Below are 83,798 nucleotides of genomic sequence, written 5' to 3' on the forward strand. Positions count from 1 at the left end.
AAACAATAAGAACTATTCCGGTGAAATCGTAAATGGTGTAGCCAGAATCCCTATTGATAAACTGAATGAAGGCAACTACTCAGTATTTGCCAACTACACTGGTGATAAGAACTTCACAAATGCATCAGTAACACAAGATAATATGGTAAATGTCCATAAATTCGTATGTTACACCATGAATGTAACTGCAAACGACACGAAAGTGGATGTCAACACTACTATTGTAGTAAATCTCCCTTCAGATGCAAGCGGAAATGTATCCATTTATGTGAACGGTACCTGGGCAGGAAATGCTACAGTAAGCCAAGGTGTAGCTAAATTGAACGTAAGCAAAGCTGCTGCAGGCAAATACGTAGTTAACGCAACATTCACTGACGGTAAATATGCAAATAAAACTGTAACAACTAACTATTATGTATTCAAACATGATTCACCTCTCGATATTGATGTCGAATCCATTCTTGTAGATGATGTGGCCTACATTAACGTAACCGCTCCAAGTGACAATGTAACTATTGAAATCAACGGCAAATCATATGATGCTCAATCATATGCTGACGGCGTTGCCAGATTTGTCGTATCTGGATTGGATTATGGTAATAAGACTGTTGTTGCAAAATACGGCGGAAGCTACAAATATGTGGCTAACTCAACTACTGACAAGTTCGCTGTAGACAAGCACAACACTACAATTAACATAACTGTTGAAAGCATTAAATATGGTGAAAAACTCAATATTACCGTAAACGTGACTGAGGAAGCCGAAGGATTCATCACAATCAGAATCAATGACACTTTAAACATAACATTGCCTGTTAATCACGGTAAGGTCAACTGGATTGTTGAAGGATTGGCCGCTGATAACTACACTGTCTATGCAGACTACTCAGGTGATACAAAATACAACGTTAATGGCACCGATAAGGCTGCTGAGGTTGCAAAAGCAACTCCTGTAATCATAATCAATGAAGCAAGTGTAGATGCATTGAACAATGCAAGCGCAATCGTAATAATCAACACTACCGCTACGGGCAAGATGAACATTACTGTAGACGGCAAAAACTACACTGCAGATATTATTGACGGCATTGCAACATTCACTGTTGATGTATTGCCTGTGGGCAAATACAACATCACAGCTACATATGCCGGTGATAACAACTACACCAATGCATCAGAACTTCTTGAAAACGGATTGACAGTAACTAAAGTGGCTTCATATGGCATGAATGCAAGTGCAAACGACACATTCGTCGGTGAAAACACAACAATTGTTGTCAACGTGCCATTGGATGCAACAGGTAAGGTTGTAATCTATGTAAACGGCACCTGGGCAGGAAATGCTACAGTTGATCATGGTGTAGCCAAACTGAATGTAACCAAAGATGTTGCAGGCAGATACATTGTAAACGCTACACTGGTCGATGCAAAATATGCAAACCAGACTGTAACAACCGCTTACTGGGTATCTAAAGTTGACACTCCAATCAACATTACAGTCGTAAATGACAACATCAAGGTTGGAGACACTGTTGAAGTTATTGTAAGCCTGCCTGATGACATTAATGCAAAAACAGTAACTGTTGAAATCAACGGCAAAAAATACACTAACGTAACTGATAATAAAGGCAATGCTACAATCTACATCCCATCCGTAACATTCGGCAACAAGACAATTGTTGCAAGCTATGGCGGAGACAACAGGTATGTGGCAAATTCAACTACAGCCAACTTCACAGTAACTAAACGCAGCTCATATGTGAATGTAACTGTCAATGATACAATCCATGTTGGCGAAAATGCTACTGTCAGTGTTGAAGTTCCATCCAATGCTACAGGATATGTAATTGTAAATGTCGGCGGAAACAACTACACAATCAACCTCACTTCAGGTGCAAGATCAGTTGTAATCGCAGGTCTTGGCAACACAACTTACAGGGTAAATGTGACTTACCTTGGAGATGACCAATACCTTTCAAGCATTAACAATACTCAATTGATTAAAGTTAATAAAGTTGAATCAAGTATTAATTTAACAATAGCTAACGATGGAATAATAGCTAATGGAACTTCAATTAACATAACTGTTGAAACATTAGATGCAACAGGTAAAGTTAACATAACTATATCAAATGAAACTTACAACAAGACTTATACCATCTATGTGAATGATGGAAAAGGTAACTTATTAATTGATTACTTAGGCATCGGAAAATACAATGTGACTGCAACTTACCTCGGTGATGACAAATACCTCACAAGCACAAATGAAACTGATTTGGAAGTATATGATAATGCTAATGATTTATATGTAATTGATGGAGGAAATGTTCCTGTCAATGTAAATGAAACAATTTCCATCATTGTTGAAGGTAACCATTTAGGTGATGAAGTAACTGTAATAATAAGCAATGCAAGTGGAGTAATTTTAACTAGAAATGCAACTTTGGAAGAAGTTAGTGCAATATATGGTATCGAATCAAGCATTGCTCATTTAACATTACCTAAATTAGAAGCAGGACATTATGATGTTTACGCTTATTATATTGAAACTAACGGAAGTAAAGTAATCCTACATGAAGGTACGGATGACTTTAACGTATACAAATTAAGCTCAGAAATTTCAATCAAAGAAATTAGAAATATTACTGTTGGCGAAAACGTAACAATCGATCTTGAATTGAAACCTGGTGACGCTACCGGCAATATTTCAGTATTCGTAAATGGTGTTGAATATAAAGTAAATGAAACTAATCTTACAATTACTGTTCCTAATTTAGGTGCAAAAGAATATAATGTAACTGCATTCTACTATGGAAACGACATGTACAATGCATCAGAAGCATCCTCAGTATTCAGAGTTGACAAAAACGATGCTCCAATCACAATCAACGTAACAAACTCAAAAGTTGGAGAAATCGAACGAATCAATGTAACCTTGCCTAATGGCACTACCGGTCAGATATTACTTGATATTGGTGATAATCATTACTATGCCAACATTACTGAAGGATTGGCTCAATTCAACATAACTGGCCTTAAAGCCGGTGAATATAAGGTCAATGCAACTTACCTTGGAGATTACAAATATTCATCCAACAATACAAACACAAGCATTACTGTTGAAGACGTAAAAGTAACTCCTGAACCTGTTGTCATCGATCAAGGAAACGGCACTGTTGTGGTTGTTGTCGGCGGTAACGCTACTGGTAATGTGACTGTTAAAGTTGGAGATAAAGAGTTCAATGCTACTGTTGTTAACGGTACTGCTGTTGTTACTTTGGAAAATGTAACTCCTGGAACTCACGATATTGAAGTAATCTATTCCGGTGACGATAATTATGCAAATGCAACTACAAATGCAACTGCAACAATTCCAAAATATGATTCACCTATTAACGTGACTGTCGGTGAGGCTAAGGAAGGTGAAAATGTTACTGTGACTGTTACTGTTCATGGTAATGCTACTGGTAATGTTACTGTGATTATTGATGGTAAGGAGTACTCTGCTGTTGTTGATAATGGTACTGCTACTGTTGTTGTTGAGAACTTGACTGCCGGTCCTAAATCAGTTATTGTTGAGTATTCCGGTGATGATAACTTCACTGCTAATTACACAGTTGGTAATTTCACTGTTGAGAAAGCTATGATTGTTCCGGACATTGTGGTTGTTGACCAAGGAAACGGCACTGTTGTGGTTGTTGTCGGCGGTAATGCAACAGGTAATGTGACTGTTAAAGTTGGTGATCAAAACTTCACTGCTGATGTAATTAATGGCACTGCTATTGTTGATGTTGGTAATTTAGTTCCTGGAAACAATACTGTTGAAGTAATCTATTCAGGTGATGATACTCATACTAATGGTACTGTTCCTGCGGTTATTGAAGGATTAAAATATGATTCACCAATTAACGTGACTGTCGGTGAGGCTAAGGAAGGTGAACCTGTTGTAATCACTGTTGAAGTTCCTCTTGGTGCCACTGGTGATGTCATTGTTTATGTCGGCGGTGAAAACCATACTGGAACAATTGATCCTGAAACAGGCAAAGCCTTTGTAACCGTTGAGAATCTTTCTGCTGGCAATCACACTGTTGCGGTTGAATATCTCGGTGATGATAACTTCACTGCTAATTACACTATTGGAAATATGGCGGTTGAGAAGGCTAAAGTCACTCCTGATATTTCTGTTGTTGATTTAGGAAATAATACTGTTGTGGTTGTTGTCGGTGATAATGCTACTGGTAATGTAACTGTTAAAGTTGGTGATAAAGAGTTTAATGCTACTGTTGTTAACGGTACTGCTGTTGTTACTTTGGATAATGTGACTCCTGGAACTCATGAAATTGAAGTAATATACTCCGGTGATGATACTCACACTAATGCTACAGCTAATGCTAATATTACTTCTCCTAAATATGACACTCCTATTAATGTGACTGTTGGTGAGGCTAAAGAGGGTGAAAATGTTACTGTGACTGTTACTGTTCCTGGTAATGCTACAGGTAATGTTACTGTGATTATTGATGGTCAGAAATACTCTGCTGTTGTTGATAATGGTACTGCTACTGTTGTTGTTGAGAACCTGACAGCTGGTGATAAATCAATCATTGTTGAGTATTCCGGTGATGATAACTTCACTGCTAATTACACAGTTGGTAATTTCACTGTTGAGAAAGCTATGATTGTTCCGGACATTGTGGTTGTTGATCAAGGCAACGGTACTGTTGTGGTTGTTGTTGGCGGTAACGCTACTGGTAATGTGACTGTTACTGTTGGTGATCAAAACTTCACTGCCGAAGTTATTAACGGTACAGCTGTTGTTGATGTTGGTAATTTAGTTCCTGGAAACAATACTGTTGAAGTAATTTACTCTGGTGATGATACTCACACTAATGCTACTGTTCCTGCGGTTATTGAAGGATTAAAATATGATTCACCAATTAACGTGACTGTCGGTGAGGCTAAAGAGGGTGAAAATGTTACTGTGACTGTTACTGTTCCTGGTAATGCTACCGGTAATGTCACTGTCATAATTGACGGTCAGAAATACTCTGCTGTTGTTGATAATGGTACTGCTACAGTTGTTGTGGAAAACTTGACTGCCGGTGATAAATCAATCATTGTTGAGTATTCCGGTGATGATAATTACGCTTCCAATTACACTGTCGGCAATTTCACTGTTGAGAAGGCCAAAATCACTCCTGACATTAGTGTTGTTGATTTAGGTAACGGCACTGTTGTGGTTGTTGTTGGTGATAACGCAACCGGTAATGTGACTGTTAAAGTGGGTGATAAAGAGTTTAATGCTACTGTTGTTAACGGTACTGCTGTTGTTGATGTTGGTAATTTGGTTCCTGGAAACAATACTGTTGAAGTAATTTACTCTGGTGATGATACTCACACTAATGCTACTGTTCCTGCCGTAATTAACGGTCCTAAATATGATTCACCAATTAATGTGACTGTCGGTGAGGCTAAAGAGGGCGAACCTGTTGTAATCACTGTTGAGGTTCCTCTTGGTGCTACCGGTGATGTTATTGTTTATGTTGGCGGTGAAAACCATATTGGAATGATTGATCCTGAAACAGGCAAAGCCATTGTAACTGTTGAAAATCTTTCTGCTGGCAATCACACTGTTGCAGTTGAATATCTCGGTGATGATAACTTCACTGCTAATTACACTATTGGAAATATGACGGTTGAGAAAGCTAAAGTCACCCCTGATATTTCTGTTGTTGATTTAGGAAATAATACGGTTGTGGTTGTTGTCGGTGATAATGCTACTGGTAATGTGACTGTTACTGTTGACGGTCAAAACTACACTGCTGAGATTGTTAATGGTACTGCTGTTGTTACTTTAGATAATGTTACTCCTGGAACTCACGATATTGAGGTAATATACTCCGGTGACGATACTCACACTAATGCTACAGCTAATGCAAATATTACTTCCCCTAAATATGATTCACCTATTAACGTGACTGTTGGTGAGGCTAAAGAGGGCGAACCTACAAATATTACTGTTATTGTTCCTGGTAATGCTACTGGTAATATTACTGTCATAATTGACGGTCAGAAATATTCTGTTGTTGTTGATAATGGTACTGCTACTGTTGTTGTAGAAAACTTGACTGCCGGACCTAAATCAGTTATTGTTGAGTATCCTGGTGACGATAATTACGCTTCCAATTACACTGTTGGCAATTTCACTGTTGAGAAGGCTAAAGTCACTCCTGACATTAAGGTGGTTGACCAAGGAAACGGCACTGTTGTTGTCATTGTTGGTGATAATGCTACTGGTAATGTAACTGTCACTGTTGACGGTCAGAATTATACTGCTGAGGTTGTTAACGGTACTGCTGTTGTTACTTTAGATAATGTTACTCCGGGAACTCACGATATTGAAGTAATATATTCTGGTGATGATACTCACACTAACGCTACAGCCAATGGCAATATCACAGCTCCTAAATACGAAACTCCTATCAATGTAACTATTTCAGAAGTAAAAGAAGGTGAAAACGCTACTGTAACAATTACCGTTCCTGAAAATGCTACAGGCAATGTCACTGTAACCATCGACGGTCAGAAATACACAGCTGAAGTAATAAACGGCACAGCTACTGTTGAAGTTGAAAACCTCACTGCAGGTCCGAAAACAATACTTGTGGAATATGACGGTGATGAAAACTACGCTTCAAACTACACAACTTCCGATTTCACAGTCGATAAAGCCAAAGAAACTTCTGAAGTTTATGTCGTTGATAAAGGAAACGGTACAGTTGTGATTGTCGTTCCAAACAATGCAACCGGAAACGTGACGGTTAAAGTTGGAGATCAAAACTACACTGCCGAAATTGTAAACGGCACAGCTACTGTCACATTGGACAATCTGGTTCCAGGAAACAACACAATTGAAGTGATATATCCTGGTGACGATACTCACACCAACGCTACAGTTCCTGCGGTTGTCAATGGTCCTAAATACGATTCACAAATCAATGTAACTGTCGGTGAGGCAAAAGAGGACGAACCTGTAATTGTCACTGTTGAAGTTCCTGAAAATGCTACAGGCAATGTCACCGTGACTATTGACGGTAAAAAATACTCTGCTGAAATCAAAGACGGCAAGGCAGTTGTTGAAATCGATGATTTGACTGCCGGTGATAAATCAGTTATTGTCGAGTATCCTGGTGACGATAATTACGCTTCCAATTACACAGTCGGCAATTTCACAGTTGAAAAGGCTAAATCAACTCCTGACATTAAGGTGGTTGACCAAGGAAACGGCACTGTAGTTGTCTTTGTCGGTGATAATGCAACAGGTAATGTAACCGTTACTGTTGACGGTCAAAACTACACTGCAGAGGTAATTGACGGAATGGCTGTTGTAACTTTAGACAATGTAAGTGCCGGAACCCATGACATTGAGGTAATATACTCCGGTGACGATACCCACAGCGGTTCAGCAAAAGATTCATCAATTGAAGTATCTGATGTTGACACTCCAATAACAGTTGATGTAAAAGATGTCTATGTCGGTAAAAACGCCGTAATTACAGTCAGTGTTCCTGAAAATGCAACCGGAAACATTACAATTGAAATCAACGGTGTTTCATACACTGAAGAAATCATCGGTGGTAAAGCAACATTCACTGTCGGCGATTTGGCTGCTGGAGATAAGACTATATCCGTCATTTACAACGGAGATAAGTATTACACTCACAATGCAACCACAGGTCAGTTCAAAGTATCCAAACGTCCTTCCACATTAACTTCAACAATTGAGGACTTGGAAGTCGGTGAAAATGTCACAATCACAGTTTACGGTCCTGGCGATGCATCTGGCCAAGTGCTGATTGACATTGATGGTGTGGGATACTATGTAAACATGACTAACGGTGTTGGAACAGCACAAATACCTCGTATTCCTAGCGGAATATACAATGTAAATCTCACATACATGGGTGATGACAAATACCTTGGAAGCACGGATGTCTCACAGTTCAACGTCAATAAGGTCAAATCATTTGTTATTCCGCAAGCACATGACATTTATGTCGGAGAGCTTGAAACAATCAGAGTAACTGTTCCGGTTGACGCAACAGGTAATGTAACGTTAATCATCGATGGTGAAGAGTACAACTTCAATTTAGACACTGGAATATTGTCCGCCACTTATTCAGAAGGAGATATGTATTCAGTTGCAATCAGCGGCGGAAAAGGCGAAATTGTAATAACCGGCCTTCCTAAAGGAGAATATGTTGTCACTGCAAGGTACAATGGTGATGCAAAATACTTGCCTGCAGTAAATTCAACCACTTTCAGAGTTGTCAACGTTGAAAGCAACATGCAGGTATTTGACCAGCATAACGGTACTGTTGTCGTAAAAGTGCCTTGTGATGCTACAGGTAACGTAACAATCAGACTTGGAAATGAAACATATACAGGAATTGTTGAAAACGGATCAGCCATTATAACATTGGACAATGCTCCGCCGGGCAGACATGACATTGAAGTTACCTATTCAGGTGATGACATGTATCTCCCTAAGACAATCAATTCCACGGTTGAAATTCCTAAACGTTTTACTCCAATAAGCGTTGAAGCACATGACATTTATGTGGGTGAAACTGAATATGTGACAGTCACTCTTCCAGATGATGCAACGGGCAACGTAACCATTGAAATAAATGCAAGGGAATATACATCAACAGTCAAAGATGGTAAGGCAGTATTCGAAGTTGAAGGTCTCACATACGGAAACAAGACTGTTGCCGTCAAATATTACGGTGATAATAGCTATGTTGAAAACTTCACTACCGGACAGTTTGAAGTGCTTAAAGTCCCTTCACTTGTCTATGGAGCATCCAATAACATTCTTGTAGGAACTACTGAAATAATAACTGCAACCGTTCCTAGCGATGCAACAGGCCAGGTACTGTTTGAAGTTGATGGCATATTATACTCAGCCGAGATTGAAAATGATACTGCAAAGATTTCCATTCCAGACCTTCCTGCAGGCAACTACACAGGAAGAATACTTTATGTCGGTGATGAAAAATACTTATCAAGCAATGACACGGTATCCTTCACAGTATCCAAATACAAACCTCCGATTTCAGCTGCAGGCGATGTAATCGAGGTCAATAATGATGGAACAGTTGTTGTAAACTTGCCTGAAGATGCAACTGGTAATGTGACAATTGTTGTCGATGGAAAATCATACACTGAACCTGTCGTTAACGGTAAAGTTGTATTTTCCATACCTGGACTGGTTGTTGGAGAACATAGTGTTGTCGTTTATTACTCCGGTGATGACAAATATCTTGCAAATGCAACCGTAACTGAAATTGTAGTTACAGATTCTCATTCAGACAACAACGGAACAGACAAACATCCTGTAAAAGTTTATGGAGAAGTTAGCTTAGCTGACCATCAAACAGGAAACCCAATATTAATTCTGTTATTGATAATATTGATTTTCGGATCTTCCCAAGTGAGAAGATTTAAAAAATAATTGGATTAATGAATCCTGATTATTTTTTTTCACTTTTTTTTTTAATTTGGCGATATTGTTGACAACAAAAAGATAATTGTGTTGTTATTAATCTAATGAAAAGTATTCCCTTCCAGTGCAAGTTATCAATTAACAATGGATGAAATTCATGGGGAAGTTGCCGAATATGATCATTCAGATATAATTTGAGACTATTGAAAAACAGGTATCGGTCAGGATGAAATGGGTGTTATTCAATCTTCATCCGGTGAATATTATGTAATTGTCGGAGATGGCATGTACACATACGCAGGATTGGATTTTCAGGCGATATTATATTATAATCTCAAGTGGGATGGAATTAATGATTTTCAAAACTAAAAATTTGATTTTAAGGCCGTGGAGGAAAAGCGATGCAAAATGTCTTTATCATTTTGCCAAAAATCCGAATGTCGGGCCAATTGCCGGATGGCCACCTCATGAAAGCATTGAAGATAGCTTAAACATCATTAAAACTGTATTTTCAAAAAAAGAAACTTATGCTGTTGTCAAGGATGATATTCCAATAGGATGTGTGGGATTTCTCTTTCATCCCGGCACGAATCACTGGTGGGGTGAAGGCGCCTGTGAACTCGGCTACTGGATTGGCGAGGAGCATTGGGGAAACGGTTATGCGGCTGAGGCATCCGAAGTCTTAATCAGTCATGCATTTAATGATTTGAATGTTTCACAGATATATGCAACATACAAAGTTGGAAATGCTCAATCCATGAGGGTTCTTGAAAAGTTAGGCTTCAAATACTATTCGGATATGGTTAATGAAAATTATAATCATGAATATTTCAGGGAAGTTGCAATGAAGCTTGAAAAGAAAGATTAAAAATCAGGATCAGCTGTATCCTGAAATCTTATCTAAATAAGGAATTTTGCTTAAGGCTAATGTGATGACATGACCTATAATTAACACGCCTAAAGATAAAGCCAATATCAAAATTGCAGTGTTTGTCCCGCTTAAATGAACATCTGTGAGATATCCTGGTAGGATTATTAGAAATATTGCATGTGAACAGTATATTCCCCAGGTTGACCTTGAAATTGAAGTGCCTATTCGAGATAACGGTTTTGAAAAGACAATCCTTTTGATATATGATGCAATGCCAGTCAGTGTTTCCAGACTTAAGTATTTCAATAACAGGAACAGTGAACTTGCATGGAGCACCTCTATGATTCCGACATCCAGAAAGCTGTTTAGAAATACGTTGGCTCCAGCATTGAATGAATGATTGTTCAGGGCATAGAATATCGTAACGTTTGAAGGAATCACATTTAATGATGTTTTGACTACAGACAAGGCTATAAACATCACAGCGCAAATCAAAATCATCCTATTTGCAGAAATGCCGAAATCCCTGTTGTGCAGGTAGTAACCAAGCAGGATATAGAATATAGGTCCGATAAAGAATCTGAAGTCCAGATATGTTTCGATTTGGAATATGTTACAGCACTGATAGATTACTGATGCAATTACAGCTATTATCAGGAAATACCTTATCCCTTCAAGCCCCTTGTTTTTGACATATTCGTTAATTATCGGAATGGCCAGATAAACGCCGATCATCATCCAGAAGTACCATAGGATTCCAAAGCTGAAAAATGAATTGAACATTATGGAAAAGGCATTGAAATCCAGTGAAGTAACGTTATTGTAATAAAAGCTTAATAATATAATGACTATTACCCAGAAGATATATGGCAGTGTTATTTTAACGGTTTTCGGAACAAAAAAGTCCTTAAATGAAGGATAGTCTCTGTTTATCAGCAGTACGCCTGATACCATCAGAAATATCGGAACTGCAAATCTTCCAATCTGTGAAATAAGATGCAATTGGATGTTCAGCATTTCGACCTGTGAGAAAAATGACGTGATGTGCATTGCAATTATTGAAAAAATAGCCAGCACTTTGAGATAATCGAGATAAATAATTCTTTGTTTCTTTACATTCATTAAATATTATTTTCATTGGAATCATATAAATAATTAATCTTGAAAGTGAATACAAACTGCCTGATTAAAACAACAATTATATTCTATTATTGACAAAGGTATTTCTAGATACATTTGTATCGGAGATGATATAATGGCAGATTTAAAAGGTACAAAAACTGAAGAAAATTTAAAAGCTGCACTTGCAGGCGAATCCCAGGCACGTGTAAAATACGAATTTTACGCATCCCAGGCTAAAAAAGACGGTTATGTTGAAATTAAGGAGATTTTCCAGGAATCATCCGACAATGAAAAAGAGCACGCTAAAATCTGGTTTAAATTATTGAACGGCGGTAAAGTACCACCTACAACAGATAACCTTGCAGATGCGGCAGCCGGTGAACATGAAGAATGGACTGTAATGTATAAGGAATTTGCACAAACTGCACGTGAAGAAGGTTTGGATGACATTGCAGAGTTATTCGATGCTGCAGCAGCTACTGAAAAAGCTCACGAAGAAAGATACAACGCTTTATCTGAAAAAATTGCAGCAGACAAAGTCTTTAAGAAAGATGAGGAAATTGCATGGAAATGTAATAACTGCGGATACATACACTACGGAAAAGAAGCTCCTGAAGTATGTCCTCTATGTGACCATCCTCAGGCTCACTTCAGAAAAAAAGATGAAAGCTATATCTAAATCTTCTTTTCATTTCTTTTTTTACTTATTTTTTCGAAAATCAGGATTTCGGTGAAATATTAACTGTGTAAAAAATCTCTTGTTATATTCTAAAATTATTTAATTTATAAAAGCCAATATCATATCAATGAAGGAAGTGCAAAAAACATTCAGGTCAATTGTGGAAAATCCGAGGCATGTTTTTAAATTAACTATACAGGGTATTCTAGTCGGTGTTTTCTCTGGTTTGATGGTATGTTTATACAGATTCCTTTTAAATGGCTCTGAAGACATTTTAAGAGGCTATTTAAGCATTATTAATGGCAATATACTTTATATTATTCTATTTTTTGTATTCCTGATAATTCTGGCATTGCTGACGGCTTACCTGATGAGGTGGGAAAGTGATGCCCGGGGAAGCGGAATTCCACAGGTTAATGCGGAGCTTAAGGGATTCATGGACGTCAACTGGTATAAGACGCTATTTGCCAAAATCCTTGGAGGTGTCTTCACTGCTTTGGGAGGTCTGTCCCTTGGTCCTGAAGGTCCTTCCGTTCAAATCGGTGCTATGGCAGGTAAGGGAGTCTCCAAAATATTCAAGGAATCCAAAACCGATGAGTTAAGGCTGGTTCTAGTGGGATCTGCAGTGGGTATTACAGCTGCATTCAATGCCCCTCTGGCAGGAGTTATCTTTATTCTTGAAGAGATTAACCATGGATTTGACAAGACACTGGTGTTTGTTGCGCTTGTATCAGCAATAGTTTCCGATTTTATATCAAAGCTGATTTTCGGCCAGTCAACTGTGCTGTCTTTTCCCATAGCCAATATTCCGCTGTCATCCTACTGGCTTTTGATTTTGCTCGGTGTGGTTTTGGGCCTGCTCGGCTATCTTTATAATGTGGGAATGATTAAGGCAGAGGATTTATGGGCTAAAATTCCCAATTTGAGCCTGGAAGTTAAATTCATCATAGTCTTTGTGGTGTCAGGTGTAATAGCTCTTGTAATGCCTGAAATCAGCGACGGCGGACATTATATGATGGGAATGCTTGATGTTGCAATGCCTTCACTGGCTCTGCTTCTTGTTTATTTCGTTGCCAAGGCACTGTTTTCAATATTTTCATTTTCATCAGGAGCTCCTGGAGGAATATTTCTGCCTATATTGGTATTGGGTGCTTATATCGGTGCCATTTTCGCATCAGTTTTCATTCCGATCTGCGGGCTTGAAAGCATATTAATATATAAGTTCATCATTATTTCAATGGCCGGATTTTTCACCGCAACTGTCCGCTCACCGATTACAGGAATTGTCCTTTTGTCTGAGATGTGCGGTTCAACGGAAGCTCTCATATCCATGCTTGTGGTCTGTCTGATAGCGTATATTGTTCCGACTCTGCTTGGAAATGAACCGATTTATGAGGCTCTTCTTGAGAGATTATTGAACAGGCGTCAGGAAAAGTTCACTCCGGTGCCTTCACGCCATGTCTTTTCGGAGTATGTCGTTCCTCTGGAATGCAAATACATTGGAGTGGAGATTAAAAACATTCCTTTCCCTAAAAACTCTATTGTGGTGTCAGTCATAAGAAACGGCAGTTATGTCATTGCCAAGGAGGACTTCAAGATTAACTATGGTGATCAGATCCATATTCTGACTGATGTCAATGATTTTCCGTATGCAAATCGTGAAATTGAAGAGATTATCAACGGCAAACATATATGAGCTCGATTATATTTTGGAAAGTTCATCTTAAAACTGATTAAATTAATTACATCATAAATTAAATTAAGTGATTTATCATCAAATATTAAAATAATTATAGGTAAATGTGATATAATGAATCCGATTTTTGAAAGGCAAAGCATCAGAAAATTTCTCGATGAAGAGGTAAGTGATACACAGATTGAAAATCTTCTCAAAGCCTCAATGCAGGCACCTTCCGCATGCAATCAGCAGGCCTGGGAGTTCATTGTAATCGAAGATAATGAAGATAAGATTGCAGTTTCTCAAATGCACAGATTCGCAAAGCCTGCATCTGAAGCTTCAAAACTCATTGTCGTTTTGGGTAATCTTAAAGAGGCGAAACTTGAATCCATGATCGAACAGGATTTGGGTGCATGCTGTGAAAACATTCTTCTTCAGGCAACTTATGAAGGTCTGGGTGCAGTATGGTTGGGTTTTCATCCGATTGAGGACAGGTGTCAGAAAATTAAAGAGTATTTGAATATTCCGGACTATTGCATTCCATTTGCCGTAATATGTGTCGGCTATCCTGCAATTGGTGGTGATGTTAAATTAAGGTATGATGAGTCAAAGGTTCATAATGGCAGGTATTAGAGATACTTTAAAATCTCAAATCCATTGTCTGTGCATCTGTAAAGACGGCCTTTTCTGACCTCTTCGTTTACGCAAACTACAAGGTTCTGTTTTTTCAAATCGGCGAGTGCCGCTGATACCTGACTGGTTCTGATGCCGATGTCTCTTGCGATTTCTGAGGGCATTTTCATGTCATCGCCGATGCTTTTCAGAGTGTTTGTTCGGTACGGTGAAACCTTAATATACCCCAGTTTGCGATATAACTCTTTTTCGTCCATGATATTAATTCTTGTTATTGGCTTAAAAATTTTTATATAAGCCTTTATCCTGATTTGAATATGCTTAGATTTGTTTGAATATAACTTAATCACATATTTTTTTGTTTTGCCTTAGTTTCTTTCAGGTATTGGGGAAGTGCCCTTTGCACCAATGATGTCATGAGAGATAATTTTAGGCAAATATAAATAATAATAAAACTAAAATTCTAATTAATAACTTACTTATTTGTAAGTTTACTATATATTCGAGGTTAAATGATGGTAAGTGTAAACTTAGAAGCTAAAAAAACCGTAGATGTAATGATTGAAAAAGCAGATGCATTAAACATCGCAGTATCAACTTTAGAAAATGGTGCTACTGTTTTAGATTGTGGTGTGAATGTAGATGGAAGTTTTAAGGCAGGTGAACTTTATACTAAAGTTTGTCTCGGAGGACTCGCAGATGTTGGAATTTCAATTCCTGGAGACCTGTCTGAAAAATTCGCACTTCCTTCTGTAAAAATCAAAACAGACTCTCCTTCCATTTCAACTTTAGGATCCCAGAAAGCAGGTTGGTCTGTAAGTGTAGGAGATTTCTTCGCATTAGGTTCCGGTCCTGCACGTGCAATCGCATTGAAACCGGCTGAAACTTATGAAGAAATCGATTATGAAGACAAAGATGCTGATTTAGCTATCTTAACTTTGGAAGCTGACGTATTGCCTGGTGAAGATGTTGCACAATACATCGCTGATGAATGTGACGTTGACGTTGAAAACGTTTACTTGCTTGTAGCTCCTACTTCTTCATTGGTCGGTTCAATCCAGATTTCAGGAAGAGTTGTCGAAAACGGTACCTACAAAATGCTTGAAGCAATCAAATTTGACGTAACCAAAGTAAAACACGCAGCAGGTATTGCTCCTATCGCACCTGTTGATCCTGACGGATTAAAGGCTATGGGTAAAACCAACGACGCAGTGCTCTTCGGTGGAAGAACTTACTACTACGTTGAATCCGATGAAAACGATGATATTGCTGATGTGGCTGCAAAATTACCATCATCCGCAGCTGACGGATATGGAAAACCATTCTTCGATGTATTCAAAGAAGCTGAATTTGACTTCTATAAAATCGATAAAGGAATGTTTGCTCCAGCAGAAGTTGTTATCAATGATTTAACAACCGGTAAAATCTATAAAGAAGGATTTGTTAACGCAGATTTACTCAAAAAATCTTTCGGCGTAGATGAATAGATTTGATTAGCTATCTTTTCTGATAGCTCTTTTTTTATTATTTTTTCGATTCTAAACAAGCTAGTTTTACAAAATATAGTTAACTTAACTTTTTTTTAACCATTATTTAGTTAATTATAAATATTTTAGGAATTCTATTATTATATGACGAAGTTTTGTTTTGACTTTGTTGAAAAAATTCCATAATATGCTAATGTCTTCTCAAATAATTGCGATTTTTCAATGCAATATGACATTAGCATCTCAAAATTACCTATGTAATTTATATACAACTTATTTTAAACAATATTAATGTACTCGATTTTGAGTATTAAATTTAAATTAAAGGTGTATAAATATGGAATTTGGCGAAATTTTTAAGGATGCATTAAAATATCCAATATCCGATTATAAAGCACTGTTAATTGTTGGAGTGCTCTTTTTAATATCAAGTCTTGTCCTTGTACTCGCTCAGTTTGGAGTATCTGACTCAACATTTTCTATGGTATGGGCTATTGTCGCTCTTTTAGTTTCAATTCTTCTTATGGGTTATGCACTTAGCGTAATGAAAAACGGAATTGAACTGGATGATGAAATTCCTGCATTTGACTGGGTTAAAAACTTTGTTGATGGTTTAAAAGTGCTTGTTGTAAATATTATTTACATGATTATTCCAACCATCATTTGCGGTATTATAGGATTCATATCCATCATGCCTGCAATTTCTGAAATATTCTCAAGTGAAAGAATAGCTAGAATGGGGTCCAGCGCTGATATTAGTATTATCTTCAGCACAGTTCCATCAAGCGTATGGGATTCATTGTTTGCTGGAATTGCAATAACAGCCATTATCGCTATCATTCTATTCATCATATTCGGTCTTTTCGAAACAATTGCTCAATGCAGACTGGCCAAATACGATTCATTAGGTGAAGCGTTCAGTGTCGGAGAAATATATTCAGACATTAAAGAAATCGGTATTTTAAAATTAATTGCATTTTTAATTGTTTTATGGATTATAGCATGTATAATTGGAATTATTGGAGCTTTCATTACAGCTATTCCTTATGTAGGACTTATCATTGCTGCTTTAGTCGTTTATCCATTTATCCTGTTATATTCAAACAGAGCATTAGGTTTATTATACTCAGATGTATAAACCTAATCCTTTTTTCTTTTTTTTTGACTAGTTTTAAATATCATTAGTTTTATAAATTTTTATCAATGACACTATTTTTTCATATTGTATTTGGAGGAAAATCATGAATAAAAATAAGAAACTGTTGATATTGTCATTGTTTATTTTATCAATATGCATTGTGATGCCTGTTGTATCTGCAAACAATGACACGATATATGTCTCATGTGACGGTGATGACGGCGGGGACGGAAGCGTCTCACATCCATATTATAACATCACCCGAGCCTTGGACGATGTAAGCGATGAGAAAAATACAATTGTTTTAAAGAACGGAACTTATGCTCAGGGAAAAATCAATATTACAAAATCAGTCACGATAATCGGTGAGGGTGATTCAGTACTGGATGGAAAATATGAATCAATCATTTTCAATGTAAATAATTCCAATGCTGAGGTAAATTTGATTAATCTGACTTTCATCAATGCGTATTCAACTTCTTTTGGGGCTGCAGTGGTGAACAATGCTAATCTCTATGTTGAAAATTCAGTTTTTACAAACAATTCCGCACGCTCAGCGGCCGCAATCGACAACAGCGGAAATCTGCTCGTTGTAAATTCATTGTTTGTGGCAAATGATGCCTTCGGAAGGGACGGCGGTGCGGTGTCAAACGTGGCAAATGCAACCATAATAAATTCCACTTTCATCAACAACACAGCTGCCAGAAACGGCGGTGCGGTTAAAGGTCAGGGAAAAAGGTTTTCAATAATAAACTCAACGTTTATACGCAATTCAGCTCTTGGAAATGACAATTATGGGGGAGCTATTTACGTATGGGCCTCAAAGCTTGAAATCATCAATTCAACATTCAGGGCTAATGAAGGAGGATATGGGGGAGCCATATTCATCGGCGGTGGAAACCTGGCAAGTACAGCACTGAACATCACCAAATCAACATTTGAATCAAACAAGGCAATAATGGGTGACGATTTGGAAATCGAAGAAGGCGTAATCAATGTCACTTATTCCAAACTGCTTGATGACACCTGCGTTTTAAAGACGACACAGGCTGATTTGAACAATAACTGGTGGGGTTCAAACACACCTGAATGGGACAATCTGGTAACATGCCCTAAACCTACAGTTTACGGTGTTTTAAGGATAATAAATGACAACAATAATCTAAAAACTGCCCTTTATTGGGTAAACACAACAGACGTTGCATCAGAAATTCCTAATCTTTTCGGAACTGCTGAAGTCAACTCAAGCGTTGAAGAGGTTGAATTGAACAGGGAATATGTTTTTGCTTTGTCAAATCTTAAAGTCACTTTGGACGACGAGGTTCAGAATTTCACCATTGCAGATGATGTCAAAACACAGCTCATTGCAGAAGATGTTGAGATGTATTACCATAATGGAACAAGGTTTGTCGTATTTCTAAAGGACATTGGCGGAAATCCGTTAGTCAACCAGTCCGTAATGATCAGTCTCAACAATGTAAGTTACAACAGGACCACAGATGCAAACGGAAGGTCTTCCATAGCCATTAACCTCAATTCAGGAAAATATGGTGTTGAAGTTGTTTATAACTCCCAGCTTGAGCATTACTTGAGCTGCAACACAACAGCTACAGTAAACGTCCTTCCGACAGTAAACGGAAGTGATGTGGTAAAGATATTCAGAAACAAGACCCAATACGCTGCAACATTCAGGGGCTTTGACGGCAAATATCTTGAAGGCGGAAGTGAAATTAAATTCAATATCAACGGCGTGATGTACACCCGCAAGGTTTCAGAAAACGGAACTGCCCGTCTGAATCTGAATCTGAATCAGGGAAGGTATATCATTACCGCAACCAATCCGGTTACCGGTGAGGAATGCTCCAACAATATCACGATACTTCCAAAGATTGCTAAAAATAACGATTTGGTTAAATACTTCAGAAACGATTCCCAGTATGTTGTACAATTAATCGGCGATGACGGAAATCCTGTAGGCGCCGGCGAAACCGTGACATTCAATATCAACGGTGTGATGTATGAAAGAAAAACTAACGAAAGCGGATTTGCCAAACTTAATATCAATCTGAATCCCGGAAAATATGTCATAACTGCCATGTATGGCGGAAATGTTGTTTCCAATGAAATCACCGTTCTTCCGACATTGAATGCAAGCGACATTTCAATGTCATATCGTGACGGAACGCAGTTTAAGGCCACATTATTGGATGGACAGGGAAATGTTTATCCTGCTCAGAACGTGACTTTTAACATCAATGGTGTATTCTACAATCGTTTGACAGATGATAATGGTGTTGCAAGGTTAAATATTAATCTAATACCTGGTGAATACATTATTACTTCGACATATAATCAAATATTAGTTGGAAACACAGTAAAAATAAAATTATGATGGAAAAATCAACTTTTTTTCTTTATTTTTTTTTAATTGGATTGATTTAATTCTTTTTTTTAAATTAGAAATATTTATTAACTTTTTTTTTAAGATATTTATATATGAAGGGAATTACTAAACTCATGGCTGATGTTGATGTTGAAGAGTTTGTTGAAAGATATGTGGATGTTGAAAGATTTCATGGGCTTTGTAGAGATTGTGAGAATTATGAAAAGAACTGGAGTTGCCCTCCATTTGATTTTGATGTAAATGATGTTTGGAACTCTTACAATAAGTTAAAAATCATCGCTTTTAAACTTGAATTTGACGATGAAGAGTTAAATACTGTTTTTCCAGATAAAGAATTGGAATTTGTTTTAAAAAAAGTGGAACGTATGAAAATTCGCTTAATGAATGAGATTTATGTATTGGAAGATGAAGATTCATTAGGACTGTTCTTGGGCAAATGTAATTTATGCATGAAATGTACTCGTGAATTTGGAATGCCTTGTAAAATGCCATTTAAAATGAGATATTCCATAGAATCTTTAGGCGGCAATGTTGATCAATGTGTTGAAGATATTTTTGGTTTAAAGATTCTTTATGCTGAGGATAACCATTTACCGGAATATATGATTTTTGTTGGGGGTCTTTTTTTCGACAAAAAATAAATTTATTCCATTATTATTGATTTTTTTATACAATATTCATTAATTGTATAATATAATTAAAAATTTTTCAATAATATATCAGATTTTCCATTAAAAAATTATTTTAAATAGAAATTATATATAATAAAATAGGTGATAAAATGATAGTTAGTATAATTGGTGGAACCGGACCTCAAGGTCTTGGAATAGGAGAAAGATTAGCTATTGAAGGTGTTGATGTTATCATAGGTTCCAGAAAAGAAGAAAAGGCTTTGGACGTTGTTGAACAAGCAAAAAAAGACTTGGCAGACTATGATTTATCAAACATGAGAGGAATGGCAAACGAAGACGCTGCAAAAGAAGGTGATATTTTAATCATCACAGTGCCATTGGCTGCTCAAAAACCAACTGTCGAAGGAATCAAGGAATTCTGTAAGGATAAAATCGTAATGGATGCAACAGTACCATTGGAAACAGCTATTGGTGGAAAACCGTTCAGATTCATTGACCTGATGGAAGGATCAGCTGCTGAAAGGACTGCTTCCATTCTTGAAGGAACCGGTGCAAAGGTAATCTGTGCGTTCTGTAACATTTCAAACTCACACCTTTCAAACATTCCTGAAGAAATCGACTGTGACTGTCTGATTGCAGGTGATGACAGTGATGCAAAAGCAACCGCTGCAGAACTCATCAATAAGATTCCTGGAATCAAAACCATTGACTGCGGTATCCTTGAAAAGGCACGTATCATTGAAAAAATCACACCATTGCTTATCGGATTGAATATAAAATACAAATCCCACTATGGCGGATTAAGAATAACAGGAATTAACTTCGATTAATTCCACTCTTTTTTATTTTTTTGATTAAAATGGATGAGCTTGAATCTTTAATCGGTAAAAACGTCTCTGAAATTGACAAAGACATCATCGATGTATTGAAAAGCATTGACATTAAGGCGGTCATCCTCGAATACAAATATAAGAACTGCCGCAGAAGATATCCTTCGGCTTCCTTTAAATTAGCAAGTATTGACTTTTCAAATCCCATATCATTTGATGAACTCTTTAATTTTGATAAACTTTTTATATTCTGGCATTTCAATGGAACAATCACGGATCTTGAGCTTTTTGATTTAACATTGGACAGGGATGTCTTGAAAAAGGATTATGATTTCATCATAGATAAAATTGAAAATGGCCAATCTCATAACCTGAGGGCAGGAGATACCAAGTTTTTAGCCGCCAAACGTTTGAATGAGGAGATTTTGATTAATGGTGTTAAAACTAATAAAAGGGATTTTGTTTTAAAAGTTAAATTTCTTCAAAAGATTTTAAATGAAATTAAATTATATTAATATTACTATTTATTTTAACCAGTAAACTATATATTTGATGTTTTTTTCATTACAATTTTGTTCTGTGGCTTCAACAAGCTTTAAATAAGATTTATAATATATTTTTAGAAGGACCTCACAATAAAATTCTTTTTGGAAGGAGGTGAATAAATATGAAATTATTTTTAATTGATATTTATTCTTTTATCAGCTCGTTTTCCAACTCGGAGATTTTGATAGACTTTCCAAGCATCTTAAGTGGAGGTGAGAATAATGGAGCTAATTATCTTCATTATAGGAACATATTTTTTCAATATTCTGACAATAATGTTCTTGATAAGATGTAAATGATAATAGTTAAAATTCTCACCTAATATAAGATAATTGAATATAAACAAATTTATGAATGAATTTAACAAAAATTGATTTTGTGAGGTCTTTTCCTGAGATAGCTACTATTCAATTATCTTTTTAGTTAAATTTATATATGTTGGTAATAATATATTGATACAGAGAATTACTTTTTAGTAAGCCTCTATTAAGATGCAAAAAGAATTTTTTAATGTCTAGTTGGAATTGTGGAGATTTATTTCTCTGCAATAGACATTAATTGATAAAATAAATACTTTTTTTGATTTATTAATATATATTTAATTTTTTAATTAAAATAAATACAGATATCATATTAAAAAAATAAGAATGGGAAATTATACAAAATGGAAAGCAATATTTCCCATTAAAGCTTGTATAGGAATTTGAAATACGTTCATGCCGTTTTGTGCCATTGCAGTGCTTACAGCATCTCCTCTGGACATGGTTCCCGGAACATTGCTGCTTCCTGCATATCCGTTGTATGCATCGTTTGCACGGATATCATCAACAATACCTTCACCGAATATTGCATTAGCTGCATCATTATTAATACCTATGATTAGATGCGGCGTAAAGTCGTATGTGTATGTCATGATGTCACGTGCGGCTCCGTAAGGGTCATCCGGACTGTCCTGATGTATGTTGTGCAGTGTCTGGCCCTGTTCATTAAATGAGCTTCCGGGATAAATCCATTCAAAGCCCGTTATTGAAAATTTAGCGGCCATATCAATACCTCCGCCACCGCCTTCCTCAACATCGTCTGCAATCACAAGAACGGGACTTGCAATTGTTGAAACTGCAAATCCAACAATTATTACAAGTATTATCAAAAGAATTGTAGTTGCTCTTTTCATGGTTAACTTTTATAATTCTTTTAAATATATAATACTTTACTTTTTTAAATCACACAGACAAATATAATATCATGAAAAAAGTCAAAATAACAATATTAAAAACGACTCTGCAGGAGGATTTGGCTAAGGAATATGGAATTGAAGGCCTTTCAACCTGTCCGCTCATGAGTGAAGGTCAGGTCTTCTATGCCGATTATGCAAAACCGGAAAACTTCTGCGATGAGGCATGGAAAGCAATCTATCAGTACGTTTTTGCTCTGGCTCACGGCGTTGATGAGCTATGGTATTATTCAGATTGGATTAAAACTCCCGGCGTAGCTATTGTCAGCTGCAACGATGGGCTAAGGCCTGTCATCATAAAGCTTGAAGCTACTGACATCGAGTCTGTTGCGGATGATTAGATGCCGATATGTCCAAACTGCGGAAGCTATGTGTCTTTAGGCGATCATTCATGCAGCTGCGGAACTACAATCAGCTATGATTAAGTGGAAAATTATGTATTTTCGTTAATTTTGAATAATTGAACGTATTTTTCCTCAACGGCAGGGATTTGGTTTTCCGCATTTAGAAAGAATCGAATTCCTTTTGGGCATTCTCAAAAAAGTATGCCAAATCACGTCCCATGACGAAGATATGGTTCACGGTAATTGACACGCTCATCTCATGGTTTTCGCTGACCTTTCCCCAGGTTATCAGCGGCTGTATCTGACGACCGTTTGTTTCGCATGATGTAATCATGTCAAAGTCAACCCATGGAATGCATGAGAAGTTAGCAATGTTTTCACCATCCCTTTTCATCATGTCAAGGGTAAAGCCATCCTTTTTTCCGGATAATATGTCATCAGATAATTGCCTAACATAATCATGCCATTGGAAAATGTCGTCAAATTCCTGTGGTGTTCTGACTCGCATTTCCATGTAAACATCCAGATCTTCGTTCATTATTGGTGTTGTACCTTCAAGATAATCGAATTCAACAGCTTCATCGTCAATTATTCTTCTTTTCAAATTTTCAACGCTGTTTACTGCATTAATAAGACATCCTAAGCTTAATATAAAGAATGAATAGTCATTTTCTTTTGAGAATTTCCACAGCTTTTCCACGTTAATTCTTGCTGACATCGTGTATCTTGAGGTTTGGAAGCCGTAAAAAGGATTGTTTTTCAGGTCAAAATCTATTTTTTTCATAAGAATACCTTAATTATTTATATTATTTATTAATATATTAAATATTGTTAAATAATTATGTTATGTAGGTTTTGTTAAAATGAAAGTAGTAATTGTCGGCGGAGGAGCTGGAGGAATCTCCACAGCTTCTAACATTCGTAAAATTGACAAAGATTGTGAGATTGTTGTTCTAACAAGGGATGATAAGGTTGCATACTCACCTTGTGCTATTCCTTATGTTTTATCCGGAACAATCAAATCCTTTGATGATATTGTAATGAGAACACCTGAAGACTATAAGAAAAAGGATATTGACGTAATAACTGAAGTTGAAGTTACAGCAGTTGACAGCGACAAAAAGACTGTAACTTATGAGTCAGGATCCAAATCAAAAACCATCAAATATGACAAACTGGTTTTGGCCACTGGCGGAAACCCATTCGTTCCTCCAATGGATGGTGTAGATTTGGATGGTGTTTATCAAATCAGAAATATCGATGACGGTATTAAAGTCCAGGAAGCAATGAAGGATGCCAAAAGTGCAATCGTAACCGGTGCAGGTTTGATAGGTATTGAAATTGCATTCGCTTTGATGAAACAGGGTTTGAATGTTACATTAAGTGAAATGATGCCTCAAATCGTACCGAGGTCTCTTGATAAGGACATGTCCGATATTCTGGTTAAATATCTTGAAAATGAAGGCATCAATGTCGTATTGGGCAAACCGATTACCAAATTGATTGGTGAGAAAAAAGTTGAAAAGGCATGCTTCGGTGATGAGGAGCTTATCGATGCGGACATGGTTATTTTAGCTACCGGTGTAAGGGCAGAACTCGATTTGGCCAGAATGGCCGGTTGTGAAGTCGGAAGATGGGCTATTCTTGTAAACGACAGAATGGAAACTTCAGTGGAAGATGTATATGCTGTCGGAGACTGTGTTGAATCAAAAGACTTGATTTTAGGATTCAATACCATTTCCCAGTTAGGTACCACCGCAGTTCGTGAATCAAAAACACTGGCCCGTACAATCTGTGATAAGAAATCCAAATTCAATCCTGTCTTAAATTCAATGGTTTCCAAAGTCGGAAAATTGGAATTTGGTGCAGTGGGCTATACCACCAGTTTTGCTCAGCAGAACAGAATCAGGCCTGTAGTGCAGAAAGTCGAAGCGCTTACAAGAGCACGCTACTATCCGAATGCAAAACCTATGGATATTAAAGTTATTTGTGATGGAAACGGAACCATTATAGGCTGTCAAATCATAGCTGAAGAAAGGGTAGCTGAAAGAATTGATACAATGACATTAGCTATTACTGAAGGTTTAACCTGCTTTGATTTAAGCAATATGGAATTTGCTTATGCGCCGCCTGTATCCATGGTTACAGATCCATTAATTCTAGCTGTTGAAGAAGTAAGTAAAAAATTCAATTAAATGGGGGAGAAAAAATGGCAGAAAATCCACATCACGGTCATGGTCATCATGGTCATGGGGGTCAGATGACTCCTGAACAGCAAAGGCAGATGATTGAACAGGAAATAAAATTATCAAGAAACTTAGGCCAAATCAAATATAAAATATCCGTTATGAGCGGAAAAGGAGGAGTCGGAAAATCCACCGTTGCAGCCAACCTCGCAGAAACTTTCCAGAAGTTAGGTTTCTCAACAGGTATATTGGATGCGGATATTCACGGACCTAACATTCCTAAAATGTTGGGTTTGGAAGGTGAAGACCTATATATCAATGAAAACCGCAATATGGTGCCTGTTGAAGCTCCAAGCGGTCTTAAAGTAATGTCAATGGCATTCATGCTGGACAGTATAGACACTCCAATCATCTGGAGAGGACCTCAAAAATCAGGTTCCATCAAACAGCTCATTGCAGAAGTGGAATGGGGTCCGCTTGATGTTTTAATCATAGACAACCCGCCTGGAACAGGTGATGAACCGTTGACTGTTTTACAGACCATTCCAAATACCGATGCGGTAATCATGGTCACCACGCCTAATGTCGTATCGCAGGAAGATGTCTTGAAATGTGTAAAGATGGTCAATATGATGAATATTGAAAACATAGGCCTCATTGAAAACATGGCTTATTACATCTGTCCTCACTGCGGTGAAAAATTAGATATCTTCGGTAAAGGTGACGGCGAATCATTTTCTGAAGAAATGGAAATCAAATATCTTGGCGATTTGCCGTTGACAGAAAAAGTAAGTGACTCACCTAATCAGGATGGTGTTGTATCAACAATCGATCCGGACGGTGAAGTTTCAAAAAGATTCGAAGAAATCGTCGGCAAAATCAAAGATGAATTTCTTAAAGAAGAGTAATGTAGCTGACACTGGCTATGTTAATTAGATATCCTACAAATTTAGGATTATCTATTTTTTCTATTTTTTCAATGATATAATCCTTGTTTTCATCCATCTCGTTTAAACGGTAATATTCCATACCACGTTCGTATTCGACCAGATCGGTGAATATTGGGATGATGTAGTTTCCGTCATTTCCATGAGGTATCGTGAGAACTTCATTATTTTCAGTTGATATGATAAACTCGTTTTCACTAATGTAATCCTTAATTTCATCATCAGTTTTTTCAATAAGTTCCGGGTTGTTGTTTTCACTGTGGAGATAGCTCATATTAATCAGTTGCTTCAATTCGGGGTGTTTTATATCTTCAATCTTCATTGTTAATACTTTAGACTTAATGATATTTAGTTATATCTAAAAGCAATATTTATGACTCAGGACAATTTTCATCACCCGCAACAATTTTCATCACTAAAAGCATTATTTATCATTAAAACAATTTTAATGACTTGTTTCAACAAAGTATTTATTAAATGATGTTAAATATTAATTTAAAAAATATTTTGGTGATAATAATGATATTAGAACTTTTAGACGAGTTTATGATTTGCTTGTGTTTGAATTCATTGGAAGTATTGGAGGATAAATTAAAGGTTTATCCGTTTAGTTTGCCAATGTTATTATTTAAAACGGATTTCGATGAAAAAATGATTAATGAGAAGTTAACCTCTTTTAATAATATCCTATTGTTTGATATTATAAACGGGAAAGAAAATTATCTTGATGAATTTCTGGAATTATGTGATTTTTCAAATGAAAATGTATTTAAATTCATAATCAGTGAACTAATCGATAATATTTTCGATCATGCGCATTCAAAAAATGCATATGTTATAGCATATTGTAAAAAAGACCATTTTGATGTGATTATCTTTGATGATGGGATTACTATTCCCTATTCATTGGAATCACATGATTTCATTTTCAAAAAGGATTGGAATGCAATTTTAAATGCGATTGGAGGTATCTCAACAAAAAATGAATTCGGATATTATGAAAGGGGTTGTGGATTGAATAATTGTTTTTCCTTGATGACTCAGGGCGGCTGCAATAGCATTCTGGTGGCTTCAGGCAAGGGGATTATATGTTCCAAAAAAGATAAACTCTATAAAATAGATATTTCAAATAAAGCAATTGACGGAACAATAATCGGATTAAGATTTGATTTAAATTATAATTTTAATAGTTTATATGAAATTATTAAAAAAAGATATGATGTTGAAAAGATGGGAGGAGTTAACTATGATAATTGATCTGAAAAATGAAATTGGGAAGGATTTGATTGTAAGATTAGATGCTGAGCATTTGTTTAAAAAATTAGAAGGTAATTCTCAAAAGGTTATAATGGATTTCTCAGATATAGATTTTATTAACCGTAGTTTCGCTCAGGAATATCTTAATCGTAAAATGGTGGTGGATTATGAGATAGAAGAGATTAATGTTCCGGATGTTGTGAAAAACATGTTTAATGTTATTCTCGAGTGGAATGGTTATGATTTGAGGTATTAATCAAAAAGATTAATATACTCTCCATAACCTTCTTTTTTCAAATCTTTTTTAGCTATGAATCTCAATGCGGCTGAATTGATGCAGTATCTTTTCATTCCGTCGGGTCCGTCATTGAATTCGTGGCCCAAATGTGAATTTGCCTTTCTGCTTCTCACTTCGGTTCTCACCATTCCGTGTGAGAAATCCCTGTGTTTGATTATAGCTTCACTATTAACAGGCCTGGTGAATGCAGGCCATCCGCATCCTGAATCATATTTGTCCAGGGAAGTGAAGAGAACTTCGCCATCTACCACATCCACATATATACCATCTTCAAAAAACTCATCATATTTTCCACTGAATGGTGCTTCTGTCATAGCAAGCTGTGTTATTTCATACTCTTGTCGGCTTAAGTGGTCGAATTCTTCATCGTCTATTTGATTTAAATCAACATGACAGTAACCCTGCGGATTTTTTTCAAGGTATTTCTGATGATAGTCCTCGGCGTGGTAGAATCCGTATATCTCATGGGCCTCGACAGCTATTTTTTTGCCGAGCTGCCTTTGCTTTGCATTTATAAATTTGATTACAGGGCTTCTTTGGGAAGGGTCGTTCCAGTAAATGCCTGTTCGGTACTGGGTTCCGATATCGGGGCCCTGGCGGTTGACGGCAAATGGATCAATGATTTTGAAATACTCTTCCATAATCTCTTCAAGAGATATGATTTCGGGGTTATATGTGACTTTCACGCATTCAGTGTGTCCTGTCTTTCCGCTGCAGACGCTTTCATAGGTCGGGTCATGTGTTTTTCCGTTGGCATATCCCACTTCAGTCATATTGACTCCCCTGAGTCTTGAAATGTATGCTTCAACACCCCAGAAACAACCGCCTGCAAGATAGATAATCTGCTGAGATTTGTACATAATTATAGTTATCTAGCTCCTATTTAAAAAACTTTATATGATTTGATAAACTTATTTTAATATAGATATTGGAGGAATTTAATGTTTTACTCAACAATAATGAAAATCGATTCAATTGACAGATTAAGGGATATCAGAGATGCATTACTTGTAGAACAAGGTATTAATCCAACCCGTCAAGGAGAACAAGCTATTAAAGTTGTAGTTGAAAGAATTGATGAAATTCAAACTACACTGGACAAGTCCGCTTCCAGAAACAGAAAGTGATTTTAGTGATAAGGTTAGTTACCGGTCGAAGACGTTTGCTTAGAAAAAGAATGTATAATGCCCCTCATGAAAGACAGAGAAATACTTATTTTCGTGAAAATAAAAGCGTTAAAAAACATTTTCAAAGCGACTATGTCAATAATGAAAGGGTTTATACTAAACGCAGACCAAAAAGAGAAGCAGTATCTGGATTTAAAATGGCATACAGATACAAATATTTAAAAGAAGACAAAGATGAAGAAGAAGATGAAGAGCTATAGCTTCAAAATCTCTTCCTTTGTAATTATTCTGTTTTCACTGTGAATATTCAGGATAAGTCCTGAAAACTCATCATCATTTTTAGAAAGTTCCCTGAAAAGATCAAGGGAAACTTCACATGGTTCATAATCAGCTATTTCCAAATATTCGAAACCTTCATTGTAGTTGTCCATATCCGAAAATACTATTATTTTGAAATCGTCAAGCTTTCCCATCACAAGAAAATCCCTTTCATGGTCTTCACCTAAAGTTGGGCATATGAACTTCATATGTTTCCCTCCGTATCCATTCTGAAGTTCTGGGAATGCGGATTGATTACTATTCCTCTGAAGTATTCGTCATCATCTCCCAGTTGCCTGATGTCGTCAGAAGAAAATATTTTTGGGGATAATGTTTCAAGGAATAGTTTGGATATTTTTTCACATCCCTCATCATATTGGCATACGTCCGTAAAAACCGGAATGACATATTCTTTGGATTTTTCGGTCAGCGTGAATTTTACGGGAAAGTCATTTTCATCGACCGGCGCAAGATAGACTTCACCGGGATAGCTTCTTTTGATATTGATTTTAACGCCGTCGAGCTCTGAAGCAGATTCCTTCTTTACTCTTTTAAGGATTGTTGCGTACAAATCAATGAAATCTTTCATCTGGCTTTTGCAGCCGCCTTCACCGGTCTTTTTGTAATATTCGTAATCTTTAAGTTGCATACTAGTCGTCACAGCAGTCATGTACGGTTTCAGCAAACACTATAAATCCGTTGTCAGGCGCATTGATTGCAAGGCCCAGGAAATCTTCATCTTCTGAGTATGATGCGACAATGTCAGCTCCGGTTGCCTTGTCGAATTCGAATTCTCCGCTTCCTTCCTGTTGTGAGAAGAATTCAACAGCATTGTTAGCTTCCTCTTCGCTGGTGTAAACAGGCAGGAAATAGCTTTCGTCATCTTCCTCTTCGCCGATGAGCAGTGCAACGATTTCGGTTTCCTCTTCCACTTTGTTCAGGAGTATGATCAATTCGCTGTGGTAAACTACATGGTCAATTTCATGAGCCAATTCATTCAATTCCTCTTCTGATGCTACGTTGTCTTCAAGTTCAATGTACTGTTCTGTTAATTCTTTTAAATTATCTTCCATAGTTATCACCTTAAGAAATAAATAATTAAAATAAGTATTTTTTAAACAAATAAGCATTCTCTTCCTAAACACCACTAAAGGAATACAAACGAATGCTTATCATTAACCATCACCATTGTTCATATTATAAAAAAAAGTATGTAAAATATGAACAATACTATTTTACTACTTCAAAGTATTTAAGTGTTTAGGATTTTCGGCCATTTTTCATGCCGTCAGGTGTAATTTTATATACAACTTATTCATATAATATGTATTAATGAAGAAAATTGCCCTAGTGATGCTAATATTTATGCTGGTGGGTTGTGCCTATGCAGAGGAATTCTCCAAAGTAACGGTCAATGGAGCCGACTTTGAAATTCCCGAGGAGTACTCATCAGGAGATTTGAAAGACAATAAGTATGTCTTCAAGGATTTGAGGACATTTGCAATATTATGTGTCGACGACTATATAATCAGCAATTATGGCGGAAACTATAAAATCAGCGATTCCAGCCAGGAGATGTCCATAGACGGACGTCCATGCATGCATCTTTGTGTATACAACAAATATATTGATAAGAATGTTTCCTATCTCTATTTCCCTGTTGAAAAATCAGTTTACTGCATCTGCTATCAGGGAAATGATGTGAATTCGGGAATTTCCCATATTGTGGAAAGCGCCCTGCCATCAAACATATCAGATGATGCCTTTTACGGACTTCTCGATGAGGCCTTCAGCGAATATCAAAACAGGCAGTATCTTGATTCACTGTCCGGGGATAATTCATATTACTCTGAGATGACCGGCCAGCATTCCGATAACGGAAACGACCAGCTGATTAAATGGTATCTGATTACGCACTGGTGATAAAAATGATTTGTCCGAATTGTCATAGAATTTATGAAGACGGTAATGTGTTTTGCGTTGAATGTGGAGTTCGCCTGGTTCCTGAAGGATTCGGCTCAAGCAATCCTATGGAAAGGCATTCATCACGTTTCAAGTCATCCAAGCCAAGAAACGGTGATCCTCCAATCGAGCTGTCCTCAACGGATAAGAAGCTTGATGTTTTGATAATGCAGAACAGGGAACTCATCCGTCAAAACAGCAGGATAATTGAACTTCTCGAGAGGCTCAATCGCTGAATTCACTTTCAATGGCCTTGATTAGGTTATATATTATTCTGTTGGTGCTGACATCAACACCATATTTTTCTCCAAGCTCTATTACCTTTCCGTTCAGAGTGTCTATTTCAGTTTTTATTTCTCTTTTAATGTCCTGATGTGTTGATGAGTAATGGTTGTAGGTATCGGGAACCAGCTTTTTGTAGAAAACCTTTCTGTAGTCATCTGCACTCACCCAGAGTGTCGTGTACGGGGAAGCGTTGATTACATTGAATATCTCATCGATGATTCTGTTCATAAGTTCAGTTGAATACTCGTTTTCGGTAAGCTTTCCGTAGGTTACATCAAGTATGGCCCCCAACGGATTTAATGTGCAGTTGTAAAGCATCTTCGCCCACAGGTATTTGTCAAGTTCCTCTGTCAGTTCGCAGCTGATTCCTGATGCAGTAATCATGTCTGCTATAACCTGCAGGTGGCTTATGTCCTCGTTTTGAAGTGATCCAAGCAGTATAGGTTCTGTATATACTGTCACTTCGCTCATGTTTCTTTCAGGCCTTGTAAATCCTGTAATTATGCGTGCGCAGTACACTTCATCTGTCCTGAAGTATCTGAGGTATGCTTCATCGTTTCCAAATCCGTTCTGGCATATCAGTATGGTGAAGTCATCCTTTAAAATGTTTCTGTAGCTGTCAAGCATTTCTGCTATGTTTTCATTGGCCGTTGTTTTGCTTGCAACGAGTATGAAGTCAAATTCACTGTCGGGAATTTCACTGTAGCTTTCATAGACTTTGAATTCTTCAGGGGTGAATGAGTAATGGGTGAACAGTCCCACTCTTTTGATTCCCTTTGATTTCATTTCGCAAGCCGTGTTTTTGCTTGCAAGAAAAGATACGTCCGCATTTTGTGACAACAGTGATGTGCCAAGTCCAATTCCTACAGATCCAGAACCTATTATCAGTATTTTCATGTGAATTTTCTCCAATATCTTCTATTAATTAATATGTATAATCTATTAAAAAAGCTTTTTTCATGAGGTATTTTACACTTGAAACATATCTTTTGAAAATTGGTAAAACTGATGATATTGCTTGTTTTTTAATTTAGGCTAGTTTAATTAATTATTTTCAATATACTGATTATCTATTATTAAACATTTATTTCTATTGTAAACAATTAAACATAATTTATACACAAACTATATATACTATCTGAAACAAATATATTTATAACTTGTGTTTAACTTGTTATTTAATTTTGGAGGAGATACTAATGAACTGTATAGATGAACTTTTGCTGGGCAGCATTTCAAGGGACAGGCTGAATTTCAACAGCTGTCATTTCAACTTCCGTCTGAAGCAGAACAGGATTTCAATAGATTATGTGGAGCATGCTCTTCTCAATATGGAGCCTCTGGACTGTCTTAACGGAAACAAAAAGAATAGCTATGAGCTTTTCTACGATGCGCCTGAAAGCAAATGCTATGATGAGATTAAGATTGTTGTATATGACTGCAATACCCACATCAATGTTTCGACGGTCATGTCGCCGAATGAATCCAAGTCACAAAAGCATAGAAACTCCCAAAAGCAGGATGATCTGCTGAGAAAGGACAGGGCTATTGGAAAAGCATTCAAATGCAACTAGATAACATGAAATTCAATCTGAAAAAAGATGACATCAACAGAAAAGTTGATGAGGTTCTGTATATGAATCCGGCCACTCTCAGCCCAAATGCATTGTCGTCAGCCATTATGGATGACGGCTCCAGATATTTCGCATTGGTATATCTTACGGAGAGGATATTTTCACATTATGATGCCTGCTATGAAATCGAAAATCCGCAAAACGGGGAAAGTGATTTGATTTCATTTGTATCCAAATCATCCAAGGTACTTTTGAAAATGCCCAAAAATCCTGATTTGAATTTTGGATTTGATTCCTATGACTTTGGAATAATAATTGACTCAGAAATATCATTCGCCCAAAGAAAGGACTTGAGTGAAGTTTTTAAAACCGCAGCCCACTGTGACAGCAGTCCGATTGACATGATTATTGTGAAACTGATTTGTGATGCGTTAATCTAAAAAAAAGAAGTTGAATATGAATTAAATTCATATTCTGGTATTATAATATCTTACACCGTCTTTATCATAGGTATACCATCTGTTTACCTCATCATCATATTTTTCACCGATAACGGTTACGTATGAATCGCTTTGAGGATTGTATACCTTGTAGGTGGTGTTATTTTGTGCAGGTGTAACGTTTGTTGTATTGTTGAGTGCAGTAGTTGTGTTGGTTACATTGGCTGTAGTGTTGTTTGCCGTAATGTTCAATTCAGGAGCAGATCCGCTGTCGTTGATGATAATGTATGCTCCAACAGCAATAAGAAGAACTACAAGCACGATTATTGCACCTAAAATATAATTCTTATTATCCATTAATTTCACCTCTAGAAGTTATTTTGTTTTTTCACCTAATTAAGTTAATCACTCACGTCATAATCATCGATTATAATATAGTTGAATTCCGGATGTATGTCCTTGATTCTGTTGCAGACCTCGTTTTTAATTCTGTTTCTGTCCGCATCAAAGTCGACAATAATGTCAAAGCTCACAAGTTTAGGCTCTTCATAGACATAGAATCCGTGAATCTGCAGGATTTCCTCATACTCTGCGACAATTTCATCCAAATCTTTTCTGATATAGTCAAACTTATCGTTTCTCGCATATATTCCGATGGTTAAGGCGATTGAGAACTCCTTATATATCTTGAATGTTATTTCACGTGTCAGCGTGTGAATGTCGCTTGCCCTCAGGTCATCGTCCACCTCAATATGGACAGACCCCTGCATGTCTTCAGGCCCGTAATTGTGCAGGCTCAGGTCATATGCTCCATAAACACCGTCAACCTCTTCAATTGACTTTTTGATTTTTTGTGACAGCTCAGAGTCAACCCTTGCTCCAATCATGCTGTCGAGAGTCTCCTTAAGCATGTCGATACTTGCCTTGATAATCACAAAGGATATTATGACTCCCAGAATTCCTTCCAGGCTTATATTGTAAAATATTGAAATGATAGCTGCTATTAAAGTTGAAAGTGAAAGGATTGCATCGAAAAACGCATCGCTTCCTGATGCAACGAGCGCCTGTGAATTAATGTTTTCACCAACACCTTTCACATAACGTCCCAATGCGAATTTTACCACAACGGCCACTGCAATTATGACCAGTGAAACTGTAGTATATGATGTAACGTCCGGATTGAATATTTTGGGCCAGGATTCCTGAAGTGCGGTTATTCCTGCCCACAATACAATCACAGCAATTATCACTGATGAGAAATATTCGATTCTTCCATATCCGTAGGGATGGTTCTTGTCGGGAGCTTTTCCCGCAAGCTTTGTCCCGATTATGGTAATGATGGATGACAGTGCATCGGTAAGGTTGTTCACAGCATCCAAAGTAATGGCTATGGAATTTACTAAAATCCCAATAGTGGCTTTAAAGGCAACCAGTATCAAGTTTACAATAATTCCGATTATACTAGTTTTAATGATTTTATTTTGCCTATCCATAATTTAAGTTATGTTTTAAACAATATAAATCTTTGATTTGCACCTTATAAGTGGGGACAATTTTTGTCTGTGAGGTAAATTTTCATCACTTGGATAAATTGTTTAAAGCCGTATAATTTTTATTTAATGAATATAATTTATTTAAATCAAAAACCAAGAATTTATAAACTATAAAATTTAATATAAGAATTATCCAATTTAATAAATAAAATTAGGAGGTTTTCTATGGCTAAACAGTTTGAGGATTATAGCTTCAAAAGGCTAGTTGACAAGTTCCCTGTGCCTATGCTGAAATACCTGATGGTGCAATACGACAGGATAGAACCATGCAATACCAAAATAGAGATTAGTAATGATTATCGAATATTTTTGGATTATGTGGCTGAAATATCTGATAATGAAGTTTTAGATTTGGAGTTTCATAGTTCTGTATTGGAAATTTTCAATTTAGGCTATTATGGCGCCTATAAAATATATTTGAGGATTGATTCTAAAAAATATGTTTTGCAATGCATATTGTGCACTGGAGATCCTGAAAAATCAAAAAGAAGGCTTTTGATTAATGAAGATGAGGAATTGAAACTGAACATCGTTTTCACTCTTGAAGACGATGCTGATGAAAAAATTGAAATAATGGAAGAGTTCATAGATAATAATAGAGTATTAACCAGCACTGATATTGAGATTATATATCTTACTGTGGCGTTATATATGAAATCCAAATTAACCAAATCAGAATTGCTTTTTAAAATTGCAGAATTAACTAATCAGGTAAAAGGACTTACTGATGAGGAAATACATGAAATTAAATCATTTCAGAGGGCTTTTATGAAAAAGTTTATATCTGAGGATGATGAATTGAGAGGAGAGATGGAAAAAATGATATCTATAAATGCTTTGGAAGTTATGAGGGAGACATTCCCTGAAGAATTGAGAAAAGAAAAAGATGATGCGATGCAAAAGGGTATCGAAGTTGGTAGGGAAGATGGTGAGGAAATTGGTGTGAAAAAAGGTATAAAAATTGGAAGTGAAAAAACTATTTTTAAAATGGCAAAAGATATGAAAGATTTTGGAGCCGATTTTGATTTCATTTCTAAAATAACTGGTCTTAGCATCGAGGAAATTGAGAAGTTATAATTTTTATAACTTTTCTATAATTTTTTAAATCAAAGAGATTAGCTGCACCATTATAATAAAGAGGTTTTAGCATGAAATTTAAATTAACCAGAACCTGAATTTGTTTTAACATTTACTAATCAGGTTAAAGGGCTTAGTGATGAGGAAATACATGAAATTAAGTTATTTCAGAGGGCTTTTATGGAAAAGTTTGTATCTGAGGATGATGAATTGATAGGAGAGTTGGAAAAAATGATATCTATAAATGCTTTGGAAGTAATGAGGGAGACATTCCCTGAAGAATTGAGAAAAGAAAAAGATGATGCGATGCAAAAGGGTATCGAAGTTGGTAGGGAAGACGGTATAAAAATTGGAAGTGAAAAAACTATTTTTAAAATGGCAAAAACTATGAAAGATTTTGGAGCTGATTTTGATTTCATTTCTAAAATGACTGGTCTTAGCATCGAGGAAATTGAGAAAATTTAATTGTTTCACATAGTTAATTATTAATATAGGGTTTCAATTAACTATTCTTATGAAAATATTAGCATTAAACGGAAGTCCGAGAAAAAAAGGAAATACCAACCGTATTTTGGATGAGATGATTAAGGGTTGTGAAATGAATGGCCATGAGGTTGAAAAATATTTCTTAGACAAGATGGATATCAGCCCATGCAGCGGATGTGAAATCTGTTCCAAAGGAAAGGATTGCAGATTCAATGATGACGGAACAGAAATAATTGACAAATTGGCTGAAGGAGCCAGTCTGATTGTTGCCTCACCAATATACTTTGGCCAGATGACGGCACAGCTCAAGACAATAATAGACAGGTTCTATTCAATTTTCAACAATCCCGACAAGAAGTTTTCCGGAAAGGTTGGTGTTATATTCACTCACGCATCCCGGAGATGATTTCTACAAACCATATATCGATTTGGTCTTAAAGCAGCCTTTTGAGATGAACACGGAACTTGAAATCGTTGACTGTCTAGAAGTAGGAGGAGTCAAATTCATCGGTGATGCTGACAAGGCCGAAGACGCTTTGAAAAGGGCATATGAAATAGGATTGAAATTTTAGATAATTATTTTAATTTAATCACACAATATTAATATTTAGGTTGTGTTATCTTGTCACTCGATTGGAAAATTTGCGATAATTGCCAACATAAAGTTAATATTGATGATGTGAAATGTCCTTTTTGCGGCCATGAATTTAATGATGAATCCCCTTCAAATCCTGAAGTCAGGGAATTGTATGAATACTGTGATTTGATTGACAGTCGTGGAGACTATTCAAAGACACCTCTTTTGGAGGATATTAAATCACGCAACGGATCCGTTAAAAGTCTGGTTAAAAAGGATCTGGCTGATTTTCTTGTATATGTTGCCTGTGAAGGCCAGTCACAATGTGATGAAAAGATTGAGTTCATCAAAGATAATCTGGGAGTTGAAGCCACATTCGATGGCGCTGTTTTTAATAAGAATGATTTGCCCGATTCATTCAGGGCATTTCATGAAAACGATTTGTTTCACAGGGACTTTCTGGAAAAGAATAATCTTGAAGGTTACACGAATAAGCTGTTTGGCATCTATCGCTCATTAGGTGATGAGTTTCTCAAATGCGGCGATACCCAGCCAAAGGCATTCAGCGTTTTAAATGAATATATAAACAATTTGGCTCACAGTATCAGTCAGTTCAAAAGAAATTATGATTTGGGAGCAAATCCTGCTGATAAAAAGCGCATCGAAGAGGTATTGAATATATTAATCGGCTGCAAAAGCGTTGATGATGTGGACGGCGATGTAATTTGTGATGCCCGTAATTTTATAAACGCTTCCGTTTCAGGCAATGATGAATACACTCCGTTTTATGATGAGCTGTCCGAAAAAAGGCCTGATGTTGTCGCATCAATCATAATTTCAAGCAGCAGTGATTATATTTTTCAAAGTGATGATAAATCAGGCGAACCTGTTGAGGATGAGCAGACTCTTGAGGAACTGCTTGAGGAACTTAACAAGCTGGTGGGTCTTGAAAAGGTCAAAAAGGATGTCAATTCACTGATCAATCTGGTTCAAATCAGGAAAATCCGTTCTGAACGTGGCATGAAACAGCCTCCAATGTCTCTTCACCTTGTGTTTTCAGGAAATCCCGGTACGGGCAAGACCACCGTTGCAAGACTCCTGTCCAAGATTTACTGCAAGCTTGGAGTCATATCCAAGGGACATCTTGTTGAAACAGACAGAAGCGGATTGGTCGGAGGTTATCTTGGTCAGACCGCAATCAAGACGCAGGAAGTTATACAAAGCGCAATGGGCGGAATATTATTCATTGATGAGGCCTATACCTTGGCTCCGAAAAGCCAGGATGATGCATATGGCCAGGAAGCTATTGACACTATCCTCAAGGCAATGGAGGATCATCGTGATGATTTGATTGTTATTGTAGCAGGTTATCCTGATTTGATGGATAATTTCATTCATTCAAATCCGGGACTTGAATCAAGATTCAACAAGTATATCTTCTTTGAGGATTACAATCCCGAAGAGCTTCACGGAATATTTCTCAGCATGTGTGAAAATTCAACCCTGAAGCTTGACGATAAGGCGGACAAGTATCTTAAGGGGTTATGCGAAGACATTTACAACACCCGTGGAGACAATTTCGCCAATGCAAGGCAGATAAGAAACATTTTTGAAAATGTCCTGACCGCACAGGCCAACAGATTATCCGATGACGATGACATCACTGATGATGAATTGATGACGATTCTTTTGGAGGACTTTGAATCATAACAATTTTTATAAAATGATTAATAATAAATAATAATTGGAGATGTATATTATGACTGATTTAAAAGGTACTAAAACCGAAGCAAATTTGCAAGCCGCTTTTGCCGGTGAGTCCCAGGCTCACACAAAATACCAATATTTTGCTGCAAAGGCTAAAGAAGAAGGATATGTTCAAATCCATGATATTTTCATGGAAACTTCCAAAAACGAAAGGGAACACGCAAAAATCTGGTATAAACTTTTGCATGATGAGGAAATCCCAGATACCATTGAAAATTTAAACGCAGCTGCTGACGGTGAAAACGAAGAATGGACTGCAATGTACAAAGAGTTCGCTGAAACAGCTCGTGAAGAAGGTTTTGCTAAAATCGCTTTCCTTTTTGAAAAAGTCGGCGGAATCGAAAAAGAGCATGAAGAAAGATACAGAACTTTACTTGCCAATGTCGAAAACGAGACTGTATTCGCTAAGGAAGACGAAATAGAATGGAAATGTGAAAACTGTGGATTCATTTTCAAAGGTCCTAATGCACCTGAAAAATGTCCTGTATGCGGATATCCTAAAGCACATTTCGAAGAAAGAGCTCAAAACTTTAAATAGATTCTAATCTATTTTTTTACTTTTTTTTTTTATTAAAATAAGAGATAATAATGGGTGCTTACTTGTGGTGATATAAACACCCCTTATTGACATATTTGACAGATATATTTTTTTGAATTAGGAAATTGTGAGAAAACTAATTCAAATAATTTAATTTTGGAGATCATATTAGCTTTTGACTAATAATGTTTGAAGCAATGTGTTTTTTCGTTTTCACATCACTATTTAATAATGTAGTATGAAGTAGTATATAAATGTTTCGTAAATTTTTAGGTATACCTAAAAAATAGATCTTTTTTTAAAGTGAATAATTCTGTAAAAATAAGAGATAATTAGGCGTTTTTTTGGCAGAAAACGCCCGGACTTTTTAGAAAAAATTATTGGCAGATAAATTTTTTCTTTTGAATTAGAAAATTGTGAGAAAACTAATTCAAATCTTTGATTTTTGGAGATTCATTAGTCTATGACTAATAATGATTGAAGCAATGTGTTTTTTCGTTTTCACATCACTATTTAATAATGTTGTAAGAAGTAGTATATAAATGTTTCGGAAATTTTTAGGTTTAACTAAACTTTTGGTGATGATATCTCAAAAATTTCTTTCGGTTAATTAATGATTGTCTCTTTTTGTATATAAATATAACTATTGTGATATTTCAGTTCACAAAAAAAATTTCAGGTTTTTGGATGATCTTTGAAAAATAAGAGATAATAAAAGGTGTTTGGCAGCAACACCTTTTCGAAAAAATTATTTGGCAGATAAATTTTTTCTTTTGAATTAGAAAATTGTGGAAAAACTAATTCAAATTTTTGAGTTTGGAGATTGTATTAGCTTTTGACTAATAATGTTTGAAGCAATGTGTTTTTCGCGTTCACATCACTATTTAATAATGTTGTAAGAAGTAGTATATAAAAGTATCGCAAATTTTTAGGAATACCTAAAACTTAACAGCAAAGGTTTATATATACCAATTTATATATAATTTATACACAAGGTGATATCATGAAAGATGAACAGATAGATATAATATTCCTATTGGACAGAAGCGGTTCCATGTACGGAAGCGAAGACGACACGATTGGCGGATTCAATTCATTCATTGAAAAGCAAATCAAGCAGGAAGTAAACGCAAAGGTAACGACAATCCTATTTGACCACGAATATGACATGCTCTACAAAAGGAAAGACCTTCATGACGTTGGGAAAATGACCCATGACGATTACTTCGTAAGGGGATCAACCGCACTTCTGGATGCAATCGGAAAAACAATAGTTACAATGGATAAGGAAGTTTCAAACAAGGTGCTGTTTGTAATAACAACAGACGGACTTGAAAACTCATCCGTCGAATTCAGCAAAAGCCAAATCAAAAACCTGATTAAAAATCACAGCTGGGAATTCATCTACCTGGGAGCTGACATAGACGCCTATAGGGAAGCATATGATATAGGAATCAAGAAAAACAACACTGCAATATTCCACAAAACAAAAGATGGAATGCAAGACATGTTCACTTCCGTTGACAGGGCACGCTATTCCATAGTCAATGAGGAAAAACTGAACGTTTCCTGGAAAGAGGACCTTGACTAATCCCCACTTATATCACCATCACCATCTAACAAAAATTTATATATCATCGTTATAATAATTAAGATTAAGAAATTAATTTCTTTTTTTTTGAAATAGGTGAATATGATGGCTGATAAAAAACTATTGAAAGATTATACAAAAGAAGAAATAGCTGAATTTTCCGCTTTGGAAAAAGAAGCATATGACAGAGCAAACAAGTTAAATAAGGAATTCATCCATATCGAAAGCCTTTTAGGTGACTTGACTGAACACTGGAAAGAATACTTCATATTCCTTGAAGACAATAAAATCTCAAAAATCTGCGAATTCTACGGCGACAAGACCGCTCCATTCGATGATGAACTTCGTGAAGTAATTGCAGCTAATTTAAAGACTTCCCTTAACAGTGTCCACAAGGCAGTCAACTACAACACCAAAAAAATCGATACCGGAAGAATCATTGACAGATAAGTGTTTTAACCGACACTTTTCCTTTCTATTTTTTGACAAATATTTAAAAGCATAGACCTTTATAATATTATCTATGAATTCAAGATTAAAATTAGCCAAGACAATTTCAACTTTTACGAATCCCCCGATTATATGCATACCACTGTTTTTTATAATTTCACTGGTACTGTCAATAAACAATCTGTGGGATTTTCCGCTTATGGAACTGATTTCAATAATCTTTGCTTCAATCCTTCCGATGGCAATCATTCTCTATTGGGCCAAAAAGACGGGAAACGACAAGGACATATCAAACAGGCAGGACCGCTTCACGCCCCTCGTTGTCGGAACAGTTTCATATTTCATAGGATTTCTTGTCTCCATTGCATTGGGGCTAAACGACTTTCTCACATTCCTCTTTCTGTGCTATACAATCAACACGTTCATTGTAATGATAATAACCACACAATGGAAAGTCAGCATCCACACAACAGGACTTAGCGGACCTGTATGTGCACTGATAATACTTTTAGGACCTCTCGGAGCGATATTCGCCCTTTTATATCCTGTTCTTATATGGTCCAGGGTAACCCTTAAAAAGCATACGATGGCGCAGGCAATCACCGGTGGGGTACAGGGATTTTTCCTAACTGCAATTGAAATGTATCTTTTCATATTCCTCTTCAACCTTGATGTGGGCCAGGTCTATCCATTTTTATATGTAATCGGATTCATACTGGCCATAATATTCACTCCAGTGGTGCTTGGAATATTCAGCTATAGGAAAATTACCAATTCACTGATATTCTATCTTGTTGAAATCATTGGACTGTGCTTCTTTTTGGCAGTGACTCCGATTGACGTTACGATAATCTACGTTTTAACAACGGCAGTATCAATATACATTGCCAATTATGCGGGAGAGCGCTTTGAATGGTATAACATCATAAGGTAATCGGATGAAAACGAATTATGTATATTTCGGGAAGGGTTCAAAGACGATAGTCTTCATTCACGGATTGAGTGATGATTTGAACTACTGGATGAAGCTGGCTAGTCATCTTAAATCCGAATATAGGATATTGCTTTATGACATAAGAGGCCATGGCAAATCCGAATTCGGAGATTTCTCAATAGACATGCTGGTAAGTGATCTTTATGAACTTTTATGCAGTGAAAAGATTGAAAAGGCATCTCTTGTTGGCTTTTCTCTTGGTGGAAACATAGCGCTTTCATTTGCCATAAAGTATCCTCAAATCGTTGAAAGGCTGATTTTAATGGCAAGCTTCAGCCAGTGCGATGAAAATCTTGAATCCAAGTTTATGGAGTTTCGTGATGCCCTTGACATATCATTTGAAGAGTTTTATGACGTGATAATAAATTATGTCCTGCCGGACGATATTTTAAATAGGCATAGGGAGGATCTCGAGTTCATTAAAATCCAACAGGCAAAAAACGCAAATCTTAAAGCCATTAAGGCCGGAGTCGACATGGGATTCGGATTCAACTGCACAGGTCATCTTAATGAAGTTTCAGCCAAAACACTGATTATGGCGGGAAGGGATGATGTTATTGTAAGCCTTGATTTGGCCGAAATCTTAAACGAAAATATCAGGGACTCCAGACTGGTCATATTTGACAATACAAAGCACAATCTATTAATCGGAAGAAATATAGATGATATATTACAATTGATAAGGCAGTTCATATGAAGATATCAGTAATTCTTGCGGCATACAATGAAGAGGCATACATCAAAAAGGCCATTGAAAGTGTTTTAAATCAGACTTTAAGTGATTTGGAGCTGATTGTGGTTAATGATGGGTCAACGGACGGAACTTTGGATATAATCAATTCCTTTGATGATTCAAGAATCAGGGTGATTTCCCATGAAAATGTAGGTCCCGGCGCATCAAGAAACAGGGCCATGAAGATTGCCCGTGGAGAATATGTCGCTTTCATTGACGGCGATGACTGGTTCAGCCCAGATGCCCTTGAGAAATCTTACCTGCAGGCAAAACTTTATGACACTGACATTACGATGTATCAGATGATTAACTATGATGACGAGACAGGAAGGATTTATGAAAACGACTGGTTTGACCTGATTTCCTTTGACGAGTCATTTGACGGGCGGGCATTTCATCCAAGCGAATGTCATGACTTTCTTTTTGACCTGTCGGTTGGAGTATGTCAGAAAATCTATAGAAACTCATTTTTAAAGGAGTCTAATGTGCTCTTTCCTGAGGGAATATTCTTTGAGGACATGCCCTTTTTCTTTGAAATCTTTTTAAAGGCCGAAAGAATCTCAATCATCAGAAAGCATTTCTACTACAGGCGTAAGCACACAAAATCAATAACCAATGTCGTTGACTGCAAGTTTCTCGACACCGTGCCTGCAGGACGTGAGCTTATGAGGCGATTTGTTGAAAACGGCTTTTATGGGGAGTATAAGTATGACATGATTGCCTATAAAATCAACGGTCCACGTCTTGCATTGGCAGATATTGTCGATGAGTGCAAATCCGATCTTTTTGATTTGATTCATGAGGATTACCTTCAAATCAGGGATTCACCATATTATGATGACTTTTTAAACGAGCTCGGGCCGGTCAAGAGGAAGTTCTTTTTGGATGTCATCGAAGCCTCAAGTTATGATGAGTATTTGGACAGCCAAACGATTGATTAAATTGATTTTATTCCATTTTCATATATTTTAATTATAGCTATTTTTAAGATAATTGATTTTATTATAAAATCGTGGTCTTTTCAATCCGTTAATCTACCATCTCCCATTAAAAAATATCATACTTGTTAACTGTTGCAGGTGCAATAGTTGTTCATGCAACAGTTTTATATATCAGTATCAACTAATGATTAACTATCATAACTGATTAGATGAAGGTAAATTATGTCATATTGTGATTTGGAAAATATTGATGTTAAGGAAATGCCCGTTGGCAAATTGATTGCAATACTTGCAAAGGCACAGTCAATATACTTCAACAACATGCTGGGTGAGCTTGGAATAAACAATCCTCAGCTCCACATCCTGTTTGAAGTGAACAAGGACTCAAAGATAAATCAGGAAAAGATAGCTTCAAGAAGCAACACTGATAAGGGTGCAGTTGCAAGATCCATTAAAAAGCTTGAAGAAAATGGGCTTATTACAAGAACAATCGATGAAAACAACAGAAGGCAGAATATTATCTCATTGACACAAAAGGGCAGTGAAATCCTGGATAAGGCCATAGGGATGCTTGATGAATTTGAACAGTATCTCTTTAGGGATGAAAGTCAGAAAGAAGCCTTACAGTTAATATTGAAGGATTTGGCCATTGATGTAATGAAATTAAATGAGGACAGGTTTGGGAAAAAATGAGTACGGAAAACAAAAATATTCAAATGATAACAGGAGATCCGAAAAAGGCGATAATCAAATTGAGTATCCCTATGATGATTTCCATGCTTTTAATTATGCTTTATAATATCGCAGACAGTATCTGGGTTGCGGGACTCGGTGCAGATGCCCTTGCGGCTATCGGGTTCATCACACCGCTCTTTATGGTGCTGGTAGGATTGGGAAACGGTATAGGTGCCGGTGCAAACTCACTGATTGCACGGTATATAGGTGCTAAAAATCACAAACAGGCAAATAACGCCGGACTGCATGCAATTCTTTTGTGCATCGTAATATCAGTGATATTTACGGTTCTCATGATGGTGTTCATGAGACAGCTCCTTGAGATGATGGGTGCTGGAGACACCATTGACTTCGCCCTTAACTACGGATATATCGTATTCGGGGCACTGATAATATTCGTATACTCCGGTGTGGCTTCAGCAATATTCAGATCCGAAGGTGACATGAGAAGGGCAACAATCGCAATTGCGGTGACTGCTGTGATGAACATCATTCTGGATCCTCTTTTCATCTATGTGCTGAATATGGGAATTGCAGGCGCCGCATGGGCTACTGTATTTTCAGCGACACTTTCATGCATTGTGATGAGCTACTGGATTTGGGGAAAAAAGGACCTTTTCCTTGATTTGTCTTTAAAAAACTTCAGCTATGAAAGCCAGATGATTAAGGATGAGCTTCAGGTTGCAATTCCGTCAACACTGGAAAATATCATATTCTCACTTCTGGCAATCATGATTAACGGAATGCTTGTGATAGTGGCCGGAACAACAGCCGTGGCAGTTTATACTGCATCCATGAGGATAGTTCAGCTTGCAATGATTCCTTTGATAGGTATAGGAACTGCCGTTTTGACGGTAGCGGGCGTTGCATACGGTGCACGTAACCTTGACAATTTGAAAACCTCCCACAGCTATTCAATCAAACTGGGCTTTATACTCTCAATTAGCCTTGGAGCTATAATGTTCATATTTTCATCCCAGCTTGCGGCAATGTTTTCATACACCGCAGCAAGTGCCGATCTGGCTCCGCAGATTGCAACAGCATTGTCAGTACTGAGCCTCTTTGTTCTGGCAATACCTCACGGTATGATGTCATCAATGGTTTTCCAGGGTGTAGGTAAGGGAATCAATTCACTGATAATCACTTTGCTCAGGTCTCTGATTCTAGAAACAGTATGTGCCTACATTTTCTGCTTTATCTTCGGATGGGGACTGGTTGGAATCTATTCCGGTGTAATCATAGGATGTTTCCTTGGAGGAACATTCGGTTATATCTGGGCTAAAATATTCATCAAAAAATTCGGTGAAAAGTTACACGCGTAATTTTTCCCCTTTCAACTTTTTTTTAAAATCCGAGAAGGATTTTGAGTCCGATTAAAATAATAATAACGCCACCAAGTATCTGGAAGCGCCCGCCGATGTAGTTTCCTATTTTTTTACCTAAAAATATTCCGGCTATTGTAAAGAGGAATGCTACAATACCTATTATTACTGAAGGCAGCAGTATTTCATCGCCGAGAATTGCATATGTCATTCCCACAGCAAGGGCGTCAATGCTTGTTGCAACTGCAAGCAGGGTCACTTCATTAAAGCTGAAGCTGTCGGTAATGTCCTCATCATCGTCAAGGCTTTCCCTAATCATATTGACTCCGATAGCTAAAAGAAGTATGAATGCAACGATTGATGCTACTGAAACGATGAATCTTGAGATGACTCCTCCGATATAGTATCCTATTAACGGCATCATAAACTGGAAGAATCCGAAAAATAGTCCGTAATAGAGAATCTGATTTCTTTTGAGGTGTTTCTGTGTAAATCCTTTTGTAAGTGATACGCTGAATGCATCCATTGCAAGCGCTATTGCTATCAGTAATGTTGATATGATTTCAAATGCCATTATGATATTTTTTGTTTGGATTTTATTTAAATTTTTAGTTGAATTCATCATGTTCTTCATTTTTATAAAAATTAATATAATGATTACTGATTGAACAGATGACTACACTTTTATTCATGAAATCATTTCTTCTACTGTCATTTAGTTCATTCTACAATAGATTTTTTTCAACAAGTTCAAGTTATAAAAATGTGTTTAATATGCTATTTTCAGTTTTTAATGATTTAAAACTCTTTTTCATTTGAAAAAATTGATGAGATTTCATTTAACTGATTTTCAAAAGGTTTAAAAATTTTTGATTTTGTATCAAATATATTAAAATATCTAAAATTTACAAAAAAAGGCCGTTTTAGACATTTATTTATATATTATGAAAGTCAAATCTATACTACAAACAAGGGGATAATATGGATTCAAAATTTTTATTATTGTCATTTGTATTGATTTTAAGTGGTTTGTCCATAATAGGAGGGGTTTTTGCTGTGGACAATGGAACCGCTTTTGGTGACAGTAATATGTATTCTGATGTTTCAAACCTCGAATTCAGTCAAAATTATACTCCAGATTCCATAAATAAAGGTCAAATATTTGAGATATTTTTAAGCGTTAAAAATACTGGAGATGATCCTTATCGCAACCTTACTGTCCTTTACAGATTACCTGAAGGTTTGGATCTGTTAATCTGGCCTGATGAATATTCCGACAATTCAATATGGACAATAGACACATTATATCCTAACGAGACGTCTTCACTGACTTTGGTATGTGTGCCGAAATATTCCAACTACACATACACTTTCACGGCAACAGATCCGGGATATGACACCATAGATGTCCATACAAATCCTCTGGCCGATTTGGCTGTCGGTGTTGATTATATAGTCGGCGACGGTGTTGTAAAATGGGTTGTCAATGTTATAAACAACGGTCCTGACCATGGTGTTGATACAATTGTCAATAACCTGCCGACCGATTTGGGAGTAATTGCCTACAACCTTACAAAAGGGGATTTGGTTGATGCAGAATGGCTAATCGATGATCTGGCAAATGGAGAAGTTCAGACATTGACGCTGATTACCCACTTCGTTGAAGGATACAAGTACAACATCAACGTTACAAGCGACACCTACAGTGATGTCATATCAAATAACGTTTCAGGCATCGTCAGGGTGAACAACAGCAGCAATATTCCTGTTTACAGTGAAATTTTGGATGCAAACTCAACTGCAAATCCGATAATGCTGCTTGTTCTTGCGGTGATATTCATTCCATTTTTAAGGTTTAAAAAAGATTAAATAATTATAAGGATAATACCTTTTATTATGAAAAGAATCTGGATTTTTATTTTTATTTTATTTTTATGCATAGATGCAAGCTGCGCATTTTCCCTGGATGATCTCCACAATGAAAATCCGCACACTGACAGGTTCAAATACTCTTTCAATTCAAGTGATCTTATTAAGGATTATCAAAACGAAAGCCAGTACACCATTCAGCTTCTTGAAAACGGAAAGCCTGCAGGTGCCGGAGAAAAAATTAATTTTTTCATAAATGGCGTCAGATATACCAGAACGACAAACGCTGATGGTGTTGCAACTCTTGACATTAACCTGATACCAGGAAACTACATTATATATTGCCAATATGGGTCATGCAAGGCTTACAATAACATAATGGTTCTATAGGAGTGTTTTCATGAAAGATGAAATCATAAATCCTATCCAATCTGACAGTGTAAAAATCGACTGCCAGAAAATCTATGACTGCATAATATCCTGCCAGAGGATGTTTGATGAAAATCCCGAATTTGAAACCTACATATCATCAACCTTAAGCGAAATAGAGGCTCTGCTGTATCGGGTAAATGATATAGAGCTATTTTCCGAAATGATAGATTTGATATACAGATTCAAATACAGATTAAGGGAGCTTGAAAGCCAGGTCAAATTCATTGATGATGAAAATGTAATAAACTCCAGGGATTTGGAATTTATTTTGTATGAAATGTCAAAATTCAAAGAAATAATTTAAATGTTATTAGGAATATACAATATTATATAGGAGTTTTCGAAGATGTTTGATAAAATTTTGTTACCTACTGACGGCTCTGAGTTTTCCGAACATGAAGTTGAAAGAGCAATTAAGGCGCTTTCCGATGATGGTGAAATCATTATACTTTCCGTTGCAAGTAAACTGGCAGCAACAACACCATTTCAAAGCAAAAAGAACATTGCTCAGATGAACAAGGGTTTCTTAGAGGAAGCCCATGACAATGTTGACCGCATGGCTAAACGCTTTGACAATAGGGTTAATGTAAGAAAGATGGTAGTTACCGGAATCCCTTCCGACACTATAGTGAAAGTGGCCGAGGACGAGGATGTAGATTTGATTATCATTGCAGCATCCGGAAAATCAGGACTGCATAAGTTCTTCATTGGAAGCGTAGCTGAAAAAGTGCTTAAAAGTACTGAAAGGGATGTTTTATTAATCCATAACTGATTTTACTTTTTTTAGGATTTTTAAATGTCACTGATTTGATTTTGGTGAGTGGGAGTATCGCTATGATAATTCCCGCCGTTAATATTTCTTTTATGGAAACTATGGTTGCTAAAGAAGTGTATTACATCGATTTTGACGTGGATGAAGTCACATCCAGGATTAACTCTCTTATGGGCAGATGGTCTGTTCACATGATTAAAATCAGGGGTCAGAACTGGCAGGTTTTCAATCATTCAGGTGATGTAATCCATGAATTTCATTTCTTCATAGATTTCAAAAACGTTGACGGCAGAATTAAACTTGAGGATTTGAAGTTAAACGTGATTCATTACATCGAATCTCTCAGGGATGACACAGCATACATCGATGAGCTGGTTATAGAAGAGCTACTTTACTGAGTTTCCAGTCAATCTCTTCAATGCCGTTTTCCTTTAGGAATTCATTGGCCATCCTGAAGTGATTGCTTCCGAAAAATCCACGTCTGGCCGAGAAAGGTGAAGGATGTGATGTCACAAGAACCAGATGGCTGGGATTGTCAAGCAGTTCCGTTTTCTTTTCAGCCTGTTTTCCCCATAGCAGAAACACTATAGGACGTTTTTCCTTGTTCAGTATTTTTATTACGCTGTCAGTAAATGTCTGCCAGCCGCAGTCGCTGTGGGAGTTTGCCTGTCCTTCACGAACGGTAAGTACAGTATTTAGAAGAAAAACTCCCTGTCTGGCAAGAGGTTCAAGGCATCCTGAATCGGGAATGGGATAGTTGAACTCCTCCTGGATTTCCTTAAAGATGTTTTTAAGTGATCTTGGGATTGGCCTTCCTTCGGGAGTTGAAAATGCAAGTCCGTGTGCCTGTCCCTTTTCATGGTAGGGATCCTGGCCCAGTATGACCACTTTGACCTCAGACAGCGGCGTCAGTTTAAATGCGTTAAAAATCTCTTCTTTTGGCGGATAAACCGTTTCGGTGTTATATTCGCTTTCAACAAACTCTTTGATTTCTTTAAAATATTGCTTTTCGAACTCTTCACTTAACGCTGAATCCCAGTCATTTCCAATCATGGAATTCTTTTTGTAATTAGTATAATTAATATTTTATTCTTTTTACTTTTCATGAATTTCATTAAATTTTAGTGAAAAAAACGATACATTTATATATTATGAATTATATAATATTAAGTACTGTACTAAAAGTTGTCCACACCATTTGAAAACTGACTGTATACGAATTTATCATAACTTATAAGGGAGTTGATAAATATGATAGCATTTGTAAAAGTCACTGGGTACGCAGTGTTCTAATCCAATTGTATTTTTCCTAACTGTATGCTTGCTTTTTGAAAATCTCAACAATGGGAGGTTGTATGAGCTTTTTTATTTGACAATTTGCTCTTTGAGCATTTAAAGGAAAGTCTTTTGCTGTTAAATTTTAACCATTATCATGAAAAAGAGGAAAAATATGAAGATTAATGTGAGAAAAACCATTGAAAATACTGTAACTGTTGCTGATGAATTCCCATTCTACGTTGAAGAGCTCTCTGCCGATGACGAAATGCCTACCCTTTTAGGCCTTGCAGATGAGAAATACACATTCAGCGAAATGGATGATGATTTCTTTGAATTCGTTTCAAGAAAAATCAATGAGCATGGAGTCTACATCAGACTCATCCACATAAGCGAAAAATGCTGTGAAAACGGCATAATAACTTTCGAAATAGAAAGCGGTTTTCAAAAAACCATAATTAAAACCCAATGTGAGGCTCCTGATGAAGTCACAGACATTGGAATCAAAATCCACGGTGATGAAATCGTAATCGGAACAACCAGCTATTTGAAAAGGCCGCATTTCGAAAGCATAGATGAAAATGAATTTTTATCTTCAATTGCTGATGAAATGATTAGGGATTTAATCTTTTTTGATTAAATCTTTTTAAATTTTTAAAAGGAGTGATTTACTATCAGAGATTTGTTTAAATATATTTTCATGATCTGTTATCTGTTGAGCTGTATTGTCTTTGGAAACCTTTTGATTTGATTGGAGTGTGATATTATAGTAGCTAACTGTCCAAATTGCAGTAATTCCGTTTGCCTGAACCCTTCATTCACTCATTTTGTGAATTTCATGGATCTCTTCACGGAATCCAACTTCTTTGATTTGAAAATTAATGAAAATGCAATGCTGGTGGACTTTTTTGTTCCTCAGGATTTCATTGACAGGAACAGACCGAGAAGAATTCCCCAAAAGCTTCCGAGGTCTCTTTCTGATGCAATCGTTGAAGAGGAGATGACTTCCTTTTCAGGAGTCGTATCCGTCACCTGCAACAAATCGCCTCTGGTGTTTGAATACGCAGATTCCCAGCTTAATCTGGAATACCTGGATAACTGATGGGGGATTTTCAATTATAGCTCATCCAGGGTTTTGTCAAAATTAGGTTCTATGATTAGAACCTTTTCATAATATTTTTTTGCTTTTTCTAAATCTCCCCTGTCCTTATAATGTTTTGCAATCAGAACAAGAGGTGTGCTGTCGAAAGGATTGACCTTGTAGGCCTGCATGGTATATTCCACGAAGTTTTCCTCATCACCGATTTCTTCATACAGCGCTCCTTTTGCAATGTAAAACATTTCAGAATATTCGTTGGTGTGAATCGCCTCATCAAGAATTTCAAAAGCAACATCCGTGTCGCCCAGGGCATGATATGCAAATGCCATGCTTATGTATGTGTCATAGCTTTTGCTGTCAAGTGTCAGAACCTTGTTTGAATATCTGATGCAGTCGATATACTCATGCATTGAAAGGGATATTGAGCTCATAAGCTCCAGCGCTTTAAGGCTTTCATTTATTTCAAGCGCCTGTTCGATTGTTGTTTTTGCCTTTTCGTTTTCATCTGTCAGGAAATAGATTTCACCCAATGCAGTCAGCGTTGCTTCCTTTTTCTCATCAAACTCAAGAGCCCTGTTCAGATTGGCAATGCTTTCATCGTATTTTTCAAATTCGTTTGCAAAACTTGCCTTTGCAAAAAATTTAATCCAGCAGTCATCCATTTCATCAATCAGACTGTTAATCTTGTCATAGTTTTTGAAATCATCCATTTTAAGCTCTATTTCATCAGCTATTTCCGGATGCTGGAGTCCGAGATGGTTAATTGCCATATTTACGGCCATATCCTGCAGTGCTGATTTTTCCTGAGCTATTATCTCATCAATCAGTGCCAGCGCATTGTTGTATTCATTCATGTTGAACAGTACAACAGGTTTAAAGTTAACGTTATCCTTCCCATCAAGGTACTTGAAGCAGCTCTTCCAGTCTCCCATTTCACTGTATACTGTTATTCTAAGGGAGTTTTTGGCCGGATTTTCATCGCTCAGCTTATCGATGCAGAACAATGCCTCATCATACTGTTTCAGGTTCTGATATATCACTGCCTTTGAGAGGTTGCTCAGTTCGTGAAGAGGCATTATGTCAAGAGCCTTATCGTAGTTTTCCATTGCGCTTTCATAATTGTCCAGTCCGAAATATGCCTGTCCTTTAACGTAATATGCGTCTGCTCTTTCATCAAAGGGCATGTCATGTTCGAGATACTTGTCTATATACTCAATGGATTTGTCAAACTGTGACAGGTTGGAATATGTTAGGGAAATAAGTTTATATAATTCAAAATCGGTGGGGTTTTCTTTCAGGTTTTCTAATTCGATTTCTAAAAGTTCTTCATCATCGTTTCTTTGTAAGGCTTTGATTAATTTTTCATTCATATTGTTAATATTGATTTAAATGTGTAATAAGTTTTGTTGAATTATTATGTTTTTTCACAAAAAAAGTAAAAAGGATAATGGATTGATTTTAAACTTCACTTGCAACGGCTGAATCTGTACAGGAATTATCTATCAAAAGTCAATCTCGCCGTACCAGATGCTTCTGTATGCATGAAGCAGACTGTCCAGATTGCTTGAAACTATGAGAATATTGTCATGGGTGGTGTCATTTCCGGTAAATATTGAATAGACTTTTGTGTTCGGATTTTGATAAACTGTAATGTTGTCATCCGTTACAATCGGCGTGGATTCGAGCTGAACAGCATCCCTTATTGCCGCCATTTGAGCCCCACCTTCAAGTGTTGCCCCTTCCTGGCTGTTGAATGAAGTGATGTTTAGATTATTTTCACCGTCAGCGTAATACCTTATCCCGTAATCGTCGCTGCTTTTAAATGCCATTGTGGTAATGGGAACTTCAATGATTGAGGTGTTGCTCAGAGCCATTGTCGTATAGGATTGCTCTTCAGCTGAAATGTTTTGTGTAGCAATCAGCAGGACTGCGACGGCAGCTATTGCTATCACTATGATTGCAGTAATTAGAATTAGATTTTTATCTTCCATGTTATTTATATTGTTTTTTTCAGATTAAAATATTTAAGACATGAACTAGATAAAATTATCAATGGTAGAAATTGTTAAAAAGGAAGTCAAATTAATCGAGCTCTTTTACGATTTGCTTTATGTGTATGCTATATCACAGTTAACGTCACTTGTAAACGAACCGGTAGGCGATATCATACCTTTAAGCAGCATATTTGTATATATAATCACTTCCTTTGTAATTCTGCAGGCATGGCTCTATTTCACGAACTACGTCAATCGCTACGGCGAGTGGAAGGGATATGAGTATGTGATAGCATGCATCAACATGATAGCCGTAATATTCATGACCAATACCATAAGCACCCACTTGAATGAAATGCTATTGCCTTTCAACGTTTCAATGCTCATAATGCTTCTGACAGTAATTGCATTGTATTCCGTTCATGCGCACAGGGAGAAATCTTTGCAGGGGGCTGCCGGCAATTCAATAAAAATACTGATTGTTGTATGCACCATCTATGTGATTGCGATTCTGGCTATACTGGCAGGATTTTCAAATATCATATGGATTGATGTTGTTGCAGTCTTATGCGGAGCGTTCCTGCCCTTTTTCATCAAGGGAAAATTCAACAAGAACATCATCAATTTCCCTCATCTGGTCGAAAGGTTTGAGCTTCTCACAATCATTACCTTCGGCGAGGCCATTGTGGGCATGACGCACTTCTTTGATGTTAATAATCTGTCCCTGATTCCTATATTGGTATTTTTAATCATAATCACGATGTTCGGATGCTATGTTGTCCAGATACACGAGCTCATGAGTCATTTCAGACAGGAAAGAAGCCTTAGGCTGATGTTCAGCCATTACTTTGTTATAATAAGCATCAATCTGATGACTGTGGCATTTGAATTGTTGCACAGCGGACACGTAAATCATCTCTTCAATGCGGCTCTGATAATAATTTCCCTAATTGTATTTTACGTATCAATAATGGCGAACAAGGAGTATTATGCTGATGGTGTTCTATTGGCCCGAAATGATATTTTTCGGATGATTCTCTTCATTATTATTGGAGCATGTGTTATTCTGCTCTTTTTGGATAATATCTACGCTTTTCTTATTGGATCATTGATAATCACTGCCGGAAACCTTCACATTCTTGTTAAAAAATTATATTTTTTCCGTAAATACTAATTTTTTGAGGTGATCTTATGATACATGCAATCCGGCAGCGACTTTTCAGAAGAAAACCCAAAAGACAATTCGAGAGCTTTTTACAAATTTAGCTCCAATTTTTGAAAAAGTTCTTCACAGATGACAGAATTCTTAATTAAAGGGAGGTAATATATTCATCTGGAAGAACTAGTTACTTATTTTATCATAATTGGTATTTAAATCTTTTTAATTATAATATGAAGTCAATATTGCTCTTGGTTTGTAATTTAACCTAGTTTTTACAATATTTACTTCGGCGAGTAATTATTTTCCAAAATTTGTCTTTTGCATGATAGATTACCGTAAGGCATTATATTGATTTTTACACGTCTTTCATCTAAAATGAAAATTCTTCGGATGAAACTTATGTCTTTTGAGTAAAGCTGTCGAATTATGATGCCGTCATTCATTTTTTGTTGACGAAAAATTATTGCTGAAATTCAATAAGTTTTATCAATAATTTGAGTTAAAAATTTATATGGTAAAAAAATAATCAGGATATTTTTGGGTGAAACATATGGGATTTTTTTCAAAATCAGAAAGTGAAGAAAAAATCGATGAGCTGTGCGGCGGATTTTTCTATAATGAGGCATTTAAAAAACGTGCAATGAAATATAAGTCACTGGTTAATCTAACAAATACCTATGAAAGGTCAATCCTAAAGCATGAATACGAGGATGGGAAGCTGACCCTTGATGGGATGGAGGCACGTCTTGATGAACTGCTGCAGCTTGATTGCGCTTCTCTGTATTCAGAAATAAGGCTGATGCAGCACAAGGATACAAGTCAGTTCCATACTCAGGAAGACATCAATAACTTTTTAGGTGAAGAATATACCCGAAAATACTATGAAAAGCTTGAAAAAAACCAGATCAAGCATAATGCCAAATTCGAAAAGGATGAAAAAAACAAGCAGAAGGTCATTAAGGAATATGACATTTTCAAAGGAGTGAAAGCCAAGGTAACATATCCTCCAGGGTCTTTGAAAATAAGATCAGTCATCCCTCAATATTCTTCAGATGAAATTAAAATGAATGGGGATGCCGTTGTCAAGGTTGTTGGCGAAGGAGTAGTTTTCAAAAGCGATGCTGATGAGTTTCTGATACCAAACGAGTCAATAATTTCCGTTGAGACAGGTGAGGGTCATGACTTGAATCTGATTCTTTTTGAAAACCAGATAATCCGGATTAAGTTTGATATCGCAGGTGTCTGGTCATATGCTGAAAACAAGGCCATAGTTGAGGAGTATTTCATGTATAATGTCTCTCAGCAGGCAACGGGAATGGACTATATCGGCGATAAGTCTTCAGGCAGCTATTGTCCCGAATGCGGAACTTTACTTGACGAAAACAAGACTTTCTGCATTAACTGCGGACGCCAAATTAACTTATAAATGTGTTATAACGTCATCTGAAAGAACTGCTTAATTTTTTCCAACATTATTTATATATTTTTAATTCTCATATAATGTAAATATTGCTTTTGGTTAGTAATTTTACCTTGTTTTAACAATAGTTACTTGAGAGAAAATTGTTTTCTAAAAATTATTGGATGAACTTGTTATTTGTGATGTTTTGGTTTAAAATCAGTTAAAATTAATGTCTTTGTAGATTTGAAATCTACAAAACACCAGGACATTAATTTTTTTTCATGACATGGACGAGCATATACTCGTTATTTTTATATTATTTTTTATGTTATTTAATTTTTTTGTGGATGTTTTTTCTGAATTGGTTGGTGTTGTCTTTGATTTTTAGTTAAAATTAGTTTTGTAATCTATTTTTTGTTTGGTGGTTTTTGGTTTAAAATCAGTTAAAATTAATGTCTTTGTAGATTTGAAATCTACAAAACGTCCGGACATTAATTTTTTTCATATAAACATGGAACGAGCATATGCTCGTTATTTTTATTATTATTTTTCATGTTATTTAATATTTTTGGGGATGTTCTCCGAATGGCGGACGTGCCATTATCCCCAATTTATTTTTTTAGTTTTTTAAATGGTCTTATTTTCTATAATACATTGTTATAAGGAGCATAGCCCAGAATATGAAATCGGCATAATCTGGTGAGATGCTAATGACCATGCAATACCTCCATATTTATATGATGGAGGCAGTTATGAAATATCATACTATCACCTCCGTTGGAGAACTGATTAGTTATTTTATTCTAATTATTATTTAAATCTTTTTAATTACAATATTAAGTCAATATTGCTCTCGATTTGTAATTTTACCTTCTTAAAGCAATATTTACTTCACATCATAAACACTAACTTTATATATGTTTGTGTATAAATTATTATTAAGAAGTTATTAATTTCAAAGGAAAAATTTTGAGGTGATAATTATGCCTGCTGAAGTGAAGGCACAGCAGAAAAGCATGATCGTGGCCATGATAATCTCATTTTTCCTGGCAGGTCTGGGAATAGCTTATGCGGGAAATGTGGGAAAGGGAGTAAAGATATTTCTCCTTGCATTGTTTGTATTTATTATAAACATATTTGTTTTTATGGGGATTCTGAGTGTGGTTTATGTGATAATCTGGATTGCGGGATTGGTTCTGACATATCTTGAAGTGAATGAGGCAAATGAAAGAAAAAGAAGAATACTTGACCAGTACAGAATTTAGGAGTGTCTGATATGGGAATATGTCCGGACTGCGGAGGATGGATTGATGAGGGAGACTGCTCATGCAGCTGCGGCTCAACAAGGGGAACTTCCTCATATTATGAAGATGACTGCGATGAGCATTCATACAGCTCAGGCTCCTGGAACTATAATCCAGAAGCAATGGCGAAAATAAGGCGTGAATATGAAGAGGAAAGGGAACGCAGAAGACTTGAGGAGGAAATTCAAAGAAAACAGGCAGCTGCCGAAAAGGCAATGGAGGAAAGAAGGCGAAATGCTGAAATTGAACGCCGAAGAAAAGAACGTGAAGAGCAGGAAAGGCGTGAAAGAGAAGAAAACGAGAAAAATCCGATGTATCTTGTGCGCCAAATCGAAAAGATCAAGACTCAGATTTATTCCAACAGGAAGCTGCTTTTCAGAGGCCCTGAGCATCTCACAGGAACCCAGCAAAAAATCGACAATGCATTTGCAGAAGCATTAAGGCTTCAGGAAAAGCTTGACGCATTCGAGATAAACAAAAGCGAAGAGTATGATATTTTAAAAGAGGAAATTAAAGTCCTTAAACATGAAAACAGGGATTTGAAATATCTTCTTTCACATATGGATGATAAATACTGCGAAAATGCAAGAAAAGTTTACAAAAGAAACGCTTCCGATTTGAAGAATTTGGAAAAAACATTCGATGAACTCTACCCCAAAAGAGGACTTTTCAACCGAAGAGATAATAAACCAAGAAGTAAGATAAATATTGATTAGTGAACTTTTAGGTGAAGGTCATGAATCTTAAAAATTTTATTCTTGTCATAGCGATAATAGTTGTAGTAATCGGTGCTGCCGTCTTTTTAATTTCAAATCAGGCACATCCCAAACAGGATTCCAAGCTTGAAATCATAAGCAACGATACTTTAACCGAAGGGGACAATTTTACTGTGAAACTGACGGACATTAACGGAACTCCCCTTGCAAATCAGGACATAAACGTTACTATCGTCAGCACAGCCAGCGGTTCTATCCAGAAAAGTTTGGTCACAGACGAGAATGGTGAGGCAACATTTGAAGTTGACGCAACAGCCATCGGAAACTGTGCAGTTAAAGTAAGCTACGGTGGAAATGACGAGTTCAACGGATGCAATCTGACCCAAAACGTAAGGATCAATGAAAAGGTAGTCATACAGATAAACACTACTGATTTATTTGACAATTATACTCAAACAGAAACATATGATGACAGCTATTACTATTATTATGAAGATCCTGTTGAAACGGTTGAGGATTACTATTATTCCGGATGAAATGGTAATTTTGTGGTGTTATTAATAAAAAGTTAGAATCATTGAGATTCTAACTCCACAATAAAACTAGTTGTTAGATACAACGTAATATTTAATTTATTTTTGTTGCATATAAGATTAACTGTTGTATTTTAATTCATTATTAAGTATTTTTTAAAATCAGGAATTTGTGATGTTTTTTTAATTAAAAAGTTAGAATCATAGAGATTCTAACTTCCAGAATTAAAGTTAGTTGTTTGAAACAACTTAATATTTAATTTGAATATTGTTGCATATATTATTTACTATTGTAGGGAGGACCCCACTTGAGAAAATATTAACTCTTTCCTTTGCATTCAACAACCAAATACCTTGAAATAATTATTTTAAAATCATAATAATGATTTTAATTATTTCTATTATAAGATTTATAATAAATTTATAATTCTTTTTCATTGTTTCAATCTTCTAACTTAAATTCTGATATATTTTTTAAGTGGTCAAAACCTACAAAAAATATCTTTAATCTTCGAGTATTTAATTTAGACAGTATTTCATCGAGTTATATTGTTTTAACTTAGAATTATAAGTTGGGTGATGAATATTGCCTTCAATGAAAAATGGATTTTTCACCGTTAAATGTTCTTTTATTTAAATTAAACAATCCTTGAGGTAAATGAATCTTTAATTATGTAATATTAGTTGTATAGTATTGAAATTTGTGGGTAATAGTGTTTATATCGCAATATGAATATAATTTTTTAAATGTTTGATTGAAATATTTTTACAAATTTCTGACTTTTTTTAGTGTTGCGTTACTTATTCTGATTGAATAATAAATTTAAATGCTTCTTTTAAATCAATTATGTAATTTGGCTTTAATTTTTTTAAATAGTTTGAAATACTATCAGTAATATTTATATACATTATTTGATAAATTATCAAGTATAGTTTAGGTGATTAGAATGACTGATGCTGAACAAGAAAAAGTCGAAGAATTAGAAGAACAAGAAAAAGTTGATGTTGAAGAAGTTGCACAAGAAGCTGAAGAGGTAGCTGAATCTGAAGATGTTATTGAAGAAACTGAAGATTCTGAACCTGTTGAAGAAGTTGCAGAAGATGCTGAACCTGAAGCTGAGGAAGTTGAAGAAGTGGAAGAGGAAGCTGAACCAGAAGCTGAACCAGAACCTGAAAAAGTTGAAGAAGTCGTTGAAAAAGATGAAGATCCTAAAACATCAATAACTGATTCTTTATCCGGTTTAATACCATCCACAACATTATTTGGAGATTTAGGTACTTTATTCATGATAATATTGATGGTGCTATGTCTTGTGATTGTACTGGTTATGTCTACATTATAGTGTGATGGATTGAAAAATATTAAAGGAGATTCAAATCTTCTTTGATTTACTTTTTTTTAATTTTTAAAAAGATTTTAATAAAAAAATAAGAAAAGGAAGGCAGTTGCTTTCCTATTTTTCCGGATAGAAGAAGTATATTGTTTCTATTCCGCTGCTTTTTGAATGTTCTTCGTGAAGTGTTTCATTGCCTTTAACTAAAAATACGTCAGTAGGTCCGTTCTTTTGGTTTATGGTCACACTGGCAAAGTCTATTTCAGTACTGTTCAAATCAATTGTTTTAGATCCTTCAGCTTCGCATGAAGAATAGTTTCCGTCTACTGTCAGGTCTAATCTCCAGCTTCCTGTTGTATTAATCTGCAATGTGATGTTGGCATTTTCACTGTTGTTATCATCTGAAGTGCTGCTGACTGCAGTTACTGCTGTCAGTGCACAGATAAGTATTATTAAAGCTCCTAAAATTCTTAATGTTTTTTTGTTCATTTCTATCACCCACTTTAGGTAGTTTCTATTTTGAATGTTATCTTATTTAAATTATACAGTTTGATAATAATATTTTTTTTATGCAATTTTTGTATACTGATTATAAAAATCGTTACTGTTTTGTTTTACCTTTTTTTAAAATTATGAACAATTCATATTTATAACTTTGTTATAATTTATTTTATCCAGTTTTTTTAAGGTATTTTACTAAAAAATTGGATAAAATTCATTATTTGAAAATTGTAGCTTTATGAATTTAGTTTGGCCAAAAAACAAACTATAAATAACTTTATAAATCAAATAATAGAAAATAAAATATAACAGTATACAAAATAAAGGGGAGAATAATATGAAACATTTTTATTTATTTTTATTTATTTTATTTTTCATCTGTCTGAATCCAATTTCGGCAATGGATAATAATGATACAGTTCTAGCTGAATCAGGTCAGATTATTGTCAGTGATGGCTCATCCATCCAATCGGCTATTGATAATGCCACTGCCGGAAGCACAATAATGGTTGAAAGCGGTGAATACTCAGAAGACCTTGTAATTGACAAGGAACTTTCCATTATAGGGCAAAATGCAGTTCTCAAATCCGAAAATGTGGCTTTCATGATTTTGCCGACTGCAAATAACACGTCCATTTCAGGATTCAGCATTATCCTTTCAAATGAGAACGCAACAGGAATCCTGGTTAATGCAAGTGACTGTAAGATTGAGAAAAACACTATTTCAGGGGGAAAAATCGGAATACTGGCCGAACCAACAATTTCAAATTCATCAGGCCTTGAAATATCCGTAATCAGAAATATAGAAATAATTGAAAACAGCATATCAGATGCAAGTGAAGCCGGAATTTCTGTTATGGCATTCAATCCGGTCGTATCCAGAAACAATGTCACCAACATCAAGAACAAAAAGGAAAACGGAACAGCTTCAGGGATTTTAGTTAACGGAACAGGTCTTGATAGCGAAGATTTGAAAGTGATCGTAACTGACAATCATGTTTCAAACATAGAATCAGCCAACGCCTCAGCATACGGTATAGATATTAGAGGTGCTGCCGTTTTCGACAATCTGACTGATTTTGATGTAGGAGGAAATGCCGCAGAAAATGTCATGGCTCCCGTTGAGGCATACGGCATCAACATCGATGTATTCGCACTTGACAGCACTCTGCCTACACTGGAAATTTGTGATTTGAATGTGAGCAATATTTCCTCAGGCAGTTATGAAAACGCTTCTGTCACAGGTATAAGGGTTGCCATAACCACCATAGGTCAAAATGAAAGCTCAGACACATTTATCCATGATATAAATGTTAATGATTTGGATGCATCAGGTGCAAACTCAGCAGTAACCGGCATGAAGGCATCAGGTGTGGGATGCGCTGACATTCATGTGCTGAACAATAACGTAAGTAAAATTAAGGCCTCATCATCAGCTATCGGAATATCAGGCGAAGCCATAGACTATAACAGTTTCAAAGCATTCATTGAAGTTTCAGAAAATAACGTAACAGATATTAACTCTCCAAAATCTAGAGCAATCAACGTCATGGCACTGGGAAATGTGGCCATCAACAAAAACCTCGTGTATGATATCCCAGGTGAGAACTCAACATTCATAACAGGAGTTCCCTTAAGCATAAATATGGATGATTTCAACATAACGATACCTTCAAATGCAAGCATAGAAGAGATTTTCGATATAATAGAATCCGTATTCAACAGCACAAATTACACAATCAACGGCAATTTCACAGCTGTCGGAAACAATCTTGAAGGAACAGGCTCTGAAACGGCCTTTGCTGTTGTTATGCAGACCAGCACAATAAACTATAACCGTGCCGTCAACTTTAAAAACAATGTTGTCAAGGACAGCACCAAACGCTTCCTTCTTGATTCATACGGCATTGATCCTGACATTTCAATGGAGGAGCTGGCATATCTTCTGGCAAAATCACAGCCTGGAGCTGAAAACTATACAGAAGAGGAGCTTCGAAACATGTCTGAGGAAATGGCGCCCTTTTTAGAAAAGATGTTCGGCAACATGGACAGATTAACATCCGGAGACGTTGATGCAAGGTTCAACTGGTGGGGCACTAATTCCAAGCCTCCTGAATCAGCATTCAAAAACAACAACGGCACTGTCATATATGATCCTTGGCTGGTCTTACATGTCCGTTCAAATCCTTCAGTAATAGATTATGGTGAATATTCACGAATCACAGCTGATGTATATACCGATTCATCAGGTGCTGACCACAGCTTGAATGCCAGCCAGTTCTTCAGCGGTCCTAGAGTCACTCTATTAACTGATAAGGGAAGTTTCAACGGCCAGAAATCAGTTACCCTTGACTGGGTAAACGGACAGGCTGTCGCTTATCTTTACGGTGATGAGTATGGTCTGGCCACAGTTACGGCATTCGATTATGATAAGGCATTCACTACAGTGCTTATTCGGGGCGGTGAGGATTTAAATGATGGTGAGGTAACATTAAAGCCTACCGGCAATCCTTTGCTGCTGCTTTTTTCTGTTTTAATGTTATTTGCTTCTGTTTGTGGATATAAAAGAAGATGAATTTTCTTCTTTTATTTTTTAAAATTAATTTAAGTGTTTATTATGCTAATAGGTTTGATTTCAGATACCCATATCACTGAAAAGAGAGGAAAGCTTTCCGAAAAAGTCCTTGAAGAGTTTAGCGGTGTTGATTTAATCATTCATGCAGGAGACATAACTCACGAGAAGGTAATTCATGAGCTTGAATCAGCTGCACCGGTCGTTGCAGTACTTGGAAACAATGACAAGCTTGATTTTAATAAAACTGAAATTGTTGAAGCAGGCAATTTCAGAATAGCCGTAAATCATGCAACCAGTTATTCAGATGATTTTGAAAAGCTATTGAAATTTGCATTAAAAATGGATGCTGATGTTGTCGTAAGCGGCCACACTCATAAGCCCCATTGCAGAGTCATTGACGGTATTCTTTTCGTTAACCCCGGAAGTTCAAACAGGCCTATAAAATCAGATGCGTCAGTTGCAGTATTGGATATTGGTGATAATCAAAAGAAAGCTGATGAAATTGAAGTTAATTTCATCAATTTGTAATATTATTTTTTGACTATGATGTTTAGCCATTTCTCATCTTGGCGGTTTTTTCTTGCATCCTGAGTGGTCCATGTTTTGACGATTTCAAAGTCGAGCTTTGTGAATAGTTCATTTGAAGATTCCTCATTCAAATCATAGAAATATCTTCCGTTTCTCTCTCCTTCAAATTCACCGTACTTGAATGATGCATACAGTACTCCGTTTTCCTTTAAGGAATTTTTCATCTTTTTCAGCACGTCTTCGATTTCATCTGACGGCACATGCAAAAGTGATGCCAGAGCCCAGATTCCATCAAATTCCTCTGAAAAATCCATTTCCTGAAACTGCATATGTAATACTTCATCATTCAGGTATTCGCTTGCAAGCCTGCACATTTCCTTTGACCCGTCGATTGAGGTGACGTTATAGTTTTGTGATTTGAAAAACTTGGAGTCTCGCCCTGATCCGCATCCTGCATCAAGGATATTTCCGTTTTCAGGAATCAGCTTTAAAAAATCATCGTACAGGTAGCTGATGTCAACGTTTACTGTTCCTTTAAAGAATTCTTCTCCATTCAAATCATAAAAATTTTCCATTTCAATCACTTTTGCCTTTCAAATCTTGTCTTATAATAGTCCAGGGTCCTGTATTCTATAATATCTCTGAAATGATTCTTAAATGAATCCATTTTAATATAATCTTTTAAATCATCAGACAGGCTTAATGCATAACCTTCTTTCGGCTTGAAAAATTCGCCATGGGTTTTTTGAAGAAACTTAATCGGGTTTCTTTTCGCAAGGGAGAGATATTTGCTCTTGTCCCATGAGGCGAAGTTTTTGGAGGATTTGTCCTTGAGCATGTCCACGGCATTTGAGCTGTATGAATAGAATTTTTTCATGTTTTCATAGACATCATCGTCTGTTATGTTTAACTTTATATCTCCGTCATTATAAAATGCTTTCAGTATTGGCATTTTATAGGATTTCGTCATGCTTGTCGTTTCAATTGCCTTTAAAAACTCGTGGGCAGGTGTAGATACGAATTCGATTTCTTCACTGTCAAGCTCACCGTTGTCTTTAAGGAATTTCAGGTAATCCCTGAAAAGGTTAATTTTGGATGATTTTTTCATTGAAGAGATGATATTTTCGTCCATCTTCAGGAAAAGGTCCACCCGTGTAGGCCTTTCATTGATTTGGGACTTCACGTTTTCATATTCCATGACAATCCTTTCTTTCACATTCATCTCCTGTGATGCCTGAATCTTAAACAGGTCAATCAGCTCAAAGTCAAAGTCGATATAGCAGTCGTCGGGATATTCGAATTCCATAACGCTTTCGTTCAGAAGGGTTTTTGTACTGTAGTCATATCCGCTTAGCAGAAACGGCACCAGATTTGCTTTTCTGTAGTTTCCGATAAAGTCAAGGACGGTCAGATACTTCTTGCCTTCATCTTTTCTCAGCCCCCTTCCCAGCTGCTGCAGAAATATTGTTGGTGACTGCGTTGGCCTTAAAAACAGTACAGTATCGACTGAAGGGATATCAACTCCTTCGTTAAACATGTCAACCGTAAAAAGGATTCTCAACTGTCCGCTTTTCAGTTTGGATATTGCAGATTGTCTTTCCTGAGTGTATTTTCCCTGGTTGCCGCTGTAGACTGCAGCTGACGGAATGCCTTTTTCTGTGAAGTATCCCGCCATATACTCGGCATGATTTCTGGATGAGCAGAATCCTATTGCTGATGAGGAATTGTATTTGAGATAATGATTCAAAACCAAATCCGCTCTTCTGTTAATCATAAGCCGTTCTTCAAGGTCCTTTTCGTCATACTTTCCGTTGCGCATGTTTATCTGGCTGTAATCAACGGTGTCATCGTAAATTCCATAATATCTGAATGGAGCCAGGTATCCTTTGTTAATCGCTTCCTTAAGGCGGATTTCATAGACATTATTGTAATCGCACAATGCAAATACGTCCCTGCTGTCCAGCCTTTCGGGAGTTGCTGTCAGGCCCAGAAGGAATCTTGGAGTGAAATAGTCAAGGATTCTCCTGTAGTTTCCTGCAACTGCATGATGGAACTCATCTATGATGATGTAGTCGAATCGGTCCTTTTCAAAATCCTCCAGATTGGATTTTTTTCCGAGGCTCTGAACCAGAGCGAATGTGATGTCGCTTTCTTTCTGCTTGATTTTGTTGTAGTAAAAACCCTGAGACTTTTCCGGATATATTCTTTTAAAGCTTTCCGCAGCCTGCCTTATTATTTCCTCCCTATGTGCAACAAAGAGGATCTTTTTGTAGTTTTCTGTATCAAATGCTGCAAGATATGTTTTTCCTATACCTGTGGCGGCAACAACCAGTGCCTTATCATAGCCCTCTTCACGAGATTTGTTTAAGCTGTATAATGCTTCAATCTGAGCACCGTTCGGTTCAAATAATTCATCGTCATTTTGATTTAATTGAAGCTTTGGTCTTTTCCATTTGGATGAGTACTCGTTGAGGACATCATCAGTAATTTCAACGGAATGATTTAAAAAAAGATCATCAAATGTGTCCTGGAAATATTTGAAATCCTTTTCGTTGTCTGATTTTTTAAAGTGATAGTTCCACTCGATTGAATCGGTTAATGCGCCTCTGGAGATGTTGGATGAGCCCACATATATTTCGTCACAGTCATTTCTGTGGAAAATATAGGCTTTTGGATGAAAGCTCCTGTCTGGATGTGAGTAAAACCGCAAATCAGCATCATCTTTAAGCTCATTTTTAAGCATAAATAATGCTTCCGGCTGGGTGATGTTAAGATAGCTTCCGGTAAGGATTCGAATTTTAGAATTTCTTTTAACAGCATCCTTCAAATCATCGATAATGAGTTTGACGCCGGATTTCATAAGAAATGAAACAATGATGTCAATGCTATCTGCATTTCCAATGCTTTCTTTCAGGTTAAGGTAAAACTCCTCATTGTCTCCAGTAAATGCATTCCGTTTCATTTTCATCAGTATTCAAATTTAGAATAAATTATTAAAATCAAGAGTGTCTTCAACAGCTATTCCGTTGTTCATTTTCTCTGCGGAGTTGTATGCGTCGTATATTGCATAGCCCCATATTAAAAGCCATAATATCCATCCGATTACTATCAGCATCAGTATTCCTGAAACGATTGCCGCAACAAAGAGTATTATTCCTTTTTTGGTCAGACCGATGTATAGCTGCCCCAGACCTATAATGAAAAATGACAGTATCGCTGCCAGAATCGGACTGTGGGCATTAGCAACATTTGCGTTTCTTACCTGTGGGACACCTGATGTTGGAGACCCGCATTCAGGACAGAATTTAGTTTCTTTCGGCATCTCAAATCCGCAGTTTCTACAGAATTTGGTTTCATTTTCATTTACAGGTTCTTCTTCTATTACTTCGCTTCCGCACTCTGCACAGAATTTTGCTTCATCAGGCAGGTTGCAGCCGCAGTTTTTGCATACTTTCATGTTTTCACCATTCATTATCTTAAATAAAATCTCCTTTGGGTCTTGCTTCAATTCCTAATTTCCTATACATTGCTCTTGTAGTCGGATTGGACTCGATTGCAAGGTATTTATCCGGGTCATCTCCATGATTCGGCAGAACTTCGCTTTCCATCCAGTACTTTTTGACCACCGGCGGCTGACGGTTGAAGTTCCAGTAGGATTCATCCGGTTCAAAGCCGGTCTTTTCCTTAATGTCACGTAATATTTTATGTGAACGTTTATATGGACTTGCTGTAATCAAAATGACATAGTTGTCCTTTATAAGGTCAATCAGTTCAAGTTCATATTCCTGATTTTTGATCTTTTCATCCAATGGAAGGTATCTGATTTGACTTGAGTTTGCAATCAGCGTGTAGTTAAGGTCAAGAAGAATGATTTTGTCTTTGGCAATTTCAAGCTTTTCATCACTTTCGATATTTTCATCTTCACTTTCAATCAGTTTAATTCCACAGAGGTAGCAGTATTCGTTATCTGTCCTGTTGACTGTGCCACATACTTGACAGGAATTCAGCTCTAACACTATAGGTGCATGGTCTGAACCCATCTGATCTTTTAATATGTAGGAGTCAGTAAGAGTTTTTTCAAAAGTCTTTGAAACCAGAAAGTAATCGAATCTGTATCCCTTGTTTTTCTCTCTAAAGTTTTTTCTGTTGGGCCACCATGTGAAATTGTCTCCTGAGTCGTTGAATTTTCTGAATGCATCAAGAAACTTGTCTGATAATATATCCTCAAACCATTCCCTTTCCTCTTTCAGAAAACCTGACTTGTCGATAATGTTTTTCGGATTTTTCGCATCGATTTCAGCGGAAATCCTGTTGAGGTCCCCGCACACGACAGCAGGCTTTGCTGATTTATTCATATAATCTGTAAACTTGTCATAGAAACGGTATTTTCTCTCAAGCCTTTCCTTTGATTTGGCTCCGGACGGTGCATAGACTGTAAAGAGATTGAAGTTTTCAAACTCCAGTCTGATGACTCTTCCTTCACAGTCAAATTCTTCATCTCCAAATCCGTATCTGACTGAAATCGGATCGATTTTTGAATAGACTGCAGTGCCGTAAAGGTTAGGCATTGTAGTGCAGGGATTGTTGCAGCTCGTATATCCTTCGATATCGGGAATTTCGGTTGACTTGACCTCCTGAAGGCATAGGATATCCGGATTTTGAGATATGATTTCATCAAGAAATCCGTTTTCTACAATAGATTTCAGTCCGTTGATGTTCCATGAGATGATTTTCATCATTTCACCAGCTATTTTTTACATATTTTCCTGTAAGGACATCCTGTGCAGTCTTCACAGTTTGCCTCAAATTCATTGTTTCTTATTTTATCGGCAGTAGTTTTCAGTTCCTCCTTAAGCTCTTCAATATAGTCATCATCTATATTGAATGGGAAAAGCTTGCCTCCTTTGTATCTGATTGCATATATCTGAATCTCTTCGATTTTGTGGCCTTCAAATTCCTTGTTCTCATCTCTCAGTGCCATCACATAGAAGTGAAGCTGCTTTCTGTATTTTTTAAGATAAGGACTTGATACCAGGGAGGTGTTTTTATAGTCAATTATTCCGAGTTTTCCGTCCTTTTCATAAATCAGATCAACGAAACCTGAAAATCCGTAGTTTTCACCTCTTATGTAGAACGGATATTCACTGTTTATGATTTTAAGACTGTTTCCCACTTCATTGTAGTATCTTATAACGTCGTTTGTTATCGCATCAAGGGTTTCGCCGTATTTTTCAGGCTGCTCTTCTTTAAGCTTGATGTTTGCCTTTTCAAATAGCCTTTCAACGGTTTTGGCAACTTCCCCGTCACCCACATACTGGTTATTATTGGCTTTTATCTTTTTGTTTATGATTTCAAGAGCTGAGTGTATGAATATTCCCTCATCTATTTCCTTTTTGGTCGTCACATTAAATCCGAGCTCATTTATAAGCTTGTATTTGAAGGGACATTCGTTGTAGTTTTCAAGTGCGGTGAAGCTTAAGTTGATGATTTCCTCCTCGTCATCTGAGTGTTTGGGGTCAAGAATGTTGATGCCGATATCCTGAGGATTTATGATTCTTGTATACTCCAGATTGTCGTCAATGACGTCGTTTATGCGCTCAGGAGCCTTGCTGATTTTTCTCATGTTTTCCTCGCAGCAGTCGTTCAATGCATTTTCAACATCCGGCTCTGAGTCCTTGACGATGCTTGAGAGAATCAGCTCATCCTCTGCACGTGTCTTTGCAACATAGAGTATCCTTTCCTCTTCCTCGATATGGGATGATTCGGCATCGCCGTCATACTTGTCATAGCCTAAAAACTCTTCAGGTGTGTATGTGACGGAGTCCGTGTCAATCTGCTTGAATCCTGACGGGAATCCGTTTTCCCTTATGGATGCAAGGATGACTACAGGAAATTCCAGTCCTTTTGATGCGTGGACTGTCATGATCTGCACTGCATCCTCGTCAGGTTTGTATGCGTCAAGGCCTTTTATTGAGTTTTTGATAAACCAGAATGCTCCCCTGAGGCTCCTGTCATACATCATTTCACCGTAAACAGATATCGGCGGAAGGATTGCCGCAAGGTCATTTATGACATCCTCATGGTTGTTTACAAGCTCCGGTGTAAGGTATCCTGTAATGTCGCATAAAAGCTCAAAGTAGACTTCAGATATTGTAGGCCTGTCATAGTATTTCTCGGCGTTCACTCTAGCTTTTAAATCGTTTAATGCGTGGAAAAATTCCAGATCTCTTTCATTTGTAATTCCGTATTTGATTAAATTTTCATTGCTTAAAATCGGCTTTTTCACACGGCTGAAGACCTCGTCCTTTCTCTCATTGGCCTTGGTGAATATTCCGTTGAACTTCTGTATTCCCCTTCCCCAGCCTTCGTTTTCTGAGCACACTGTTTTGTCCATGTCGATGACGTTTCTTTCAAAATCGTCATGTAAAGTGTTTAGAATCTGTTTGGTGTCATCTGAAAGCTCAAAGAGAACCTTGTTGTCATTAGCACCGGTTAAAGTTTTTAAATTCAGCCAGTCCTTGGTATCTGACGGAACGAATGTGTAGTAAGGGTCATCATCCTGAATCAGATGATACATTAATGTTAAAATGTATTTTAAATCTTCGTTTTCGGCCAGGTCTCCTGTTCCCTTAATCTGGTAATTTATGTTGTTTTTATCTAACAGCTCCATCAGCGGGTTAATGCATGATGAGCCGGATTTAACAGAACGCATGAGAATTCCGATATCTGAAAGCCTCATCCTATCGTCGTTTTGAACGTATTTTATGATTTCATAAATGTTTTCGGCTTCTTTATTCTTGTCCTCGCTCACCATAAAGTAGACGTCGTTGCTTTTGCCGCTTCCGCATTTTGCAGGAATGACATTGTCGGCGGAGTCATAATGGGGCAGGATAAAGTCCTGTGAAATGTCAATGATTTCGGCAGTTGAACGGTAGTTTGTTGTAAGCCAGACCTCTTCGAACCTGTCAGCGTAATCCTTCATGATTACCTTGAAATAATTCTTGTTTGAGCCCCTGAAAGCGTAAATGCTCTGGTTGATGTCGCCCACAACCGTGAATGATTCTGTGTTTTCGTTTTCAATGAATTTCCTGAAAAGCTCCATCTGGACAGGATCAGTGTCCTGAAACTCGTCAATGAGGATATTGGTGTATTTCGGCATGTAGCCCTCATCCATCTTTTTTAAAGCCTTGATTTGCATCTGGTTGTAGTCGATTGCGTTTTCCCTTTCCAGGAGATTTAAATATTCAGGGTATGATTTTGCAATCTGGATGTATTTCGCATTGTTGTATGAATCCTTGAAAGTCTTGTTTTCCTTGACCTCATCAATCGGAAACTCCCCGTCGTTTTCCTCCATATAAGTGTCTACGAATTCCACGAATTCATCATCGACCGGGAAATTCTCCTCAAGGTATTGCGCCAGGCCCTCATAATCCACATTGAAAGTGGAATACTCGCCGTACTTTTTAAGGATATTTTCTATTTCATAGCTTCTGATATGAGACTGCTTTTCAAATCCGAGGTCTTTTAAATGCTTTTTGATGAAAAGGTTCTGCTTGTCCCCGTCGGCAACTATATCAAGTCCGACAGTGCCCGTGTCTTCAAGAATCTTGAAGCAGAATGAATGGATGGTTGAAATCTGCATCTTCTGCACATCGCTTGCCGGAATGTCTCCTTCGATTAATCTGTCCTTAAGCTCATCAGCAGCCTTTGTGGAAAATGTGATAATCAGAAATGACTCCGGCTTGACATTAAGCTCATTAACCATATACTTCACTTTCTCGACGATAACTCTGGTCTTTCCTGAACCAGGTCCTGCCTGAACGCTGAGGAATTTATCGCCGTTGTACTCAACAATTGTTTTCTGTTCTTCGTTTAGTTCAATTGCCATAATTTTACTCCATTAATAGTTATTAATACTTTGTTAATAATGTATTATAAAGATAATTATTGAAATAAGAAATAGTAATGGTGTAAATTTAATTTAGTCAATTTTTTGTGAAAACAAAAATTTTAATGTGTTTGAAAATTGATTTAATAGTTAGTTGAAAAAAATAAAAGAATTTAATTATATAAATTTTCTATTTTAATTAAATATATATTAAAATAAAATAAAAGATGATTAAATCATCTTAATATGTACTTTCATAATCCTGTGAATCTTCATGAGGATTTGGTGCACCGGGATGATACTCAAACCATATATCTGGATGTGGCTGATTATTATATATTTCATTATACTCTTCTTCAGTCACGGGTTGGCCGTTATAATATGCATATGGCGTATCATCATTTTCTTCAGTGTTGACATTGTCGGACGTATCGATATTTTGTGTATCTTCTGTAATGTTTTTATCATCACTTTTGCTGAATATTATGCTGTCTGCAATCTTATCAACCATTTCCTTGTCTTCCCCTGCAATAAACACTGATTCGCCGGTAGCAGGATTTGACACATATCTGCTGTACCAGTTGCTGTTAGCTAGCTTCATTTCAGAAGATTCATTTGATAAGCCTGATCAGGTTATTCCTGTGCTGATGTATGATTTGGTATACTGTATGCTAAGATGTTCTGAAGTTAGAAGTTTGCTGTATTCTCCTACTGTAACACCACTGTATGATGATTTATCACTGATATTATCCTCATCAAAATGTATTTTTGGTAATTCAAGACTGCATGTGCTGCTCAAATTTACTCTTTCGAATGTATCTGCATTAACGCTGTTCATGGTGAATACATATGTTACAAGTATTGCCGATAAAATCACAACGATTACCAATAAAATTTTTATGATTGCATCCTTATCTGCCATTCATTATCCCTTCAATTACTTTCATTTTGATATAAACTTATATTATTAACATCATATATACTATTTATTATGAAAATCATTACTTGGAACTGTAACGGAAAATTCAGCGAAAAGTTTCCTGCTATCCTTGAAGAGGATGCGGATGTCTATGTAATTCAGGAATGTGAAAATCCGTCAGTAGCTGATTCGGATGAATATAATGAATTTGCATCCAATTATTTCTGGGTCGGTGAAAACCAGTATTATGGTCTTGGAATTTTTGCTCGAATTGATGTAAAAATGGAATTGGTCGATTTGGATGACAGGGGATTAAGATATTTCATACCTGTCAGAGTTAATGACGAATTTAATCTGTTGGGAATCTGGACCAATCCTGATATGGACGGAAATAAATCAGTCCATTATCCCAAAGAAATCACAAAGTATTATGAAGAACACAAAGATTCAGGATTCTTTAATGAAGACATGATAATCTGCGGTGATTTCAATTGTGATGTTCGTTTAAAGGGAGCTCACGCCAAGAATGTTTATGAGGTAATTGAAAAGCTATCTGAATGCGGCCTTACAGATACATATCACTATCTGAATGATGAAAATCAAGGCGAAGAATCACAGCCAACATTTTTTATGTACAGGCATCTCGACAAGCCTTTTCATCTCGACCATGTATTCGCATCACCAGGTAAAGTTAACAAGCTCCAAGTTGGCGATGCAGAAAAATGGCTTAAGTTAAGTGATCATGTCCCTCTGATTTTTGAGATTTAATATTTGGCTGGTGGATTAATGAATAAAAAATACGTGTTGATTTTAGTAATTGTTGCCATTATAGGAGTAATTCTGCTAATTTATGGGATGAACTCAAATGTTGATAAACAAATAAATAATGATACCAATATCACTTCAAATAACGTTACTATAAATGTAACACATATTGGCAATAATAGTGATGAATCCTCATCCAACGATGGCGGACAATCATCTGATGGTCGTTACAGAGAAGTAAGGGATGAAGAATATTTGGGCGATGCGGTTGTATATGAGGATACATATACAGGAAAATATTACTATCAAGGTCAGGAAATGGATTATGCATCTCTAGCTGATGAATATAATAGAGAACATGGTGTCGGACCTTATGCAGAATAATCTAAAATTCTTTTCGTTCTGCGATTAATATATTATTATGAAATTATAAATTTAATTTTGACTATTTAATTTATGGGATTTTTATGGATAATCAATATGATATTTCAGCTAAAAAGATTAGAAACTACCTTGATGAAAATAATTTAGGAAACTATGAACAGGAAGAATATATATTAAAATATGAAAAGTTTTATAAAAAATTCTCACCTGAAATTCTTGAAAAATTAGATGGGAAAGATGTTTTAGATTATATTTTTTTACATGATGGGGATAAAAACAATTTATGTTATTATTTGGAATTTTCTAAAGAAATTATTGGAACTGGAAGTATTAGTGGAGGTTCAGCCAGCAAATATTCTTTATTTAAACATAGAAAAACTAATCAATGGACTACTGGTCCGTCAACCAATATGAAAAGTATTACCGAAGATGAAGCTATTGATGTTGCAATTAAAATAAGGGATGCTTTGGTAAATGGAGCGAATTTTATTAGAAATTTTAAACTCAATACAATTGATGACTATTCATATCTAGAAAATAAATTGAATGAAATATTTGAAGATTGTGACGCAAACCCTACTCATTCTTGGATTCATAAGTATTATGTTCTGATTTTTCCAGATAAATTCCCTATTGTTCATAATATGCAAATGAAAAGAGAATTCCTTTCAATGTTTGGTATTGATCCTTTAGAAGGTTATTATGTCAATGATGGGCAATTGTGTGAATTAAGTGAAAAGGCAAATATTAAGTTTTATTCTTTATTTAAAGAGGATATTGTAAATTTATTCCCAAAGGACAAATATTTTAAGAATAAATCAGATGACGATGAGGGAATTGGTGATAGTGATGTTAAAACAGTTAAATATTGGTTAATTTCTCCTGGTGAATCTGCAAGATTGTGGGATGAATTTTATAATGAAGGAATTATTGGCATTGGAATGAGTGGTACGGGAGATTTATCCACATATAACAATAAAGATGAACTAAAATTAAAATTTCAGGATATTTTCAATGATAAATCATCTCATATGCATGATGTACATGCGTCATGGCAATTTGTTCATGAAATGCAAATTGGAGATATTGTTTTTGCTAAACAAGGTATGGGTAAAATTATTGGTCGGGGAATCATAGAATCAGATTATGAATATGATACCAGCAGGTCTTATCATAATATTAGAAAAATTAAATGGACTAATAAAGGAGATTGGGCATATGATTATGGTAAATTGCCTATGAAGACATTAACTGATATTACAAATTATTATGAGATGCTTAACAATATTAAGGAATTAATAGGTGAAGAAGGAACTGTTGATGATATTGAAGAAATTTCATATCCTACTTATTCTTCGGAAAAATTCCTTGATGAGGTTTATATCACAGAAGATGACTATTCCACACTTGTTGAATTATTGATAAACAAGAAAAACCTTATTGTACAGGGAGCACCTGGAGTTGGAAAAACATTTATGGCTAAAAGGCTTGCTTACTCAATAATGGGCGAAAAGGACATCAACCGTGTCATGATGGTACAGTTCCATCAAAGCTATTCCTATGAGGACTTTGTAATGGGTTACAGACCGTCAAAAGAAGGATTTGAACTAAGGCAAGGTTCATTTTATAAGTTCTGTAAAAAGGCAGAAGAAGATTCAGAAAATGACTATTTCTTCATCATTGATGAAATCAACAGAGGCAATTTAAGTAAAATCTTCGGTGAGCTTTTCATGCTTATTGAAAACGACAAGAGAGGCCCTAAAAATAAAATTCAGCTATTGTATTCCGATGAATCATTTTTCATTCCCAAAAACGTTCACATTATCGGGCTTATGAACACGGCAGACAGGTCTCTTGCAATGATTGACTATGCATTAAGAAGAAGATTCGCATTCTTTGATTTAAGCCCTGGATTTTTATCAGACGGTTTTAAGAACTATCAAAGTGAGCTTTCAGATGAGAGATTTGACAATCTGGTTGAAGTAATGGGTGAGCTTAACCGGGAAATCACTGATGATGAATCTTTAGGTGAAGGATTCAGAATCGGCCACAGCTATCTGTGCAATATCCGTGATGATGTGGATGAAAAGCTGAAATATATTGTAGAATATGAACTTATTCCTCTTTTAAAGGAATACTGGTTTGATGAAAAGGATAAGGTTGAATACTGGTCCGGCCAGCTGAGAAGTGTTGTTGATGATAGCCTCTGAAACGATTTACATTAAAAACATCTACTATATGCTTTCATATGCATTCTCTGTCCTTAAGGATAAAAGCTATAGAAAAATTGAAACTGAAAGCTTTGAAAATATATCTGAACTTCTTTCAGAAATTCTAGCTATTGGCGTGGCAAAGCAAATCAAGCAGGGTCTTGTTAAGGATTATATTGAAATTTCAGAGACGACTTCTTCAATCAGGGGTAAAATCAATATAACCGAGTCAATCAATGAGCAGTCATTTATCAAAGGCCAGCTTAACTGCAGCTACGATGAATTTTCCGTTAACTGTTATCTGAACCGTATTTTAAAGTCCACAATGAATCTGCTTATTAAATCGGATATTTCCCATGCCAGAAAAAAGAAGCTTAAAAGTATTCTGATGTATTTCAGCGAGGTTGATTTGATTGATGTTTCAAAAATCAACTGGAAAATCAGATTTGACAGAAATAATCAGAGCTATAAGATGCTTATTAATATCTGTTATCTTGCTGTCAAGGGCCTGATTCACACTGAAAAGTCCGGTGAAGTCAAGCTGATGGAATTTTTCGATGACCAGCAGATGAGCAGGCTCTATGAGAAATTTGTTTTAAATTACTATAAAAAGGAACATCCCGAGCTTCTGGCTCATTCTCCTCAAATCCGCTGGCAGATTGATGAGGGGGCTGACTTTCTGCTTCCGAAAATGCAGACTGACGTTACTTTGGAGTATGAAAACAGGATTCTCATTATTGATACCAAGTTCTACAAAAGCAACCTTTCAGAAAACTATGGAAAGAATATACATAACACTTCAAACTTATATCAGATTTTCACATATGTTAAAAATAAGGAAGTGGAGCTTCAGGGAAATGACATTGAAGTCAGTGGAATGCTTCTTTATGCGATGAGTAATGAAAGGATTCAGCCGGATAGTGATTATGTTATGAGTGGCAATAAAATCAGCGTGAAAACCCTGGATTTGAATCAGGATTTTGAGATGATTAAAACTCAGCTGGATGGGATTGTTAATGAATATTTTAAGGGGCGTATTTAAATGGAATACGTTATTCGAGAAAATTCTAAGTTAAATGATGAAATGGAGAATAAATCAGTCAGTGAATTATTGGAAAAGGATTATAATTATATTTATGAATCAATGATTGTTGAAAATTATACTCTTAATTTTGATGAATGCAGCATATTTAAAGAAATAGTCTTTGAAAGCAAGGTTGTTGGGTTTATAACTTTTAGTGAGGATTATTCTGTTAATTTCTCATTGTTGGATGTTTTCATACTTCCTGAATTCCGGGGAAATCATTTGTTTTTCATGGATTTCTCTTTCTTTTTAGCTTCAGGAAAAAATGTCAGCATTGCCCAGCCTACACGCAGTCTTGTTGAAATCCTTATGCATTATGGTCTGGCCGCTAAATTAACGGACAGTCTTGTTGCAACGGCAATTCCTTTCGACATGATTTCAGATAATATCATTGGGGATAATGATTTTGGTGATAATGAGTATATTTCAAATCTTTATGATTTGAATTTATGCTCCACTATTCTATTGGAGGATATTTCAACGCCGGGGGTTTGTGAGATTTATTATCATGAAGTTCTCAGTGATGATGAAAGGTATAATGCAAGCGAATTCAGAAATTCGATAGATATTGACGATTATTTTAATGACATTAAAAAGAGCTTTTTAAAAAATCATTTGGAATTTCAGGAGATACTTTTTGAATTGAGGAATAATCTTCCAGAACCCATTTTTGATTTTGAAGAAATTATTGGCCATGATGATGGGTTATCCGAGTACATGCTTGAAATGATTGATGATGGTATTATCACAGCAAAAAAAGCCATTGAAATTAAAAAGCGTCTTCAGAAGGAATATGGGGATGGTGATGTTCGTGATGACGGCATTCATACAAGATTAATTTATTTGGCTAGCGGCATGGATTTATCCGAAGATAGGGAATTGTTTTTCACGAATCTGGAAAATGCACCTTTATGTCCTGATTGCTATCAGCCCATCAATTTATCTGACAGTTATTGTAGGATATGCGGATTCAATATAAGTGGAGGAAAAACTTTAAATTATGATGAGGTTACTAGGGATTTATCCGATAATAATGATAATATCATAGATTTAAGAGGTAATTCTAACATAATTGACAGGCTTTATGAAATTTATTCTGATGATTCATTTGAAAATGATGAATATGGCTTAAGCATTGATGATATGGCAGAGTACCATTCCAAAAGTCAAATCGATTTGAGCCATTATTTTATGGATGAGGTTTACTACACCAAAAATTATTCACGTCCCAATTCAATTGAAAATCAAGGTAAACTTGATAAATACAAACTGAATGATGCTGAGTCACCTTATTACTCTTATGATATGTATAAAGTGTTGAATGCATTAAATTACAATCCTAAAATTGATGAAGTCTGTGAAAATCTGGATTTATCGGATGCCAATAAAATCAAGGCATTATGTTTCCAGTTGAATTTGATTGAAAGTAAAAATTATGGTGAAGATATTTACCGTGTCATGCTGGATTCAAACAGGGTATGTGATTTTAAGGAGATTTTAAGAGAGAATAATTTAAAAGTATCGGGAAATAAAGTTGATTTGGCAACAAGAATTGTTGAAAATGGATTATATACCCAAATTGGTGATGATGAATATGTTCTAAATGAAAACGGTGAAGAGGCATTATCAAAATTAAATTGGATAAGCTTTTATGAGCTTGGAATGGAAATGTTTGATTTTGATGATCTTGAAATGTATCTGAAGGAAAATAAATTAACCCATTTTCCTGAAGGCGCCATAAAATATTTGAATGAGCATTCAAACAGAGCATATAAAAATAAAGATTATTATTTATTGTATGATGTCCTAGCTTCCAAAGCAATGTTATACGTTTATTATGATGATATGAGAAAAGCATTAATGGAGGAATTGAAACTGTTCCAGCTTAAGTTAAATCCGATATTTCTTGATGATGAGGAGCTTGAAAGCTATGAGGCTATTGAAGTTGATAATGTCAATAACATTGTCATACTGCTGGAGATTTTAGGAATTTCAAATGTTAAAAAGATTTTCAATAAAACTTGGTCTTATATGAAGTTCGAAAAGAGACTTATTAATAAAAAGAACTCTTTAAAATACTTGAATAGACTTATTAATGGTGAAAATATTATTGAAGTGTCTGATGAGATATCACAAAATTATTTCAGGTGAAAATATGTTTGAAAATGTTAAGATAAGTGTTGATAATTTCGCATTAATCAAAAAAGGTGAATTTGCAATTGATAAGATTGCAGTAATAAAAGGACTTGACGGTAAAGGCAAATCCGATTTGAACAGAATACTGTTTGCATTTCTAATCACATTGTCCAGTGAGGGTGATTATGCAACGGTTAATCTTTTTAGAAATATAATTTTTCAATCAGTAAGGAACCATCGCGATATTTCATTTATGAGGGAATTTGATGAAATGATTGAGGATTGGGATGACTATGACGCATCCAAGGATTACCTGGAAAGCCAATTTGACAAGTTCAAAGAGTTATTGGAAAAATATGGAATTAAAATAGATACATCAGAAATGCTTGAAGCTATTGATCTGCATGGGGAGTATAAGCAGTATCGGCAGACTATTTTGGAGGAAATGCTTGGCCGTGAATTCATAACAGGCAGGCTGGATACATATAGAAATTATAATGTTGAGTTTTCAATTGATGATAATCCCGCAGGTTTCATCAAACAGGGAAATGATAACCTTAGAAATACTGCAATAACATATGATATTGATTTGCTTCCGGGAAACATAATCTATTTAAGTCCCAAACCTATAATGGATTTCTATTATAATTTTCCTTATCACTATGAGGAACTGTATCATTATATGACATCCACACATTTCAAATGCAAGACAGATACGAAGGATTTAATCGCAATGATTAAGGATGCTATGGGAGGCGAGTTTGAATTATATGACGACGAATTTTATTTTACCTGTGATGATGGTGAGGAAACTGAAATTGATGAACTTCCTCGCAAAATCAAGGAATTGGGCGTTTTGCAGATTCTGCTTGATAACAAGGCGATTCCTGAAAAATCCTTTTTAATTATAGACAATATAGATAGCCGTATGGATGATGAATTTCAGATAAAAACGGCTGAAATACTAGTGAAGTTAGCTATCAAACTGGATTTGCTGATACTTGTGAATACAAAAAGTGATGTTTTTGCAGATGCATTCGATAAATATTCCAATCTAGTCGCAATCAATATTTATGAAGGAGTCAGTGATGGAAAAGGCAAACTTGATTTTATTGGTGAATGAGGATTGCTATGGGTGAATGGGAGTTTTTATTCGAGAAAAAGATTTTGGACAGAGGATATTTCATAACCGATGACGTTAAGATAATAAATCGCAATTCCAGACAGGTCAATGCGGTTGTAAGCGGAACGTTTGATTATGATGTCAAAATAATCTTTGATGAGCATGGCCATGTTGATTCAATGAGCTGCACATGCCCTTATTTTGAAAGGGATAACTGCAAGCATCTTGCAGCTTTACTGTACTTTCTGGAAGATGATGATGACTACATTGAAAGTGATGTGGATATCAAGGAATTATTTGAAAGCGTCAGTGATGATAAAGTGAAAGAATTTCTCTTTGATGATCTGAACGGTAACTTGGAGCTTAAAAATAAGTTTATCATGAAATTCAGCTTTAAAGTTGATGGGGATTACTACAAATCAAAATTGGATGACATAATATATGAGGATGATTTTTCATATGAACTGTCCCGTTTTATATATGACGATGTTGAGCTATTGTTTGATAGAAAGGAATATGAACTAATTCTGGATCTGATGGATGACGCATTCATAATGGTGTGCAGTCAGCTAGAGTATCCGTGGAATGACAATTATTATGAAAATCTGGATGAAATCCTTAATGTGATTTCTAAATTAATCGATACCAGTGCTTCAGATGACGTTTTTGACTGGTTAATGTCAGCTGTTCGATACAAATGTGGAGAAGATTATATAATTAAATTTTCTGAAATGCTTTTCGGCAATTTTGATATGAAATATCAGCTGGAAGAAAAATATAATCTGCTTGAGGATATCCTTTTAAAAACCAGTTCATTTTACCGAGAATCATATGTTATGTTTAAAATCAAATTAATGCGGGATTTGGGATGTTCACAAAATAAAATTGATGAATTTAGGCTGAAATATGTTAATTATCCTCAGGTAAGGCAGCAGTTTATAAATGATGCTATTGAGGCTGAAGATTACCCGAAAGCTATCGTGCTAATTAAGAAGGGAATTTTAAACAGTAAATATGTAAATGACAGGCACAAGTTTCAAATCCAATTAAAAGATTTATATTTGAAAACTGGTGATTCAGGTAACTATAAAAAGGAGTTATACAAATTAATCATTGAATATGGAGATATTGATGATTATAAGGAATTAAAAAAACAGTATTCTAAAGATGAATGGATTGAGTTAAGGGAAGACATATTTATTAATTGCAAGGACACTAATTCTTTTTTAAATGAATGTTTTGCTTATGATAGACTTTACGGACGTCTGATCGAAAATATTCATCATGAATATGATTTATCTTATTACAGGAAGCGCTTATCTAAAAATTATTCAAAGGAATTGCTTGAGAAATATTCTTTCATCGCTGAGCACAAAGTGTCAAACACCGGTTCAAGAAAGCATTATCAAAGCATTGTTAAACTTCTTAATGAAATGTTAACTGTCCCTGGTGGTGAAAAGGTTGTTTTAGGAATGCTAAACAAATGGAAAGTGGAATATAAAAACAGATCTGCAATGTGGGATGAATTTAAAAAAGTAAAGGTTAAACCATAATCTGATGGGCCTGTGGTGATTAAATGAGTAAAATCTGTCCAGAATGTCAAACATTAAATGATGAGAATGAAAGTTTCTGTAAAAATTGTGGAATAAATTTGGTTGATGGTCATAAAAATGAATTGTCAGTTAATGATAATGGAGTAGTTTACAATGAATGGGCTCAAAGATTATTCTACTGGCCTGATAAAACGACTCAAAAGTACAGATTATCCAAATCAAAAATTATTTCTGAGGCAGTATTTTCAATAGGATTCATTTATGCGTTGAGTTTTTATTTTTCAATATCCTCTGCTGGTGAATATAATGTCATTATGTCTGTTATTGCTTCAGTAATAATTGCTTTAATCTTTTCCGTTCCCGTTTTTGCGATATGTTTTCTGATTCATTATCTGTTAAATAAGTGATTATTTTGGATGTATATACATTGTTAATATTTAAATATTGATTGCTTTAAATATAATCATATGAACATAATTAATCTATTATTCTATTGGAGCGAAAACAACCGTTACGTGTTTTCCAGAACGAAATTTATCACATTGATAATATTTTTAGTCACGTTTATTTCTTTCATTGATTCACCTCCGATAGAATTTGGGCTATTATTCTCACTGCTTATTGCTCTATTTGCATTTCTGTTTGGATTTATAATTCACAAACTGGCAGGAATAGATTCCAGCTTCTACACCGGCGGTCTGGGCGAGGACATTAAGCATTTTCTTTTATACTGGTATACTGGAAGAAAATTCAGACTGGCCAAAACCAAAATTGTAACGCTAGCTATTATCGTAATCGGCTTTTTAGCTGCAATAGAAGCATTTTTATCTGGTGAAAACGGAGGATATTCCTTGGGTGTGCTTATTGTATATGTGATGATTGCAATGATTGCCTTTGCAATAGGATTTGTCATCCATAAAATCATCTCAAATGATGAGGCGCCAGTATCTGATAAAAACAGTACAGACGTTGTCCGTGAGGAAAACACAATCCCAATATTGGATGTTAGCTATTCACCTCATCTTGCAAAGGCAAATGATCTTAAAAGGCAGTATGACGAAAAGGAATTAAAGACAAAGGATCTTATCAACGCCAAGTTCGCACCGCCTCAGATAACCTATGACAAGTTCATGGCGGTCATTGACAACTGCCACAAAATCTTCGCTGACCAGTATGACAGTCTCATCAACCTGATTAAGTTTACAAACGAGGATTCCGAAAGAATAGATAATGAGATTAACGATAAGATGGCCAATATGAACGCAATCATTGACAAACTGGATGATTTGTCAAGCGAACTGGTCATTAACATGTCCAAAACTAATGATGATGACTTACACAACGTTTTGGGTGATATGGAAAGTCTGATATCATCAATCAATGATTATGAAGAGTAGGATATTATGAACAGAAAGCTCCTGAATGTTGCACAGGTCATTTTAAGCTTCATTATAATCATAGATGTGATACTGATAACATCAACGGTAATCTTTGACATTCCCTATGATTTCTATCAAAAGATTCTGATTTTGACATCATCACATGTATCATTTTACTTTTTGATTTCTTTTACGGATTTTTCAAATCAGATGATAAAAAGCAGTACTTCAGGGACAACTGGATTGAACTTATCGCTTCAATTCCTTTTGATATGATACTGTCTCCGTTCATGTTTTTAAGATATCTCAGATTGATTAGACTTTTCAGGATACTGTTCCTTGTGGGCGAGTATTTCACCGTCATCGGAAAATTCCTAAAAGACACCCATCTTGATGAGATACTGGCAGTTTTCATCTTAATCATTATAGGTTCAACCTTAAGCCTTTATCTAATATGTGCAAGAATACCCCGACCTCTAAGGTCGGGGATGAATTGAACAAAAAATGGGGAGCACGATTACTGTTCAAATGCTCTCGGACTTATTTTAAATATTAATTTTAATAATATTATTTAGTATAAAAACACTTTTAAAA

Annotated in this window: 87 protein-coding genes; 62 read left to right on the forward strand and 25 right to left on the reverse strand. The window is 36.1% G+C overall.

Translation table 11 applies throughout. The features are described from left to right. The 3 genes from ACKI2W_RS07855 to ACKI2W_RS07865 form a co-directional block, all read left to right on the forward strand. A partial coding sequence (locus tag ACKI2W_RS07855; RefSeq protein ID WP_407380908.1) for an Ig-like domain repeat protein occupies positions 1-9,520 on the forward strand: 9,520 nt, incomplete at its 5' end. 222 nt (positions 9,521-9,742) lie between these two features. Further along, entirely contained in the window at positions 9,743-9,880 is a 138-nt protein-coding gene (locus ACKI2W_RS07860; RefSeq protein ID WP_407380910.1) for a hypothetical protein, read from the forward strand. Then, positions 9,864-10,379: a GNAT family N-acetyltransferase gene (locus ACKI2W_RS07865; protein WP_407380912.1), complete on the forward strand. Its 516-nt coding sequence runs from the start codon at positions 9,864-9,866 to the stop codon at positions 10,377-10,379. The genes ACKI2W_RS07860 and ACKI2W_RS07865 overlap by 17 nt, the downstream gene beginning before the upstream one ends. A 9-nt stretch (positions 10,380-10,388) precedes the next feature. Here the strand turns inward: ACKI2W_RS07865 and ACKI2W_RS07870 are convergent, their stop codons facing one another. Further along, positions 10,389-11,504 (reverse strand): acyltransferase, encoded by a 1,116-nt coding sequence (locus ACKI2W_RS07870; protein WP_407380914.1) that lies wholly within the window; start codon positions 11,502-11,504, stop codon positions 10,389-10,391. A gap of 133 nt (positions 11,505-11,637) precedes the next feature. Between ACKI2W_RS07870 and rbr (ACKI2W_RS07875) the strand changes: the two genes are divergently transcribed. The 3 genes from rbr (ACKI2W_RS07875) to ACKI2W_RS07885 all read left to right on the forward strand — a co-directional run bounded on the left by rbr (ACKI2W_RS07875) (position 11,638) and on the right by ACKI2W_RS07885 (position 14,494). Then, positions 11,638-12,183: a rubrerythrin gene (gene rbr / locus ACKI2W_RS07875; RefSeq protein ID WP_058739370.1), complete on the forward strand. Its 546-nt coding sequence runs from the start codon at positions 11,638-11,640 to the stop codon at positions 12,181-12,183. A 127-nt stretch (positions 12,184-12,310) separates the two neighbouring features. Further along, a complete protein-coding gene (locus ACKI2W_RS07880; protein ID WP_407380916.1) occupies positions 12,311-13,879 on the forward strand; it encodes a chloride channel protein in 1,569 nt (522 codons plus the stop codon). A 114-nt stretch (positions 13,880-13,993) separates the two neighbouring features. Then, positions 13,994-14,494 carry a nitroreductase family protein gene (locus ACKI2W_RS07885; protein ID WP_407380918.1) on the forward strand — a complete coding sequence of 167 codons (501 nt, stop codon included), beginning with the start codon at positions 13,994-13,996 and terminating at the stop codon, positions 14,492-14,494. On the opposite strand, the gene ACKI2W_RS07890 is transcribed toward ACKI2W_RS07885, so the two are convergent. Continuing rightward, complete coding sequence (locus ACKI2W_RS07890) at positions 14,491-14,751, reverse strand: transcriptional regulator (protein ID WP_407380919.1); 261 nt, start codon at positions 14,749-14,751, stop codon at positions 14,491-14,493. The genes ACKI2W_RS07885 and ACKI2W_RS07890 overlap by 4 nt on opposite strands. 258 nt (positions 14,752-15,009) lie before the next feature. On the opposite strand from ACKI2W_RS07890, the gene mch reads away from it, so the two are divergent. The 6 genes from mch to ACKI2W_RS07920 all read left to right on the forward strand — a co-directional run bounded on the left by mch (position 15,010) and on the right by ACKI2W_RS07920 (position 21,500). Continuing rightward, a complete protein-coding gene (mch, locus tag ACKI2W_RS07895) occupies positions 15,010-15,981 on the forward strand; it encodes a methenyltetrahydromethanopterin cyclohydrolase (RefSeq protein ID WP_407380921.1) in 972 nt (323 codons plus the stop codon). 337 nt (positions 15,982-16,318) lie between these two features. Beyond that, positions 16,319-17,119, forward strand: coding sequence for a DUF4013 domain-containing protein (locus ACKI2W_RS07900; protein WP_407380923.1), 801 nt, complete (start codon positions 16,319-16,321; stop codon positions 17,117-17,119). 103 nt (positions 17,120-17,222) lie between these two features. Next, positions 17,223-19,511: a hypothetical protein gene (locus ACKI2W_RS07905; protein ID WP_407380925.1), complete on the forward strand. Its 2,289-nt coding sequence runs from the start codon at positions 17,223-17,225 to the stop codon at positions 19,509-19,511. Positions 19,512-19,615: 104 nt separating this feature from the next. Continuing rightward, positions 19,616-20,164, forward strand: a complete 549-nt coding sequence (locus ACKI2W_RS07910; protein WP_407380927.1) for a DUF2284 domain-containing protein — start codon at positions 19,616-19,618, stop codon at positions 20,162-20,164. 140 nt (positions 20,165-20,304) lie between these two features. Further along, on the forward strand, positions 20,305-20,985 hold the full coding sequence (gene npdG, locus ACKI2W_RS07915; RefSeq protein WP_407380929.1) for an NADPH-dependent F420 reductase: 681 nt from the start codon (positions 20,305-20,307) through the stop codon (positions 20,983-20,985). A gap of 29 nt (positions 20,986-21,014) precedes the next feature. Next, a complete protein-coding gene (locus tag ACKI2W_RS07920; RefSeq protein ID WP_407380931.1) occupies positions 21,015-21,500 on the forward strand; it encodes a hypothetical protein in 486 nt (161 codons plus the stop codon). Between the two features lie 686 nt (positions 21,501-22,186). Here the strand turns inward: ACKI2W_RS07920 and ACKI2W_RS07925 are convergent. After that, a complete protein-coding gene (locus tag ACKI2W_RS07925) occupies positions 22,187-22,705 on the reverse strand; it encodes a hypothetical protein (protein WP_407380933.1) in 519 nt (172 codons plus the stop codon). 71 nt (positions 22,706-22,776) lie between these two features. On the opposite strand from ACKI2W_RS07925, the gene ACKI2W_RS07930 reads away from it, so the two are divergent. Beyond that, positions 22,777-23,106, forward strand: coding sequence for a TIGR04076 family protein (locus ACKI2W_RS07930; protein ID WP_407380937.1), 330 nt, complete (start codon positions 22,777-22,779; stop codon positions 23,104-23,106). A 163-nt stretch (positions 23,107-23,269) separates the two neighbouring features. Here ACKI2W_RS07930 and ACKI2W_RS07935 read toward each other — a convergent pair whose 3' ends face one another. Beyond that, complete coding sequence (locus ACKI2W_RS07935) at positions 23,270-23,893, reverse strand: CatA-like O-acetyltransferase (RefSeq protein ID WP_407380939.1); 624 nt, start codon at positions 23,891-23,893, stop codon at positions 23,270-23,272. 79 nt (positions 23,894-23,972) lie between these two features. On the opposite strand from ACKI2W_RS07935, the gene ACKI2W_RS07940 reads away from it, so the two are divergent. Both ACKI2W_RS07940 and ACKI2W_RS07945 read left to right on the forward strand, forming a co-directional pair. Then, positions 23,973-25,304: an FAD-dependent oxidoreductase gene (locus tag ACKI2W_RS07940; protein ID WP_407380941.1), complete on the forward strand. Its 1,332-nt coding sequence runs from the start codon at positions 23,973-23,975 to the stop codon at positions 25,302-25,304. 14 nt (positions 25,305-25,318) lie between these two features. Beyond that, positions 25,319-26,203 carry an Mrp/NBP35 family ATP-binding protein gene (locus tag ACKI2W_RS07945; RefSeq protein ID WP_407380943.1) on the forward strand — a complete coding sequence of 295 codons (885 nt, stop codon included), beginning with the start codon at positions 25,319-25,321 and terminating at the stop codon, positions 26,201-26,203. On the opposite strand, the gene ACKI2W_RS07950 is transcribed toward ACKI2W_RS07945, so the two are convergent. Beyond that, the gene (locus ACKI2W_RS07950; RefSeq protein ID WP_407380945.1) at positions 26,190-26,564 is read right to left on the reverse strand and encodes a hypothetical protein; all 375 of its coding nucleotides are present in this window, start codon (positions 26,562-26,564) and stop codon (positions 26,190-26,192) included. The two genes, ACKI2W_RS07945 and ACKI2W_RS07950, sit on opposite strands and share 14 nt — an antisense overlap. Positions 26,565-26,761: 197 nt before the next feature. On the opposite strand from ACKI2W_RS07950, the gene ACKI2W_RS07955 reads away from it, so the two are divergent. Both ACKI2W_RS07955 and ACKI2W_RS07960 read left to right on the forward strand, forming a co-directional pair. Next, positions 26,762-27,499, forward strand: coding sequence for a hypothetical protein (locus ACKI2W_RS07955; RefSeq protein WP_407380947.1), 738 nt, complete (start codon positions 26,762-26,764; stop codon positions 27,497-27,499). Next, the gene (locus tag ACKI2W_RS07960) at positions 27,489-27,755 is read left to right on the forward strand and encodes a hypothetical protein (RefSeq protein WP_407380949.1); all 267 of its coding nucleotides are present in this window, start codon (positions 27,489-27,491) and stop codon (positions 27,753-27,755) included. The genes ACKI2W_RS07955 and ACKI2W_RS07960 overlap by 11 nt, the downstream gene beginning before the upstream one ends. On the opposite strand, the gene msrA is transcribed toward ACKI2W_RS07960, so the two are convergent. Further along, positions 27,752-28,657 (reverse strand): peptide-methionine (S)-S-oxide reductase MsrA, encoded by a 906-nt coding sequence (gene msrA, locus ACKI2W_RS07965; RefSeq protein ID WP_407380951.1) that lies wholly within the window; start codon positions 28,655-28,657, stop codon positions 27,752-27,754. The genes ACKI2W_RS07960 and msrA overlap by 4 nt on opposite strands. Positions 28,658-28,738: 81 nt before the next feature. Here msrA and ACKI2W_RS07970 point away from each other — a divergent pair, with 81 nt between their 5' ends. Next, entirely contained in the window at positions 28,739-28,924 is a 186-nt protein-coding gene (locus tag ACKI2W_RS07970) for a hypothetical protein (RefSeq protein WP_407380953.1), read from the forward strand. Positions 28,925-28,929: 5 nt separating this feature from the next. Beyond that, a complete protein-coding gene (locus ACKI2W_RS07975) occupies positions 28,930-29,184 on the forward strand; it encodes a hypothetical protein (RefSeq protein WP_407380955.1) in 255 nt (84 codons plus the stop codon). Here ACKI2W_RS07975 and ACKI2W_RS07980 read toward each other — a convergent pair. From ACKI2W_RS07980 to ACKI2W_RS07990, 3 genes are read right to left on the reverse strand one after another with little or no spacing between them, the layout of a single operon-like run. Next, positions 29,179-29,451 carry a hypothetical protein gene (locus ACKI2W_RS07980; protein WP_407380957.1) on the reverse strand — a complete coding sequence of 91 codons (273 nt, stop codon included), beginning with the start codon at positions 29,449-29,451 and terminating at the stop codon, positions 29,179-29,181. The two genes, ACKI2W_RS07975 and ACKI2W_RS07980, sit on opposite strands and share 6 nt — an antisense overlap. Then, the gene (locus ACKI2W_RS07985) at positions 29,448-29,891 is read right to left on the reverse strand and encodes a hypothetical protein (RefSeq protein ID WP_407380959.1); all 444 of its coding nucleotides are present in this window, start codon (positions 29,889-29,891) and stop codon (positions 29,448-29,450) included. Before ACKI2W_RS07985 ends, ACKI2W_RS07980 begins: the two co-directional genes overlap by 4 nt. A gap of 1 nt (position 29,892) precedes the next feature. Then, positions 29,893-30,315 carry an SseB family protein gene (locus ACKI2W_RS07990; protein ID WP_407380961.1) on the reverse strand — a complete coding sequence of 141 codons (423 nt, stop codon included), beginning with the start codon at positions 30,313-30,315 and terminating at the stop codon, positions 29,893-29,895. Positions 30,316-30,574: 259 nt separating this feature from the next. On the opposite strand from ACKI2W_RS07990, the gene ACKI2W_RS07995 reads away from it, so the two are divergent. Next, positions 30,575-31,165, forward strand: a complete 591-nt coding sequence (locus ACKI2W_RS07995; RefSeq protein ID WP_407380963.1) for a hypothetical protein — start codon at positions 30,575-30,577, stop codon at positions 31,163-31,165. Next, the gene (locus ACKI2W_RS08000) at positions 31,141-31,440 is read left to right on the forward strand and encodes a hypothetical protein (protein WP_407380965.1); all 300 of its coding nucleotides are present in this window, start codon (positions 31,141-31,143) and stop codon (positions 31,438-31,440) included. The genes ACKI2W_RS07995 and ACKI2W_RS08000 overlap by 25 nt, the downstream gene beginning before the upstream one ends. Here ACKI2W_RS08000 and ACKI2W_RS08005 read toward each other — a convergent pair. Then, positions 31,430-32,386, reverse strand: a complete 957-nt coding sequence (locus tag ACKI2W_RS08005; RefSeq protein WP_407380967.1) for a ketopantoate reductase family protein — start codon at positions 32,384-32,386, stop codon at positions 31,430-31,432. The genes ACKI2W_RS08000 and ACKI2W_RS08005 overlap by 11 nt on opposite strands. Before the next feature lie 302 nt (positions 32,387-32,688). Here ACKI2W_RS08005 and ACKI2W_RS08010 point away from each other — a divergent pair, with 302 nt between their 5' ends. Both ACKI2W_RS08010 and ACKI2W_RS08015 read left to right on the forward strand, forming a co-directional pair. Continuing rightward, a complete protein-coding gene (locus ACKI2W_RS08010) occupies positions 32,689-33,063 on the forward strand; it encodes a hypothetical protein (protein ID WP_407380969.1) in 375 nt (124 codons plus the stop codon). A gap of 5 nt (positions 33,064-33,068) precedes the next feature. After that, entirely contained in the window at positions 33,069-33,503 is a 435-nt protein-coding gene (locus tag ACKI2W_RS08015; protein ID WP_407380971.1) for a hypothetical protein, read from the forward strand. Between the two features lie 27 nt (positions 33,504-33,530). On the opposite strand, the gene ACKI2W_RS08020 is transcribed toward ACKI2W_RS08015, so the two are convergent. Together ACKI2W_RS08020 and ACKI2W_RS08025 are read right to left on the reverse strand one after the other, a co-directional pair. Then, a complete protein-coding gene (locus ACKI2W_RS08020; RefSeq protein ID WP_407380974.1) occupies positions 33,531-33,860 on the reverse strand; it encodes a hypothetical protein in 330 nt (109 codons plus the stop codon). A 44-nt stretch (positions 33,861-33,904) separates the two neighbouring features. Then, a complete protein-coding gene (locus ACKI2W_RS08025; RefSeq protein ID WP_407380976.1) occupies positions 33,905-34,996 on the reverse strand; it encodes a cation diffusion facilitator family transporter in 1,092 nt (363 codons plus the stop codon). A 225-nt stretch (positions 34,997-35,221) separates the two neighbouring features. On the opposite strand from ACKI2W_RS08025, the gene ACKI2W_RS08030 reads away from it, so the two are divergent. From ACKI2W_RS08030 to ACKI2W_RS08090, 13 genes are all read left to right on the forward strand, one after another. Further along, a complete protein-coding gene (locus ACKI2W_RS08030) occupies positions 35,222-36,133 on the forward strand; it encodes a hypothetical protein (RefSeq protein ID WP_407380978.1) in 912 nt (303 codons plus the stop codon). 180 nt (positions 36,134-36,313) lie between these two features. After that, positions 36,314-36,598: a hypothetical protein gene (locus tag ACKI2W_RS08035; RefSeq protein ID WP_407380980.1), complete on the forward strand. Its 285-nt coding sequence runs from the start codon at positions 36,314-36,316 to the stop codon at positions 36,596-36,598. Between the two features lie 49 nt (positions 36,599-36,647). Further along, positions 36,648-37,025: a flavodoxin family protein gene (locus ACKI2W_RS08040; protein WP_407380982.1), complete on the forward strand. Its 378-nt coding sequence runs from the start codon at positions 36,648-36,650 to the stop codon at positions 37,023-37,025. Continuing rightward, positions 36,994-37,191 (forward strand): hypothetical protein, encoded by a 198-nt coding sequence (locus ACKI2W_RS08045; RefSeq protein ID WP_407380984.1) that lies wholly within the window; start codon positions 36,994-36,996, stop codon positions 37,189-37,191. Before ACKI2W_RS08040 ends, ACKI2W_RS08045 begins: the two co-directional genes overlap by 32 nt. Positions 37,192-37,241: 50 nt before the next feature. Further along, complete coding sequence (locus ACKI2W_RS08050) at positions 37,242-38,906, forward strand: AAA family ATPase (RefSeq protein ID WP_407380986.1); 1,665 nt, start codon at positions 37,242-37,244, stop codon at positions 38,904-38,906. Positions 38,907-38,955: 49 nt separating this feature from the next. Beyond that, positions 38,956-39,501 carry a rubrerythrin gene (gene rbr, locus ACKI2W_RS08055; RefSeq protein WP_407380988.1) on the forward strand — a complete coding sequence of 182 codons (546 nt, stop codon included), beginning with the start codon at positions 38,956-38,958 and terminating at the stop codon, positions 39,499-39,501. A 1,003-nt stretch (positions 39,502-40,504) separates the two neighbouring features. Then, the gene (locus tag ACKI2W_RS08060; RefSeq protein ID WP_407380990.1) at positions 40,505-41,092 is read left to right on the forward strand and encodes a vWA domain-containing protein; all 588 of its coding nucleotides are present in this window, start codon (positions 40,505-40,507) and stop codon (positions 41,090-41,092) included. A 105-nt stretch (positions 41,093-41,197) separates the two neighbouring features. Continuing rightward, the gene (locus tag ACKI2W_RS08065; RefSeq protein ID WP_407380992.1) at positions 41,198-41,542 is read left to right on the forward strand and encodes a hypothetical protein; all 345 of its coding nucleotides are present in this window, start codon (positions 41,198-41,200) and stop codon (positions 41,540-41,542) included. A 73-nt stretch (positions 41,543-41,615) separates the two neighbouring features. Next, positions 41,616-42,476: a hypothetical protein gene (locus ACKI2W_RS08070; RefSeq protein ID WP_407380994.1), complete on the forward strand. Its 861-nt coding sequence runs from the start codon at positions 41,616-41,618 to the stop codon at positions 42,474-42,476. 4 nt (positions 42,477-42,480) lie between these two features. Next, positions 42,481-43,233 (forward strand): alpha/beta fold hydrolase, encoded by a 753-nt coding sequence (locus tag ACKI2W_RS08075; RefSeq protein WP_407380996.1) that lies wholly within the window; start codon positions 42,481-42,483, stop codon positions 43,231-43,233. Continuing rightward, entirely contained in the window at positions 43,230-44,210 is a 981-nt protein-coding gene (locus tag ACKI2W_RS08080) for a glycosyltransferase family 2 protein (RefSeq protein ID WP_407380998.1), read from the forward strand. Before ACKI2W_RS08075 ends, ACKI2W_RS08080 begins: the two co-directional genes overlap by 4 nt. A gap of 222 nt (positions 44,211-44,432) precedes the next feature. Beyond that, on the forward strand, positions 44,433-44,903 hold the full coding sequence (locus ACKI2W_RS08085; protein ID WP_407381000.1) for a MarR family winged helix-turn-helix transcriptional regulator: 471 nt from the start codon (positions 44,433-44,435) through the stop codon (positions 44,901-44,903). Then, entirely contained in the window at positions 44,900-46,267 is a 1,368-nt protein-coding gene (locus tag ACKI2W_RS08090) for an MATE family efflux transporter (RefSeq protein ID WP_407381002.1), read from the forward strand. Before ACKI2W_RS08085 ends, ACKI2W_RS08090 begins: the two co-directional genes overlap by 4 nt. Positions 46,268-46,289: 22 nt before the next feature. On the opposite strand, the gene ACKI2W_RS08095 is transcribed toward ACKI2W_RS08090, so the two are convergent. Beyond that, positions 46,290-46,841 carry a manganese efflux pump MntP family protein gene (locus tag ACKI2W_RS08095; RefSeq protein WP_407381004.1) on the reverse strand — a complete coding sequence of 184 codons (552 nt, stop codon included), beginning with the start codon at positions 46,839-46,841 and terminating at the stop codon, positions 46,290-46,292. A 407-nt stretch (positions 46,842-47,248) separates the two neighbouring features. Between ACKI2W_RS08095 and ACKI2W_RS08100 the strand changes: the two genes are divergently transcribed. The 5 genes from ACKI2W_RS08100 to ACKI2W_RS08120 all read left to right on the forward strand — a co-directional run bounded on the left by ACKI2W_RS08100 (position 47,249) and on the right by ACKI2W_RS08120 (position 49,738). Continuing rightward, the gene (locus ACKI2W_RS08100; protein WP_407381006.1) at positions 47,249-48,136 is read left to right on the forward strand and encodes a hypothetical protein; all 888 of its coding nucleotides are present in this window, start codon (positions 47,249-47,251) and stop codon (positions 48,134-48,136) included. Between the two features lie 27 nt (positions 48,137-48,163). After that, positions 48,164-48,526, forward strand: coding sequence for an Ig-like domain-containing protein (locus ACKI2W_RS08105; protein WP_407381008.1), 363 nt, complete (start codon positions 48,164-48,166; stop codon positions 48,524-48,526). Positions 48,527-48,536: 10 nt separating this feature from the next. Further along, positions 48,537-48,872 (forward strand): hypothetical protein, encoded by a 336-nt coding sequence (locus ACKI2W_RS08110; RefSeq protein ID WP_407381010.1) that lies wholly within the window; start codon positions 48,537-48,539, stop codon positions 48,870-48,872. A gap of 42 nt (positions 48,873-48,914) precedes the next feature. Further along, positions 48,915-49,340 (forward strand): universal stress protein, encoded by a 426-nt coding sequence (locus ACKI2W_RS08115; RefSeq protein ID WP_407381012.1) that lies wholly within the window; start codon positions 48,915-48,917, stop codon positions 49,338-49,340. 92 nt (positions 49,341-49,432) lie between these two features. Further along, entirely contained in the window at positions 49,433-49,738 is a 306-nt protein-coding gene (locus ACKI2W_RS08120) for a hypothetical protein (protein ID WP_407381014.1), read from the forward strand. Here the strand turns inward: ACKI2W_RS08120 and ACKI2W_RS08125 are convergent. After that, positions 49,716-50,393: a uracil-DNA glycosylase gene (locus ACKI2W_RS08125; RefSeq protein WP_407381016.1), complete on the reverse strand. Its 678-nt coding sequence runs from the start codon at positions 50,391-50,393 to the stop codon at positions 49,716-49,718. The genes ACKI2W_RS08120 and ACKI2W_RS08125 overlap by 23 nt on opposite strands. A gap of 397 nt (positions 50,394-50,790) precedes the next feature. Between ACKI2W_RS08125 and ACKI2W_RS08130 the strand changes: the two genes are divergently transcribed. Both ACKI2W_RS08130 and ACKI2W_RS08135 read left to right on the forward strand, forming a co-directional pair. Then, positions 50,791-51,255: a hypothetical protein gene (locus ACKI2W_RS08130; protein ID WP_407381018.1), complete on the forward strand. Its 465-nt coding sequence runs from the start codon at positions 50,791-50,793 to the stop codon at positions 51,253-51,255. 111 nt (positions 51,256-51,366) lie between these two features. After that, a complete protein-coding gene (locus ACKI2W_RS08135; RefSeq protein WP_407381020.1) occupies positions 51,367-51,717 on the forward strand; it encodes a hypothetical protein in 351 nt (116 codons plus the stop codon). 14 nt (positions 51,718-51,731) lie between these two features. Here ACKI2W_RS08135 and ACKI2W_RS08140 read toward each other — a convergent pair whose 3' ends face one another. After that, positions 51,732-53,084 carry a tetratricopeptide repeat protein gene (locus ACKI2W_RS08140; protein WP_407381022.1) on the reverse strand — a complete coding sequence of 451 codons (1,353 nt, stop codon included), beginning with the start codon at positions 53,082-53,084 and terminating at the stop codon, positions 51,732-51,734. Between the two features lie 132 nt (positions 53,085-53,216). Next, positions 53,217-53,705 carry a hypothetical protein gene (locus ACKI2W_RS08145; RefSeq protein ID WP_407381024.1) on the reverse strand — a complete coding sequence of 163 codons (489 nt, stop codon included), beginning with the start codon at positions 53,703-53,705 and terminating at the stop codon, positions 53,217-53,219. A gap of 61 nt (positions 53,706-53,766) precedes the next feature. Between ACKI2W_RS08145 and ACKI2W_RS08150 the strand changes: the two genes are divergently transcribed. Then, positions 53,767-54,882, forward strand: a complete 1,116-nt coding sequence (locus ACKI2W_RS08150; protein WP_407381026.1) for a low temperature requirement protein A — start codon at positions 53,767-53,769, stop codon at positions 54,880-54,882. A 269-nt stretch (positions 54,883-55,151) separates the two neighbouring features. On the opposite strand, the gene ACKI2W_RS08155 is transcribed toward ACKI2W_RS08150, so the two are convergent. After that, a complete protein-coding gene (locus tag ACKI2W_RS08155; protein ID WP_407381029.1) occupies positions 55,152-55,313 on the reverse strand; it encodes a hypothetical protein in 162 nt (53 codons plus the stop codon). A 107-nt stretch (positions 55,314-55,420) separates the two neighbouring features. Between ACKI2W_RS08155 and ACKI2W_RS08160 the strand changes: the two genes are divergently transcribed. From ACKI2W_RS08160 to ACKI2W_RS08180, 5 genes are all read left to right on the forward strand, one after another. Beyond that, complete coding sequence (locus ACKI2W_RS08160; protein WP_407381031.1) at positions 55,421-56,296, forward strand: zinc ribbon domain-containing protein; 876 nt, start codon at positions 55,421-55,423, stop codon at positions 56,294-56,296. A 959-nt stretch (positions 56,297-57,255) separates the two neighbouring features. After that, complete coding sequence (locus tag ACKI2W_RS08165) at positions 57,256-57,537, forward strand: hypothetical protein (RefSeq protein ID WP_407381033.1); 282 nt, start codon at positions 57,256-57,258, stop codon at positions 57,535-57,537. Between the two features lie 11 nt (positions 57,538-57,548). Beyond that, the gene (locus ACKI2W_RS08170; protein WP_407381035.1) at positions 57,549-58,292 is read left to right on the forward strand and encodes a hypothetical protein; all 744 of its coding nucleotides are present in this window, start codon (positions 57,549-57,551) and stop codon (positions 58,290-58,292) included. Positions 58,293-58,312: 20 nt separating this feature from the next. Then, on the forward strand, positions 58,313-58,828 hold the full coding sequence (locus tag ACKI2W_RS08175; RefSeq protein WP_407381037.1) for an Ig-like domain-containing protein: 516 nt from the start codon (positions 58,313-58,315) through the stop codon (positions 58,826-58,828). Positions 58,829-59,772: 944 nt separating this feature from the next. Next, positions 59,773-60,168 carry a hypothetical protein gene (locus ACKI2W_RS08180; protein ID WP_407381039.1) on the forward strand — a complete coding sequence of 132 codons (396 nt, stop codon included), beginning with the start codon at positions 59,773-59,775 and terminating at the stop codon, positions 60,166-60,168. 111 nt (positions 60,169-60,279) lie between these two features. Here the strand turns inward: ACKI2W_RS08180 and ACKI2W_RS08185 are convergent, their stop codons facing one another. Further along, on the reverse strand, positions 60,280-60,648 hold the full coding sequence (locus ACKI2W_RS08185) for a hypothetical protein (RefSeq protein WP_407381041.1): 369 nt from the start codon (positions 60,646-60,648) through the stop codon (positions 60,280-60,282). 349 nt (positions 60,649-60,997) lie between these two features. Between ACKI2W_RS08185 and ACKI2W_RS08190 the strand changes: the two genes are divergently transcribed. Both ACKI2W_RS08190 and ACKI2W_RS08195 read left to right on the forward strand, forming a co-directional pair. Beyond that, positions 60,998-63,235 (forward strand): hypothetical protein, encoded by a 2,238-nt coding sequence (locus ACKI2W_RS08190; protein ID WP_407381043.1) that lies wholly within the window; start codon positions 60,998-61,000, stop codon positions 63,233-63,235. A gap of 42 nt (positions 63,236-63,277) precedes the next feature. Continuing rightward, the gene (locus tag ACKI2W_RS08195; RefSeq protein WP_407381045.1) at positions 63,278-63,763 is read left to right on the forward strand and encodes a metallophosphoesterase family protein; all 486 of its coding nucleotides are present in this window, start codon (positions 63,278-63,280) and stop codon (positions 63,761-63,763) included. Positions 63,764-63,765: 2 nt separating this feature from the next. Here the strand turns inward: ACKI2W_RS08195 and ACKI2W_RS08200 are convergent, their stop codons facing one another. The 7 genes from ACKI2W_RS08200 to ACKI2W_RS08230 form a co-directional block, all read right to left on the reverse strand. Continuing rightward, positions 63,766-64,338: a class I SAM-dependent methyltransferase gene (locus ACKI2W_RS08200; protein WP_407381047.1), complete on the reverse strand. Its 573-nt coding sequence runs from the start codon at positions 64,336-64,338 to the stop codon at positions 63,766-63,768. Between the two features lie 5 nt (positions 64,339-64,343). Further along, positions 64,344-66,731 (reverse strand): DEAD/DEAH box helicase family protein, encoded by a 2,388-nt coding sequence (locus tag ACKI2W_RS08205; RefSeq protein ID WP_407381049.1) that lies wholly within the window; start codon positions 66,729-66,731, stop codon positions 64,344-64,346. Positions 66,732-66,743: 12 nt separating this feature from the next. Beyond that, positions 66,744-67,220, reverse strand: a complete 477-nt coding sequence (locus ACKI2W_RS08210) for a zinc-ribbon domain-containing protein (protein ID WP_407381051.1) — start codon at positions 67,218-67,220, stop codon at positions 66,744-66,746. A 19-nt stretch (positions 67,221-67,239) separates the two neighbouring features. Further along, positions 67,240-68,499 carry an exodeoxyribonuclease III gene (locus ACKI2W_RS08215; RefSeq protein WP_407381053.1) on the reverse strand — a complete coding sequence of 420 codons (1,260 nt, stop codon included), beginning with the start codon at positions 68,497-68,499 and terminating at the stop codon, positions 67,240-67,242. A gap of 11 nt (positions 68,500-68,510) precedes the next feature. Continuing rightward, positions 68,511-71,651, reverse strand: a complete 3,141-nt coding sequence (locus ACKI2W_RS08220; RefSeq protein WP_407381055.1) for an ATP-dependent helicase — start codon at positions 71,649-71,651, stop codon at positions 68,511-68,513. Positions 71,652-71,892: 241 nt separating this feature from the next. After that, complete coding sequence (locus ACKI2W_RS08225) at positions 71,893-72,252, reverse strand: hypothetical protein (protein WP_407381057.1); 360 nt, start codon at positions 72,250-72,252, stop codon at positions 71,893-71,895. Positions 72,253-72,279: 27 nt separating this feature from the next. Continuing rightward, complete coding sequence (locus ACKI2W_RS08230; RefSeq protein ID WP_407381059.1) at positions 72,280-72,528, reverse strand: hypothetical protein; 249 nt, start codon at positions 72,526-72,528, stop codon at positions 72,280-72,282. Positions 72,529-72,642: 114 nt separating this feature from the next. On the opposite strand from ACKI2W_RS08230, the gene ACKI2W_RS08235 reads away from it, so the two are divergent. The 11 genes from ACKI2W_RS08235 to ACKI2W_RS08285 all read left to right on the forward strand — a co-directional run bounded on the left by ACKI2W_RS08235 (position 72,643) and on the right by ACKI2W_RS08285 (position 83,701). After that, the gene (locus tag ACKI2W_RS08235; protein ID WP_407381061.1) at positions 72,643-73,338 is read left to right on the forward strand and encodes an endonuclease/exonuclease/phosphatase family protein; all 696 of its coding nucleotides are present in this window, start codon (positions 72,643-72,645) and stop codon (positions 73,336-73,338) included. An 18-nt stretch (positions 73,339-73,356) separates the two neighbouring features. Continuing rightward, positions 73,357-73,719: a hypothetical protein gene (locus ACKI2W_RS08240; RefSeq protein ID WP_407381063.1), complete on the forward strand. Its 363-nt coding sequence runs from the start codon at positions 73,357-73,359 to the stop codon at positions 73,717-73,719. An 83-nt stretch (positions 73,720-73,802) separates the two neighbouring features. Beyond that, on the forward strand, positions 73,803-75,929 hold the full coding sequence (locus tag ACKI2W_RS08245; protein ID WP_407381065.1) for an AAA family ATPase: 2,127 nt from the start codon (positions 73,803-73,805) through the stop codon (positions 75,927-75,929). After that, on the forward strand, positions 75,916-76,971 hold the full coding sequence (gene mcrC / locus ACKI2W_RS08250) for a 5-methylcytosine-specific restriction endonuclease system specificity protein McrC (protein ID WP_407381067.1): 1,056 nt from the start codon (positions 75,916-75,918) through the stop codon (positions 76,969-76,971). Before ACKI2W_RS08245 ends, mcrC begins: the two co-directional genes overlap by 14 nt. Next, a complete protein-coding gene (locus ACKI2W_RS08255; RefSeq protein WP_407381069.1) occupies positions 76,972-79,164 on the forward strand; it encodes a hypothetical protein in 2,193 nt (730 codons plus the stop codon). It abuts the gene before it with no gap. Between the two features lie 4 nt (positions 79,165-79,168). After that, positions 79,169-80,272 carry a 2-hydroxyacyl-CoA dehydratase family protein gene (locus tag ACKI2W_RS08260; protein WP_407381071.1) on the forward strand — a complete coding sequence of 368 codons (1,104 nt, stop codon included), beginning with the start codon at positions 79,169-79,171 and terminating at the stop codon, positions 80,270-80,272. Continuing rightward, positions 80,269-81,825: an SWIM zinc finger domain-containing protein gene (locus tag ACKI2W_RS08265; protein ID WP_407381073.1), complete on the forward strand. Its 1,557-nt coding sequence runs from the start codon at positions 80,269-80,271 to the stop codon at positions 81,823-81,825. Before ACKI2W_RS08260 ends, ACKI2W_RS08265 begins: the two co-directional genes overlap by 4 nt. 23 nt (positions 81,826-81,848) lie before the next feature. Then, positions 81,849-82,232, forward strand: coding sequence for a hypothetical protein (locus tag ACKI2W_RS08270; protein WP_407381075.1), 384 nt, complete (start codon positions 81,849-81,851; stop codon positions 82,230-82,232). Positions 82,233-82,292: 60 nt separating this feature from the next. Further along, positions 82,293-83,222 (forward strand): hypothetical protein, encoded by a 930-nt coding sequence (locus tag ACKI2W_RS08275; RefSeq protein ID WP_407381077.1) that lies wholly within the window; start codon positions 82,293-82,295, stop codon positions 83,220-83,222. A 6-nt stretch (positions 83,223-83,228) separates the two neighbouring features. Further along, entirely contained in the window at positions 83,229-83,480 is a 252-nt protein-coding gene (locus tag ACKI2W_RS08280) for a hypothetical protein (protein WP_407381079.1), read from the forward strand. Next, positions 83,375-83,701, forward strand: a complete 327-nt coding sequence (locus ACKI2W_RS08285) for a hypothetical protein (protein ID WP_407381081.1) — start codon at positions 83,375-83,377, stop codon at positions 83,699-83,701. The genes ACKI2W_RS08280 and ACKI2W_RS08285 overlap by 106 nt, the downstream gene beginning before the upstream one ends. Positions 83,702-83,798: the final 97 nt, after the last annotated feature.

Source organism: Methanobrevibacter sp. (assembly GCF_045603845.1).
In the GTDB taxonomy this organism is placed as follows: domain Archaea; phylum Methanobacteriota; class Methanobacteria; order Methanobacteriales; family Methanobacteriaceae; genus Methanocatella.

Excerpts from the sequence above, each read along its gene's own strand:
- ACKI2W_RS07980 (WP_407380957.1), bottom strand. The coding sequence starts at position 29,451 with ATGAAGTTCATATGCCCAACTTTAGGTGAAGACCATGAAAGGGATTTT.
- ACKI2W_RS08265 (WP_407381073.1), top strand. The coding sequence starts at position 80,269 with ATGAGGATTGCTATGGGTGAATGGGAGTTTTTATTCGAGAAAAAGATT.
- ACKI2W_RS08120 (WP_407381014.1), top strand. The coding sequence starts at position 49,433 with ATGGAAACTATGGTTGCTAAAGAAGTGTATTACATCGATTTTGACGTG.
- ACKI2W_RS08065 (WP_407380992.1), top strand. The coding sequence starts at position 41,198 with ATGGCTGATAAAAAACTATTGAAAGATTATACAAAAGAAGAAATAGCT.
- ACKI2W_RS08240 (WP_407381063.1), top strand. The coding sequence starts at position 73,357 with ATGAATAAAAAATACGTGTTGATTTTAGTAATTGTTGCCATTATAGGA.
- rbr (WP_407380988.1), top strand. The coding sequence starts at position 38,956 with ATGACTGATTTAAAAGGTACTAAAACCGAAGCAAATTTGCAAGCCGCT.
- ACKI2W_RS08095 (WP_407381004.1), bottom strand. The coding sequence starts at position 46,841 with ATGGCATTTGAAATCATATCAACATTACTGATAGCAATAGCGCTTGCA.
- ACKI2W_RS07905 (WP_407380925.1), top strand. The coding sequence starts at position 17,223 with ATGAATAAAAATAAGAAACTGTTGATATTGTCATTGTTTATTTTATCA.
- ACKI2W_RS08090 (WP_407381002.1), top strand. The coding sequence starts at position 44,900 with ATGAGTACGGAAAACAAAAATATTCAAATGATAACAGGAGATCCGAAA.
- ACKI2W_RS08115 (WP_407381012.1), top strand. The coding sequence starts at position 48,915 with ATGTTTGATAAAATTTTGTTACCTACTGACGGCTCTGAGTTTTCCGAA.
- ACKI2W_RS07890 (WP_407380919.1), bottom strand. The coding sequence starts at position 14,751 with ATGGACGAAAAAGAGTTATATCGCAAACTGGGGTATATTAAGGTTTCA.
- ACKI2W_RS08040 (WP_407380982.1), top strand. The coding sequence starts at position 36,648 with ATGAAAATATTAGCATTAAACGGAAGTCCGAGAAAAAAAGGAAATACC.
- ACKI2W_RS08170 (WP_407381035.1), top strand. The coding sequence starts at position 57,549 with ATGGGAATATGTCCGGACTGCGGAGGATGGATTGATGAGGGAGACTGC.
- ACKI2W_RS08180 (WP_407381039.1), top strand. The coding sequence starts at position 59,773 with ATGACTGATGCTGAACAAGAAAAAGTCGAAGAATTAGAAGAACAAGAA.
- ACKI2W_RS08075 (WP_407380996.1), top strand. The coding sequence starts at position 42,481 with ATGAAAACGAATTATGTATATTTCGGGAAGGGTTCAAAGACGATAGTC.
- ACKI2W_RS08100 (WP_407381006.1), top strand. The coding sequence starts at position 47,249 with ATGGATTCAAAATTTTTATTATTGTCATTTGTATTGATTTTAAGTGGT.
- ACKI2W_RS07990 (WP_407380961.1), bottom strand. The coding sequence starts at position 30,315 with ATGGAAGATAATTTAAAAGAATTAACAGAACAGTACATTGAACTTGAA.
- ACKI2W_RS08235 (WP_407381061.1), top strand. The coding sequence starts at position 72,643 with ATGAAAATCATTACTTGGAACTGTAACGGAAAATTCAGCGAAAAGTTT.
- ACKI2W_RS08260 (WP_407381071.1), top strand. The coding sequence starts at position 79,169 with ATGTTTGAAAATGTTAAGATAAGTGTTGATAATTTCGCATTAATCAAA.
- ACKI2W_RS08025 (WP_407380976.1), bottom strand. The coding sequence starts at position 34,996 with ATGGATAGGCAAAATAAAATCATTAAAACTAGTATAATCGGAATTATT.
- ACKI2W_RS08145 (WP_407381024.1), bottom strand. The coding sequence starts at position 53,705 with ATGGAAGATAAAAATCTAATTCTAATTACTGCAATCATAGTGATAGCA.
- ACKI2W_RS07940 (WP_407380941.1), top strand. The coding sequence starts at position 23,973 with ATGAAAGTAGTAATTGTCGGCGGAGGAGCTGGAGGAATCTCCACAGCT.
- ACKI2W_RS07880 (WP_407380916.1), top strand. The coding sequence starts at position 12,311 with ATGAAGGAAGTGCAAAAAACATTCAGGTCAATTGTGGAAAATCCGAGG.
- ACKI2W_RS07960 (WP_407380949.1), top strand. The coding sequence starts at position 27,489 with ATGATAATTGATCTGAAAAATGAAATTGGGAAGGATTTGATTGTAAGA.
- ACKI2W_RS08275 (WP_407381077.1), top strand. The coding sequence starts at position 82,293 with ATGAACATAATTAATCTATTATTCTATTGGAGCGAAAACAACCGTTAC.
- ACKI2W_RS07985 (WP_407380959.1), bottom strand. The coding sequence starts at position 29,891 with ATGCAACTTAAAGATTACGAATATTACAAAAAGACCGGTGAAGGCGGC.
- ACKI2W_RS07955 (WP_407380947.1), top strand. The coding sequence starts at position 26,762 with ATGATATTAGAACTTTTAGACGAGTTTATGATTTGCTTGTGTTTGAAT.
- ACKI2W_RS08080 (WP_407380998.1), top strand. The coding sequence starts at position 43,230 with ATGAAGATATCAGTAATTCTTGCGGCATACAATGAAGAGGCATACATC.
- ACKI2W_RS08270 (WP_407381075.1), top strand. The coding sequence starts at position 81,849 with ATGAGTAAAATCTGTCCAGAATGTCAAACATTAAATGATGAGAATGAA.
- ACKI2W_RS07885 (WP_407380918.1), top strand. The coding sequence starts at position 13,994 with ATGAATCCGATTTTTGAAAGGCAAAGCATCAGAAAATTTCTCGATGAA.
- ACKI2W_RS08160 (WP_407381031.1), top strand. The coding sequence starts at position 55,421 with ATGGGATTTTTTTCAAAATCAGAAAGTGAAGAAAAAATCGATGAGCTG.
- ACKI2W_RS08105 (WP_407381008.1), top strand. The coding sequence starts at position 48,164 with ATGAAAAGAATCTGGATTTTTATTTTTATTTTATTTTTATGCATAGAT.
- ACKI2W_RS07995 (WP_407380963.1), top strand. The coding sequence starts at position 30,575 with ATGAAGAAAATTGCCCTAGTGATGCTAATATTTATGCTGGTGGGTTGT.
- ACKI2W_RS08200 (WP_407381047.1), bottom strand. The coding sequence starts at position 64,338 with ATGGAAAATTTTTATGATTTGAATGGAGAAGAATTCTTTAAAGGAACA.
- ACKI2W_RS08215 (WP_407381053.1), bottom strand. The coding sequence starts at position 68,499 with ATGAAAATCATCTCATGGAACATCAACGGACTGAAATCTATTGTAGAA.
- ACKI2W_RS07930 (WP_407380937.1), top strand. The coding sequence starts at position 22,777 with ATGAAAAAAGTCAAAATAACAATATTAAAAACGACTCTGCAGGAGGAT.
- ACKI2W_RS08150 (WP_407381026.1), top strand. The coding sequence starts at position 53,767 with ATGGTAGAAATTGTTAAAAAGGAAGTCAAATTAATCGAGCTCTTTTAC.
- ACKI2W_RS08155 (WP_407381029.1), bottom strand. The coding sequence starts at position 55,313 with ATGAATGACGGCATCATAATTCGACAGCTTTACTCAAAAGACATAAGT.
- ACKI2W_RS08190 (WP_407381043.1), top strand. The coding sequence starts at position 60,998 with ATGAAACATTTTTATTTATTTTTATTTATTTTATTTTTCATCTGTCTG.
- npdG (WP_407380929.1), top strand. The coding sequence starts at position 20,305 with ATGATAGTTAGTATAATTGGTGGAACCGGACCTCAAGGTCTTGGAATA.
- ACKI2W_RS08015 (WP_407380971.1), top strand. The coding sequence starts at position 33,069 with ATGAAATTCAATCTGAAAAAAGATGACATCAACAGAAAAGTTGATGAG.
- ACKI2W_RS08280 (WP_407381079.1), top strand. The coding sequence starts at position 83,229 with ATGAACAGAAAGCTCCTGAATGTTGCACAGGTCATTTTAAGCTTCATT.
- ACKI2W_RS08210 (WP_407381051.1), bottom strand. The coding sequence starts at position 67,220 with ATGAAAGTATGCAAAAACTGCGGCTGCAACCTGCCTGATGAAGCAAAA.
- ACKI2W_RS08060 (WP_407380990.1), top strand. The coding sequence starts at position 40,505 with ATGAAAGATGAACAGATAGATATAATATTCCTATTGGACAGAAGCGGT.
- ACKI2W_RS08205 (WP_407381049.1), bottom strand. The coding sequence starts at position 66,731 with ATGAAAATGAAACGGAATGCATTTACTGGAGACAATGAGGAGTTTTAC.
- ACKI2W_RS07865 (WP_407380912.1), top strand. The coding sequence starts at position 9,864 with ATGATTTTCAAAACTAAAAATTTGATTTTAAGGCCGTGGAGGAAAAGC.
- ACKI2W_RS08255 (WP_407381069.1), top strand. The coding sequence starts at position 76,972 with ATGGAATACGTTATTCGAGAAAATTCTAAGTTAAATGATGAAATGGAG.
- ACKI2W_RS08000 (WP_407380965.1), top strand. The coding sequence starts at position 31,141 with ATGGTATCTGATTACGCACTGGTGATAAAAATGATTTGTCCGAATTGT.
- ACKI2W_RS07900 (WP_407380923.1), top strand. The coding sequence starts at position 16,319 with ATGGAATTTGGCGAAATTTTTAAGGATGCATTAAAATATCCAATATCC.
- ACKI2W_RS08185 (WP_407381041.1), bottom strand. The coding sequence starts at position 60,648 with ATGAACAAAAAAACATTAAGAATTTTAGGAGCTTTAATAATACTTATC.
- ACKI2W_RS08070 (WP_407380994.1), top strand. The coding sequence starts at position 41,616 with ATGAATTCAAGATTAAAATTAGCCAAGACAATTTCAACTTTTACGAAT.
- mcrC (WP_407381067.1), top strand. The coding sequence starts at position 75,916 with ATGATAGCCTCTGAAACGATTTACATTAAAAACATCTACTATATGCTT.
- ACKI2W_RS07860 (WP_407380910.1), top strand. The coding sequence starts at position 9,743 with ATGGGTGTTATTCAATCTTCATCCGGTGAATATTATGTAATTGTCGGA.
- ACKI2W_RS08140 (WP_407381022.1), bottom strand. The coding sequence starts at position 53,084 with ATGAATGAAAAATTAATCAAAGCCTTACAAAGAAACGATGATGAAGAA.
- ACKI2W_RS07950 (WP_407380945.1), bottom strand. The coding sequence starts at position 26,564 with ATGAAGATTGAAGATATAAAACACCCCGAATTGAAGCAACTGATTAAT.
- ACKI2W_RS08165 (WP_407381033.1), top strand. The coding sequence starts at position 57,256 with ATGCCTGCTGAAGTGAAGGCACAGCAGAAAAGCATGATCGTGGCCATG.
- ACKI2W_RS08020 (WP_407380974.1), bottom strand. The coding sequence starts at position 33,860 with ATGGATAATAAGAATTATATTTTAGGTGCAATAATCGTGCTTGTAGTT.
- rbr (WP_058739370.1), top strand. The coding sequence starts at position 11,638 with ATGGCAGATTTAAAAGGTACAAAAACTGAAGAAAATTTAAAAGCTGCA.
- ACKI2W_RS07920 (WP_407380931.1), top strand. The coding sequence starts at position 21,015 with ATGGATGAGCTTGAATCTTTAATCGGTAAAAACGTCTCTGAAATTGAC.
- ACKI2W_RS08225 (WP_407381057.1), bottom strand. The coding sequence starts at position 72,252 with ATGAAGCTAGCTAACAGCAACTGGTACAGCAGATATGTGTCAAATCCT.
- ACKI2W_RS08125 (WP_407381016.1), bottom strand. The coding sequence starts at position 50,393 with ATGATTGGAAATGACTGGGATTCAGCGTTAAGTGAAGAGTTCGAAAAG.
- ACKI2W_RS08035 (WP_407380980.1), top strand. The coding sequence starts at position 36,314 with ATGGAAAAGTTTGTATCTGAGGATGATGAATTGATAGGAGAGTTGGAA.
- ACKI2W_RS08010 (WP_407380969.1), top strand. The coding sequence starts at position 32,689 with ATGAACTGTATAGATGAACTTTTGCTGGGCAGCATTTCAAGGGACAGG.
- ACKI2W_RS08195 (WP_407381045.1), top strand. The coding sequence starts at position 63,278 with ATGCTAATAGGTTTGATTTCAGATACCCATATCACTGAAAAGAGAGGA.
- ACKI2W_RS08085 (WP_407381000.1), top strand. The coding sequence starts at position 44,433 with ATGTCATATTGTGATTTGGAAAATATTGATGTTAAGGAAATGCCCGTT.
- msrA (WP_407380951.1), bottom strand. The coding sequence starts at position 28,657 with ATGTACAAATCTCAGCAGATTATCTATCTTGCAGGCGGTTGTTTCTGG.
- ACKI2W_RS07925 (WP_407380933.1), bottom strand. The coding sequence starts at position 22,705 with ATGAAAAGAGCAACTACAATTCTTTTGATAATACTTGTAATAATTGTT.
- ACKI2W_RS08175 (WP_407381037.1), top strand. The coding sequence starts at position 58,313 with ATGAATCTTAAAAATTTTATTCTTGTCATAGCGATAATAGTTGTAGTA.
- ACKI2W_RS08030 (WP_407380978.1), top strand. The coding sequence starts at position 35,222 with ATGGCTAAACAGTTTGAGGATTATAGCTTCAAAAGGCTAGTTGACAAG.
- mch (WP_407380921.1), top strand. The coding sequence starts at position 15,010 with ATGGTAAGTGTAAACTTAGAAGCTAAAAAAACCGTAGATGTAATGATT.
- ACKI2W_RS08245 (WP_407381065.1), top strand. The coding sequence starts at position 73,803 with ATGGATAATCAATATGATATTTCAGCTAAAAAGATTAGAAACTACCTT.
- ACKI2W_RS08130 (WP_407381018.1), top strand. The coding sequence starts at position 50,791 with ATGAAGATTAATGTGAGAAAAACCATTGAAAATACTGTAACTGTTGCT.
- ACKI2W_RS07945 (WP_407380943.1), top strand. The coding sequence starts at position 25,319 with ATGGCAGAAAATCCACATCACGGTCATGGTCATCATGGTCATGGGGGT.
- ACKI2W_RS08005 (WP_407380967.1), bottom strand. The coding sequence starts at position 32,386 with ATGAAAATACTGATAATAGGTTCTGGATCTGTAGGAATTGGACTTGGC.
- ACKI2W_RS08110 (WP_407381010.1), top strand. The coding sequence starts at position 48,537 with ATGAAAGATGAAATCATAAATCCTATCCAATCTGACAGTGTAAAAATC.
- ACKI2W_RS08220 (WP_407381055.1), bottom strand. The coding sequence starts at position 71,651 with ATGGCAATTGAACTAAACGAAGAACAGAAAACAATTGTTGAGTACAAC.
- ACKI2W_RS07935 (WP_407380939.1), bottom strand. The coding sequence starts at position 23,893 with ATGAAAAAAATAGATTTTGACCTGAAAAACAATCCTTTTTACGGCTTC.
- ACKI2W_RS07870 (WP_407380914.1), bottom strand. The coding sequence starts at position 11,504 with ATGAATGTAAAGAAACAAAGAATTATTTATCTCGATTATCTCAAAGTG.
- ACKI2W_RS07970 (WP_407380953.1), top strand. The coding sequence starts at position 28,739 with ATGTTTTACTCAACAATAATGAAAATCGATTCAATTGACAGATTAAGG.
- ACKI2W_RS07910 (WP_407380927.1), top strand. The coding sequence starts at position 19,616 with ATGAAGGGAATTACTAAACTCATGGCTGATGTTGATGTTGAAGAGTTT.